This window comes from Enterobacter sp. 237C8, from assembly GCF_034106865.1.
In the GTDB taxonomy this organism is placed as follows: domain Bacteria; phylum Pseudomonadota; class Gammaproteobacteria; order Enterobacterales; family Enterobacteriaceae; genus Enterobacter; species Enterobacter asburiae_B.
The window spans coordinates 1-115,343 of sequence record NZ_JAWNDF010000002.1; the positions used below are offsets into that span (position 1 = coordinate 1).

100 protein-coding genes, 1 rRNA gene and 1 pseudogene (1 of these 102 running past the window's edge) are annotated in these 115,343 nt (G+C 57.3%); 68 read left to right on the top strand and 34 right to left on the bottom strand.

Annotated features, from left to right (window positions below; genetic code table 11):
• Together rrf and USF70_RS09975 are read left to right on the top strand one after the other, a co-directional pair.
• Positions 1-106, top strand: a 5S ribosomal RNA gene (gene rrf / locus USF70_RS09970); the annotation flags it as partial.
• A 209-nt stretch (positions 107-315) separates the two neighbouring features.
• Entirely contained in the window at positions 316-1,611 is a 1,296-nt protein-coding gene (locus USF70_RS09975) for an MFS transporter (RefSeq protein ID WP_087823121.1), read from the top strand.
• Here the strand turns inward: USF70_RS09975 and USF70_RS09980 are convergent.
• The 5 genes from USF70_RS09980 to trxC all read right to left on the bottom strand — a co-directional run bounded on the left by USF70_RS09980 (position 1,608) and on the right by trxC (position 7,328).
• Positions 1,608-1,931 (bottom strand): YfiM family lipoprotein, encoded by a 324-nt coding sequence (locus USF70_RS09980; protein WP_033146245.1) that lies wholly within the window; start codon positions 1,929-1,931, stop codon positions 1,608-1,610. The genes USF70_RS09975 and USF70_RS09980 overlap by 4 nt on opposite strands.
• Before the next feature lie 44 nt (positions 1,932-1,975).
• A complete protein-coding gene (gene pssA / locus USF70_RS09985; protein WP_213788251.1) occupies positions 1,976-3,331 on the bottom strand; it encodes a CDP-diacylglycerol--serine O-phosphatidyltransferase in 1,356 nt (451 codons plus the stop codon).
• A gap of 110 nt (positions 3,332-3,441) precedes the next feature.
• The gene (locus USF70_RS09995) at positions 3,442-6,105 is read right to left on the bottom strand and encodes a bifunctional acetate--CoA ligase family protein/GNAT family N-acetyltransferase (RefSeq protein WP_033146244.1); all 2,664 of its coding nucleotides are present in this window, start codon (positions 6,103-6,105) and stop codon (positions 3,442-3,444) included.
• A 35-nt stretch (positions 6,106-6,140) separates the two neighbouring features.
• The gene (locus USF70_RS10000) at positions 6,141-6,839 is read right to left on the bottom strand and encodes a tRNA-uridine aminocarboxypropyltransferase (protein WP_194400113.1); all 699 of its coding nucleotides are present in this window, start codon (positions 6,837-6,839) and stop codon (positions 6,141-6,143) included.
• A gap of 69 nt (positions 6,840-6,908) precedes the next feature.
• Positions 6,909-7,328, bottom strand: a complete 420-nt coding sequence (gene trxC, locus USF70_RS10005) for a thioredoxin TrxC (protein WP_023308858.1) — start codon at positions 7,326-7,328, stop codon at positions 6,909-6,911.
• A 204-nt stretch (positions 7,329-7,532) separates the two neighbouring features.
• Here trxC and USF70_RS10010 point away from each other — a divergent pair, with 204 nt between their 5' ends.
• On the top strand, positions 7,533-8,663 hold the full coding sequence (locus tag USF70_RS10010; RefSeq protein WP_029741125.1) for a tRNA/rRNA methyltransferase: 1,131 nt from the start codon (positions 7,533-7,535) through the stop codon (positions 8,661-8,663).
• Between the two features lie 48 nt (positions 8,664-8,711).
• On the opposite strand, the gene ung is transcribed toward USF70_RS10010, so the two are convergent.
• Entirely contained in the window at positions 8,712-9,401 is a 690-nt protein-coding gene (gene ung, locus USF70_RS10015) for a uracil-DNA glycosylase (protein ID WP_023308856.1), read from the bottom strand.
• A gap of 314 nt (positions 9,402-9,715) precedes the next feature.
• Here ung and grcA point away from each other — a divergent pair, with 314 nt between their 5' ends.
• The gene (gene grcA, locus USF70_RS10020) at positions 9,716-10,099 is read left to right on the top strand and encodes an autonomous glycyl radical cofactor GrcA (RefSeq protein ID WP_029741127.1); all 384 of its coding nucleotides are present in this window, start codon (positions 9,716-9,718) and stop codon (positions 10,097-10,099) included.
• Between the two features lie 49 nt (positions 10,100-10,148).
• Here the strand turns inward: grcA and srmB are convergent, their stop codons facing one another.
• Positions 10,149-11,477, bottom strand: a complete 1,329-nt coding sequence (gene srmB / locus USF70_RS10025; RefSeq protein ID WP_023308854.1) for an ATP-dependent RNA helicase SrmB — start codon at positions 11,475-11,477, stop codon at positions 10,149-10,151.
• A gap of 132 nt (positions 11,478-11,609) precedes the next feature.
• Between srmB and trmN the strand changes: the two genes are divergently transcribed.
• Positions 11,610-12,347 (top strand): tRNA(1)(Val) (adenine(37)-N(6))-methyltransferase TrmN, encoded by a 738-nt coding sequence (trmN, locus tag USF70_RS10030; protein ID WP_033146241.1) that lies wholly within the window; start codon positions 11,610-11,612, stop codon positions 12,345-12,347.
• Here trmN and nadB read toward each other — a convergent pair.
• A complete protein-coding gene (gene nadB / locus USF70_RS10035; RefSeq protein ID WP_033146240.1) occupies positions 12,332-13,951 on the bottom strand; it encodes an L-aspartate oxidase in 1,620 nt (539 codons plus the stop codon). The genes trmN and nadB overlap by 16 nt on opposite strands.
• A 340-nt stretch (positions 13,952-14,291) precedes the next feature.
• Between nadB and rseD the strand changes: the two genes are divergently transcribed.
• From rseD to acpS, 12 genes are all read left to right on the top strand, one after another.
• Entirely contained in the window at positions 14,292-14,378 is an 87-nt protein-coding gene (gene rseD, locus USF70_RS10040; protein ID WP_223862639.1) for a rpoE leader peptide RseD, read from the top strand.
• A complete protein-coding gene (rpoE, locus tag USF70_RS10045; RefSeq protein WP_006176728.1) occupies positions 14,375-14,950 on the top strand; it encodes an RNA polymerase sigma factor RpoE in 576 nt (191 codons plus the stop codon). The genes rseD and rpoE overlap by 4 nt, the downstream gene beginning before the upstream one ends.
• A 31-nt stretch (positions 14,951-14,981) precedes the next feature.
• Positions 14,982-15,632 (top strand): anti-sigma-E factor RseA, encoded by a 651-nt coding sequence (gene rseA / locus USF70_RS10050; protein ID WP_008502186.1) that lies wholly within the window; start codon positions 14,982-14,984, stop codon positions 15,630-15,632.
• On the top strand, positions 15,632-16,585 hold the full coding sequence (gene rseB, locus USF70_RS10055) for a sigma-E factor regulatory protein RseB (protein ID WP_033146239.1): 954 nt from the start codon (positions 15,632-15,634) through the stop codon (positions 16,583-16,585). The genes rseA and rseB overlap by 1 nt, the downstream gene beginning before the upstream one ends.
• Positions 16,582-17,058 carry a SoxR-reducing system protein RseC gene (rseC, locus tag USF70_RS10060; protein ID WP_023308850.1) on the top strand — a complete coding sequence of 159 codons (477 nt, stop codon included), beginning with the start codon at positions 16,582-16,584 and terminating at the stop codon, positions 17,056-17,058. The genes rseB and rseC overlap by 4 nt, the downstream gene beginning before the upstream one ends.
• A gap of 185 nt (positions 17,059-17,243) precedes the next feature.
• Positions 17,244-19,043 carry a translation elongation factor 4 gene (gene lepA / locus USF70_RS10065; protein WP_232937406.1) on the top strand — a complete coding sequence of 600 codons (1,800 nt, stop codon included), beginning with the start codon at positions 17,244-17,246 and terminating at the stop codon, positions 19,041-19,043.
• Between the two features lie 15 nt (positions 19,044-19,058).
• On the top strand, positions 19,059-20,033 hold the full coding sequence (gene lepB, locus USF70_RS10070; RefSeq protein WP_023308848.1) for a signal peptidase I: 975 nt from the start codon (positions 19,059-19,061) through the stop codon (positions 20,031-20,033).
• A gap of 222 nt (positions 20,034-20,255) precedes the next feature.
• A complete protein-coding gene (gene rnc, locus USF70_RS10075; RefSeq protein WP_003860711.1) occupies positions 20,256-20,936 on the top strand; it encodes a ribonuclease III in 681 nt (226 codons plus the stop codon).
• The gene (gene era / locus USF70_RS10080) at positions 20,933-21,838 is read left to right on the top strand and encodes a GTPase Era (protein ID WP_006176722.1); all 906 of its coding nucleotides are present in this window, start codon (positions 20,933-20,935) and stop codon (positions 21,836-21,838) included. The genes rnc and era overlap by 4 nt, the downstream gene beginning before the upstream one ends.
• A gap of 17 nt (positions 21,839-21,855) precedes the next feature.
• Positions 21,856-22,563, top strand: coding sequence for a DNA repair protein RecO (gene recO, locus USF70_RS10085; protein WP_039263761.1), 708 nt, complete (start codon positions 21,856-21,858; stop codon positions 22,561-22,563).
• Between the two features lie 75 nt (positions 22,564-22,638).
• Complete coding sequence (pdxJ, locus tag USF70_RS10090; RefSeq protein ID WP_032659491.1) at positions 22,639-23,370, top strand: pyridoxine 5'-phosphate synthase; 732 nt, start codon at positions 22,639-22,641, stop codon at positions 23,368-23,370.
• The gene (gene acpS / locus USF70_RS10095; RefSeq protein ID WP_023294331.1) at positions 23,370-23,750 is read left to right on the top strand and encodes a holo-ACP synthase; all 381 of its coding nucleotides are present in this window, start codon (positions 23,370-23,372) and stop codon (positions 23,748-23,750) included. Before pdxJ ends, acpS begins: the two co-directional genes overlap by 1 nt.
• On the opposite strand, the gene USF70_RS10100 is transcribed toward acpS, so the two are convergent.
• Both USF70_RS10100 and USF70_RS10105 read right to left on the bottom strand, forming a co-directional pair.
• Positions 23,747-24,007, bottom strand: a complete 261-nt coding sequence (locus USF70_RS10100; protein ID WP_008502177.1) for a YfhL family 4Fe-4S dicluster ferredoxin — start codon at positions 24,005-24,007, stop codon at positions 23,747-23,749. The two genes, acpS and USF70_RS10100, sit on opposite strands and share 4 nt — an antisense overlap.
• A 46-nt stretch (positions 24,008-24,053) precedes the next feature.
• Positions 24,054-24,902, bottom strand: coding sequence for a MurR/RpiR family transcriptional regulator (locus tag USF70_RS10105; RefSeq protein WP_023615996.1), 849 nt, complete (start codon positions 24,900-24,902; stop codon positions 24,054-24,056).
• A gap of 117 nt (positions 24,903-25,019) precedes the next feature.
• On the opposite strand from USF70_RS10105, the gene murQ reads away from it, so the two are divergent.
• From murQ to tadA, 4 genes are read left to right on the top strand one after another with little or no spacing between them, the layout of a single operon-like run.
• The gene (murQ, locus tag USF70_RS10110; protein WP_045888305.1) at positions 25,020-25,913 is read left to right on the top strand and encodes an N-acetylmuramic acid 6-phosphate etherase; all 894 of its coding nucleotides are present in this window, start codon (positions 25,020-25,022) and stop codon (positions 25,911-25,913) included.
• 11 nt (positions 25,914-25,924) lie between these two features.
• Positions 25,925-27,286 carry a PTS transporter subunit EIIC gene (locus USF70_RS10115; protein ID WP_064673773.1) on the top strand — a complete coding sequence of 454 codons (1,362 nt, stop codon included), beginning with the start codon at positions 25,925-25,927 and terminating at the stop codon, positions 27,284-27,286.
• Positions 27,287-27,289: 3 nt separating this feature from the next.
• Entirely contained in the window at positions 27,290-27,925 is a 636-nt protein-coding gene (gene yfhb, locus USF70_RS10120) for a phosphatidylglycerophosphatase C (protein ID WP_023308841.1), read from the top strand.
• Between the two features lie 24 nt (positions 27,926-27,949).
• A complete protein-coding gene (gene tadA, locus USF70_RS10125; protein WP_039263756.1) occupies positions 27,950-28,489 on the top strand; it encodes a tRNA adenosine(34) deaminase TadA in 540 nt (179 codons plus the stop codon).
• Here tadA and mltF read toward each other — a convergent pair.
• Entirely contained in the window at positions 28,377-29,927 is a 1,551-nt protein-coding gene (mltF, locus tag USF70_RS10130) for a membrane-bound lytic murein transglycosylase MltF (RefSeq protein ID WP_039263755.1), read from the bottom strand. The two genes, tadA and mltF, sit on opposite strands and share 113 nt — an antisense overlap.
• A gap of 267 nt (positions 29,928-30,194) precedes the next feature.
• On the opposite strand from mltF, the gene purL reads away from it, so the two are divergent.
• The 5 genes from purL (at position 30,195) to glnB (ending at position 38,511) form a co-directional block, all read left to right on the top strand.
• On the top strand, positions 30,195-34,082 hold the full coding sequence (gene purL, locus USF70_RS10135; RefSeq protein WP_320735606.1) for a phosphoribosylformylglycinamidine synthase: 3,888 nt from the start codon (positions 30,195-30,197) through the stop codon (positions 34,080-34,082).
• Positions 34,083-34,616: 534 nt separating this feature from the next.
• Positions 34,617-36,044: a two component system sensor histidine kinase QseE/GlrK gene (gene qseE, locus USF70_RS10140; RefSeq protein ID WP_033146231.1), complete on the top strand. Its 1,428-nt coding sequence runs from the start codon at positions 34,617-34,619 to the stop codon at positions 36,042-36,044.
• A gap of 1 nt (position 36,045) precedes the next feature.
• Positions 36,046-36,783: a two-component system QseEF-associated lipoprotein QseG gene (gene qseG / locus USF70_RS10145; protein ID WP_033146230.1), complete on the top strand. Its 738-nt coding sequence runs from the start codon at positions 36,046-36,048 to the stop codon at positions 36,781-36,783.
• Positions 36,770-38,107 (top strand): two-component system response regulator GlrR, encoded by a 1,338-nt coding sequence (gene glrR, locus USF70_RS10150; RefSeq protein ID WP_023308835.1) that lies wholly within the window; start codon positions 36,770-36,772, stop codon positions 38,105-38,107. The genes qseG and glrR overlap by 14 nt, the downstream gene beginning before the upstream one ends.
• Before the next feature lie 65 nt (positions 38,108-38,172).
• A complete protein-coding gene (glnB, locus tag USF70_RS10155) occupies positions 38,173-38,511 on the top strand; it encodes a nitrogen regulatory protein P-II (protein ID WP_003860685.1) in 339 nt (112 codons plus the stop codon).
• A gap of 79 nt (positions 38,512-38,590) precedes the next feature.
• Here the strand turns inward: glnB and hmpA are convergent, their stop codons facing one another.
• Positions 38,591-39,781 carry an NO-inducible flavohemoprotein gene (gene hmpA, locus USF70_RS10160; RefSeq protein ID WP_167819331.1) on the bottom strand — a complete coding sequence of 397 codons (1,191 nt, stop codon included), beginning with the start codon at positions 39,779-39,781 and terminating at the stop codon, positions 38,591-38,593.
• A gap of 304 nt (positions 39,782-40,085) precedes the next feature.
• Between hmpA and glyA the strand changes: the two genes are divergently transcribed.
• The gene (glyA, locus tag USF70_RS10165) at positions 40,086-41,339 is read left to right on the top strand and encodes a serine hydroxymethyltransferase (protein WP_008502165.1); all 1,254 of its coding nucleotides are present in this window, start codon (positions 40,086-40,088) and stop codon (positions 41,337-41,339) included.
• A 52-nt stretch (positions 41,340-41,391) separates the two neighbouring features.
• Here the strand turns inward: glyA and USF70_RS10170 are convergent, their stop codons facing one another.
• On the bottom strand, positions 41,392-41,814 hold the full coding sequence (locus USF70_RS10170; RefSeq protein WP_032659464.1) for a DoxX family protein: 423 nt from the start codon (positions 41,812-41,814) through the stop codon (positions 41,392-41,394).
• A 173-nt stretch (positions 41,815-41,987) separates the two neighbouring features.
• Between USF70_RS10170 and USF70_RS10175 the strand changes: the two genes are divergently transcribed.
• On the top strand, positions 41,988-43,133 hold the full coding sequence (locus tag USF70_RS10175) for a 3-phenylpropionate MFS transporter (RefSeq protein ID WP_039263750.1): 1,146 nt from the start codon (positions 41,988-41,990) through the stop codon (positions 43,131-43,133).
• Here USF70_RS10175 and csiE read toward each other — a convergent pair.
• Positions 43,128-44,405, bottom strand: coding sequence for a stationary phase inducible protein CsiE (gene csiE / locus USF70_RS10180; protein ID WP_047173875.1), 1,278 nt, complete (start codon positions 44,403-44,405; stop codon positions 43,128-43,130). The genes USF70_RS10175 and csiE overlap by 6 nt on opposite strands.
• Positions 44,406-44,530: 125 nt before the next feature.
• Between csiE and USF70_RS10185 the strand changes: the two genes are divergently transcribed.
• Together USF70_RS10185 and USF70_RS10190 are read left to right on the top strand one after the other, a co-directional pair.
• Complete coding sequence (locus tag USF70_RS10185) at positions 44,531-45,169, top strand: DUF1007 family protein (RefSeq protein WP_167819328.1); 639 nt, start codon at positions 44,531-44,533, stop codon at positions 45,167-45,169.
• Positions 45,160-46,140, top strand: a complete 981-nt coding sequence (locus USF70_RS10190; protein ID WP_058841756.1) for a nickel/cobalt transporter — start codon at positions 45,160-45,162, stop codon at positions 46,138-46,140. The genes USF70_RS10185 and USF70_RS10190 overlap by 10 nt, the downstream gene beginning before the upstream one ends.
• A gap of 39 nt (positions 46,141-46,179) precedes the next feature.
• Here the strand turns inward: USF70_RS10190 and suhB are convergent, their stop codons facing one another.
• Positions 46,180-46,983, bottom strand: a complete 804-nt coding sequence (suhB, locus tag USF70_RS10195) for an inositol-1-monophosphatase (protein WP_023308828.1) — start codon at positions 46,981-46,983, stop codon at positions 46,180-46,182.
• Between the two features lie 131 nt (positions 46,984-47,114).
• Between suhB and trmJ the strand changes: the two genes are divergently transcribed.
• The 11 genes from trmJ (at position 47,115) to sseB (ending at position 55,979) form a co-directional block, all read left to right on the top strand.
• Complete coding sequence (gene trmJ, locus USF70_RS10200) at positions 47,115-47,840, top strand: tRNA (cytosine(32)/uridine(32)-2'-O)-methyltransferase TrmJ (RefSeq protein ID WP_219940094.1); 726 nt, start codon at positions 47,115-47,117, stop codon at positions 47,838-47,840.
• A 215-nt stretch (positions 47,841-48,055) separates the two neighbouring features.
• The gene (gene iscR, locus USF70_RS10205; protein ID WP_023308826.1) at positions 48,056-48,547 is read left to right on the top strand and encodes a Fe-S cluster assembly transcriptional regulator IscR; all 492 of its coding nucleotides are present in this window, start codon (positions 48,056-48,058) and stop codon (positions 48,545-48,547) included.
• Positions 48,548-48,664: 117 nt separating this feature from the next.
• Entirely contained in the window at positions 48,665-49,879 is a 1,215-nt protein-coding gene (gene iscS, locus USF70_RS10210; protein ID WP_008502157.1) for a cysteine desulfurase, read from the top strand.
• Positions 49,880-49,903: 24 nt separating this feature from the next.
• Positions 49,904-50,290, top strand: a complete 387-nt coding sequence (iscU, locus tag USF70_RS10215) for a Fe-S cluster assembly scaffold IscU (protein WP_003860661.1) — start codon at positions 49,904-49,906, stop codon at positions 50,288-50,290.
• Between the two features lie 13 nt (positions 50,291-50,303).
• On the top strand, positions 50,304-50,627 hold the full coding sequence (iscA, locus tag USF70_RS10220; RefSeq protein WP_003860659.1) for an iron-sulfur cluster assembly protein IscA: 324 nt from the start codon (positions 50,304-50,306) through the stop codon (positions 50,625-50,627).
• 198 nt (positions 50,628-50,825) lie between these two features.
• A complete protein-coding gene (gene hscB, locus USF70_RS10225; protein ID WP_039263745.1) occupies positions 50,826-51,341 on the top strand; it encodes a co-chaperone HscB in 516 nt (171 codons plus the stop codon).
• Positions 51,342-51,355: 14 nt separating this feature from the next.
• Positions 51,356-53,206, top strand: coding sequence for a Fe-S protein assembly chaperone HscA (gene hscA / locus USF70_RS10230; protein WP_320735607.1), 1,851 nt, complete (start codon positions 51,356-51,358; stop codon positions 53,204-53,206).
• A gap of 1 nt (position 53,207) precedes the next feature.
• Entirely contained in the window at positions 53,208-53,543 is a 336-nt protein-coding gene (fdx, locus tag USF70_RS10235) for an ISC system 2Fe-2S type ferredoxin (RefSeq protein ID WP_003860652.1), read from the top strand.
• Position 53,544: 1 nt separating this feature from the next.
• A complete protein-coding gene (iscX, locus tag USF70_RS10240) occupies positions 53,545-53,745 on the top strand; it encodes a Fe-S cluster assembly protein IscX (protein WP_003860650.1) in 201 nt (66 codons plus the stop codon).
• Between the two features lie 60 nt (positions 53,746-53,805).
• Positions 53,806-55,092, top strand: coding sequence for an aminopeptidase PepB (pepB, locus tag USF70_RS10245; RefSeq protein ID WP_320735608.1), 1,287 nt, complete (start codon positions 53,806-53,808; stop codon positions 55,090-55,092).
• 110 nt (positions 55,093-55,202) lie between these two features.
• A complete protein-coding gene (gene sseB / locus USF70_RS10250; RefSeq protein ID WP_023333036.1) occupies positions 55,203-55,979 on the top strand; it encodes an enhanced serine sensitivity protein SseB in 777 nt (258 codons plus the stop codon).
• Between the two features lie 17 nt (positions 55,980-55,996).
• On the opposite strand, the gene USF70_RS10255 is transcribed toward sseB, so the two are convergent.
• The 4 genes from USF70_RS10255 to USF70_RS10270 form a co-directional block, all read right to left on the bottom strand.
• Complete coding sequence (locus tag USF70_RS10255) at positions 55,997-56,767, bottom strand: MurR/RpiR family transcriptional regulator (protein ID WP_045888294.1); 771 nt, start codon at positions 56,765-56,767, stop codon at positions 55,997-55,999.
• The gene (gene sseA / locus USF70_RS10260) at positions 56,767-57,615 is read right to left on the bottom strand and encodes a 3-mercaptopyruvate sulfurtransferase (protein WP_069303177.1); all 849 of its coding nucleotides are present in this window, start codon (positions 57,613-57,615) and stop codon (positions 56,767-56,769) included. Before sseA ends, USF70_RS10255 begins: the two co-directional genes overlap by 1 nt.
• A 90-nt stretch (positions 57,616-57,705) precedes the next feature.
• Positions 57,706-59,073 carry a 6-phospho-alpha-glucosidase gene (locus USF70_RS10265; protein WP_045888293.1) on the bottom strand — a complete coding sequence of 456 codons (1,368 nt, stop codon included), beginning with the start codon at positions 59,071-59,073 and terminating at the stop codon, positions 57,706-57,708.
• A 12-nt stretch (positions 59,074-59,085) separates the two neighbouring features.
• A complete protein-coding gene (locus USF70_RS10270; protein ID WP_033146216.1) occupies positions 59,086-60,630 on the bottom strand; it encodes a PTS transporter subunit EIIC in 1,545 nt (514 codons plus the stop codon).
• A 286-nt stretch (positions 60,631-60,916) separates the two neighbouring features.
• Here USF70_RS10270 and USF70_RS10275 point away from each other — a divergent pair, with 286 nt between their 5' ends.
• From USF70_RS10275 to USF70_RS10330, 12 genes are all read left to right on the top strand, one after another.
• A complete protein-coding gene (locus USF70_RS10275; protein ID WP_320735609.1) occupies positions 60,917-65,869 on the top strand; it encodes an alpha-2-macroglobulin in 4,953 nt (1,650 codons plus the stop codon).
• A gap of 1 nt (position 65,870) precedes the next feature.
• Positions 65,871-68,195: a peptidoglycan glycosyltransferase PbpC gene (pbpC, locus tag USF70_RS10280; RefSeq protein WP_232937430.1), complete on the top strand. Its 2,325-nt coding sequence runs from the start codon at positions 65,871-65,873 to the stop codon at positions 68,193-68,195.
• A gap of 156 nt (positions 68,196-68,351) precedes the next feature.
• Positions 68,352-68,783 (top strand): nucleoside-diphosphate kinase, encoded by a 432-nt coding sequence (ndk, locus tag USF70_RS10285; RefSeq protein WP_003860625.1) that lies wholly within the window; start codon positions 68,352-68,354, stop codon positions 68,781-68,783.
• A gap of 169 nt (positions 68,784-68,952) precedes the next feature.
• Complete coding sequence (locus USF70_RS10290; protein ID WP_014171168.1) at positions 68,953-70,119, top strand: bifunctional tRNA (adenosine(37)-C2)-methyltransferase TrmG/ribosomal RNA large subunit methyltransferase RlmN; 1,167 nt, start codon at positions 68,953-68,955, stop codon at positions 70,117-70,119.
• A 293-nt stretch (positions 70,120-70,412) separates the two neighbouring features.
• Entirely contained in the window at positions 70,413-71,426 is a 1,014-nt protein-coding gene (rodZ, locus tag USF70_RS10295) for a cytoskeleton protein RodZ (RefSeq protein ID WP_033146213.1), read from the top strand.
• Between the two features lie 26 nt (positions 71,427-71,452).
• Entirely contained in the window at positions 71,453-72,571 is a 1,119-nt protein-coding gene (gene ispG / locus USF70_RS10300) for a flavodoxin-dependent (E)-4-hydroxy-3-methylbut-2-enyl-diphosphate synthase (protein WP_023308814.1), read from the top strand.
• Between the two features lie 80 nt (positions 72,572-72,651).
• Entirely contained in the window at positions 72,652-73,926 is a 1,275-nt protein-coding gene (gene hisS / locus USF70_RS10305) for a histidine--tRNA ligase (protein WP_032622984.1), read from the top strand.
• 13 nt (positions 73,927-73,939) lie between these two features.
• On the top strand, positions 73,940-74,560 hold the full coding sequence (locus tag USF70_RS10310; protein ID WP_033146211.1) for a YfgM family protein: 621 nt from the start codon (positions 73,940-73,942) through the stop codon (positions 74,558-74,560).
• A 10-nt stretch (positions 74,561-74,570) separates the two neighbouring features.
• Positions 74,571-75,749 carry an outer membrane protein assembly factor BamB gene (bamB, locus tag USF70_RS10315; RefSeq protein WP_087823103.1) on the top strand — a complete coding sequence of 393 codons (1,179 nt, stop codon included), beginning with the start codon at positions 74,571-74,573 and terminating at the stop codon, positions 75,747-75,749.
• A 112-nt stretch (positions 75,750-75,861) separates the two neighbouring features.
• The gene (der, locus tag USF70_RS10320) at positions 75,862-77,334 is read left to right on the top strand and encodes a ribosome biogenesis GTPase Der (RefSeq protein ID WP_023308811.1); all 1,473 of its coding nucleotides are present in this window, start codon (positions 75,862-75,864) and stop codon (positions 77,332-77,334) included.
• Between the two features lie 300 nt (positions 77,335-77,634).
• Complete coding sequence (locus tag USF70_RS10325) at positions 77,635-79,179, top strand: peptide MFS transporter (RefSeq protein WP_029741661.1); 1,545 nt, start codon at positions 77,635-77,637, stop codon at positions 79,177-79,179.
• Between the two features lie 55 nt (positions 79,180-79,234).
• Complete coding sequence (locus tag USF70_RS10330) at positions 79,235-79,456, top strand: zinc ribbon domain-containing protein (RefSeq protein ID WP_064673759.1); 222 nt, start codon at positions 79,235-79,237, stop codon at positions 79,454-79,456.
• Here USF70_RS10330 and USF70_RS10335 read toward each other — a convergent pair.
• From USF70_RS10335 to xseA, 3 genes are read right to left on the bottom strand one after another with little or no spacing between them, the layout of a single operon-like run.
• A complete protein-coding gene (locus USF70_RS10335; RefSeq protein WP_006811517.1) occupies positions 79,453-79,803 on the bottom strand; it encodes a protealysin inhibitor emfourin in 351 nt (116 codons plus the stop codon). The genes USF70_RS10330 and USF70_RS10335 overlap by 4 nt on opposite strands.
• Complete coding sequence (locus USF70_RS10340; RefSeq protein ID WP_048978850.1) at positions 79,804-80,823, bottom strand: M4 family metallopeptidase; 1,020 nt, start codon at positions 80,821-80,823, stop codon at positions 79,804-79,806.
• 58 nt (positions 80,824-80,881) lie between these two features.
• A complete protein-coding gene (xseA, locus tag USF70_RS10345; RefSeq protein WP_033146196.1) occupies positions 80,882-82,255 on the bottom strand; it encodes an exodeoxyribonuclease VII large subunit in 1,374 nt (457 codons plus the stop codon).
• Between the two features lie 158 nt (positions 82,256-82,413).
• Between xseA and guaB the strand changes: the two genes are divergently transcribed.
• Positions 82,414-83,880: an IMP dehydrogenase gene (gene guaB, locus USF70_RS10350; protein ID WP_023333022.1), complete on the top strand. Its 1,467-nt coding sequence runs from the start codon at positions 82,414-82,416 to the stop codon at positions 83,878-83,880.
• Positions 83,881-83,947: 67 nt separating this feature from the next.
• On the top strand, positions 83,948-85,525 hold the full coding sequence (guaA, locus tag USF70_RS10355; protein ID WP_033146195.1) for a glutamine-hydrolyzing GMP synthase: 1,578 nt from the start codon (positions 83,948-83,950) through the stop codon (positions 85,523-85,525).
• Positions 85,526-85,642: 117 nt separating this feature from the next.
• Here guaA and USF70_RS10360 read toward each other — a convergent pair whose 3' ends face one another.
• The 4 genes and pseudogenes from USF70_RS10360 to USF70_RS10375 all read right to left on the bottom strand — a co-directional run bounded on the left by USF70_RS10360 (position 85,643) and on the right by USF70_RS10375 (position 90,051).
• Positions 85,643-86,551 (bottom strand): hypothetical protein, encoded by a 909-nt coding sequence (locus USF70_RS10360; RefSeq protein ID WP_214538607.1) that lies wholly within the window; start codon positions 86,549-86,551, stop codon positions 85,643-85,645.
• Between the two features lie 184 nt (positions 86,552-86,735).
• Positions 86,736-87,009: pseudogene (locus tag USF70_RS10365) on the bottom strand (integrase core domain-containing protein); the annotation flags it as partial.
• A 92-nt stretch (positions 87,010-87,101) separates the two neighbouring features.
• A complete protein-coding gene (locus USF70_RS10370; protein ID WP_223998008.1) occupies positions 87,102-88,652 on the bottom strand; it encodes a hypothetical protein in 1,551 nt (516 codons plus the stop codon).
• A 568-nt stretch (positions 88,653-89,220) separates the two neighbouring features.
• Entirely contained in the window at positions 89,221-90,051 is an 831-nt protein-coding gene (locus USF70_RS10375; RefSeq protein WP_008502123.1) for a MurR/RpiR family transcriptional regulator, read from the bottom strand.
• Positions 90,052-90,343: 292 nt separating this feature from the next.
• Here USF70_RS10375 and USF70_RS10380 point away from each other — a divergent pair, with 292 nt between their 5' ends.
• The 10 genes from USF70_RS10380 to iolB all read left to right on the top strand — a co-directional run bounded on the left by USF70_RS10380 (position 90,344) and on the right by iolB (position 103,468).
• A complete protein-coding gene (locus USF70_RS10380; protein WP_048978852.1) occupies positions 90,344-91,849 on the top strand; it encodes a CoA-acylating methylmalonate-semialdehyde dehydrogenase in 1,506 nt (501 codons plus the stop codon).
• 11 nt (positions 91,850-91,860) lie between these two features.
• Entirely contained in the window at positions 91,861-93,786 is a 1,926-nt protein-coding gene (gene iolD, locus USF70_RS10385; RefSeq protein ID WP_232937432.1) for a 3D-(3,5/4)-trihydroxycyclohexane-1,2-dione acylhydrolase (decyclizing), read from the top strand.
• 303 nt (positions 93,787-94,089) lie between these two features.
• Positions 94,090-95,076: an inositol 2-dehydrogenase gene (iolG, locus tag USF70_RS10390; protein WP_038417345.1), complete on the top strand. Its 987-nt coding sequence runs from the start codon at positions 94,090-94,092 to the stop codon at positions 95,074-95,076.
• A gap of 31 nt (positions 95,077-95,107) precedes the next feature.
• The gene (locus tag USF70_RS10395) at positions 95,108-96,037 is read left to right on the top strand and encodes a sugar ABC transporter substrate-binding protein (protein WP_232937434.1); all 930 of its coding nucleotides are present in this window, start codon (positions 95,108-95,110) and stop codon (positions 96,035-96,037) included.
• Between the two features lie 48 nt (positions 96,038-96,085).
• Positions 96,086-97,633, top strand: coding sequence for a sugar ABC transporter ATP-binding protein (locus USF70_RS10400; protein WP_023308787.1), 1,548 nt, complete (start codon positions 96,086-96,088; stop codon positions 97,631-97,633).
• Between the two features lie 11 nt (positions 97,634-97,644).
• The gene (locus tag USF70_RS10405) at positions 97,645-98,673 is read left to right on the top strand and encodes an ABC transporter permease (RefSeq protein ID WP_013098254.1); all 1,029 of its coding nucleotides are present in this window, start codon (positions 97,645-97,647) and stop codon (positions 98,671-98,673) included.
• 8 nt (positions 98,674-98,681) lie between these two features.
• Positions 98,682-99,815 (top strand): Gfo/Idh/MocA family protein, encoded by a 1,134-nt coding sequence (locus USF70_RS10410; protein ID WP_047060731.1) that lies wholly within the window; start codon positions 98,682-98,684, stop codon positions 99,813-99,815.
• Between the two features lie 12 nt (positions 99,816-99,827).
• Positions 99,828-101,732: a bifunctional 5-dehydro-2-deoxygluconokinase/5-dehydro-2-deoxyphosphogluconate aldolase gene (locus tag USF70_RS10415; RefSeq protein WP_232937436.1), complete on the top strand. Its 1,905-nt coding sequence runs from the start codon at positions 99,828-99,830 to the stop codon at positions 101,730-101,732.
• Positions 101,733-101,743: 11 nt separating this feature from the next.
• Positions 101,744-102,634 (top strand): myo-inosose-2 dehydratase, encoded by an 891-nt coding sequence (iolE, locus tag USF70_RS10420; protein WP_039263727.1) that lies wholly within the window; start codon positions 101,744-101,746, stop codon positions 102,632-102,634.
• A gap of 9 nt (positions 102,635-102,643) precedes the next feature.
• On the top strand, positions 102,644-103,468 hold the full coding sequence (gene iolB / locus USF70_RS10425) for a 5-deoxy-glucuronate isomerase (protein ID WP_232937453.1): 825 nt from the start codon (positions 102,644-102,646) through the stop codon (positions 103,466-103,468).
• Here the strand turns inward: iolB and USF70_RS10430 are convergent.
• Positions 103,434-104,648: an MFS transporter gene (locus USF70_RS10430; protein ID WP_320735610.1), complete on the bottom strand. Its 1,215-nt coding sequence runs from the start codon at positions 104,646-104,648 to the stop codon at positions 103,434-103,436. The genes iolB and USF70_RS10430 overlap by 35 nt on opposite strands.
• A gap of 115 nt (positions 104,649-104,763) precedes the next feature.
• On the opposite strand from USF70_RS10430, the gene USF70_RS10435 reads away from it, so the two are divergent.
• On the top strand, positions 104,764-105,207 hold the full coding sequence (locus USF70_RS10435; RefSeq protein ID WP_023308780.1) for a winged helix-turn-helix transcriptional regulator: 444 nt from the start codon (positions 104,764-104,766) through the stop codon (positions 105,205-105,207).
• A 10-nt stretch (positions 105,208-105,217) separates the two neighbouring features.
• Here USF70_RS10435 and USF70_RS10440 read toward each other — a convergent pair whose 3' ends face one another.
• From USF70_RS10440 to USF70_RS10450, 3 genes are read right to left on the bottom strand one after another with little or no spacing between them, the layout of a single operon-like run.
• Positions 105,218-105,961 carry an alpha/beta fold hydrolase gene (locus tag USF70_RS10440; protein ID WP_232937457.1) on the bottom strand — a complete coding sequence of 248 codons (744 nt, stop codon included), beginning with the start codon at positions 105,959-105,961 and terminating at the stop codon, positions 105,218-105,220.
• Positions 105,962-105,972: 11 nt separating this feature from the next.
• Positions 105,973-106,440 carry a DUF6130 family protein gene (locus USF70_RS10445; protein WP_087823092.1) on the bottom strand — a complete coding sequence of 156 codons (468 nt, stop codon included), beginning with the start codon at positions 106,438-106,440 and terminating at the stop codon, positions 105,973-105,975.
• 50 nt (positions 106,441-106,490) lie between these two features.
• Positions 106,491-107,720, bottom strand: a complete 1,230-nt coding sequence (locus tag USF70_RS10450; RefSeq protein ID WP_320735611.1) for an MFS transporter — start codon at positions 107,718-107,720, stop codon at positions 106,491-106,493.
• 97 nt (positions 107,721-107,817) lie between these two features.
• Between USF70_RS10450 and USF70_RS10455 the strand changes: the two genes are divergently transcribed.
• Positions 107,818-108,708, top strand: a complete 891-nt coding sequence (locus tag USF70_RS10455) for a LysR family transcriptional regulator (protein ID WP_320735612.1) — start codon at positions 107,818-107,820, stop codon at positions 108,706-108,708.
• Here the strand turns inward: USF70_RS10455 and USF70_RS10460 are convergent.
• Positions 108,705-108,875, bottom strand: a complete 171-nt coding sequence (locus USF70_RS10460; RefSeq protein ID WP_023333002.1) for a YfgG family protein — start codon at positions 108,873-108,875, stop codon at positions 108,705-108,707. The genes USF70_RS10455 and USF70_RS10460 overlap by 4 nt on opposite strands.
• 370 nt (positions 108,876-109,245) lie before the next feature.
• Between USF70_RS10460 and USF70_RS10465 the strand changes: the two genes are divergently transcribed.
• Positions 109,246-111,486, top strand: a complete 2,241-nt coding sequence (locus USF70_RS10465; protein WP_246946526.1) for an EAL domain-containing protein — start codon at positions 109,246-109,248, stop codon at positions 111,484-111,486.
• A 4-nt stretch (positions 111,487-111,490) separates the two neighbouring features.
• Here the strand turns inward: USF70_RS10465 and ppx are convergent, their stop codons facing one another.
• The 3 genes from ppx to purN all read right to left on the bottom strand — a co-directional run.
• Positions 111,491-113,029, bottom strand: a complete 1,539-nt coding sequence (ppx, locus tag USF70_RS10470; RefSeq protein WP_023308773.1) for an exopolyphosphatase — start codon at positions 113,027-113,029, stop codon at positions 111,491-111,493.
• A 3-nt stretch (positions 113,030-113,032) separates the two neighbouring features.
• The gene (gene ppk1, locus USF70_RS10475) at positions 113,033-115,093 is read right to left on the bottom strand and encodes a polyphosphate kinase 1 (protein ID WP_032643595.1); all 2,061 of its coding nucleotides are present in this window, start codon (positions 115,091-115,093) and stop codon (positions 113,033-113,035) included.
• Between the two features lie 207 nt (positions 115,094-115,300).
• A protein-coding gene (gene purN / locus USF70_RS10480) for a phosphoribosylglycinamide formyltransferase (protein WP_023308771.1) crosses the window boundary here: on the bottom strand, positions 115,301-115,343 show its 3' portion. Its footprint extends 599 nt past the window's final position; 43 of the gene's 642 nt are visible here — the last part of the coding sequence; its start codon lies beyond the right edge, outside the window; it ends in the stop codon at positions 115,301-115,303.

A 115,343-nucleotide genomic window follows, 5' to 3' on the forward strand; every position in this document is an offset into this window, starting at 1 on the left:
TTAGCGCGGTGGTCCCACCTGACCCCATGCCGAACTCAGAAGTGAAACGCCGTAGCGCCGATGGTAGTGTGGGGTCTCCCCATGTGAGAGTAGGGAACTGCCAGGCATCAATTAGAAGAACCCCGTACCGTAAGGTGCGGGGTTTTTTGCTTTGTGCTTACCCTCTTTGGCCTTTCTCTTAATCCCTTATCCTGCTAATGGAATGTGTGATCCCTGTCGCAATGTCATTTATAACAAAATTATAACATTTCATTTACGAGGTAATTGAGTCTCCTGGCTCAATACGCCGCTGTTTATGGCAGGAGCATAATCACAATGACAGAAAGCATTACATCAAACGGGACGCTGGCTAGCAGTGATACCCGAAGAAGAGTATGGGCAATCGTCAGCGCCTCTTCAGGGAATCTGGTTGAATGGTTCGACTTTTACGTCTACTCATTTTGTTCACTCTACTTCGCACATATCTTCTTCCCATCCGGCAACACTACAACGCAGCTGCTACAAACGGCGGGGGTATTTGCCGCAGGGTTTTTAATGCGGCCCATCGGGGGCTGGCTGTTTGGCCGCATTGCGGATCGTCGCGGCCGTAAGGCTTCTATGCTGATCTCGGTGTGCATGATGTGCTTTGGTTCTCTGGTGATCGCCTGCTTACCGGGATATGAATCGATTGGTACCTGGGCACCGGCGCTACTATTACTGGCCCGCTTATTCCAGGGATTATCGGTAGGGGGTGAATACGGTACCAGTGCGACCTACATGAGTGAGATTGCCCTGGAAGGCCGTAAAGGTTTTTACGCCTCATTCCAGTACGTCACGCTGATTGGTGGTCAACTGCTGGCCATTCTTGTGGTAGTGATCCTGCAGCAGATTCTGACGGACGAACAACTTCACGCCTGGGGATGGCGAATTCCTTTCGCGATGGGCGCAGTACTGGCGGTGGTCGCACTTTGGCTGCGCCGTCAGTTAGATGAAACCTCTCAGAAGGAAGTCAGAACGCTGAAGGAGGCGGGAACATTCAAAGGGTTATGGCGTAACCGCAAAGCTTTCCTCATGGTGCTGGGCTTTACTGCGGGCGGCTCTCTTAGTTTCTACACGTTCACCACCTATATGCAGAAGTACCTGGTGAACACCACCGGCATGCACGCAAACGTCGCCAGCGTAGTCATGACCGTGGCGCTGTTTGTCTTTATGCTCATACAACCCATTATCGGTGCGCTCTCGGATAAAATCGGTCGACGTACGTCGATGCTGATTTTCGGCGGCCTGTCGGCGTTATGTACCGTACCTATTCTGTCGGCCCTTCAGCATGTGACTTCGCCGTATGCGGCGTTTGCGCTGGTGATGCTGGCGATGGTGATTGTCAGTTTCTATACCTCTATCAGCGGAATACTGAAAGCTGAAATGTTCCCGGCGCAGGTACGTGCTTTAGGGGTAGGGCTCTCTTATGCGGTAGCTAATGCGTTGTTTGGCGGATCGGCGGAGTACGTTGCGTTGTCGCTTAAATCATGGGGAAGTGAAACGACATTCTTCTGGTACGTAACGATAATGGGCGCACTGGCCTTTATTGTTTCCCTGATGCTGCATCGCAAAGGTAAAGGCATTCGACTTTAATAGCGCGCCATCTGCCACACGGCATAGCCGGTCGTTGCGCCGGCGACATCCCAGGCGAAATCTTTCCAGCTCCAGCCGCTCCCTGCGGGGCGGCTATCCCACAGTTCTTTTGATGCTCCAAGACTGACTGAGAACATCAACCCTATCGCCGCGCTACGATCCCGGCTGTATCCCTGATGCTGCGCATATTCATTGCCGGCTGCGGACAACATCGCGGAAGCGAGGAAATGCTGGGCTTTATCCTGTCCGGACCAGTTATCGTTGGCCATATGGCTACAGCCAGTCAGAAAGAGGACGCTAAGTAACAGAGGAATACGCATCAACGGCTCCATAAAAAAGCCCTGCGGGTGGCAGGGCCTGGACATTACAGAATACGGCTGATAAGTCGGTCGATACGGATACGACGTAAGCGGCGGATAAGCTTGCGGACTTTTACCGGATAATCGGCAATGCTCTGCAGTTCGCGGTAATGATTAACCACAGTGGTATGCGTGCGAATCAGCTCCAGCTCACGTTCACGTTTTGCGGCTAACTCGTGCTGCGGGTCATGGATTAGGATAGCGTTTTCCAGATCCAGTCGCCACGCGCGTGGGTTCAGGTTATTACCGGTCAGCAGCATCCACTCATCGTCGACCCACATTCCTTTCAGATGGTAAGTGTTGTCCTCATCTTTCCAGAGACGCACAACCAGCTGGTCAGTGTTTACGTAATACTGTAAACGGCTCAGGAAACGGCGCAGGTTGATCTCATAGAGATAAGGCAGCGCACCGATGATTTTGAACGGCTGATCTTCAGGAATGAAGAAGTCGTTTGCGGTTTTATCACCAACGATGATTTCCACTTTTTTACCGTCGCGCAGCAGCTGAATGATATTACGCACCAGCACGGCAGGAAGGTTGAAGTACGGCGTACAGATGGTGAGTTTCTGCTCCGCGCACGGCATCAGATGGAAGATCGTTTTGTTCAGCAGGCTTGATTTACCGAGCCCTACCAGCGGGGTAACGGATAACTCTTCGTTGTTCACATCGCCCTGGAAATGATAGACCGCATCACGCAGCTCCTGGCGGAAGGCGCGAACATCGTTTTTGATTTCCGGGCTTTTAGGACGCTCGGGATCGTCAAGGCGATTAACACCGCGGCCATGGACCAGATTTTTATCAACCCAGTTAAACATGATATCGGCCATCTGCGGATTACGGATCAGATGGTAGCGGTCGTAGCGATATTTATCGAGCTGATGAAGGTAAACATCATTCAGACTTGCGCCGCTGTAAAGCACGCTGTCATCAATGATGAATCCCTTGAAATGAAGGACGCCGAGCGCTTCACGGGTATTTACCGGGACGCCATAAACAGGCACATCAACGCCAGGATTTTCCTGCGCCGTGCGGCAATACCAGTCAGCATTGGTGTTTGAGGCGGCAGCGCCAATACGGCCACGCTGAGCGCGATGCCAGTCGACCAGCACGCGAACATCAAGTTCCGGACGCTGACGTTTGGCTTCATAGAGCGCGTTCAGGATCGCGCGCCCGCCTTCATCCTGTTCAAGATAGAGCGCTACAATGCAAATGCGTCGCGTGGCGCTGGCAATCTTTTCCAGAAGCGTCTCCCGAAAATGAGCGGGAGCGTAAAAGAACTCTACATCATCAACTGACTGAGAAATCTTCGGTAGTTGAGCAAGGTGTTGTTGATGTTTATTACGCTTAAATTTTGACAACATCACAGTGCGTTTCTTCTCTGTTCATTGAAGGGTTGTCTGTACCATGCAAACAACATAAGCGGACAATGATACCATCAGTCCCGTCCAAAGTGGGTAACATTTCCAGTAGCTTACTCGCGTTTGTCTGTTGATGTCAGACTGAGGGACAAGGCCACAATACCTTCGTCCAGCTGAATATCAACGTCAAACCCAAGTTTTCGCGCCAGGGTCACCATACCGCGATTGTTAGGCATAGTAATGCCATTGAGGCGTAACAATCCGTGATCTCGCGTATAACTGATGAGTTTTTCCAGCAGCCGTCTCCCCAGACCCAGGCCTTTAAGATCGGAGCGCACCAGCACCGCAAACTCCGCATCGACGTTATCCGGGTCAGAAATCGCACGCGTGACGCCGAGGATCTCATCCCCCTTATCGGAGCGACGAACGGCAACAAACGCCATTTCTCGATCGTAGTCGATCTGGGTCATATTGGCTAAATCATCATGGGTAAATTCGTTGATTTCGCTAAAATAGCGATAATAAAGATCCTCTTTCGTGACCTGAGAGATAAAGGCCCGCAGCTGGGGCTCATCTTCCGGCAGAATAGGGCGGAACAAGGCGCGTTCCCCATTCTTCATCTCAACCCACTCTTCCAGCTGCAGGGGATACGGGCGGATCGCCAGACGGCTCTCTCTGTCTCCTTCGAATGGCGCGATATCCAGGGTCACGTCCAGCGCCGTAAACTCATTGCCCGAGGCGAGCAGCGGATGAATGTCCAGCCGCTGGATTTCGGCACAATCCACAATCAGGTTAGACACCTGCACCAGGAACTGACTTAACCCGGCAATATCAAGCGGGCGCAGCGCACTCCGGCCACGGATCTTTTTACTTTTGATCGCCTGGATGATCAGATAACGCGCCAGGTTCATGTTCAGCGGCGGTAGCGCCACCACGGCCTGCTCCTCCGGACGCCACTCAACGCCACCCTCTCCCAGCATGATGAGCGGGCCGAAGACGGGATCGTGTTCAACCACCACCCGTAATTCCTGAGCCCCTGCGCGGTTTGCCATGCTTTGCACCAGCAATCCGTGGATCCTTGCCTGCGGCCAGGCCATTTTGACCCGATCAAAAATGGCATCAGCTGCCTGCTGCACCTCAGTCGCCGTACGCAGGTATAACATAACCCCCTGAACATCAGACTTATGCGGGATATCCGGGGAACGCAGCTTCAGGGCCACCGGATAGCCAATCTGTTCGGCTATATGCACGGCCTCTGCGCTGTCGCTGGCGATCCAGGTCGGCAGGGTTTGCATCCCGTAGCTGCCCAGAATGGGCTGGACCTCATGCGTATCAAGCGAGGTCGCGCCTTCTTCAATGGCCTGCTGCAACAGCCGGTGAACGTCGACGGTGTTCGCCGTCAGATTCCCCGGCAAAGCCGGCGTCTCACGCAGTTGTTTCTGGTTGCGGCGATATTCCACCATATGCATAAATGCGGTGATGGTGCCTTCCGGCGTGCGGTAGGTTGGCAGCCCGGCCTCGCTGAACAAGCGCCGCGCCTCCTGAGAGGAAAACTCGCCGCACCAGTTGGTGAGCAGGGTAACGTATTTGCCTCGCGGATGGTTGCGCACGGCGTCAATGAGCGCGCGCGCGCTTTCACTGCCCGGCGCGACCGCGCTGGGGGAGTGGATAATCATCAGCGCATCAAAATCCTGGCTATCCAGCAAAATGGAAATCGCCCTGATATAGCGGTCGCTGCTGGCGTCATCGCGCAAATCAAGCGGATTGCCGGGCGTCACGCTGGTCGGAAGCGCTTCTTTCAGGCGCTGCAGCGTCTCTTCACTCAGCGTTGCCAGCTTGCCGAAGCGCCGCCACAGCTCGTCCAGCGCGAGCGCGGCAGGGGCCGCACCGTTACTGACAATCATTAGCTTCTCACCGCGCAACGGGCGCATATGGCTTAACGTCTCAACGGCGGAAAAAAGCTCGTGCGTATCCTGTACCCGCAGCAACCCCGCGCGCTGAATGGCGGCGTCCCAGGCGGGATCCATGCCGGAATGAGAATGCAGCAGACGCTGTGCCGCAGGGCTGCGTCCGCTTTTGATCACCAGGATCGGCTTATTACGCGAAGCGCTTCGCGAAGCCGAGACAAAACGACGCGCGTCGCTGAGGTGCTCAAGATAAAGCAGGATCGCGCTGGTTTTGCCGTCACGTGCCAGAAAATCCAGTAGCTCATCAACGTCGATATCCAGGCTGTCGCCCAGGGCAATGAAGTAGGAGAATCCCATTTCACGCTGCTGCGCCCAGTCGAGGATGGTGTTCGATACCGCAGCCGACTGCGAGATAAACGCCAGTTTGCCTTTGCGGATCGGGACCGGGGAGAAACTGGCATTCAGCCCCTGCCAGGGGGCGAGCAGGCCCAGACTGTTTGGCCCAAGAATGCGCATTTGATAGCGGCTGGCGCAGGCCAGAAGCTCGGCTTTCTGTTCAGGCGGAGACGAGAGAATTATGCAGGTTTTACACCCTTTCTTGCCGAGTGATTCCAGCAGTTCCGGGTTGCGCTTCGCGTTTGTACAGAGTACGGCAAGATCCGGCACGAAAGGCAGGCTTTGTACATCAGGCCATGCAAGCACTCCCTGAACTGCCTTATAGGACGGCGTGACGGGCATGACGGGGCCGTTAAATCCCCCGGCCAGCAGATTGCGCATCATCAGATAGCCAGCACGATCCGGTTTCATTGATGCGCCGATAACGGCAATGGATTTAGGACGAAGTAGCGCTTCTAACCCTCGCTGGCTCATGCAGGCCTCCTGTGAATGCAAGCGACCTGATGATTTTAAACGCTTTCTGGCTCGGGCGCTGTGACGCTGCCCTTATGAACGGTTTTTCCCGCCAGATAGCGCTCCCGGAAGCATGAGAAATGGTTGCCCAGGGCACCAGCCGCAGCGGTATCTCCCGCTAAATCCAGAAGCGCAATTGCCACTTCGGCGGTGCAGTATTGCCCGTCAGCATGTGCTTCACGCAGGCGGTAGGCGGAGACGCGGGAAAGATCGACAGAAATCACCGGCAGCGCGTCGAGATAAGGGCTTTTGCGAAACATTTTTCGCGCTTCGGTCCAGGTACCGTCCAGCATGATAAACAGCGGTGGTTTACCGGATGGCGGCGCTGAAAGCACCTGGCGATCCACACCTGCATATGACGCGGGGAAGACGACCATCGGCTGGTAGTTGGGGCTGGTCACTAAATCGAGCAGGGCCTGAGGCGGCTCTGTACGGGACCACTGAAACGCGGCGGTATCCGGCAGAATATCGGCGATAAGACGCCCCGTATTGCTGGGTTTCATCGGCTCGGTATCGAACATGACCAGACAAAAACGGCTCTGTGCCGTACTCGGTGCCAGCGTCTCGCACAGACAAACCTTCAGCGGCAGCAGGCAGCGCTGACAGCGGCGAATACGGTTGCCTCGGGCGAGGAACGGTCGGGTGGCGCGCGCAAGGCGTTCGGCGCGTAATTTAAGAACGGCGTTATCAGTCATGGGCGAAATGCAGGAAAAACGCTATTTTCGCAGAGGCGGGAGCGGGGCACAAGACGTGCCCCGTGAATGTTACAGCGACTCGTTTAACCAGCTTTCAAAAGGTGCTTTTGGAACCGCACCGTTGAGCATATCGATCACTTCGCCATTTTTGAAAATCATAATGGTCGGGATGCTGCGAATACGAAAACGTGCGCTCAGTTCGGGTTCGGCTTCGGTATTGACCTTAACGAACCGCATTTTTCCGCTGCGCTCTTCGGCCACATCTTCGAAAATCGGCGCGAAGCTACGGCATGGGCCGCACCATGGCGCCCAGAAATCGATCACGACAGGAAGATCGTCCTTGAGGAGTTTGTCCAGCGTAGCACCCGTCGCGTTAATGACATCGCCATCAAATAATTCATGGCCACAACGTCCGCATTTCGCACCATCTTCCATCCGATCGTCCGGAATGCGATTAAGAGCCTGACAGTTGGCACATACGGTATTCATAACTAACCTCTGATAGAGCCGTGGGACAGCGGCACAACGCCGATAATGTTTCTAATATGTTACATATTATCAATGAGCCTGTTTGAAACAACAATGCGTTTTATTCAATGAGAACAATAGTCACAGGCTTTTGTACGAAATTATGGCTATGCGCTGGCACATCGGGTAATCTGCGCGCTTCGCGCAGCGCTGGTGGAGAAAAGCATGAACGACGAAATGAAAAACAAAAGCGGCAAGGTCAAAGTGATGTATGTCCGCAGTGATGATGACTCTGATAAACGCACCCAAAATCCGCGTACCGGAAAAGGTGGCGGGCGTCCGGCGTCTTCTCGTGCAGACGGTGGCCGTCGCCCCGCCCGCGATGACAGAAATAACCGCGGTGATGACCGCAAACGTGACGATCGCAAACGCGATGACCGTCCGCGTTCCGACCGCCCACGCAGTGACCGTCCACGCGACGATCGTCCGCGTGATGACTTCTCACGTGATAACGCCTCCCCGTGGCGCACCGTTTCTCGCGCCCCTGGCGATGAGACGCCGGAAAAAGCCGATCACGGCGGTATCAGCGGTAAAAGCTTTATCGACCCGGAAGTGCTGCGCCGTCAGCGTGCGGAAGAGACCCGCGTGTATGGCGAGAACGCCTGCCAGGCGCTGTTCCTGAGCCGTCCTGAGTGTATCGTCCGCGCCTGGTTTATCCAGAGCGTGACCCCGCGCTTTAAAGAAGCGCTGCGCTGGATGGCCGCGAACCGTAAAGCCTACCACGTGGTTGATGATGCCGAGCTGACCAAAGCGTCCGGCACTGAACACCACGGCGGCGTCTGCTTCCTGATCAAAAAGCGTAACGGCACGACCGTGCAGCAGTGGGTCAGCCAGGCGGATGCCGATGACTGCGTGCTGGCCCTGGAAGATGTGGGCAACCCGCACAACCTGGGCGCAATGATGCGTAGCTGCGCGCACTTTGGCGTGAAAGGCGTGCTGTTGCAGGATGCCGCGCTGCTGGAATCCGGTGCCGCGATCCGTACTGCGGAAGGCGGAGCCGAGCACGTACAGCCGATCACCGGCGACAGCGTTCTGGACGCACTCGAGCAGTTCCGTAAAGCGGGTTATTCCATCGTGACCACCTCAAGCCATGCCGGTACGCCGCTGTTTAAAGCGACGTTGCCGCGCAAAATGGTGCTGGTGCTGGGGCAGGAACGTGATGGTCTGTCTGACGCGGCGCTCTCCAGTGCGGATCTGAGCGTCTCTATCGACGGAACAGGCAATGTGGAAAGTCTGAACGTATCCGTTGCGACCGGCGTACTGCTGGCCGAATGGTGGCGTCAGAACAAGGCATAAGCCATTATGCTTTTTGTATGCCCGGTGAGCCGGGCATACAAACTCAAACTACTCGCTCTCTGCCGGTAATACAGGCATCCAGTCAATCGGCTTTTCGCCACGTTTTTCCAGCCATTCATTCGCCAGAACAAAATGATTACTGCCAAAGAAACCGCGATGCGCAGACAGCGGTGACGGGTGCGGTGCCTTGAGCACGTGATGACGCTGACGATCGATAATCGCCCCTTTCTTCTGCGCGTGAGAACCCCAGAGTAAAAACACCACCCCTTCACGATGCTCGTTGATAAGGCTGATGACTTTATCGGTAAACGTCTCCCAGCCCAGACTGGCGTGCGAGTGCGCCTGACCCGCCCGTACGGTAAGCACCGTATTCAGCAACAGCACGCCCTGGCGCGCCCAGCTTTCCAGGTAACCGTGGTTTGGCCGGGTAAAACCGGGCACGGTTGCTTCAAGCTCTTTATACATGTTGAGCAGAGAAGGGGGGATAGCCACGCCCGGACGAACGGAAAACGCCAGCCCATGCGCCTGCCCGGGGCCGTGATAGGGATCCTGGCCCAGAATGACCACTTTCACATCGCTCAGTTCGGTGTAGCGAAAGGCGTTGAACACGTCTTTTTGCGGCGGGTAAATCGTCTGTCCGGACTGACGCTCAGCGGCAACGGTGCTGAGCGTATTGATAAAATAAGGCTGCTGCTTTTCTTCTGCCAGCACGTCATGCCAGGTTAAAGGTGTCGTCATCTCGCTCTCCTGCGAATCTCAATCTCTGACTAGCTTACCTGTTTCACCCCGGTGAGCAAAATTACGCGCTGAAATACATGCTAAGTGGCTAAATTTATTTTGAAAAGATGCAGGGTAAGTTGAGTTGGTAAGGTTGTGAAATTGATCTAAAACAATAAATTCAAACCACACTCTTTATGGGGTTGGTGTTTTTGTTGATTTAAATCAATAAATCACCGGGGTGTGAATGTTATATATACACACAAGAAAAAATGGTTTTACCAATTGGCCGCGAGAGGCCGACACGAGTTAATGTAGCCTAAGGGAGGCAACACATGATTACAGGTATCCAGATTACTAAAGCTGCAAATGACGATCTGCTCAATTCTTTCTGGTTGCTGGACAGCGAGAAGAACGAAGCGCGCTGCGTCGTTGCGAAAGCGGGTTTTGCTGAAGATGAAATCGTACCGGTAAACAAACTGGGCGAAATCGAATACCGTGAAGTTCCTATGGAAGTGCAGCCAGAAGTGCGCGTGGAAGGTGGTCAGCACCTGAACGTAAACGTGCTGCGCCGCGAAACGCTGATGGATGCCGTTGAGCATCCAGAAAAATACCCACAGCTGACTATCCGCGTGTCCGGCTATGCGGTTCGCTTTAACTCACTGACTCCAGAACAGCAGCGCGACGTTATCGCCCGTACCTTTACTGAAAGCCTGTAACGGCTTCAGCAGGGGGGAATAAAAAAGCCGGGGATTTCCCCGGCTTTTTTTACTCTTCAGTTTTCGTCTCTGGTGCGGCAGAGCTTGGCTTACGGCGCTTACCAATATTTTTGGTATCGCGGTGGCGCTGCTTCACGCGCGGTTTCTCTTTTTCTTTCTCTTTTCTCTCAGCACGTTTTGCGAGCGCTTTCTTGGACGGTTTACCCGTCATCTTTTCACTCGGCGCACGCGTGGTCGGGCGGAGTTCGTCAATAACGCGCGCTTTCAGCGGCTCATCAACATAGCGGCCAATTTTCTGCAGCAGCAGGTAGTCATGCGCTTCGACCAGTGAAATCGCAATCCCTTTGCGGCCCGCGCGGCCGGTACGGCCAATGCGGTGCAGGTAGGTATCTCCGCTGCGCGGCATATCGAAGTTAATGACGTGGCTGACGTCCGGGATGTCGATCCCGCGTGCGGCAACGTCAGTCGCAACCAGCACGTTAACGCGACCATCGGTCAGACGCTTAATCCCTTCGGTACGCTTGATCTGCGCCATCTCGCCTTCAAGATAGCAGTTGTTGATCCCGGCGTTACGCAGCATCTCAGCCAGCTCGTGCACGCGCTCGCGCTTACGCACAAATACGATTGTGCGCAGAGCATCTTCCTGTTTGAGCAGGTGTTTCAGCAATTCGACCTTGTGCTCAAGGTTGTCCGCGCGGTAGTACCACTGGTGGATCTTCTTACGCTCACGGGTGGACGGCGTCGCCGAGACTTCCACCGGATCTTCCAGCAGACGCTCTGCGAAGTCTTTGATCGCTTCCCCTTCGAGGGTGGCAGAGAACAGCATCGTCTGGTTACGCCAGCGCGTTTCCCCTGCAATGTGCTCGATATCCTGTGCGAAGCCCATGTCCAGCATGCGGTCGGCTTCGTCGAGGATCAGCGTTTCAACCGCGCGGCAGTCGAAGTTCTCTTCTTTAATGTACTGCAGCAGGCGTCCCGTCGTCGCAACGACGATGTCCTGGTTTTCGCTGAACACTTCGGCGTGGTTCATGTACGCTACGCCGCCGGTGATGGTGGCAATATCCAGATGAGTATTTGCCGCGAGTTCACGCGCGTGATCGGCAACCTGCATTGCCAGTTCGCGCGTAGGCGTCAGGATCAAAATACGCGGCGGGCCAGATTTTTTACGCGGGAAGTCGAGCAGATGCTGCAACACAGGCAGCAAATAGGCTGCTGTCTTCCCCGTGCCGGTTGGCGCAGAACCGAGCACATCGCGGCCCTCAAGCGCAGGCGGAATGGCCGCTGCCTGAATGGCGGTCGGGCGTGTAAAGCCTTTGCTCTCAAGTGCATTGAGCAGGCTTTCATCGAGTTCAAGTTCGGAAAAAGTCGTTACAGTCATGTTCTACCTCTGTGTGGGGCGCTGATTATAGACGTTACGGCTGTAATCTTCATCTGTTTGTATGGATATCGCTTTTCGGCCACTTCGCTTTCCCCTATGCTACTCCAGTTTCACTTAGAAGGTTGCCCTGACATGTCTCAACTCAAAGCGCAGCTGCGCCGCGATGGTTTTACGTTTAAACAATTTTTTGTCGCTCACGATCGCTGTGCCATGAAGGTTGGTACAGACGGTATTTTACTGGGAGCGTGGGCGCCTGTCGCAGGTGTTAAGCGTATTCTTGATATCGGTACCGGCAGCGGGCTGGTGGCGCTGATGCTGGCGCAGCGTACGGAAGAACATGTCATCATTGATGCCGTCGAACTGGACGCGCAGGCCGCAGAGCAGGCGAGTGACAATATGGCCGAATCCCCCTGGGCAGTCCGAATGAAAGTGGAATGCGCAGACGTGCTCGCCTGGGCGCCTGAACAAACCGCGCGTTACGATCTGATCGTCAGCAACCCTCCCTACTACGAGCCCGGCGTTGAGTGCGGGACACCCGAGCGTGAACAGGCGCGTTATACCGGCTCCCTCGATCATAAAGCGCTGCTCACCAGCGCGGCAGAACTGATCTCCGAAGAGGGTTTTTTCTGTGTGGTCCTGCCAGAGAGTACCGGCAACACGTTCATCGGTATCGCGCAGGAGATCGGCTGGACGTTACGTCTGCGTACCGATATTTCGGATACGGAAGGTCGACTGCCGCACCGCGTACTGCTGGCTCTGTCGCCAAAAGAGGGTGAATGCTTTAATGACCGAATGGTGATCCGTGGGCCAGACCAGCGTTATTCCGAAGATTACACTGCCCTGACCCAGGCGTTTTATCTGTTTATGTAAACCTGCGGGGCGAGTATCGACGGGCCGGATTCAGCAAGCTGATCCGGGTAGTCCAGGGTATAGTGCAGCCCGCGGCTCTCTTTACGCATCATCGCGCAGCGAACAATCAGCTCGGCAACCTGCACCAGATTGCGCAGCTCAAGCAGATTATTGGATACGCGGAAATTAGCATAGTACTCATCAATTTCCTGCTGCAGCATGGTGATGCGGCGCAAGGCGCGTTCCAGGCGTTTCGTGGTGCGCACAATCCCTACGTAGTCCCACATAAACAGCCGTAGTTCATGCCAGTTGTGCTGGATCACGACCAGCTCGTCCGGATTATCCACGCGGCTTTCATCCCAGGCTGGCAGGCGCTCTGTCTCGCGGGCGTAAGGCATGCGCTTCGTGATGTCTTCCGCCGCCGACCAGCCGTACACCAGACACTCAAGCAGCGAGTTAGAGGCCATACGGTTCGCGCCGTGAAGTCCGGTATAGCTAACCTCACCGATAGCATACAGACCGTCTACGTCAGTACGTCCATGATCGTCAACCATTACGCCACCGCAGGTATAGTGGGCCGCTGGCACAATGGGCACCGGGTCGCGCGTTAAATCAATGCCAAGATTGAGCAGCTTTTCATAAATCATCGGGAAATGCTGGCGAATGAACTCTGCTGGCTTATGGCTGATATCGAGATACATGCAGTCTACGCCAAGGCGCTTCATTTCATGATCGATGGCGCGGGCAACGATGTCACGCGGGGCAAGTTCACCCCGGGCGTCAAAGTCGGGCATAAAGCGGGAGCCATCAGGGCGTTTCAGATAAGCGCCTTCACCGCGCAGGGCTTCCGTCAGCAGGAAGTTGCGTGCCTGAGGGTGGAACAAGGCGGTGGGGTGAAACTGATTAAACTCGAGGTTTGCCACCCGGCAGCCTGCGCGCCAGGCCATTGCGATACCGTCTCCGGAGGCAATGTCAGGGTTCGTGGTGTACTGATACACCTTGGAGGCGCCGCCCGTCGCCAGTACCACAGCCTTCGCCCGGCAGGTTTCCACCTTCTCTTTATTTCGGTTCCAGACCCAGGCGCCCACCACGCGACGCGTGCCGGGCAGGCCAATCTTGTCAGAGATAATCAGGTCAACGGCATTGCTTCGCTCGAGAACCCGAATATTAGGATGGTTCAGCGCTTTACTGACCAGCGTGGTTTCCACTTCTTTTCCGGTGGCATCCGCTGCGTGCAGGATGCGGCGGTGGCTATGGCCGCCTTCGCGAGTCAGGTGGTAGCTCTCTTCACCGTTGGGTTGAACCTGAGTATCGAATAAGACGCCCTGGTCGATGAGCCACTGAACGCAGTGACGGGCATTGCTGGCGACAAACTCTGCGGCGTGTGCATCCACGATCCCTGCTCCGGCAATGAGCGTATCCTCGACGTGGGATGCAATGCTGTCTGTCTCATCAAACACGGCGGCAATGCCGCCCTGGGCATAAAACGTGGAACCTTCACTTATCGGTCCTTTACTCAGAACGATAACGTTTTGATGCTCGGCCAGGCGCAGCGCCAGAGAGAGACCGGCAGCGCCGCTGCCGATGATCAGTACATCACAATGGAGTTCAGGTGTTGTGTTCATGATTGTTGTTTAATTTACTAAACAGTGTTGGGTCAGAATAGCACCTGAATGCGATATATCGCACGTATTTTTTTAGAGGCTGTCGCAATGGCTAAACGCGTAAGCGGAGGTAAACGGAGGGTAAATGAGTGAAATTATTTTGCGAAGCAGATCGTTAGCGTCAGATTTTGTGGTGAAATAAAGCCTGTGTTGCGTTACTCTTCTGGCGGGAAAAAGATGTTTCTTGTCATAAAGTGGTGCGTATCGTGAACAGACTTATAATGAGAGAAAATAAACGGTCTGCGGCGCGATGAACAAAAACAAAGGCGTTACGGAACTTATTGAAGATCAGACACTCTAAATGGTGCTTGCTCAAAGTGCGGTATTTTTAGAGTGGCGTTTCGATAACGCGTGGAATTTAGGTTTGGGGAGACATTACCTCGGATGAGCGAGCAGTTAACGGACCAGGTCCTGGTTGAACGGGTCCAGAAGGGAGATCAGAAAGCCTTTAACCTACTGGTGGTCCGCTACCAGCATAAGGTGGCGAGCCTGGTTTCCCGCTATGTACCGTCAGGCGATGTGCCTGATGTGGTGCAAGAGTCTTTTATTAAGGCCTATCGCGCGCTGGATTCTTTCCGGGGAGATAGTGCTTTTTATACCTGGCTGTACCGTATTGCGGTCAATACGGCAAAGAATTATCTGGTCGCTCAGGGCCGTCGTCCGCCTTCAAGTGATGTGGACGCAATCGACGCCGAAAACTTTGAAAGCGGCGGCGCATTGAAAGAAATTTCGAACCCTGAGAACTTAATGTTGTCAGAAGAACTGAGACAAATCGTTTTTCGCACGATCGAGTCGCTCCCGGAAGATTTACGTATGGCAATTACGTTACGGGAGCTGGATGGTCTGAGCTATGAAGAGATAGCCGCTATCATGGATTGTCCGGTCGGCACGGTACGTTCACGAATTTTCCGTGCGCGAGAAGCTATTGATAATAAAGTTCAACCGCTTATCAGGCGTTGACGATAGCGGGATACTGGAAAAGGTATTAGGCATGCAGAAAGAAAAACTTTCCGCTTTAATGGATGGTGAAACGGTGGATAGTGAGCTGCTCAACGAGCTGTCTCATTCACCCGAAATGCAAGAGACCTGGGAGAGTTACCATCTCATCCGTGACACCCTTCGCGGTGACACCGGCGAGGTTCTCCATTTCGATATCTCAGCCCGCGTCATGGCGGCGATTGAGAATGAGCCTGTTCATCAGACCACTCCGCTGATTCCTGAAGCTCAACCCGCGCCTCACCAATGGCAGAAAATGCCGTTCTGGCAAAAGGTGCGTCCGTGGGCCAGCCAGCTTACCCAAATGGGTGTGGCAGCATGCGTATCGCTTGCAGTTATTGTTGGCGTCCAGCACTATAATACTCAGTCTGAAACTAATCAGCAGCCAGAAGCGCCAGTGTTTAACACACTGCCGATGATGGGCAAAGCCAGCCCGGTAAGCCTGGGCGTACCGGCTGATGCATCCGCCAGCGGCGGCCAGCAACAGCAGGTTCAGGAGCAGCGCCGTCGCATTAATGCGATGTTGCAGGATTACGAGTTGCAGCGTCGTCTGCACTCTGAACAGCTTCAGTTTGAGCAGGCGCAGACACAGCAAGCTGCTGTGCAGGTGCCCGGAAACCAAACTTTAGGAACGCAATCGCAGTAATGAAGCAACTTTGGTTCGCCATGTCTCTGATGGCGGGTAGCCTGTTCTTCTCTGCCAACGCCTCGGCTGATGTTTCATCCGGGGCGTTGTTGCAGCAAATGAATCTGGCCAGCCAGTCACTCAATTATGAGTTGGCATTTATCAGCATCAATAAGCAGGGCGTCGAGTCGTTACGCTATCGTCATGCCCGTCTTGATAAGCAGCCGCTCGCCCAGCTTTTACAGATGGATGGCCCGCGTCGGGAAGTGGTCCAACGTGGTAATGAAATCAGCTATTTCGAGCCAGGCCTGGAGCCTTTCACGCTGAATGGCGACTATATCGTTGATTCCCTGCCGTCACTCATTTACACCGACTTCAAACGGCTTGCCCCTTACTACGATTTTATATCAGTAGGGCGTACCCGCATCGCGGACAGACTGTGCGAGGTAATTCGCGTTGTTGCCCGGGACGGAACGCGCTACAGCTATATCGTCTGGATTGATGCCGAAACCAAACTCCCCATGCGTGTTGACCTGCTCGACCGTGACGGTGAAACGCTGGAACAGTTCCGGGTTATCTCCTTCAGCGTGAACAATCAGGTTGGCAACAGCATGCAGAATCTGGCTAAAGCCAGCCTGCCACCGCTGCTTTCTGTTCCTGCCGGGGATTCCGTTAATTTCAACTGGGTACCTGCCTGGATCCCGCAAGGGTTTAGCGAAGTGTCCAGCAGCCGTCGTCAGCTGCCAACGATTGAAACGCCGGTAGAATCGCGCCTCTATTCGGATGGTTTGTTCAGCTTCTCGGTGAATATTAATCGCGCAACGGCAAACAGCGCTGAACAAATGCTGCGTACCGGGCGCCGTACGGTGAGTACAACGGTACGCGATAACGCAGAGATCACCATTGTGGGAGAACTCCCTCCGCAGACGGCGAAGCGCATCTCCGACAGCATTAAATTCAGGGCTGCACAATGATCAAAGAGTGGGCGACGGTTGTCTCCTGGCAAAACGGCATTGCGCTGGTGAGCTGCGATGTTAAAGCCTCATGTAATAGCTGCGCATCCCGCGCCGGCTGCGGCAGCCGCGTGTTGAATAAGCTCGGGCCACAAACATCGCACACGATTTCTGTGCCAAGCGAACAGCCGCTGATGGCGGGGCAGAAGGTGGAACTGGGCATCGCGGAAGGCAGCCTGCTCAGCTCCGCTATGCTGGTGTATCTCTCTCCGCTGGTCGGCCTGTTTATCATGGGCGGCCTGTTTCAGATGCTGTTTGGTACCGATGTGGCCGCTATGTGCGGTGCTGCATTGGGTGGCGTAGGGGGATTCTGGCTTGCCAAAGGGCTCTCTCCGACGCTCGCCGCACGCGAGGAGTGGCAGCCTGTCATTCTCAGCGTTGGGCTGGCACCAGACCAGCTTCGTGTTGAAACGCTCTCTTCTGAGGCCCGGTGATCCATCGGGCTTTATCATTTTTTACACCCTAAAACAGAAAACGGCCTTTCTTCACGCTATACCTGCTTCTAAGTGCATTTCCAGGTAGCGAGGATGTAGTGTAGAATGCTGCGTTTTCGCACTGAAAAACGTCAGGCTAAGAACAGCGGCCTCCAGGAATTCGTAAGGCATAATTATTTAACTATATGAAGAACATACGTAACTTTTCGATCATTGCTCACATTGACCACGGTAAGTCGACGCTGTCTGACCGTATTATCCAGATTTGCGGTGGCCTGTCTGATCGTGAAATGGAAGCCCAGGTTCTGGACTCCATGGACCTGGAACGCGAACGCGGTATCACCATTAAAGCGCAGAGCGTTACGCTTGATTACAAAGCGGCTGATGGTGAAACCTATCAACTGAACTTTATCGACACCCCAGGCCACGTTGACTTCTCCTATGAGGTTTCACGCTCGCTCGCGGCCTGTGAAGGCGCGCTGCTGGTGGTGGATGCCGGGCAGGGCGTTGAAGCCCAGACCCTGGCAAACTGCTACACCGCGATGGAAATGGATCTCGAAGTTGTGCCGGTTCTGAACAAGATTGACCTGCCAGCCGCCGATCCTGAGCGCGTAGCGGAAGAGATTGAAGATATTGTCGGCATTGACGCGACCGATGCCGTGCGCTGCTCCGCGAAAACCGGTGTGGGCGTGACCGACGTGCTGGAACGCCTGGTACGTGACATTCCGGCCCCGGAAGGCGATCCGGATGGTCCGCTGCAGGCGCTGATTATCGACTCCTGGTTCGATAACTATCTGGGCGTTGTCTCTCTGGTGCGTATTAAAAACGGCACCATGCGTAAAGGCGACAAAATCAAGGTAATGAGTACCGGACAGGTCTACAACGCAGACCGTCTGGGCATCTTCACGCCAAAACAGGTTGACCGTACCGAGCTGAGATGCGGCGAGGTAGGCTGGCTGGTCTGCGCCATTAAAGACATCCTCGGCGCGCCGGTGGGCGATACCCTGACCGGTGCACGTAACCCGTCAGATAAAGCGCTGCCAGGCTTTAAAAAGGTGAAACCGCAGGTTTACGCGGGTCTGTTCCCGGTCAGCTCTGACGACTACGAAAACTTCCGTGACGCGCTCGGTAAACTGAGCCTGAACGATGCTTCCCTGTTCTACGAGCCAGAAAGCTCAACGGCGCTGGGCTTCGGCTTCCGCTGTGGCTTCCTCGGTCTGCTGCACATGGAGATCATTCAGGAACGTCTGGAGCGTGAATACGATCTGGATCTGATCACCACGGCGCCGACGGTAGTCTATGAAGTTGAAACCACCTCGAAAGAAGTGATCTACGTCGATAGCCCGTCCAAGCTGCCGCCGCTGAACAACATTCAGGAGCTGCGTGAGCCTATTGCAGAGTGTCACATGCTGCTGCCGCAGGAATTCCTGGGGAACGTCATTACGCTGTGTATTGAGAAGCGTGGCGTGCAGACCAACATGGTTTACCACGGTAACCAGGTGGCGCTGACCTATGAGATCCCGATGGCGGAAGTGGTACTCGACTTCTTCGACCGTCTGAAGTCGACCTCCCGTGGCTATGCGTCACTGGATTACAACTTCAAACGCTTCCAGGCCTCCAACATGGTGCGTGTGGACGTGCTGATCAACGGCGAGCGCGTGGATGCGCTGGCGCTGATCACCCACAACGACAATGCGCCGTACCGCGGTCGCGAGCTGGTTGAGAAGATGAAAGATCTGATCCCGCGTCAGCAGTTCGATATCGCGATTCAGGCGGCGATTGGCAACCACATTATCGCGCGTTCAACCGTGAAACAGCTGCGTAAAAACGTTCTGGCGAAGTGCTATGGCGGTGACGTCAGCCGTAAGAAAAAGCTGCTGCAGAAGCAGAAAGAAGGTAAGAAGCGTATGAAGCAGGTCGGTAACGTCGAGCTGCCGCAGGAAGCATTCCTTGCCATCCTTCATGTTGGTAAAGACGGCAAATAACCCTAAGGAGTTGGCATGGCGAACATGTTTGCCCTGATCCTGGTCATTGCTACCCTGGTAACAGGTCTGCTGTGGTGTCTGGATAAGTTTATCTTCGCCCCAAAACGTCGTGAACGTCAGGCTGCCGCTCAGGCAGCCACTGGAGATGGGATTGACGCGAAAACCCTGAAGAAAGTCGGCCCGAAACCGGGCTGGCTGGAAACGGGCGCCTCGGTATTTCCGGTGCTGGCGATTGTGCTGGTGGTACGTTCGTTTATTTACGAGCCGTTCCAAATCCCATCAGGTTCAATGATGCCAACGCTGCTGATTGGTGATTTTATTCTGGTAGAGAAGTTTGCCTACGGCATTAAAGATCCTATCTACCAGAAAACGCTGATCGAAACCGGTCATCCGAAACGTGGCGACATCGTGGTATTTAAATATCCGGAAGATCCGCGCCTGGACTACATCAAGCGTGCAGTAGGTCTGCCGGGTGATAAAGTGACTTACGATCCGGTTGCGAAAGAAGTCACCGTTCAGCCTGGCTGCAGCTCCGGTACCGCCTGTGAAAACGCGCTGCCAATCACTTACTCAAACGTTGAGCCAAGTGACTTTGTGCAGACCTTTGCCCGTCGTAACGGCGGCGAAGCGACCAGCGGATTCTTCCAGGTACCGAAAGGTGAAACCAAAGAGGACGGCATCCGTCTGGTTGAGCGCAAAGAGACGCTGGGTGATGTGACGCACCGAATCCTCACCGTGCCAATCGCGCAGGATCAGCTGGGTATGTACTATCGCCAGCCGGGCCAGCAGCTCGCGAGCTGGATTGTACCGCCAGGACATTACTTCATGATGGGTGACAACCGCGATAACTCTGCGGACAGCCGTTACTGGGGCTTTGTGCCGGAAGCGAATCTGGTCGGCAAAGCCACCGCCATCTGGATGAGTTTTGAGAAGCAGGAAGGCGAATGGCCGACCGGTGTACGCCTGAATCGTATCGGCGGAATCCATTAATTCTCAATAAATGAACGCGTAGCCGCGTTAATTAGCGGCTACGTGAATTATTTCCACGATAAATCTCTTCGAACTAACGACATCCCCTGTCGTTGTGTATAGAATATTCCCCCGAAGTTTAAGGTTGGCCCTGCAAGGGTGCCACGGCACACGAAACCGCGTTGGTTTTCTCAGGTCGGTTTCGTGTGCTGCATTTTTGACGCATTCATTTATTGGTATCGCATGAACCCCATCGTAATTAATCGGCTTCAACGGAAGCTGGGCTACACTTTTCATCATCAGGAGTTGTTGCAACAGGCATTAACCCACCGCAGTGCCAGCAGCAAACATAATGAGCGTCTCGAGTTTTTAGGCGACTCTATTTTAAGTTTCGTGATTGCGAATGCGCTTTATCATCGTTTCCCGCGTGTGGACGAGGGTGATATGAGCCGCATGCGTGCCACGCTGGTTCGGGGTAATACCCTTGCGGAAATCGCGCGCGAATTTGAGCTGGGCGAATGTCTGCGTCTTGGACCGGGTGAACTGAAAAGCGGCGGCTTCCGTCGTGAATCTATTCTTGCCGATACGGTCGAAGCATTAATTGGTGGTGTGTTCCTGGACAGCGATATCCAGACCGTAGAAAAGCTGATCCTGAACTGGTATCAGACCCGTCTGGACGAAATCAGCCCGGGCGATAAACAAAAAGATCCAAAAACGCGTCTGCAGGAATATTTGCAGGGTCGTCATCTGCCGCTGCCGTCTTATCTGGTGGTGCAGGTGCGTGGCGAAGCGCACGATCAGGAATTTACCATCCATTGCCAGGTCAGTGGCCTGAGTGAACCGGTGGTGGGCACAGGTTCAAGCCGTCGTAAGGCTGAACAGGCTGCCGCCGAACAGGCGTTAAAAATGCTGGAGCTGGAATGAGCGAAGAGAAAACCTATTGCGGATTTATTGCCATCGTCGGACGTCCGAACGTTGGCAAATCCACCCTGCTGAATAATCTGCTTGGGCAGAAGATTTCAATCACCTCGCGTAAGGCGCAGACCACGCGTCACCGCATCGTCGGCATCCATACTGAAGGCGCGTATCAGGCGATCTACGTCGATACCCCGGGCCTGCACATGGAAGAGAAGCGTGCCATCAACCGCCTGATGAACAAGGCGGCGAGCAGCTCGATCGGCGACGTAGAGCTGGTGATTTTCGTTGTGGAAGGCACCCGCTGGACGCCGGACGACGAGATGGTGCTGAACAAGCTCCGTGACGGCAAAACGCCGGTCATCCTGGCGGTCAACAAAGTGGATAACGTGCAGGAAAAGGCCGACCTGCTGCCGCATCTGCAGTGGCTCGGTAGCCAGATGAACTTCCTTGATATCGTTCCGCTGTCTGCTGAGACCGGCCTGAACGTGGATACCATCGCGGGGATCGTGCGTAAGCATCTGCCGGAAGCGATTCATCACTTCCCGGAAGACTACATCACCGATCGCTCTCAGCGCTTTATGGCGTCTGAAATCATCCGTGAAAAGCTGATGCGTTTCCTGGGTGCTGAACTGCCTTACTCCGTAACGGTAGAGATCGAGCGTTTCCAGACCAACGAGCGCGGTGGCTACGATATCAACGGCCTGATCCTCGTTGAGCGCGAAGGGCAGAAGAAGATGGTTATCGGCAACAAAGGGGCCAAGATCAAAACCATCGGTATCGAAGCCCGTAAGGACATGATGGAAATGTTCGAAGCGCCGGTTCACCTCGAACTGTGGGTGAAAGTGAAATCTGGCTGGGCCGATGATGAGCGTGCTCTGCGCAGCCTCGGTTACGGCGAAGACCAGTAACATAAGACGACGAGCATATGGATGGATGGCAGCGCGCCTTTGTCCTGCATAGTCGTCCCTGGAGCGAAACCAGCCTCATGCTGGACGTCTTCACGGAAGAGTCGGGCCGCGTGCGCCTTGTTGCGAAAGGCGCACGTTCCAAACGTTCTAACCTGAAAGGTGCCCTACAGCCTTTCACGCCGCTGCTGGTACGCTTCGGTGGGCGAGGGGAAGTGAAAACCCTGCGCAGTGCCGAAGCCGTCTCCCTGGCGCTTCCTCTTTCCGGCATCACGCTCTACAGCGGTCTGTATGTCAACGAACTCATCTCACGCGTTCTTGAACATGAGACCCGCTTCTCTGAACTTTTCTTCGATTATCTGCACTGTATCCAGTCGCTGGCTGGCGCAACCGGCACGCCCGAACCCGCATTGCGTCGTTTTGAACTGGCGCTGCTGGGCCACCTCGGATACGGCGTAGATTTTCTGCACTGCGCGGGCAGCGGTGATGAGATAGAAGACACCATGACCTACCGCTACCGCGAAGAAAAGGGCTTCATTGCCAGTATCGTGATAGACAACAGCACCTTTACCGGGCGCCAGCTCCGGGCGCTGTATGAGCGCGAGTTTCCCGATCTGGACACCCTGCGCGCAGCAAAACGCTTTACCCGGATTGCCCTCAAGCCGTATCTTGGCGGCAAGCCCTTAAAGAGCCGCGAATTATTCAGGCAATTTGTGCCGAAACGTTAACGTTTTACCCCTCACCCCAGCCCTCTCCCGGAGGGAGAGGGGGAAGAGAAATGAACCAAAATACCGAGGATTGTCATGGCTGAATTACTGTTAGGCGTCAACATCGACCACATCGCCACGCTGCGTAACGCGCGCGGCACGGCGTATCCCGATCCGGTTCAGGCGGCATTTATCGCTGAACAGGCTGGCGCCGACGGCATTACCGTTCACCTGCGTGAAGACCGTCGCCATATCACCGATCGCGACGTGCGCATTCTGCGCCAGACGCTGGACACCCGTATGAATCTGGAGATGGCAGTCACCGAAGAGATGCTGGCGATTGCCTGCGAGACCCAGCCGCACTTCTGCTGCCTGGTGCCGGAAAAACGCCAGGAAGTGACCACCGAAGGCGGTCTGGATGTGGCCGGTCAGCTCGACAAAATGCGCGATGCCTGCAAGCGCCTGGCGGATGCCGGTATCCTGGTTTCTCTGTTTATCGACGCCGATTTCGCCCAGATTAAAGCGGCGGCCGACGTGGGCGCACCGTATATCGAAATCCACACCGGCTGCTATGCCGATGCCAAAAATGATGCCGAACAGGCCAAAGAGCTGGAGCGTATTGCCAAAGCGGCCACGTATGCCTCAAGCCTGGGACTGAAGGTTAATGCCGGTCACGGCCTGACCTACCACAACGTGAAGGCCATTGCCGCCCTGCCGGAAATGCACGAGCTGAACATCGGCCACGCCATCATTGGCCGTGCGGTGATGAGCGGCCTGAAAGAGGCGGTTTCAGAAATGAAACGCCTGATGCAGGAAGCGCGTCAGTAATGGCCATTCTGGGCTTAGGCACCGATATCGTTGAAATAGCCCGCATTGAAGCGGTGATCGCCCGTAGCGGCGATCGCCTCGCAAGACGCGTGCTGAGCGATAACGAGTGGGCCATCTGGGAAGCGCATCAGCAGCCGGTGCGTTTTCTGGCAAAGCGCTTTGCGGTAAAAGAGGCTGCGGCCAAAGCCTTCGGGACCGGCATTCGTAACGGCCTGGCGTTTAATCAGTTCGAAGTGTTTAACGATGAGCTGGGCAAACCGAGCCTGCGTCTGTGGGGAGAAGCGCAAAAGCTGGCGGAAAAGCTGGGGGTGAATCATATGCACGTGACGATCGCGGATGAACGTCACTATGCCAGCGCGACGGTGATCATCGAAAGTTAAAGTTTGTCCGCGTGGTGCATCAGGACAAACTTATCCCATAGCTGCTCTTCGCTCTCGACGTGGGCCGGATCCTTCAGGATGGTATTCGGGATCGGGCACACCTTCTGGCAGGTCGGCGTTTCATAGTGGCCGATGCATTCCGTGCAGCGGTCGCTGTTAATCTCATAGATGCTGTCGCCCATCGAAATCGCCTGGTTCGGGCATTCGGGCTCGCACATATCGCAATTAATGCATTTTTTGGTAATTAACAGCGCCATCAGGAAATTCTCAGAAACAACACAAACCGGGCGGGCATTATACGCGTCAAACCAGTTTCTTTACCAGTTCTTCGCTGTGACGAATGCGCTCGGGCGCGCGCTCCAGATCCTGCTGCACCAGCGCCATAAACAGCAGGTCCGTCAGCATCATTTGCGCGCTGGTGGACGAGATAGCCGCGCTGCGCGTGGCCTGCTCTTCGGCAATGGTATATAAACAGCGCGTTGCCCGCTGCTGCAGGGCATTCGGCGTAAAACCGGTGATCGCCAGAATTTTACCGCCGACGCGCAGCGCTTCATCAGTTGCCATGTTGATTTCACGGCGCTCGCCGGAGTAGGAGATGGCCAGCAGCAGATCGTCAGGATCCATTGCCTGTACGGTTGCCAGCAGGGCGTGCATATCCTGCTCGACGATGGCGTTAAGCCCAATTTTCGTCAGCTTCCAGCCAAAGTTACGCGCCACAAGTCCGGATGCGCCGATACCGGTCAGAACGATCCTCCGCGCGCCGCGGAGCATCGCCACGCTCTCCAGCAGCTTCTCTTCGGTGTTTACATCGAGCGTCGCGTGCATGGCCGCCACGTTCTCTTTGATCAGCTTTTCGCCGACCAGCCGCATCGGGTCATCGCCGCGGATCTGATTATGCACCGGCATGGACTGCGGGTTGGGGTTGCTCACCAGCGCTTCGCTGATCGCCAGCTTGAGGGCGGGGAACCCCTTAAAGCCAATCTTCTGGGCAAACTTCACCACGCTGGACTGGCTCACGCCGGCTTCACTCGCCAGCTGCTGCGAGCTGAGATGGCGCGCGCGATCGGGTTGAGAAAGCAGAAAATCCGCCAGCTTCTTGTCGCTTTGGGCAAAGCCTGCGTAGCGCTGGCGAATGCGAATTAAACAGTTCATACGGTCTCCTGGCGAAAATGTGATTATCTGCGCAAATACGAATTTTGCTCGCCTGAATGAATTTTATATTCCATTATAGTGTGATTATTATGAATTAAAAATTCTTGAGGTACAAAAATGAATCTTGGCTCACTTGTTTCTGAAACGCGTAACCCGCAAACCATGGATCTGGATGCCCTCTCCACCCTGGAGCTGGTTAACCGCTTTAATCAACAGGATACGCTGGTCGCGCAGGCTGTGAAAGAGACATTACCCGAGGTGGCGAAAGCGGTCGATGCGGCGGCGGAAGCCCTCAAGGCCGGCGGTCGCATTATCTACATGGGGGCGGGCACCAGCGGGCGTCTTGGGGTCCTGGATGCGTCAGAATGTCCGCCCACCTTTGGGGTGCCGCACGGTCTGGTCGTTGGGCTGATTGCCGGTGGACCCGGCGCGCTGCTGAAAGCCGTTGAAGGAGCGGAAGACAATGCACAGCTGGGCGAGGATGACCTGAAGGAGCTGAATCTGACCGAGAAGGATCTGGTGGTCGGGCTGGCGGCATCCGGGCGCACCCCGTACGTCATTGGCGGGCTGGAATACGCCAACCGGACGGGCTGCACGACGGTGGCCATCTCCTGTAATCCGGGCTCCCCGATTGCGCAGGTGGCCGCTATTGCTATCTCTCCGGTTGTCGGGCCGGAAGCGCTCACCGGCTCCACGCGCCTGAAATCCGGGACCGCGCAAAAGCTGGTACTCAATATGATCTCCACCGGCGCGATGGTGAAGTTCGGCAAGGTTTATCAGAACCTGATGGTGGATATGCAGGCCACCAACGTCAAGCTGGTGGACAGAGCCTGCCGCATGGTGATGGAGGCGACAGGCGCAGGCCGTGAAGAGGCAGAAGCGGTACTCAAGCAGACCGATCACGATGTTAAACCGGCCATTCTGATGATCCTGAGCGGGCTGGATGCGGCGGCCGCGAGAGCCAAACTCGATGCGCATAGCGGCTTCTTACGGGCGGCATTAGAAAACTAACAGAGGCGTCTATGGACAAAACAGCAGCGCTCGCCAGCGATATCCTGCAGGGGATCGGCGGGGAAAAAAATATTCAGCGTCTCGAAAACTGCATGACGCGCGTGCGCGTCGAGGTGCATAACGACGACCAGCTCGACGTGCCGCGCCTGAAGCAACTCTCCGGCGTCAGCGGCTACGTGAAACAGGGGCAGCAGCATCAGCTGATCGTCGGGCCGGGGAAAGCGGCGCAGGTTGTTGATGCCATGCGCGCACTGATGGGCGTTAGCGCGAGCGCGTCGATTGACGATGCGGAGCGCACCAAAGCGCAGGCAAAGGCCAAATACAAAGCCCCCATGAGCGATGCGCTGCGTCAGCTGGCAAACGTCTTTATTCCGCTGATCCCGGCGTTTATTGCCTCCGGCCTGATCACCGGGATCATCAATATCCTCAAGCGACCGGATATTGTGGGGGATTTCGCCACGCACTATCCGAACCTGCTGGGGATTCTGGGGATCTTCGGCAGCGCTGTTTTCGCCATTATGAACATTCTGGTCGGGGTGAATACCGCGAAGGTGTTTGGCGGATCGTTGGCGATGGGCGGGGTCATGGCGGGCATCTTGTCCAGCCCGCAGCTGGCGCAGATCACGTTGTTTGGCGAGGCGCTCCAGCCGGGCCGCGGTGGGGTAATCGCAGTGCTGCTGGTTGTCATCCTGATGTGCTGGATCGAGAAAAGGCTGCGCGCGGTTCTGCCTGGCTCGATCGAGCTGATTCTCAACCCGCTGTTGACCACGCTGATTACCGGTAGCGTAGCGATTGTGGCCCTCCAGCCGCTAGGCGGGTGGATCTCTGAAGCCATCGCTCACGGTGCGTCTCTGGCTATCGACCGAGGCGGGCTGCTGGTGGGCGCTGTGCTTTCCGGTACCTTCCTGCCGCTGGTGCTGACGGGGCTACATCAGGGGCTGGTGCCGATCCACGTCGAGCTGGTGCAGGCGCACGGCTATAACGCGCTGCTGCCCATCCTGTCTATGGCGGGCGTGGGGCAGGTCGGCGCGGCGATTGCCGTACTGATGAAAACCCGCAACGCGCGGCTGAAAAAAATGATTAAAGGCGCGCTCCCGGTCGGACTGCTCGGCATCGGCGAGCCGCTGATTTTCGGCGTTACGCTGCCGCTGGGTAAACCGTTTCTCGCCGCCTGTCTGGGGGGCGCGGTAGGCGGGGCGCTGATCAGCTACTGGAAAGTCGCCACCGTGATCACCTTTGGTCTTTCCGGTTTACCGCTGGCATTAACCATCGTGACCGGAAAAGTGATGCTCTATCTGTTAGGCTATTTAGTAGCGGTGATCGCCGGGTTCCTGTTTACCTGGCTGTTAGGTTTCAACGACCCAGAGGAGTAAGGTTTGGCAAATCACGCGCGTCGCGTTGTCTTTTTCGACCTGGATGGAACGCTGCATCAGCAGGATATGTTTGGTACGTTTATGCGTTACCTGCTGCGGCGTCAGCCTTTGAATGCGCTGCTCGTGCTGCCGCTCTTACCGGTTATCGGGATCGCGCTGCTGGTGAAAGGCCGGGCGGCGCGATGGCCGATGAGTCTGCTGCTGTGGGGATGTACCTTTGGGCACAGCGAAGCGCGGCTTAAGCAGCTCGAAAAGGATTTTGCGCACTGGTTTCGCGGCCACGTCGCCGCCTTTCCTGTGGTGCAGGCGCGCCTGACCAGCTACCTCGACGCGAACGATGCCGACATCTGGCTGATTACCGGCTCCCCGCAGACGCTGGTGGAGCAGGTCTACTTTGATACCCCCTGGCTTCCGCGCGTGAATCTTATCGCCACGCAAATTAGCCGCGGCTACGGCGGCTGGGTGCTGACCCTGCGATGCCTGGGGCATGAAAAAGTGGTCCAGCTGGAGAAACGCATCGGTACGCCGCTGCGCCTGTACAGCGGCTACAGCGACAGCAAGCAGGACAACCCGCTGCTCTATTTTTGCCAGCACCGCTGGCGCGTCACGCCATCAGGCGAACTTCAGCAACTCGAATAGGCTTATCCATAATGGGCGTGTATAATGCCGCCCGCTTTTCGACTGGAGTATCAGCCTTTGTCCAACCCTGAACACAATCATGAATACTGGATGCGCCACGCGCTGACGCTGGCTCAACGCGCCTGGGACGAGGGCGAAGTGCCCGTGGGCGCGGTGCTGGTTCATAACAACCAGGTGATTGGCGAAGGGTGGAACCGTCCTATTGGCCGCCACGATCCTACTGCGCATGCCGAAATTATGGCGCTTCGCCAGGGCGGTCTGGTTCTGCAAAACTATCGCCTGCTTGATACCACGCTGTATGTGACGCTGGAGCCGTGCGTGATGTGCTCCGGCGCGATGGTGCACAGCCGGATCGGGACTCTGGTTTTCGGCGCGCGGGATGAAAAAACCGGTGCGGCCGGTTCGCTGATGGACGTGCTGGGTCACCCGGGTATGAACCACCAGGTGAAGACTATCGGTGGGGTGCTTGCACCAGAGTGTTCGGGGCTATTAAGCGATTTCTTTCGAATGCGCCGTCAGCAGAAAAAGCAGCAAAAGGCAGAACTGAAGCTGTTGGGCGATTAAGCTCGTCCGGCGCTACGACAGGGTAACTTTGAGCCAGCTGTTTGGCCTCCGTCGCCTCTTTCTCTTTCTCCAGCAGATACCCGACCAGGCTAATCTGATATTTACGGATGTTTTCCACATAGGCGTAGGCTTCATGTCCGCGCGCGTAGCCGTATGTCAGCTTGTTATACCATGGCTTCTGGCTCAGCAGCGGCAGGCGCTGCTTAACGTCTGACCAGCTGTCCGGGTTACCTTTCGTTTTGGCCGTCAACGCTCGCGCATCAAGCATATGCGCGTAGCCCATATTATAGGCCGCCAGCGCAAACCAGATCCGCTCTTCCTCCGGCACCGTTTCCGGTACTTTGGCCATCATATCCTGCAGGTAGCGCGCGCCGCCGCTGATGCTCTGTTCGGCATCGGTACGGTCATTGACGCCCAGGCTCAGCGCGGTATTTTTGGTTAACATCATCAAACCACGTACGCCCGTGGGTGAGGTGGCCTGGGTGTCCCAGTGGGATTCCTGATACGAAATAGCCGCCAGCAGCTTCCAGTCAATCTCCTGGGCGTATTTTTCGAACAGCGGCTGCAGGTCCGGCAGGACGCTGTCTACCGCGCGCAGGAAGCTGCGGGTGTCAACGTAGTCAAAGTCATCGCCGTGCCCGAGGTACTTTTCCTCCAGACGCGCCAGGGTACCGTCTTCATTGATGGTGTTGAAGAAATCAAGCATCGCGGCAGAGAAGGTCTGGTCGTCATCAAGCTGGCTAAACCAGGTCACGGGCTGCTCGTCGGTGACGTCCAGCGCCACGGCGATTTCAGGATGCACCCGCTGGAACAGGCTGATCGCGACCGAATCGGCGATGGTGTAGGGCACCTTCTGATCTTTTACCTGCTCCAGCAGCTCCGTCGTGCCGAGTTTCGGATCCACCGTCCAGCTCAGGTCGGGATATTTCTTCTCCTTAAGCTCCCGCAGATCGTCAATCACCACGTGGCCGGGCGCAATCGTCAGCTGCCGATCGTTAATCGTGGACAGCGAGCGCGGGCGCAGGCTCCCGACGCGGTAAACCAGCTGCTGCGAAACGGAGTAGTAGGTCGGGCCTGGCTGGTAGTTCTTACTGCGCTCGCTGTTATACACCAGCCCGGCGGCAAGCATATCGGCATCGTCGTTATCGAGGTCGTCAAACAGCTGGTTGATATTCTGGCGGACGGTGATTTTAAGCTTCACGCCAAGATAATCGGCGAACTGTTGTGCCAGTTCATAATCCAGGCCAATGATTTTGCCGTTGACGTCGCTGTAAATCAGCGGCGAGTTGAGGGTACTGACGCGCAATTCCCCCCGCTCCTGAATGGCGGCGATACGGTTTTCGGCTTTGCCGAACCAGGGGATGGAAGGCCAGAGGGCCACTGCCAGCAGCAACGTTACAATGCCGATGAGCAGATAATTAATCTTTAATTTTTTCAATTAGTTAATTCTCTGCGACGCCGGTTGCCTCAGTCTGCTGTAGCCATGTTAATCATAAGGTTTGCCATTGAATGAGCGGCATTTTGCGTAAACTTGCGCCACTTGGCAACCAATTAGAGAGACAGGTCACATCTATTGTTAAATCTCTGTGCAAATTTTATTTCGACGCAAACGGTTTCGTCGGCGCTCAGGATTCTCTATAATGACGCCCGTTTTCCCCCCTTGCGCACACTGTAAGCGCCCCGGCGCTTCGAAGACGAGAGACTTATGATGGAAATTCTGCGTGGTTCGCCTGCACTGTCTGCCTTCCGTATCACTAAACTGCTGGCACGTTTTCAGGCGGCCGACCTTCCGGTAAGCAATATTTACGCTGAGTATGTCCATTTTGCTGACCTGAATGCCCCCCTCAATGCAGAGGAGCGCGTACAGCTGGAACGCCTGCTCAAGTATGGTCCAAGCCTGAGCAGCCATACGCCAACCGGCAAACTGATCCTTGCTACGCCTCGTCCGGGCACCATCTCCCCCTGGTCTTCCAAAGCCACCGACATCGCCCACAACTGTGGCCTGAGCCAGATTAACCGTCTGGAACGCGGCGTGGCGTACTACGTGGAAGCCTCTACCCTGAGCGACGCGCAGTGGCAGGCGGTTGCGGCTGAACTGCACGATCGCATGATGGAGAGCGTTTTTGCCTCTCTCGATGACGCGCAGAAGCTTTTCTCACACCATCAGCCTGCGCCGGTACAGAGCGTAGACCTGCTGGGGCAGGGCCGTCAGGCGCTGATTGACGCCAACCTGCGTCTCGGCCTGGCGCTGGCAGAAGACGAAATCGACTACCTCCAGGATGCGTTTGTTAAGCTCAACCGTAACCCGAACGACATCGAACTCTATATGTTCGCGCAGGCTAACTCTGAGCACTGCCGCCACAAGATTTTCAACGCCGACTGGATTATTGACGGCGAACAGCAGCCGAAGTCGCTGTTCAAAATGATCAAAAACACCATGGAGCAAACCCCGGACCACGTGCTGTCTGCCTATAAAGACAACGCCGCGGTAATGGAAGGTTCCGAGGTGGGCCGCTTCTACGCCGATCGCGAAGCAGGGCGCTATGACTTCCATCAGGAGCCCGCGCATATCCTGATGAAAGTGGAAACCCACAACCACCCGACGGCGATCTCCCCGTGGCCGGGCGCGGCGACCGGCTCCGGCGGTGAAATCCGTGACGAAGGCGCGACCGGTCGTGGCGCTAAACCTAAAGCGGGTCTGGTCGGTTTCTCCGTCTCCAACCTGCGTATCCCGGGCTTTGAGCAGCCGTGGGAAGAAGATTTCGGCAAGCCAGAGCGCATCGTGACCGCCCTGGATATCATGACCGAAGGCCCGCTGGGCGGCGCGGCGTTTAACAACGAATTTGGTCGTCCGGCGTTGAACGGTTACTTCCGTACCTATGAAGAGAAAGTGGACAGCCACAACGGCGAAGAGCTGCGCGGCTACCACAAGCCGATCATGCTGGCGGGCGGGATCGGCAACATCCGTGCCGATCACGTGCAGAAAGGCGAGATCGTCGTCGGCGCGAAGCTGATCGTACTGGGCGGCCCGGCGATGAACATCGGTCTGGGCGGCGGCGCGGCCTCTTCTATGGCCTCCGGCCAGTCTGATGCGGATCTCGACTTCGCCTCCGTGCAGCGCGACAACCCGGAGATGGAGCGCCGCTGCCAGGAAGTGATCGACCGCTGCTGGCAGCTGGGCGACGCTAACCCGATCCTCTTCATTCACGACGTGGGCGCGGGCGGCCTGTCCAACGCCATGCCGGAGCTGGTGAGCGACGGTGGCCGCGGCGGGCGTTTCAACCTGCGCGATATCCTGAGCGATGAGCCGGGCATGAGCCCGCTGGAAATCTGGTGTAACGAATCCCAGGAGCGCTACGTGCTGGCTGTTGCTGCGGATCAGCTGCCGCTGTTTGACGAGCTGTGCCGCCGCGAGCGCGCGCCGTATGCCGTCATCGGTGAAGCGACCGAAGAGCAGCACCTTTCCTTAAGCGACACCCACTTTGACAACCAGCCGATCGATCTGCCGCTGGACGTGCTGCTCGGTAAAACGCCGAAGATGACCCGCGACGTAGCCACCCGCAAAGCGGCGGGCAAAGCGCTGGATCGCCAGGGCATCACCGTGGCAGAAGCGGTAAACCGCGTGCTGCACCTGCCTGCTGTGGCAGAGAAAACTTTCCTGGTGACCATCGGCGACCGCACCGTGACCGGTATGGTATCGCGCGATCAGATGGTCGGCCCGTGGCAGATCCCGGTCGCGAACTGCGCCGTGACCACCGCGAGCCTCGACAGCTACTACGGCGAAGCGATGGCTCTCGGCGAACGCACCCCGGTGGCGCTGCTGGACTTCGCGGCCTCTGCCCGTCTGGCGGTCGGTGAAGCGCTGACCAACATCGCCGCAACGCAGATTGGCGATATCAAACGTATCAAGCTTTCCGCAAACTGGATGGCCGCTGCCGGCCACCCTGGCGAAGATGCTGGCCTGTATGAAGCCGTGAAAGCGGTGGGCGAGGAGCTGTGTCCTGCCCTCGGCCTGACCATTCCGGTGGGCAAAGACTCCATGTCGATGAAAACCCGCTGGCAGGAAGGCAACGAGCAGCGCGAGATGACCTCTCCGCTGTCGCTGGTGATCACCGCGTTTGCCCGCGTGGAAGACGTGCGTCACACCGTTACGCCGCAGCTTGCGACCGAAGACAATGCCCTGCTGCTGATTGACCTGGGTAAAGGTCACAACGCGCTGGGTGCTACCGCGCTGGCGCAGGTTTACCGCCAGCTCGGCGACAAGCCAGCCGACGTGCGTGACGTGGCGCAGCTGAAAGGCTTCTACGACGCGATTCAGGCGCTGGTGGCGCAGCGTAAGCTGCTGGCCTACCACGACCGTTCCGACGGCGGCCTGCTGGTGACCCTGGCAGAGATGGCCTTCACCGGCCACTGCGGCGTGGAAGCGAACATTGCAACGCTTGGCGAAGACCGTCTGGCGGCGCTGTTCAACGAAGAGCTGGGCGCCGTGATTCAGGTGCGCGCGGCGGATCGCGACGCGGTTGAAGCGATTCTGGCGAAGCACGGTCTGGCAGACTGCGTGCACTATCTGGGCAAAGCCGTTCAGGGCGACCGCTTCTTCATTGAAGCAGACGGTCACGCCGTGTTCAGCGAAAGCCGCACCACGCTGCGCATGTGGTGGGCAGAAACCACCTGGCAGATGCAGCGCCTGCGTGACAACCCGGAATGTGCCGATCAGGAGCATAACGCGAAAGCGAATGACCAGGATCCAGGCCTGAACGTGAAGCTCTCCTTCGACATCAACGAAGACATCGCCGCGCCGTACATAGCGACGGGTGCGCGTCCAAAAGTGGCCGTGCTGCGCGAGCAGGGCGTCAACTCCCACGTTGAGATGGCGGCCGCCTTCCACCGCGCGGGCTTTGACGCTATCGACGTCCACATGAGCGACCTGCTGGCCGGGCGTACCGGTCTGGAAGATTTCCAGGCGCTGGTGGCGTGCGGCGGCTTCTCCTACGGCGACGTGCTGGGCGCGGGCGAAGGCTGGGCGAAGTCCATCCTGTTCAACAGCCGCGTGCGCGACGAGTTCGAAACCTTCTTCCACCGTCCGCAGACCCTGGCGCTGGGCGTGTGTAACGGCTGCCAGATGATGTCTAACCTGCGCGAGCTGATCCCGGGCAGCGAAGCCTGGCCGCGCTTTGTGCGCAACCAGTCTGACCGCTTCGAGGCGCGCTTCAGCCTGGTGGAAGTGACCCAAAGCCCGTCTCTGCTGCTGCAGGGAATGGTCGGTTCACAGATGCCAATCGCCGTTTCCCACGGTGAAGGACAGGTAGAAGTGCGCGACGCTGCGCATCTGGCTCAGCTGGAGAGCAAAGGCCTGGTAGCGCTGCGCTTTGTCGATAACTTCGGCAAGGTGACGGAAACCTATCCGGCTAACCCGAACGGCTCCGCCAACGGTATTACGGCAGTGACCAGCGAAAGCGGTCGCGCGACCATCATGATGCCGCACCCGGAACGCGTATTCCGTACCGTGAGCAACTCCTGGCACCCGGAAAACTGGGGCGAGGACAGCCCGTGGATGCGTATCTTCCGCAACGCGCGTAAGCAGCTGGGTTAAGTTTTAGCCCCACCCCCTTCCAGGCCCGGTAAGCGAAAGCTCGACCGGGCTTTTTTGTTTGTGTCGCAATTACGCGACAGACCCGCAATATAGCTGTCTCCAAATGGAGACACTTAACTCTTTGATTTATATATGTCAGGTAAGGTTCCCCTTAAGGTGTTGCTGAATAGCGACACTTAGCCTGAAAATCATTCAACCGATAATTAACGTGATAAACGAGTAAAAATCATATATTTCAAACTGTTAATATTTTGTTTTGCATTCTGGCACGGGTGTTGCATAATATTAACCAGTGGCTCATTCACCTTCTTATGTCAGCCCCTTCGGGACGCGCTACATAAACTCCGAATGACGCACAAAAAGGTGCCTGCCGTCCAACTACTGATCATAGCGATGCTTTATCAGGCCAGGGCGAAACGTCGAGTTAGGCACCGCCTCATTCCATGACAAAGCCGGGTTTTTACCCGGCTTTGTTGTATCTGAAGGGCAGACTCAGTTACGCTCTGCGTAAACCCCCATTAAGAGAGTAATGCGTTGAAACGCTGGCCCGTTTTCCCCCGCTCCCTGCGGCAGCTCGTCATGATGGCCTTCCTGCTGATCCTGCTGCCGCTGCTGATCCTTGCCTGGCAGGCGTGGCAAAGCCTGAACGCGCTGAGCGCGCAGGCGGCTTTGACCAACCGTACGACGCTCATCGACGCCAGACGCAGTGAAGCGATGACCAACGCCGCGCTGGAGATGGAGCGCAGCTATCGTCAGTATTGCGTGCTTGACGATCGGACGCTGGAAAAGGTTTATCAGAGCCAGCGTAAACGCTACAGCGAAATGCTGGACGCTCACGCGGGGGTCTTACCTGATGACAAGCTCTATCAGGCGTTGCGTCAGGATTTAAACGATCTCGCGCAACTGCAGTGCAGCAACAGCGGCCCGGATGCCGTTGCCGCCGCGCGCCTCGAAGCTTTTGCCAGCGCCAATACCGAGATGGTGCAGTCTACGCGCGCGGTGATTTTCTCTCGCGGCCAGCAGCTCCAGCAGGAGATTGCCGAGCGTGGCCAGTTTTTCGGCTGGCAGGCGCTGGTGCTGTTCCTGGTGAGCCTCGGGCTGGTACTGCTCTTTACCCGCATGATCATCGGCCCGGTAAAGGGTATCCAGCGTATGATCAACCGCCTGGGGGAGGGGAAATCGCTCGGGGATACGGTCGCCTTTAAAGGTCCCCGCGAGCTGCGATCCGTAGGCCAGCGCATTATCTGGCTGTCCGAGCGCCTGGCGTGGCTCGAATCACAGCGCCATCAGTTCCTGCGCCATATCTCTCATGAGCTTAAAACGCCGCTGGCCAGCATGCGCGAAGGGACGGAGCTGCTGGCGGACGAAGTGGCCGGGCCCCTTACGCCAGAACAGAAAGAAATTGTCGAGATCCTGGATAACAGCAGCCGCAATCTGCAAAAGCTGATTGAGCAACTGCTGGATTACAACCGCAAGCTGGCTGACGGGGCGGTTGTACTGGAAAACGTTGAGATTGAGCCGCTGGTGGATATGGTGATCTCCGCCCACAGCTTGCCAGCAAGAGCTAAAATGATGCATACCGGCGTCGAGCTGAATGCGCCTGCGTGCCTGGCTGAACCCATGCTGCTGATGAGCGTTCTGGATAATCTTTACTCCAATGCGGTGCACTATGGTACTGAATCCGGTAACATTTATATCCGAAGTAATACGAATGGTTCACGGGTGTTTATTGACGTCGCAAACACCGGCACCCCGATCCCCGATGACGAAAAAACCATGATCTTCGAACCCTTTTTCCAGGGAAGTCATCAGCGGAAAGGCGCGGTTAAAGGAAGCGGTCTGGGCTTGAGCATCGCCCGGGACTGCATACGACGCATGCAGGGTGAGCTAAACATTGCCGCGGACGAACGTTCAGATGTTTGCTTCCGTATCGAACTGCCCGTGAGCCGGAAAAATCAATAAAATGAATCTATGTCTGGTGAGTATGTCACACGTCTTTTTCCGCGCCGTACGTGCGGTGTTTTCCAGCAAAACGCTTCGCCTGAGCCTGCCCTGTTTATTTCTGGCAGGGTGTGTTTCCCATGCGCCACAAAGTGCCATTAGCGATAAACAGGAAGATAAATGGCCCGATAACCAGCTGGCAGACTTCCTCTCAACCCGCTGTGACGACATCTGGAACCTGTCAGGACATGACGTTGAAAGCAACCCGCTGTTCTGGCTGCGTGGGATAGATTGCGCCCAGCGTCTGGCGCCGGTAGACGCCCGCTCGAAGGCGGCGATGCTGGATGACGACACCTGGCAGGACGCTTTCAAGCGCGGGATTTTACTCGCAGATGCGAAAATTACCCCCGTTGAACGTCGCGTCAATGTGACCCGACTGGACACGTACGTGGTCAATCTTCCCGTGCAGGTACGCCCGGTATACCAGCTCTGGCGCGATGGGCAGACATTACAGCTTCAGCTGTCTGAAGAGCGCTCCCGCTACAGCAAGCTGCAGCAGTCAACCGACAGCGAGCTTGATACGCTGCGTCAACAGCAGCAACATTTACGTACGCAGCTGGATACCACGACGCGTAAGCTGGAAAACCTGACCGATATCGAAAGGCAGCTCTCGTCGCGTAAATATCAGCCGGGGAGCTCATCCGCTGCACCGGACAGCGATACGCCGAAACAAGAGGATGTGAAGCATGACGAGCCGTAAACCTGCCCATCTTTTACTGGTGGATGACGATCCCGGGCTGTTAAAGCTGCTGGGGATGCGTCTGGTGAGCGAAGGCTACAGCGTCGTGACCGCTGAAAGCGGGCTGGAAGGGCTAAAAATCCTCAGCCGCGAGAAAATCGATCTGGTGATAAGCGACCTGCGGATGGACGAAATGGATGGCCTGCAGCTGTTCGCGGAGATCCAGAAGCAGCAGCCGGGTATGCCCGTGATTATCCTGACGGCGCACGGGTCGATCCCGGATGCGGTTGCCGCGACGCAGCAGGGGGTCTTCAGCTTCCTGACCAAGCCGGTGGACAAAGACGCGCTGTATAAGGCTATCGACAGCGCGCTGGAACATGCCGCCCCGGCGGGGGATGAAGCGTGGCGGGAGTCCATCGTCACCCGCAGCCCCATTATGCTGCGTCTGCTTGAACAGGCCCGGATGGTGGCGCAGTCCGACGTCAGCGTGCTCATCAACGGCCAGAGCGGAACCGGGAAAGAGATCCTGGCGCAGGCGATCCATAACGCCAGCCCGCGCAGTAAAAACGCCTTTATCGCCATTAACTGCGGCGCGCTTCCGGAACAGCTGCTCGAATCTGAACTGTTTGGACACGCCCGCGGCGCATTCACCGGCGCGGTGAGCAGCCGGGAAGGGCTGTTCCAGGCCGCGGAAGGCGGCACGCTGTTCCTGGACGAGATTGGCGACATGCCCGCACCGCTGCAGGTCAAACTGCTGCGCGTGTTGCAGGAGCGAAAAGTTCGCCCGCTGGGCAGCAACCGCGATATCGATATTAATGTGCGCATTATTTCCGCCACCCACCGCGACTTGCCAAAAGTGATGGCGCGCAACGAGTTTCGCGAAGATCTCTACTACCGTCTGAACGTGGTGAATCTGAAGATCCCGGCGCTGGCGGAGCGCGCGGAAGACATTCCGCTGCTGGCGAACCATCTTTTGCGCCAGGCGGCCGATCGCCATAAACCGTTCGTGCGCGCGTTTTCCACCGACGCGATGAAGCGGCTGATGGCCGCAGGCTGGCCGGGTAACGTGCGCCAGCTGGTGAACGTGATTGAGCAGTGCGTGGCGCTGACCTCCTCACCGGTGATCAGCGATGCGCTGGTGGAGCAGGCGCTGGAAGGGGAAAACACGGCCCTGCCGACGTTTGCGGAAGCGCGGAATCAGTTCGAGCTGAACTATCTGCGCAAGCTATTGCAGATAACCAAAGGCAACGTGACCCACGCGGCGCGCATGGCCGGACGCAACCGCACCGAGTTCTACAAGCTGCTGTCGCGCCACGAGCTGGAAGCAAACGATTTTAAAGAGTAATGCCGTATGATACTGTGAGCAATCGATTACGAGGCAGCTTACAGGCAAGAGTTTAAGGACCCACCATGAAAAAGATTGATGCGATTATTAAACCTTTCAAACTGGATGACGTGCGTGAAGCGCTGGCGGAAGTCGGCATCACCGGGATGACCGTGACGGAAGTGAAAGGTTTTGGTCGTCAGAAGGGCCACACCGAGCTTTACCGTGGCGCAGAATACATGGTCGACTTTCTGCCGAAAGTAAAAATTGAAATCGTGGTCAGCGACGATATCGTCGATACCTGCGTGGATACCATTATCCGCACCGCGCAGACGGGCAAAATCGGCGACGGTAAAATCTTCGTCTTTGACGTGGCGCGCGTGATCCGTATCCGTACCGGCGAAGAAGACGACGCCGCGATTTAACAATACCAACGGTTTTGTAGGCCGGGTAAGGTGCAACCACCCGGCGAAAAAAAAGCCCCTCGAACGAGGGGCTTTTTCATTACAGCACCTTATGCGGCCCGAAACATTCGTAGTGAATGTTGTCTTTGTTCACGCCCAGATCCACCAGCTGCTGGGCGGCATACTGCATAAACGCTACCGGCCCGCAGACGTAGAACTGCATGTCTGGCGCGCTAAACGCCCCTTCCATCTGGCTTAAATTCATCAGGCCTTCAGTGTCAAACCGTGCGGCCGCGCGGTCTGCATCCGTCGGCAGGCGATACCAGGTGTGCGCGGTGAAGCGCGGCAGGGACGCCCCGAGCGTTTTCACTTCATCCGCAAAGGCGTGCACGTCGCCGTTATCCGCAGCGTGGAACCAGTTGACCTGCGCACCGTGATTGGCTTTCGCCAGCGTATCGAGCATCGCCAGCATTGGCGTTTGGCCGACGCCCGCAGAGATCAGCGTAACCGGGGTATTCGCTTCTACGGCCATGAAGAAATCGCCCGCCGGCGCGGCCAGATGGATCACGTCGCCCACGTTAGCTTCGTTGTGGAGCCAGTTGGAGACCTGACCGCCGTCCTCACGCTTCACCGCAATGCGATAGCCTTTGCCGTTTGGCTTGCGGGTAAGAGAATACTGGCGGATCTCCTGATGCGGGAAACCTTCAGGCTTCAGCCACACGCCCAGATACTGGCCCGGCTGGTAATCGGCAACCGGCTGTCCGTCCACCGGCTCAAATTCAAAGCTGGTAATCAGCGCGCTGCGCGGCGTTTTCTCAACGATGCGGAAGGCGCGCGTGCCTTCCCAGCCGCCGTTCTTGCTGGCGTTTTCGCTGTAGATCTGCGTTTCGCGGTTGATAAACACGTTTGCCAGCACGCCGTAGGCTTTACCCCACGCGTCCAGCACCTCCTGGCCCGGGCTGAACATCTCGTCCAGCGTTGCCAGCAGGTGGCTACCCACAATGTTGTACTGCTCGGGCTGGATCTGGAAGCTGGTGTGTTTCTGCGCGATTTTTTCCACCGCGGGCAGCAGTGCCGCCAGGTTTTCAATATTGCTGGCGTAGGCCGCGATGGCGTTGAAAAGCGCTTCGCGCTGATCGCCGTTACGCTGGTTGCTCATGTTGAAAATTTCTTTGAGCTCCGGGTTATGCGTGAACATGCGATCGTAGAAATGGGCAGTGAGTTTAGGGCCGGTTTCCACCAGCAGGGGGATGGTGGCTTTAACGGTAGCGATGGTTTGAGCGTCGAGCATGGCAGCTTCCTTCCGATGTGACTTTAATGATGTATTTTAAATGCATCTTATAAAAAATACCCCTGCGTTGTAAATGGTTCTTTGCAAGATGAAAAATATGCATCACAAACCTGAAAAGAAATCCGCTGGAAAGGGCGAGAGCTTTATTCCTCAAACCCTTGCGTGGCGCGAAGGAAAACGTTTGCGTAAAATCGTTTGTCAAGACCTGTTATCACAGAACTAATCAGTTATACTGTTGCCCGTCGTCCAACAGGACTGCCTTTTCAGGCCAAAATTTACTTGTTAGCTGAGTCAGGAGATGCGGATGTTAAAGCGTGAAATGAACATTGCCGATTATGATGCCGAACTGTGGCAGGCTATGGAGCAGGAAAAAGTACGTCAGGAAGAGCACATCGAACTGATCGCCTCCGAAAACTACACCAGCCCGCGCGTCATGCAGGCGCAGGGTTCTCAGCTGACTAACAAATATGCTGAAGGTTACCCGGGCAAACGCTACTACGGCGGTTGCGAGTACGTGGATATCGTTGAGCAGCTGGCTATCGACCGTGCGAAAGAACTCTTTGGCGCTGACTACGCGAACGTGCAGCCGCACTCTGGCTCTCAGGCTAACTTCGCGGTCTACACCGCGCTGCTGCAGCCGGGCGATACCGTTCTGGGTATGAACCTGGCGCAGGGCGGCCACCTGACTCACGGCTCCCCGGTTAACTTCTCCGGCAAACTGTACAACATCATCCCTTACGGTATTGATGAGTCCGGCAAAATTGACTATGAAGACATGGCGAAGCAGGCTAAAGAGCACAAACCGAAGATGATCATCGGTGGCTTCTCTGCTTACTCCGGTATCGTTGACTGGGCAAAAATGCGTGAAATCGCAGACAGCATTGGTGCTTACCTGTTCGTCGACATGGCGCACGTTGCGGGTCTGATTGCCGCTGGCGTTTACCCGAACCCGGTTCCACACGCTCACGTTGTGACCACCACCACCCACAAAACCCTGGCGGGTCCACGCGGTGGCCTGATCCTGGCGAAAGGCGGTGACGAAGAGCTGTACAAAAAACTGAACTCCGCTGTATTCCCAAGCGCGCAGGGCGGCCCGCTGATGCACGTTATCGCGGCTAAAGCGGTAGCGCTGAAAGAAGCGATGGAGCCAGAATTCAAGGTTTATCAGCAGCAGGTTGCTAAGAACGCCAAAGCGATGGTGGAAGTGTTCCTGAACCGTGGCTACAAAGTGGTCTCCGGCGGTACTGAAAACCACCTGTTCCTGCTGGATCTGGTTGATAAGAACCTGACCGGTAAAGAAGCTGACGCAGCCCTGGGCCGCGCCAACATCACCGTGAACAAAAACAGCGTGCCAAACGATCCGAAGAGCCCGTTCGTGACTTCCGGTATCCGTATCGGTTCTCCGGCCGTGACTCGCCGCGGCTTCAAAGAAGCGGAAGTGAAAGAGCTGGCTGGCTGGATGTGTGACGTTCTGGACAACATCAATGACGAAGCGGTTATCGAGCGCGTCAAAGGTAAAGTTCTGGATATCTGCGCACGCTTCCCGGTATACGCGTAATTCCTCTGCCTGGCAGAAATAAAAAAGGCCGCGCTTGCGGCTTTTTTTTGGCTTAACGCCGGTCGAGGGAAATAGCCCCCGGACCAACAATGGCCAGTAAAATAAAGGCGCCAGCAATACTGACGTTCTTATAGAAGTTAATCATATTCGGTACGACCGCATCACCGGTCATATCCCAGTAGTGGTGCCCAATCACCGCGGTTCCGAGGGTATAGAATACAAACAGTACCGCGAGAGGACGGGTGAAAAAGCCCAGCACGATCAGGATAGCGGCAGGCACTTCCATCACCACCGCAATAATGGCCGCCAGCATGGGCATCGGCGCACCCAGCGAGGTCATATATTGTACGGTGCCGCTAAACCCCGTCAGTTTTGGATAACCAAAGATAATAAACAGCACGACAAGCGCGATGCGGCCAATCAGCAGCAGCAGGTGACGTGACTGACCGAAATCGAAATAACGTAGTGAGTTCATGGCAGAAAAACCTCTGCAAGTGGAGTAATTTAAACGTAATACATATTTTCATTCCCTGCCATAAGCCAGACGACTGCACAAGATGTTAATTTTTCGTTAATTTATAGCAGGCTATCTACTTGCTTAATTTTTATATTCTCGCCAGACTATGGCCTCGATTTCGGGAGGGATTCATGGTCTTGCATTCCACGCGCTGGCTGGCGCTCAGTTATTTCACCTATTTCTTTAGCTACGGTATTTTTCTGCCTTTCTGGAGCGTCTGGCTCAAGGGTATCGGCCTGACTCCTGAGACTATCGGTGTCCTGCTGGGGGCCGGGCTGGTGGCGCGTTTCCTCGGCAGCCTGCTGATTGCCCCGCGCGTCAGCGATCCCTCCTTACTGATCAAGGCCGTGCGCATTCTTGCTTTGCTGACGCTGGTCTTTGTTGCCTGCTTCTGGGTCAGCCACCAGTTTGCCTGGCTGATGGTGGTGATGGTCGGCTTTAACCTGTTCTTCTCACCGCTGGTACCGCTGACGGATGCCCTGGCGAACACCTGGCAAAAGCAGATCACCATGGACTACGGCCGCGTGCGCCTGTGGGGCTCAATTGCCTTTGTGATTGGTTCCGCGCTGGTGGGCAAACTGGTCAGCCTTTACGATTACCGCGCCATTCTCGCCCTGCTGAGTATCGGTATTGCCTCGATGCTGCTGGGTATGCTGCTGCGTCCGTCGGTGATGCCGCAAGGGGAAAGCCGCCATCAGGAGAGCGCAGGCTGGCCCGCCTGGCGGAGCCTGGTGGCCCAGAGCTGGCGTTTTCTGGCGTGTGTCTGTCTGCTTCAGGGGGCGCATGCGGCGTACTATGGCTTCAGCGCCATCTACTGGCAGGGGGCGGGATATTCTGCTTCCGCAGTGGGCTATCTGTGGTCGCTGGGGGTAGTGGCCGAAGTCATTATTTTCGCCCTGAGCAAGAAGCTGTTCCGTCGCTTTGGCGCGCGAGACCTCCTGCTGCTTTCCGCCGTGTGCGGCGTGGCGCGCTGGGGGATTATGGGCTGGACGACCGATCTGCCGTGGCTGATAGTGGCGCAAATTCTCCACTGCGGCACCTTTACCGTGTGCCATCTGGCGGCCATGCGCTACATCGCAGCGCGCGAGGGCGGAGACGTTATTCGCCTGCAGGCCGTCTACTCGGCGGTCGCGATGGGGGGCAGTATCGCGATCATGACGGTCTTTGCGGGGTTCCTCTACCAGCATCTGGGGCATGGCGTCTTCTGGGTGATGGCGCTGGTCGCCTTACCCGCCATTGTTGTTCGCCCGAAAGTGGCCGCTCGCGCGCCGCTATGATTCCAGCATGGCGCGAATATGTTCTTGCTGCTGCGCGTTCAATGTTTCAACGGCATGAATCAGCGGCGGCGAGAACAGCGGCAGGACGGTAGGGTAGGGGGTGATAACCAGCGCGGCCTCGCGCGGTGCCCCCTCTTTCTGGAAAGCCTGCAGCGTCAGATAGCGAATATTAAGCGGCAGCAGCGTCAGCTCGCGAAGCTGCTGTTCAATCAGGTCCTCGCTGGCTTTATCGTCTCCCGTCAGCAGGATCACCTGTTTTTCGTGCAGATCGGTCTCCTGCATCAGCCAGGCGCCGAAAATCACCGCGACAAGACTCATCTCTTCATCAGAAAAACGCAGCCCAAACTCCGCTTCCAGCTCAAACAGCGCTTCCTTCGTGGTGCGTAACAGCCGGGGATAGAGACGATGGATCTCCTCCGGCAGGCTATTGTCGATGCCAATTTCAAACAGCGAGCGGTCCAGCGCCTGAGCAAGATGGATATACAGCTGATCGGTCAGCCCTTGCTCATCGCTGAAGTTCATCCCGGTCTGCGAGCGAAAACGGGCGACCATGCGCACTATGGCCCGGCGCAAGCGCTGATCCTGCTGGTGTTTATCGAGCACCGGATCGGGCGTGCGGAGCATCATAAACAGCAGCGCCAGAAACAGCTGTTCATCCCCGTGCGCTCCCTGCGGCACGCGACGTCTCCAGTGACGCACGATCTCCTGGGCCGTAAAATACTCCCCTCTCGACTGGGTCCAGCTGCGCTGAACGTGAGAAAACTGTGGCGTATTCCCGAGCTGGTGCTGAATAAGACAGTATTGCAGATAGAGCTGTAAAAACTGGACGTCGCGGCATTCAAACTGGCGCTGCAGCTTGCGTGAGCAGAAGCCGATCAGCGCCCGCAGGTTCGCATCGTCGTACAGCGGCCGCGCAATGCCGTGTTGTTTAAGCGCGGTTTTTAATGCGGGGGTAAACTGGTGCGAGACAAACTGCGGGCAAAGCCGCAGCGCCCGGCGCAGCCAGTGCAGCAGGCATAAACGCTGATTCAGGGCTGTGCCTTCAATCCGGTAGCTGCCGTCGTGGTGCGTGACGATGTCCAGCCGGTGATAGCGCTGGATTTCATCGCGCGTCTCGGCTATATCTTGCCGTGCCATCGCGTCGTCCACCCCGTTGGCAGCAATTATGCTCTGTGCGGTGACGGCAGCATCGGGCAGGTAAAGCATCAAAAGCACCTGGCAGCGGCGCTGCGAACTGGAAAGCACAGATGGAATTTCAAGCGTCGTCATCATCTGTCGGGTATCCAGTGTGAATGTTTGATAAGAATAGCTAAAGGATGAGCGCTGAAAAGCGCGCCGGCAGGCCTTTCACTCAGGATTGCTGGGGAACATCACAGAATTTTTGACGTGAGGAATTGATGCAAACAGTTAAACAAAGTGCGATGGCGTTATTTTTGGCGGTTATCAGCTTCACCGCCAGCGCACACCCTCACAGTTTTATTGACCTCCAGACCGAGCTGGTTACCGACGGCACGCAGCTGAGCGGCCTGAAGATGCGCTGGACGATGGATGAAATCACCTCGGCCGATCTGCTCTATGATGCGGGAAACGCGAAGCCCGGCGATGAAATCTGGAAAAAGCTGGCGGCGGAAGTGATGGCCAACGTGCTCGGCCAGCACTACTTCACGGAATTCTGGCACAACGGGCAAAAGGTCAAATTTCTGAACCGGCCAACAGAATACGGGATGACGCGTGACGGGCATCAGGCGGTGCTGACGTTTGTGCTCCCGCTGGCGCATCCGCAGCCGCTGGCCGGGCAAACGTACACGTTTTCCACTTTTGATCCTACCTACTATGTCGATATGCGTTATGACAAAGACGGCGACGTACGATTGCCGGACGCTCTGCAAAAAAACTGCAAAATTGGCGTTCGCACCCCGAAACCCAGCGAGGAGACGCTGAACTTTGCGGTCTCGCTTGATAAGGAAGATGCACCGCCTGAGGACATGGAGTTGGGTAAACAGTTCGCGCAGGAGGTAACGTTACAATGTCAGTGATCTCCTCTCCGGTTCGGAAACCGCGCCGCTGGCTGCACCTCTGGCCGCTGGCGCTTTTTCTCCTGCTGGCCGTTTGCGGTTCGCTCTGGCTGTGGCAGGCCTGGCCGCAGGTCATGATGAAAAGCATCGTCTGGCAGCGTGAGGTCAACCAGCAGATGAGCGGTCTGCTGAAGGCGGTGGCCGAGAACCCGACCAAAGCGGGTGGTTCCCTGCTGGCGTTCAGCTTTATCTATGGCGTTCTGCACGCGCTGGGGCCGGGGCACGGCAAAATCGTGATAACGACCTGGCTCGCCACCCATCCGTCGAAGCTGAAATCGAGTATCGGGCTGACGCTGGCCTCCTCGCTGCTTCAGGGCAGCGTGGCGATTGCGCTCGTCGTAGTCGTGCTTTCGCTGTTGCAGCTTCCCGCGCGCCAGCTGCACATGAGCAGTTTCTGGCTGGAGAAGGGAAGCTACGCGCTGGTGGGCGTGCTGGGGCTGATCCTCTGCTGGCGGGCGCTGAAAAAGCTGCGCGTGCTGCTGCAAAAACCGAAATTCAAAACCTTCACGCCGCACCACGTTCATGATGCAAACTGCGGCTGCGGGCATCAGCATTTGCCCACGCAGGAACAATTGCAGAACGGCGACGACTGGCGCGCGCGGCTGATGATTGTTCTTTCGATGGGCATGCGCCCGTGTTCGGGGGCCATCATGGTGCTGCTGTTCAGCAAGGTGATAGGCGTGTTTGGCTGGGGAATGCTCTCCGCGCTGGCGATGGCGGCAGGGACGTCTCTCACCATTTCGTCTTTAGCGCTGCTGGTTCACAGCTTCCGTCAGCTTGCGGTCAGACTCAGCGGCAATAAAACACCGGTGCTGTGGCGGCAGGTAGGGTGGACAACGCTTGCGCTGGCGGGCGGGGTGATTCTGCTGGTTGCGGCGGTGACGATGTGGATGAGCGCGATGCCGGTGGGAAGAGGATTGCGGCCGTTTTAGTTGGGATTCCCTCTCCCACGGGAGAGGGAATGACCGGGATTAACGCTTCAGCGCATCGCTCAGTTCATCACGCATGTTGGCCAGCATGGCTTTAACAACGCGTGGGTTACCTGCAACGACGTTGCCGGTAGACATATAGTTATGGCCGCCGGTGAAATCACACACGATGGCGCCTGCTTCACGTGCGATCAGCTCGCCCGCAGCAAAGTCCCACGGCTTCAGCGACAGCTCGAAGTAACCGTCAACGCGGCCTGTTGCTACATAGGCCAGATCCAGTGCGGCAGAACCGGTGCGGCGGAAGTCCGCGCATTCGGTGAACAGTTTGCCCAGGATATTCATATAGGTGGTCGCGTGCTGTTTCGCCTTGAACGGGAAACCGGTCGCCAGAATGGTGCCGTCCAGATCGCGTGCGTTGCTGCAGCGCAGACGGTAGCCGTTCAGCTGTGCGCCCTGACCGCGGGTAGCGGTGAACAGTTCGTTACGCATTGGATCGTAAACAACGGCGACTTCAGTACGGCCTTTAATGCGTACTGCGATAGACACAGAGAAGTGTGGCAGGCGTTTGACGAAGTTGGTGGTGCCATCCAGTGGATCGATAACCCATTGAACATCCTGATCGGTACCTTCATGTTCACCGCTTTCTTCGGTGATGATGGTGTGCTGCGGGTAAGATTTGCGGATCGTTTCGATAATAATCGCTTCTGCGGCTTTATCGACGTTAGTCACGAAATCATTGCTGCCTTTCTGGCTGGTTTCTACGGAGTCTGGCGTTTCGTAGTGTTTGGCAATTACATTACCCGCCTTGCGCGCTGCGCGCACGGCGATGGTCAGCATCGGATGCATCGGTCTCTCTCACTGGATGTTAAAGAACAGGAAAATCGGCGCAGAGTATAGCAGTGGGATCGGATTATGTCTCCCGTTTATGATAATATGCCGGAATATTCTTCAGACGCTGAATTCAGACATTAAAAATTATGCTGCAAAACATTCGAATCGTGCTGGTCGAAACATCGCACACCGGCAACATGGGCTCCGTTGCCCGCGCTATGAAAACCATGGGCTTAACGAACCTGTGGCTGGTTAACCCGCTGGTCAAACCTGACTCGCAGGCTATCGCCCTGGCGGCCGGTGCCAGCGACGTGATCGGCAACGCTCAGATCGTCGATACCCTTGACGAAGCGCTGGCCGGCTGCAGCCTCGTTGTTGGCACCAGCGCGCGTTCACGCACGCTGCCGTGGCCGATGCTGGACCCGCGCGAATGCGGCCTGAAAAGCGTCTCAGAAGCGGAACAGGCTCCGGTTGCGCTGGTGTTTGGCCGCGAGCGCGTTGGCCTGACCAACGACGAGCTGCAGAAGTGCCATTATCACGTCGCCATCGCGGCTAACCCGGAATATAGCTCGCTGAACCTGGCGATGGCGGTGCAGGTTATCGCCTATGAGGTGCGTATGGCGTGGCTGGCGAAGCAGGAGAAACAGGTAGAGCCTAAAGAAGAAACGGCCTACCCGCTGGTGGACGACCTTGAGCGCTTCTACGGTCACCTGGAGCAGACGCTGCTCTCAACCGGCTTTATTCGTGAAGGCCACCCGGGCCAGGTGATGAACAAGCTGCGCCGCATGTTTACCCGCGCGCGCCCGGAAAGCCAGGAGCTTAACATCCTGCGCGGGATTCTGGCGTCGATTGAGCAGAAGAATAAAGAGTAGTGTCGATTTCCCCTCTCCCCGTGGGAGAGGGCTGGGGTGAGGGCATCAGGCCGCACCGGGATTTTGAAGGCACGGAACGTTAAATACCCGACTAAAACAGTCAAGTAAATAGTTGACCATTTTAGTCAGGAATGTCAGACTTGGCCCTGCTATGCAATACCCCCATTTTACAATAAAAAACCCCGGGCAGGGGCGAGTTTGAGGTTAAGTAAGACATGAGACTGACATCTAAAGGGCGTTATGCCGTGACCGCGATGCTGGACGTTGCGCTCAACTCCGAAGCGGGCCCGGTTCCGTTGGCTGATATTTCTGAACGACAAGGGATCTCCCTCTCTTACCTGGAACAGCTGTTCTCCAGACTGCGTAAAAATGGACTGGTTTCCAGCGTTCGTGGCCCAGGCGGCGGTTATCTGTTGGGTAAAGACGCGGGCAGTATTGCAGTTGGTGAAGTGATTAGCGCAGTTGACGAATCCGTTGACGCGACCCGTTGCCAGGGTAAAGGCGGCTGCCAGGGCGGCGATAAGTGCCTGACCCACGCGCTGTGGCGCGATCTGAGCGACCGTCTCACCGGCTTCCTGAACAACATCACCCTGGGTGAACTGGTCAATAACCAGGAAGTTCTGGATGTCTCTGGTCGTCAGCACGGTCAGGATTCCCAACGCAGCACCCGCGCGCAGGACGCTATCGACGTCAAACTGCGCGCGTAATAAAACGATAAAGATTTCAGAATCAGGCCGGGGCGGTCACGCCCCGCGTACTCGGTCGTACATCCAGCCGGTTGCCTGATTCCTTGCATTGAAGCGATGTACGGAGTTTAAAGAGCAATGAAATTACCGATTTATCTCGATTACTCCGCAACCACGCCGGTGGACCCGCGTGTTGCCGAGAAAATGATGCAGTGTCTGACCCTGGACGGAAACTTTGGTAACCCAGCTTCCCGTTCACACCGTTTTGGCTGGCATGCTGAAGAGGCGGTTGATATCGCCCGTAATCAGATTGCCGACCTGGTGGGTGCCGACCCGCGTGAGATTGTTTTCACCTCCGGTGCGACCGAATCCGACAACCTGGCGATCAAAGGTGCAGCCAACTTTTATCAGAAAAAAGGCAAGCACATCATCACCAGCAAAACCGAACACAAAGCCGTGCTGGATACCTGCCGCCAGCTGGAGCGTGAAGGTTACGAAGTGACTTACCTGGCGCCACAGAGCAACGGGATCATCGACCTGAAAGAGCTCGAAGCGGCCATGCGTGATGACACCATTCTGGTTTCCATCATGCACGTTAACAACGAAATCGGCGTCGTTCAGGACATCGCGACCATCGGCGAAATGTGCCGCGCGCGCGGTATCATCTATCACGTTGACGCGACCCAGAGCGTGGGCAAACTGCCTATCGATCTGAGCCAGCTGAAAGTGGACCTGATGTCCTTCTCCGGCCACAAAATTTATGGCCCGAAAGGGATCGGCGCGCTGTACGTTCGTCGTAAACCGCGTATCCGCATCGAAGCACAGATGCACGGCGGCGGTCACGAGCGCGGCATGCGTTCCGGCACGCTGCCTGTTCACCAGATCGTGGGCATGGGCGAAGCGTACCGCATTGCGAAAGAAGAGATGGAAACCGAGATGGCACGCTTGCGCACGCTGCGTAACCGTCTGTGGGACGGCGTGAAAGATATGGAAGAAGTGTATCTGAACGGCGATCTCGAGCAGGGCGCTCCGAACATCCTCAACGTCAGCTTCAACTATGTTGAAGGCGAATCGCTGATCATGGCGCTGAAAGACTTGGCCGTTTCTTCCGGTTCTGCCTGTACGTCTGCAAGCCTGGAGCCATCCTACGTGCTGCGCGCGCTGGGCATGACCGATGAGCTGGCGCACAGCTCTATCCGTTTCTCTTTAGGTCGTTTCACTACCGAAGAAGAGATTGACTACACCATCAAGCTGGTTCGCAACTCCATCGGCCGTCTGCGCGACCTTTCTCCACTGTGGGAAATGTTCAAGCAGGGCGTGGATCTGAACAGCATTGAATGGTCACATCACTAATCGGTACATAAGGAGAATTCAATCATGGCATACAGCGAAAAAGTCATCGATCATTACGAGAACCCGCGCAACGTTGGCTCTTTTGACAACAGCGACGAATCTGTCGGTAGCGGCATGGTTGGCGCACCGGCGTGTGGCGACGTGATGAAGTTGCAGATTAAAGTCAACAATGAAGGTATCATTGAAGACGCGCGCTTCAAGACCTACGGCTGCGGTTCTGCTATCGCGTCCAGCTCCCTGGTTACCGAATGGGTGAAGGGCAAGTCTCTGGACGAAGCACAGGCAATCAAGAACACGGATATTGCTGAAGAACTCGAACTGCCACCGGTGAAAATTCACTGTTCAATTCTGGCAGAAGACGCGATCAAAGCCGCCATTGCGGATTACAAAAGCAAACGTGAAGCAAAATAATTGAGGTTTGAGTATGTCGATTACCCTTAGCGACAGCGCTGCCGCGCGAGTAAGCTCTTTTCTGGCGAACCGTGGTAAAGGCTTTGGCCTGCGACTGGGCGTACGTACTTCCGGCTGTTCTGGTATGGCTTACGTACTGGAGTTTGTTGACGAGCCGGCGTCTGACGACACCGTGTTTGAAGACAAGGGCGTGAAGGTGGTGGTCGATGGCAAAAGCCTGCAATTCCTCAACGGCACTCAGCTGGACTTCGTCAAAGAAGGCCTGAACGAAGGGTTCAAATTCACGAACCCGAACGTCAAAGACGAGTGTGGTTGCGGCGAAAGCTTCCACGTTTAACCGCGTTCCGCTGTTATACCGATTAATTCGCGTTGCAGAAAGGCGGCAAGCGAGTGAATCCCCGGGAGCTTACTTAAGTAAGTGACTGGGGTGAACGAGCGCAGACAACGCATCTGCAGCGCGAAGTAAGAAGGTATAACCCCACCGTGGCTCTGCTGCGCGTGGGGTTTCTTCTAACAGGCTACCCCTGAGATTGTTATGGATTACTTCACTCTCTTCGGACTACCCGCTCAATACCCGATTGATCTCCAGGCGCTGACGATCCGTTTTCAGGATCTTCAGCGTCAGTATCACCCGGATAAATTCGCGAGTGGTACTCAGTCTGAGCAATTGGCTGCGGTTTCCCAATCTGCGACCATCAACCAGGCCTGGCAGACGCTGCGCCATCCGCTGGCGCGTGCAGAATATCTGCTCTCGCTCCACGGTTTCGATCTGGCGAGCGAACAGCATACCGTGCGCGACACCGCGTTTCTGATGGAACAGCTGGAGCTTCGCGAAGAGCTGGATGAGATTGAACAGGCCAAAGACGAAGCGCGTCTGGAAAGCTTCATCACGCGCGTGAAGGGCATGTTCGATACCCGCCATCAGCAGATGGTGGAGCAACTGAACAACGAGACCTGGGACGTGGCGGCGGACACTGTGCGCAAACTCCGTTTTCTCGATAAACTGCGAAGCAGTGCTGAACAACTCGAAGAAAAGCTGCTCGATTTTTAATTTCGGAAGCAATTATGGCCTTATTACAAATTAGTGAGCCTGGCTTAAGTGCCGCACCGCACCAGCGTCGTCTGGCGGTGGGTATCGATCTGGGCACCACCAATTCCCTCGTGGCGACCGTGCGCAGCGGCCAGGCGGAAACGCTGGCTGACGAGCAGGGCCGCCATCTGCTGCCTTCCGTGGTCCACTACCAGCAGCAGGGTCACGCGGTCGGCTATGACGCCCGCGCCAACGCCGCGCGCGATCCGGCCAACACCATCAGCTCCGTAAAGCGCATGATGGGCCGCTCGCTGGCCGATATTCAGACCCGCTATCCGCATCTGCCGTATCAGCTGCAGGCCAGTGAAAACGGCCTGCCGATGATTGCGACCGCGGCCGGTCTGCTGAACCCGATTCGCGTTTCCTCCGACATCCTTAAAGCGCTGGCGGCGCGCGCGACGGCGACGCTTGGCGGTGATCTGGACGGCGTAGTCATCACCGTTCCGGCCTATTTTGACGATGCACAGCGTCAGGGCACCAAAGACGCCGCGCGTCTGGCAGGCCTGCACGTGCTGCGCCTGCTGAACGAACCGACGGCGGCGGCGATTGCCTACGGCCTCGACTCCGGTCAGGAAGGGGTGATCGCGGTTTACGATCTCGGTGGCGGTACCTTTGATATCTCGATCCTGCGCTTAAGCCGCGGGGTGTTTGAAGTGCTGGCGACCGGCGGGGATTCCGCGCTGGGCGGCGATGACTTCGACCATCTGCTGGCGGATTATATTCGCGAGCAGGCGGGCATCAGCGATCGCAGCGATGCGCGCGTGCAGCGTGAACTGCTGGATGCGGCTATCGACGCCAAAATCGCCCTGAGCGATGCGCAGACTGTTACCGTAAACGTTGCGGGCTGGCAGGGTGAGATCGCCCGCGACCAGTTCAGCGATCTGATTGCCCCGCTGGTGAAACGCACCCTGCTGGCCTGCCGTCGCGCATTGAAAGATGCGGGCGTTGAGGCGAACGAGGTGCTGGAAGTGGTCATGGTGGGCGGTTCGACTCGCGTGCCGCTGGTGCGTGAGCGCGTGGGCGAATTCTTTGGCCGCACGCCGCTGACCTCCATCGACCCGGACAAAGTGGTTGCCGTGGGCGCCGCAATCCAGGCTGATATTCTGGTCGGCAACAAGCCGGACAGCGAAATGCTGCTGCTGGACGTCATCCCGCTGTCGCTCGGGTTAGAAACCATGGGCGGCCTGGTAGAGAAAGTGATCCCGCGTAATACCACCATTCCGGTGGCGCGCGCGCAGGAGTTCACCACCTTCAAAGACGGCCAGACCGCGATGTCCATCCACGTGATGCAGGGCGAGCGCGAGCTGGTGCAGGACTGCCGCTCTCTGGCGCGCTTTGCGCTGCGCGGTATCCCGGCGCTGCCTGCGGGCGGGGCGCATATTCGCGTCACCTTCCAGGTGGATGCGGACGGTCTGCTGAGCGTCACGGCGATGGAAAAATCGACCGGCGTGGAATCGTCCATTCAGGTGAAGCCGTCCTACGGCCTGACCGATGGCGAAATCTCCTCCATGATTCAGGACTCAATGAGCTACGCCGAGCAGGATGTGAAGGCGCGTATGCTGGCTGAACAAAAAGTTGAAGCCGCCCGCGTGCTGGAGAGCCTGAACGGCGCGCTCGCTGCCGATGCCGCGCTGTTAAGCGCCGCTGAGCGCCAGGTGATTGACGACGCTGCCGCGCATTTAAGCGCAGTAGCAGAAGGCAATGACGCTGACGCAATAGAAGAAGCCATTAAAAACGTTGATAAACAAACCCAGGACTTTGCTGCTCGCCGCATGGACAAATCTGTCCGCGTCGCGCTGAAAGGCCAGTCCGTGGACGAGGTTTAATATGCCAAAGATTGTTATTTTGCCTCATGCGGACCTCTGTCCGGATGGCGCTGTTCTGGAAGCGAAGACCGGTGAAACCATTCTCGATGTTGCCCTGCGTGCAGGTATCGAAGTGGAACACGCCTGTGAAAAATCCTGTGCCTGCACCACCTGCCACTGCATCGTGCGTGAAGGTTTCGACTCTCTCGCCGAGAGCACCGAAGACGAAGACGACATGCTGGATAAAGCATGGGGTCTGGAGCCTGACAGCCGCCTGAGCTGCCAGGCCGCGGTGACCGATGAAGATCTGGTCGTGGAATTCCCACGCTACACTATCAACCACGCACGCGAGCATTGATATGGGACTGAAGTGGACAGACAGCCGTGAAATCGGCGAAGCGCTCTACGACGCGAACCCGGATCTCGATCCGAAGACCGTACGATTCACCGACATGCACCAGTGGATCTGCGATTTAGAAGATTTCGACGACGATCCAAACGCATCCAATGAAAAAATTCTGGAGGCGATTCTGTTAGTCTGGTTAGATGAAGCAGAATAAATAACATAACGGGCTGCCTTCAGGCGGCCCGTTTGCTAGTTGCTAATAAGGATAAATAAAATGACCGAAGCGATGAAGATTACGCTCTCTACGCAGCCAGCCGATGCGCGCTGGGGCGAGAAAGCCACCTACAGCATCAACAACGACGGCATTACCCTGCACCTGACGGGCAACGATGATTTGGGCCTGATCCAGCGCGCCGCGCGTAAAATTGACGGCATGGGCATTAAGCATGTGTCCCTGGAAGGCGAAGGCTGGGATACCGACCGCAGCTGGGCATTCTGGGCTGGCTACAAAGGGCCGAAAGGCACCCGCAAAATCGAGTGGGCTAACCTCGACGAAGCCGGTCAGAAAGAGCTGGAAAGCCGCCTGCAAATCATCGACTGGGTGCGCGACACCATCAACGCCCCGGCGGAAGAGCTCGGTCCTGAGCAGCTGGCGCAGCGCGCGGTTGACCTGCTGTGCGGCGTGGCGGGCGAGAAAATGTCCTACCGCATCACCAAAGGTGAAGACCTGCGCGAGCAGAACTACATGGGCATCCACACCGTGGGCCGTGGTTCCGAGCGTCCTCCGGTCCTGCTGGCGCTGGATTACAACCCAACCGGCGATAAAGCGGCGCCGGTCTTTGCCTGCCTGGTGGGTAAAGGCATCACCTTCGATACCGGCGGCTACAGCCTGAAGCAGAGCGCGTTCATGGACTCCATGAAGTCCGACATGGGCGGCGCGGCAACCATCACCGGCGCGCTGGCGTTCGCCATCACCCGCGGTCTGAACAAGCGCGTGAAGCTGTATCTGTGCTGCGCGGATAACATGGTGAGCGGTAACGCCTTTAAGCTGGGCGACATCATTCGCTATCGCAACGGTAAAAACGTCGAAGTGATGAACACCGACGCCGAAGGCCGTCTGGTGCTGGCCGATGGCCTGATCGACGCGTCTGCGCAGAAGCCAGAGCTGATTATCGACATGGCGACCCTGACCGGCGCGGCAAAAACCGCCCTGGGCAACGACTACCACGCGCTGTTCAGCTTTGACGACAAGCTGGCCGCTCGCCTGCTGGCAAGCGCCGCTGCGGAAAACGAGCCGTTCTGGCGTCTGCCGCTGGCCGAGTTCCACCGCAGCCAGCTGCCGTCCAACTTTGCCGAGCTGAACAACACCGCGAGCGCGGCGTACCCGGCGGGTGCAAGCACGGCGGCAGGCTTCCTGTCCCACTTCGTTGAGAACTACCACGAAGGCTGGCTGCACATCGACTGTTCCGCAACGTACCGTAAAGCGGCGGTTGAGCAGTGGTCCGCTGGCGCGACCGGTCTGGGCGTGCGTACCGTGGCGAACCTGCTGACGGCTGAGTAATCTTTATTGCCCTCACCCTAACCCTCTCCCAAGGGGAGAGGGGATGGTTTGCTCCCTCTCCCTTGAGGGAGAGGGCTGGGGTGAGGGGAAATGCATCATCTGGAATTGTTATGTCCGAAACCAAAAACGAATTAGAAACCCTGCTGGAGCAGGCGGCGACCGAGCCCGCCCACCGTCCGGCATTTTTCCGCACGCTGCTGGAATCCACCGTCTGGGTGCCGGGCACCGCGGCGGAAGGTGAGCAGGTTGTCGAAGACAGCGCGCTGGATCTGCTGCACTGGGAGAAAGACGACGGCACGTCGGTGATCCCGTTCTTCACCTCGCTGGAAGCCCTGCAGGAAGCGGTAGAAGACGAACAGGCGTTCGTAGTGATGCCGGTGCGTACCCTGTTCGAAATGACGCTGGGCCAGACGCTGTTCCTTAACGCGAAGCTGCCGACCGGGAAAGAGTTTACCCCGCGTGAAATCAGCCATCTGATAGGTGAAGAAGGCAACCCGCTCAGCACCCAGGAAGTGCTGGAAGGGGGCGAAACGCTGCTGTTGTCTGAAGTAGCCGAGCCGCCCGCGCAGATGATTGATTCCCTGACGACGCTGTTCAAAACCCTGAAACCGGTTAGACGCGCGTTTCTCTGCTCCATTAAAGAGCGTGCGGACGAGCATCCGGTTCTGCTGATTGGTATTGAGGCGGACGGCGATATCGACGATATCATTCAGGCCGCGGGAAGCGTGGCGACCGACACGCTGCCGGGCGATGAGCCGATTGATATCTGCCAGGTGAAGAACGGCGAGAAGGGCATCAGCCACTTTATTACCGAGCACATCACCCCGTTCTACGAGCGTCGCTGGGGCGGCTTCCTGCGCGATCTCAAAACTAACCGCATCATCTGATTATGGCGGGGTGAATATCACCCCGTTGCTTCCAGCAGCAGTAAATCCATCAGCAGCACCAGATTCGACTCAAACGACGTCACCCCCGCGGCTTCAGCGGCGAAGTGCACCGCTTCGTCATAGAGGGCAAAGTGCACGTCCGCCATCCCCGCCAGCGTGTTGGCCGAGGCGCGGGTAAACGCGACGATCGTCATGCCGACGTTTTTGGCAATCCGCGCTTTATCCAGCACCTGCTCCGTTTCGCCGCTGCGCGAGACGGCAATAAACACCTGATAGCGGGCGGCGTTGCTGAGGAAAATATTCCGGCTGTCCCCCGGCCCGGAGATAAACGCCGTTTTGCCCAGCACCTGTAGCTTCTTGGTCAGGTACTCCGCAAACAGATAGGAAAACCCGGCCCCGTAGAGAAAGAAGCTCTCTTTCTCGCGCAGCAGGTCGGCAAACTGCTGGCGCTTCTCCTGCGTGACCCACTGGAAGGTGTGCTGATAGTTGGCGATAAACTGATTAAACAGCGCCGGGAGTTCAGGAAGCGACTGCCCCTGAGCGGCAATATGCGGCGTGTCGGAGAGCAGCTGCTTGCAGTGCCAGATAAACTCGCTAAAGCCGCTAAACCCCAGCTTCTGACACAGCCGCATGATGGTGGCGGTAGAAACAAACGTCGCCTGCGCCAGCTCGCGTACCGTGATGTTGCCCACCAGCAGCGGGTGCTCCGTGAGGTGGGCGAGGACGCGATACTCCGCGCGGGTCAGCGACGCCCCGCGCGTTAACAGCGTGGCCAGGCGGTTATCCATTATTTCGCGGGTTCGACCGGCAGATCGTCCCGCGCACCCCATTCGCTCCAGGCGCCGTCGTAGAGCGTGACGTCGCTCGCTCCGAGCGTGGCGAGCGCCAGGATCGCCACGCAGGCCGTTACGCCGGAGCCGCAGCTGGCAATAATCGGACGATGTAAATCCACGCCAGCACGGTCAAAAATGGCCCGCAGCTCGTCGGTGGTTTTCAGCTCGCCCTCAAACACCAGATCGCCCCACGGAACGTTCAGCGCCCCCGGAATATGTCCGCGCTTCAGCCCCGGACGCGGTTCATCCGCTTCGGCATTGAAGCGCGAAGCAGGACGGGCATCGACGATTTGCGCCGTTTTTTCATGGCTCACGACCAGCACGTCGGTCAGGCGTTTCACCACGTGCGCGTCGAACGTGGCGTCGAACTCGCCTTCCGGCAGCGTCACGTCACCCTGCTGGAGCGGCAGCTCGTCGCGCTTCCAGCCCGCCAGCCCGCCCGCCAGAATAGAGACTTTTTCCACGCCGAAGTTCTTCAGCATCCACCACGCGCGCGGGGCGGAGAAGAGGTTACCTTCATCATAAACAACGAGGTGTTTGTCTTTGCTGACGCCCAGCTCGCGCATCGCCACAGAAAACGCTTCCGGGCGCGGCAGCATGTGCGGCAGGGGAGAGTTGCGATCGGAGAGGGCTTCGATATCAAAAAATACCGCGCCAGGCAGATGTCCGGCACGGTATTCCGCGACCATATCGCGAAGGTGTTCCTGCCCGGCCGGGGCCATACGCGCGTCAATAATCTGAACTTCCGGATCGTCACCGTGCTCAATCAGCCAGTCGGCGGCGACAAAATATGAGGTGGACATGGGTTGCCTCCATTCTTTTCCGTAAAAAAGGATTGTCGGTGTTTTTTCTGACACCGACAAGCAAACCACGTTCAACTCGCGAGCAAGCCCCTATTTTTTCACCGTTTCGCCGTCCTGCCAGGCTTTTTGCAGCGCAGGCCAGTAGTCGCGGTTGGCCTCGATCATCTCATCCAGAATCGCTTTCGCGTGTTCCATGGTCGGCACGGTGCGGTTGAGGGTAAACGCCTGCAGGGCTTTCTCATAGCTGCCCTCGATGGTGGCCTCCACCAGCAGTTGTTCAGAGGCGAGCTGCTGTTGCAAAAGGGTCTGATGGAACAGCGGCACCTGACCGACGCGAATCGGTTCCGGGCCTTCGGAGGTGATATAAGCGGGCACCTCCACCACGGCATCGTAAGGCAGGTTGGTAATCGCCCCGCGGTTTTCCACCATCACCAGATGGCGGCTCCGCAGGTTAAAGGCCAGCGAGCAGGCGACATCGACGATAAACTCGCCGTGGACGCCTACGTGGAAGGCGTCCGGCAGGATCCCGGTGCGCTTGTATTCTTCGGCAGCGGCGAACAGCTTTTTCTCGCGCCCGTCCATCACTTCATTGGCGCGGGTATAGTCCGGGTTCTGATGCTCCACGATCTGGTTCGGCATCAGGTAGTACTGCAGATACGGGTTCGGCAGATACTCCGGGAAGTTGTCCATGATCGGCTTAATGTTGCGCCAGGTTTTGACCCATGATGGATCGGAATGCTGCGGATCGGTTTTAGCCGCATCTTCCGTCAGCAGGCCAAACTTCGCGATATGTTTACGCAGTTCGGGAAGCTTGTCTTCGCCGTCCACCAGCACGCGGGTAAACCAGCCGAAGTGGTTCAGGCCGAAGTAGTCCACCTCCAGCCTGCGGCGATCGACACCCAGAATCGCCCCCATATTGCGCATCGCGGCGACAGGCATATCGCAGATGTTCAGCACCCGCGCATTTGGCCGCAGCCGCCGCACGCCCTCCGCGACGATCGCCGCCGGGTTGGAGTAGTTCACGATCCAGGCTTTTTCGTGCGCGTAGCGATCGACCAGATCGATAAGCTCCACCATCGGCAGGATCGTGCGCAGTCCGTAGGCCAGGCCACCGGGCCCGCACGTTTCCTGGCCGACCACGCCGTGGCGCAGCGGGATCTTCTCATCCTGCTCGCGCATCTTGTACTGGCCGACGCGCATCTGGGCGAAGACGAAATGCGCGCCGCTGAACGCCACTTCCGGGTCACTGGTGACGGTGAACTTGATGCTCTGGCTGTGGTCGCGAATGACCTTTTCGACGACGGGCGCAATGGTGTTCTGGCGCGCCTCGTCGATGTCATAAAGGCGGATTTCGGCCAGCGGGAAATCCTGCAGGCGCACCATCAGGCTTTTCACAATGCCCGGCGTGTAGGTGCTGCCGCCGCCGGCAATCGACAGAATAAATGGGGGTGTAAACATCTTTAGCTCCTTTCAGAGAAACGTCTCAACGGCTTCTCGCATTTTTTTGACGTGCAGCCCGTAGACCACCTGAACGTTGTTACCTTGTTTGATAATCCCTTTCGCGCCGGTCGCCTTGAGCCGCGGCTCGTCGATAATGGCGACGTCCTTCACCGTGACGCGTAAGCGGGTGTAGCAGTTGTCCACCACCTCAATGTTTTCCCGGCCGCCCAGACCCGTCACGATGGATTCGCCCAGCCCGTCGTTATTGCCCTTCGCCTGGTACTCCTGCTTGCTGTAGAGGCGCGTTTCCCGATCGTCATCCTCACGGCCCGGCGTTTTCATGTTGAAGCGCAGGATCAGGAAGCGGAACACCACGAAGTAGAGGGCAAACATGATCAGCCCGACCACGATGTACATCGGCCAGTTGGACTTCTCCGTGCCGAGCGGCAGGTTGTACAGGATGAAGTCGATAATCCCGTTGGCACCGATGGCGTGAACGCCCAGCAGCGAGAACAGCATCATGCCGATGCCGGTCAGCACCGCGTGCACCACGAACAGCAGCGGAGCGACGAACAGGAAGGAGAACTCAATCGGCTCGGTCACGCCGACCAGCAGCGAGGTCAGCGCCGCCGGGATCAGAATGGCTTTCGCAATGGCTTTACGCTCCGGCTTTGCGGTCATATACATCGCCAGGGCTGCGGCAGGCAGGCCGAACATCTTGCTGATGCCGCGCGCGTCCCACACCACGGTGCTGCTGAGCTGCTTCACGTCCGGGCAGGCCATCTCGGCGAAATAGATATTGCGTGCGCCCTGATAGGTTGCGCCGCACACCTCCTGCGTGCCGCCCAGCTCGGTATAGAGGAACGGGGTATAAACCAGATGGTGCAGGCCGGTGGGGACCAGAATACGTTCCAGGAAACCGTAGATTGCCACGCCCAACGGCCCGGAGCCTTTGATGGCCAGCGCCAGGGCGCTAATGCCGTGCTGGGCATACGGCCACAGTTCACTCATCACCACGCCGAGCAGCATGGAGACGGGGAGCATGACGATGGCGACAAAACAGTGGCCGGAGTAAATCGCCATCGCGCCGTTAAACTGTACGCTGGAGTATTTGTTGTACAGATATCCGGAGAGCGCCCCGGTCAGGATCCCGGCAAAAACGCCCATCTCCAGCACCTGCACGCCCAGTACCATGGTCTGCCCGGCCGCTTTCATCTGGGCCGCTGGCGCCAGCGCGCCCTGCAGCTGTAGCGTGACGTTCATGGCGTTGATGAACACGACAAAGGTCACCAGACCAATCAGCGCGGCATAGCCTTTATCACGCGTCGCCAGACCAATCGGGATCCCGACGGCAAACACCAGCGCCAGGTTGACCAGCACCGACACGGCAGATTTCGCGATAAGCTGACCAAGGTGCTGAATCAGCGGATGGCCCAGAAACGGCAGGTATTCAGCGAGATTACCGTTACCCAGAACGTTACCAAAGGCGATAAACAGACCGACGATCGGTAAGATAAGTACCGGTCCGTACAATGATTTTCCGAAATTTTGTAGGGCGTTCACGGCTCGTTTCATGGCTTTCTCTCTTTTTGAACCGCGCACTCGGGGTGCGTCATGGTCATAAAACTAGCAGCCTTCGGGCGAGCTTAGCCAGCTATCTTCTTGTTTTAAAAACAAATGACTTGAAAGGTAACATGTGACGTTATGTGCTGTGATCGCGGTTCCATCACGGCGTAGCGGCGTGATGCCGTTCTGCGAGACGCTTTCCAGATTTTAAAATTGGCCTTTTTGAATTAATGAAACTTGCGGATAATACTTATCCGGACGACGACCAACAGGCTCCATGGGCCAGGGACAAAGGATGAAACCGTTTCGCTTAGCCGCGCTCTCTCTTGCGCTGCTCACCACGTTTACGCTTGTCGGCTGTGATAACAGCGACGATAAAACTCAGGCTGCGGCTCCCGCGGCATCCACCGCATCCACACCGAAAGCTGCAGAAAAGCCCAATGCTGAAACGCTGGCTAAACTGGCTGCCCAGACTCAGGGAAAAGCGCTGACGTTGCTGGATACCTCAGAAGTTCAGCTCGACGGTGCCGCCACGCTGGTGCTGACCTTTTCTGTTCCGCTGAATCCCGATCAGGATTTCGCCAAAACGGTGCATGTCGTGGACAAGAAAAGCGGCAAGGTTGACGGGGCGTGGGAACTTGCGCCTAACCTGAAAGAGCTTCGCCTGCGTCATCTGGAGCCTAACCGCAACCTGGTCGTCACCGTTGAACGTGACCTGCAGGCGCTGAACAAGGCGACGTTCGGCATTGATTATGAAAAAGCCCTGACCACCCGGGACATTGAACCCACCGTTGGTTTTGCCAGCCGCGGCTCGCTGCTGCCGGGCAAGGTGGTGGAAGGTCTGCCGGTGATGGCGCTCAACGTCAACAATGTTGATGTCAACTTTTACCGCGTGAAGCCGGAATCGCTGGCCTCCCTTGTCAGCCAGTGGGAGTACCGTAACTCGCTGACCAACTGGGAATCCGATAACCTGCTGAAGATGGCGGAGCTGGTTTACACCGGTCGATTCGATCTTAATCCGGCGCGCAACACGCGCGAAAAATTGCTGTTGCCCCTGAAGGATATTAAACCGCTCCAGCAGTCTGGCGTTTATATCGCGGTCATGAACCAGGCTGGGCACTATAACTACAGCAATGCCGCAACGCTCTTTACCCTAAGCGATATTGGCCTGTCCGCTCACCGTTACCATAACCGCCTGGATATTTTCACTCAGAGTCTGGAAAACGGTGCGGCGCAGTCCGGCGTGACCGTCACGCTGCTGAACGATAAAGGCCAGACTCTCGCCGAGGCGAAGAGCGATGCCGACGGTCATGCGAAGCTTGAAACGGACAAAGAAGCCGCGCTGATTCTGGCGAGCAAAGACGGCCAGACCACGCTGCTTGACCTCAAGCTTCCGGCGCTGGATCTGGCGGAGTTCGATATTGCCGGTAGCCCCGGCTACAGCAAGCAATTCTTCATGTTTGGCCCGCGCGATCTCTATCGTCCGGGTGAAACGGTGATCCTCAACGGCTTACTGCGCGACAGTGACGGTAAGCCGCTTCCCGATCAGCCCGTGAAGCTTGACGTGCTGCGCCCGGATGGACAGGTTGCGCGTACGATTGTCGTCAAGCCAGAGAATGGGCTCTATCGCTTTAACTATCCGCTGGACAGCGGAGCGCAGACCGGTATGTGGCATATCCGTGCCAACACGGGCGATAACCTGCAGCGCCTGTGGGACTTCCACGTCGAAGACTTCATGCCCGAGCGTATGGCATTGAACCTGAGCGGAGAAAAATCGCCGGTTTCACCGCAGGATAACGTGGACTTTAACGTGGTGGGCTATTACCTGTATGGCGCACCGGCCAACGGTAATTCTCTGCAGGGCCAGCTTTTCCTGCGTCCGCTGCGTGACGCGGTGGCTGCGCTGCCGGGCTTCCAGTTTGGCGATATCGCGGAGGAGAACCTGAGCCGCAGTCTGGATGAAGTTCAGCTTACGCTGGATGAGCAGGGGCGTGGGCAGGTTTCTACCGAAAGCCAGTGGAAAGAGGTCCACTCTCCGCTGCAGCTGATCCTGCAGGCCAGCCTGCTGGAGTCGGGCGGCCGTCCGGTGATGCGTCGCGCTGAGCAGGCCATCTGGCCAGCGGCTGAGCTGCCGGGTATCCGCCCTCAGTTCGCCAGTAAAGCCGTTTACGACTACCGCACCGATACCACCGTCAACCAACCGATTGTTGACGAGAACGGCAACGCCAGCTTCGACATCGTTTATGCCGATGCCAGCGGAGCGAAAAAGGCGGTTTCCGGTTTACAGGTACGCCTGATCCGTGAGCGCCGCGACTACTTCTGGAACTGGTCTGAGAGCGAAGGCTGGCAGTCTCAGTTCGATCAAAAAGATCTGGTTGAAGGCGAGCAGGAGCTGACTCTCAAGGCCGACGAGACGGGTAAAGTCACCTTCCCGGTGGAGTGGGGCTCATACCGTCTGGAGGTTAAAGCGCCTGATGAGATGGTCAGCAGCGTGCGCTTCTGGGCAGGCTACAGCTGGCAGGATAACAGCGACGGCACCGGGGCTGCACGTCCTGACCGCGTGACGCTGAAACTGGATAAGCCAGCCTATCAGCCAGGCGATACCATTAACCTGCACATTGCAGCGCCGGCAGCAGGTAAGGGCTATGCGATGATCGAGTCCAGCGAAGGGCCGCTGTGGTGGAAAGAGATCGACGTCCCGGCAAACGGGCTTGATCTCGCTATCCCGGTCGACAAAGCCTGGAAACGTCACGATCTCTACCTGAGTACGCTGGTGGTTCGTCCTGGGGATAAATCGAAATCCGCCACGCCGAAACGCGCGGTCGGCCTGCTGCATCTGCCGATGGGCGATGAAAATCGTCGTCTGAACATTGCGCTCGATAACCCGCAGAAAATGCGTCCAAACCAGACGCTCTCTGTGAAGGTGAAAGCCAGCGTGAAAGAGGGTGCGGTTCCGCAGAAAGTGAACGTACTGGTCTCGGCGGTTGACAGCGGCGTGCTGAACATCACCGATTACGTTACGCCCGATCCGTGGCAGGCTTTCTTCGGTCAGAAACGCTACGGCGCGGATATCTACGATATCTACGGCCAGGTCATCGAAGGGCAGGGCCGCCTGGCCGCGCTGCGCTTTGGTGGTGACGGTGATGAGCTGAAGCGCGGCGGTAAGCCGCCGGTGAACCACGTCACCATTATTGCCCAGCAGGCACAGCCGGTTACGCTGGATGCCAACGGAGAAGGCACGATTACGCTGCCGATTGGTGATTTCAACGGCGAGCTGCGTCTGATGGCGCAGGCCTGGACGGAAGACGATTTCGGCAGCAGCGAAAGCAAGGTTGTGGTGGCTGCGCCGGTCATTACCGAGCTTAACACGCCGCGCTTCCTGGCAAGCGGGGACACCTCACGGCTGACGCTGGACCTCACCAACCTGACGGACAAGCCGCAAACGCTGAATGTCGCCCTGACCGCGACAGGAAAACTGTCGCTGGAAGGCTCGCAGCCGCAGCCGGTTCAGTTGTCTCCTGGCGCGCGCAGCACCCTGTTTATTCCGGTGCGTGCGCTGGAGGGTTATGGTGATGGTGAGGTGACGGCTCAGGTTACGGGCCTGCAGCTTCCGGGTGAGACCTTTGCGCCGCAGCAGAAGAGCTGGAAAATCGGCGTGCGTCCGGCATTCCCGGCGCAGACGGTGAATACCGGTGCCATGCTGAACCCCGGCGAGTCCTGGACCGCACCGGTGCAGCATAGTAACGGTTTCTCTCCTGCTACCCTGCAGGGGCAACTGCTGCTGAGCGGCAAACCACCGCTTAACCTGGCGCGCTATATTCGCGAGCTGCAGGCGTATCCGTATGGCTGCCTGGAACAGACCACCAGTGGCCTGTTCCCGTCGCTCTACACTAACGCGGCGCAGCTGACTGCACTTGGCATCAAGGGCGACACCGATGACAAGCGCCGTGCAGCGATTGATATTGGCATCTCCCGTCTGCTGCAGATGCAGCGTGAAGACGGTGGTTTTGCGCTATGGGATAAAAACGGTCCGGAAGAGTACTGGCTGACGGCCTACGTGACCGACTTCCTGGTGCGAGCGGGCGAGCAGGGTTACAGCGTACCTGCCGATGCGGTGAATAACGCCAATAACCGCCTGCTGCGCTACCTGCAGGATCCGGGCATGATGTCCATTCGCTACAGCGACGATACTCAGGCCAGCAAGTTTGCCGTGCAGGCCTATGCCGCGCTGGTGCTGGCACGTCAGCAAAAAGCGCCGCTGGGCGCGCTGCGTGAAATCTGGGATCGCCACGGGCAGGCGGCTTCCGGGCTGCCGCTGATGCAGCTGGGCATGGCGCTCAAACTGATGGGCGATGCGCCGCGCAGCCAGCAGGCGCTGGATCTGGCGCTCAAAACCCCGCGCAACGACAGCAAAAACTGGATGGCCGATTACGGCAGCCAGCTTCGCGATAACGCGCTGATGCTCTCTCTTCTGGAGGAGTACAAGCTGCTGCCGGATGCGCAAAATACGCTGCTGAATGCTCTGTCTGAACAGGCCTTCAGCCAGCGCTGGCTGTCAACGCAGGAGAGCAATGCGCTGTTCCTGGCCGGACGCTCACTGCAAACCCTGTCTGGTGCGTGGCAGGCGAAAACTTCGCTGTCTGAGGCCGCATCAGGCGGCGATAAGTCACTGGTGCAAAACGTGAGCGGCGACCAGCTTGGCGCGCTGCAGGTGACTAACACCGGTACAGCGCCGCTGTGGGTACGCCTGGACAGCACCGGTTATCCGGAATATGCCCCTCAGCCGAGCTCGAACGTGCTGCAGGTTGAACGTCATATCCTGGCAACCGACGGCAGCAGTAAATCGCTCTCCTCGCTGAAGAGCGGTGAGCTGGTGCTGGTGTGGCTGGACGTTAAAGCCAGCCAGAACGTGCCGGATGCGCTGGTGGTGGATCTGCTCCCTGCGGGTCTGGAGCTCGAAAACCAGAACCTGGCGAGCAGCAGCGCCAGCCTGCAGGACAGCGGCAGTGAGGTTCAGAACCTGCTCAGCCAGATGCAGCAGGCGGATATTCAGCATATGGAGTTCCGCGACGACCGCTTTGTGGCTGCCGTGCCGGTAAACGAAGGTCAGCCGGTCACGCTGGTTTATCTGGCCCGCGCCGTGACGCCGGGAACCTATCAGGTGCCGGTCCCGATGGTGGAGTCTATGTACGTTCCGCAGTGGCGGGCAACGGGGGCGGCCAGCGGCCCGCTGATTGTTGTTCCGTAATATGCGAATGGCACGTCTGACACGCTCCCGCTGGCTATGGCTGGCGGGAGCGCTTCTCATTTTATGGGGGCTGATTGTCGCCGCCGACCGCCTGTGGCCGTTGCCTCTGAAAGAGGTTAATCCCGCCCGGGTGGTGGTAGATGAGAAGGGCACGCCGCTCTGGCGTTTTGCCGATAGCGACGGGATCTGGCGCTACCCGGTTACCATTGAAGAGATCTCTCCCCGCTACCTTGAGGCGCTGATCCAGTATGAAGATCGCTGGTTCTGGGATCACCCAGGCGTAAACCCGCTCTCTGTCCTGCGCGCTGCCTGGCAGGATCTCAGTTCTGGTAAAGTCGTCTCTGGTGGAAGCACGCTCACCATGCAGGTGGCACGCCTGCTGGACCCGCATCCGCGCACCTTTGGCGGCAAAGTTCGTCAGCTCTGGCGGGCGATGCAGCTGGAGTGGCATCTTTCCAAACGCGACATTCTCACCCTTTACCTCAACCGCGCTCCGTTTGGCGGCACGCTGCAGGGCGTCGGGGCGGCAAGCTGGACCTATCTCGGCAAACAGCCGTCGCAGCTCAGCTATTCCGAAGCGGCGCTGCTGGCGGTACTGCCGCAGGCACCCAGCCGCTTGCGTCCGGACCGCTGGCCTGAACGGGCCGAGGCGGCGCGCAACAAAGTGCTCGACCGCATGGTAACGCAGGGCGTCTGGTCCGCGAAGCAGGTTAAAGAATCACGGGAAGAATCGGTATGGCTGGCGCCCCGACAGATGCCGCAGCTGGCGCCGCTCTTTGCGCGCATGATGCTCGGCAAAAGCCGCGACGCAAAAATTGTCACCACGCTGGATGCCGGACTGCAGCGGCAGCTGGAAGAGCTGGCGATGAACTGGAAATCTCGCCTGCCGGCACGCAGCTCGCTGGCGATGATCGTCGTGGATCACACCGATATGAAAGTGCGCGGCTGGGTCGGCTCGGTGGATATTAACGATGACACGCGTTTTAGCCACGTGGATATGGTCAATGCGATCCGATCCCCGGGATCGGTGTTAAAGCCCTTTATTTACGGTATGGCACTGGACGATGGCCTGATCCATCCCGCCTCGCTGCTCCAGGACGTTCCCAGAAAAACCGGTGATTATCGCCCCGGGAATTTTGACAGTGGGTTCCACGGACCGGTCAGCATGAGTGAAGCGCTGGTGCGCTCCCTCAACCTGCCCGCGGTACAGGTACTGGAAGCCTACGGGCCAAAACGTTTTGCCGGGATGTTGAGCAACGCAGGCTTGCCGCTGATCCTGCCTGCGGGGGCGCAGCCAAATCTTTCTCTGATCCTCGGCGGGGCAGGCGCGCGGCTGGCCGATATCGCCGCGGCCTACAGCGCGTTTGCCCGACACGGTAAGGCGGGGAGGCTGCGGTTACAGCCGGGCGATCCGCTCATTGAACGTCCGCTGCTGTCGCAAGGCTCGGCGTGGATTATTCGCCGTATTCTGGCGAACGAGGCGCAGCCGCTGCCGGATAATGCGTTACCGCAGATCGCACCGCTGGCGTGGAAAACCGGCACCAGCTACGGTTACCGTGATGCCTGGGCGATTGGTCTTAATGCCCGCTACGTAATAGGCATCTGGACAGGACGACCGGACGGCACGCCCGTAGCGGGGCAGTTTGGTTTCGCCAGCGCGGTTCCACTCTTAAATCAGGTTAATAACCTGCTTCAGTCACGCTCAACGGTAGACGAAGCCCGCCTGCCGCGCGACCCGCGTCCGGAGAGCGTCGGGCGGGGCGTGATCTGCTGGCCGGGCGGCCAGTCGCTGCCGGAAGGAAGTGAAAACTGTCGGCGTCGCCTGTCGACCTGGCTGCTGGAAGGGAGTGAACCGCCCACGCTGCTATTGCCCGAACAGGAAGGGATACGCGGCATTCGTTTCCCGGTCTGGCTGGATAAAACGGGTAAACGCGTGGCGGCAGATTGCCCTGATGCAACTGAAAAAGTCCTGGATGTCTGGCCGCTGCCGCTGGAGCCGTGGCTGCCGGCAACCGAGCGTCGCGCGGTACGGGTCCCTCCTTCCTCAACCACCTGTCCTCCGCTATCGCAGGACGCACCTGCGCCACTCATCCTGACAGGCGTGCGTGAAGGGGCCGTCATCAAACGTCTGCCGGGGGAATCCCGCGTTTCGCTGCCGCTTCAGGCGACCGGCAATAGCGGCGAGCGCTGGTGGTTTTTGAACGGTGAACCGCTGAATGTGAAGGGAAGAGTTTACACATTACAGCTTGATAAATCGGGCGATTATCAGTTACTCGTTATGGATGAGACCGGTCAGGTCGCGACGGTGAATTTTACGTTGCAGTGACCTGAAAATAGCTTTCTGATGTGAGCTGTTGCTAAAACTCGTCTTATTTTAAAAAAATGTTACCTGAATCCATAGGCAATGGCGCTATTGCTCATTATAATCCGCGCCACACCATACTCAGGTATGCAAAACAACAGAACATTGACAGAGGTTATCATGGCTATTGAACGTACTTTTTCCATCATCAAACCAAACGCGGTGGCAAAAAACGTTATTGGCAGCATCTTCGCTCGCTTTGAATCTGCAGGGTTCAAAATTGTTGGCACCAAAATGCTGCACCTGACCGTTGAGCAGGCTCGCGGTTTCTACGCTGAGCACGAAGGTCGCCCATTCTTTGACGGCCTGGTTGAGTTCATGACCTCCGGTCCAATCGTGGTATCCGTGCTGGAAGGCGAAAACGCAGTACAGCGTCACCGTGACCTGCTGGGCGCAACCAACCCGGACAACGCGCTGGCAGGTACTCTGCGCGCTGACTACGCAGACAGCTTCACCGAGAACGGTACCCACGGTTCTGACTCTGTTGAATCTGCTGCACGCGAAATCGCTTTCTTCTTCGCAGAAGGCGAAGTGTGTCCACGCACCCGTTAATTTAACGGTTTCGTTTACACATTATTTTCGTAAATGCCGCGTCCAGACGTGGCATCCCTGCGCCAGACTTTGTACAATGCAACGCCCCGGACGAGCAGACTGCTTTCCGGGGCGTTTCTATTCAACCCTCCATGGGCCATAACGTGTAACAACGAGGCCGGAAAATATTATGTCTGAATTAGTTAATACCTCCGAAGTCGCCATTCCTGCGGTTCCCAATAAAAATGGAAAAATCAACCTGCTGGATCTGAACCGTCAGCAGATGCGCGAGTTCTTTAAAGAGATGGGCGAAAAGCCGTTTCGTGCCGATCAGGTCATGAAGTGGATGTACCATTACTGCAGCGACAATTTTGATGACATGACTGACATCAACAAGGTCCTGCGCAACAAGCTCAAGGAAGTGGCTGAAATCCGCGCACCGGAAGTGGTGGAAGAGCAGCGCTCAGCGGATGGCACCATCAAATGGGCGATTGCGGTAGGCGATCAGCGCGTTGAGACCGTCTACATCCCGGAAGAAGACCGCGCCACGCTGTGTGTCTCCTCTCAGGTAGGCTGTGCGCTGGAGTGCAAATTCTGCTCAACCGCGCAGCAAGGCTTTAACCGTAATCTGCGGGTGTCAGAAATTATCGGCCAGGTCTGGCGTGCCGCGAAAATCGTCGGTGCGGCAAAAGTAACCGGTACGCGTCCTATCACCAACGTGGTGATGATGGGGATGGGTGAGCCGCTGCTGAACCTGACCAACGTCGTTCCGGCGATGGAAATCATGCTGGATGACTTCGGTTTTGGTCTGTCCAAGCGTCGCGTCACGCTGTCTACCTCTGGCGTTGTGCCTGCGCTGGACAAGCTGGGCGATATGATTGACGTTGCGCTGGCGATCTCCCTGCATGCACCAAACGACGAAATTCGTGACGAAATTGTGCCGATCAACAAAAAGTACAATATCGAAACCTTCCTCGCTGCGGTGCGTCGCTATCTGGAGAAATCCAACGCCAACCAGGGCCGCGTCACCATCGAGTACGTGATGCTTGACCACGTTAACGACGGTACCGAACATGCGCATCAGCTTGCTGAACTGCTGAAAGATACGCCATGCAAAATCAACCTGATCCCATGGAACCCGTTCCCGGGCGCGCCGTATGGCCGTAGCTCGAACAGCCGTATCGACCGTTTTTCCAAGGTGCTGATGGAGTATGGTTTCACCACCATCGTGCGTAAAACCCGTGGTGATGACATTGATGCAGCATGCGGACAGCTGGCAGGTGATGTTATTGACCGTACCAAACGTACCCTGCGTAAACGCATGCAGGGCGAGACGATCGCGGTTAAAGCTGTTTGATTATTATGCACTCACGGCGCATTATCTGCGCCGTGAAGCCTGGTCTTACTGAATAATCAGTCAGATTCGTGATGACTGAACAATAATTACGGTGCGTTTCATCCGACTTTCGGGCAGTATGTAACGACGTAACAACAGTTTAGCCGTACGGGCAGGGCTGTACTGTCATCTCCGGGCTGACAGTCTTATACTCTCTGTTCAAGGTTAACTGACCAGAAGTTTCGCGGTGCGGGTGGCATTGTGACTCACCGGCACCTGAACCCTTATTTTTCACGTACCAGTAGTTGTAGCGAATGAATACTGAAGCCACTCACGACCAACATGAAGCACTCTCCACTGGCGTTCGTCTTCGCAACGCCCGTGAACAACTCGGACTCAGCCAGCAAGCCGTTGCGGAACGCTTGTGCCTGAAGGTTTCCACGGTTCGCGATATTGAAGAAGATAAGGCACCTGCCGATCTGGCTTCAACGTTCTTGCGCGGTTATATCCGCTCTTACGCAAAACTGGTCCATATCCCCGAAAATGAATTACTGCCAATGATGGAGAAGCAGGCACCGGTCCGTGCAGCAAAAGTTGCGCCGATGCAGACCTTCTCCCTGGGGAAACGTCGTAAAAAACGCGATGGCTGGCTGATGAGCTTTACCTGGCTGGTGCTGTTTGTGGTGATTGGCCTGACGGGCGCATGGTGGTGGCAAAACCACAAAGCCCAGCAGGAAGAGATCACCACCATGGCCGATCAATCCTCTGCTGAACTCAACCAGGCCGGAAGTGAGAATGCCCAGAACGTGCCGCTGAATAACGACGGTGCAGCGTCCTCAAGCGAGCCACAGACCGCAGCGCCAGACGCGTCGGCGACCGATGCAGCACAGGCTCCGTCAGCAACGGCTAACACCGCTGCGCCGCAGGCTCAGGATCAAAATGCGGTTGTTGCCCCTTCTCAGGCGAATGTTGATACTGCAGCGAACGTGCCTGCGGCTACTCAGCCTGCAGACAATAGCGCAGCGTCTCTGCCAACCAACCCGGCGGGTACGGCAACAGCAGCCGATCCCAACGCGCTGGTGATGAACTTCAGCGCCGACTGCTGGCTGGAAGTGACTGACGCGACAGGTAAAAAACTGTTCAGCGGCCTGCAGCGTAAAGATGGCACGTTAAACCTAACCGGCCAGGCTCCCTATAAACTTAAAATCGGCGCTCCGGCAGCGGTACAGATCCAGTATCAAGGAAAACCTGTCGACCTGAGCCGCTTTATCAGAACTAACCAGGTTGCACGTCTTACCGTTAATGCCGAACAATCAGCAGCACAGTAACAGACGGGCAACGCGGGAGATTTTTCATGCATAACCAGGCTCCGATTCAACGTAGAAAATCGAAACGGATTTACGTTGGGAATGTGCCAATCGGCGATGGGGCACCTATCGCCGTTCAGTCGATGACCAACACGCGCACTACCGATGTAGAAGCGACGGTCAATCAAATCAAAGCATTAGAACGTGTAGGCGCGGACATTGTTCGCGTTTCCGTCCCGACCATGGATGCCGCTGAGGCGTTCAAACTGATCAAACAGCAGGTCAGCGTTCCGCTGGTGGCTGATATCCACTTCGACTACCGCATCGCACTGAAAGTGGCCGAATACGGCGTCGATTGCCTGCGCATTAACCCGGGCAACATCGGTAACGAAGAGCGTATCCGCATGGTAGTGGACTGCGCCCGCGATAAAAATATTCCTATCCGTATCGGCGTTAACGCCGGTTCCCTGGAAAAAGACCTGCAGGAAAAATACGGCGAGCCGACGCCACAGGCGCTGCTCGAATCCGCGATGCGCCATGTCGATCATCTCGATCGTCTTAACTTCGATCAGTTCAAAGTCAGCGTAAAAGCGTCCGACGTGTTCCTGGCGGTAGAGTCTTATCGTCTACTGGCAAAGCAGATCGACCAGCCTCTGCACCTCGGGATCACCGAAGCAGGCGGCCTGCGCAGCGGCTCTGTAAAATCCGCGATCGGTCTGGGGCTGCTGCTCTCTGAAGGGATCGGTGACACCCTGCGCGTCTCGCTGGCGGCCGATCCGGTCGAAGAGATCAAAGTCGGTTTCGATATCCTGAAGTCGCTGCGCATTCGCGCGCGTGGGATCAACTTCATTGCCTGCCCAACCTGCTCGCGTCAGGAGTTTGATGTGATCGGGACGGTGAATGCCCTGGAGCAGCGTCTGGAAGACATTATCACCCCGATGGACGTCTCCATCATCGGCTGCGTGGTAAACGGTCCGGGTGAAGCACTGGTGTCAACCCTGGGCGTAACCGGCGGTAACAAGAAAAGTGGTCTCTATGAAGATGGCGTTCGTAAAGATCGTCTGGATAATAGCGACATGATCGACCAGCTTGAAGCCCGCATCCGCGCCAAAGCCGCCATGATGGACGAAACACAGCGTATCAGCGTTCAGCAGGTTGAAAAATAACGTGATGGGAAGCGTGCCGCTTCCCATGTATGATTGAACCCATTCTTTGGGTTTTTTTTGTATATAGAAAGAGAATAAACGTGGCAAAAAACATTCAAGCCATCCGCGGCATGAACGATTATCTGCCTGGCGAAACCGCCATCTGGCAGCGCATTGAAGGCACACTGAAGCAGGTGCTCGGCAGCTACGGTTACAGCGAAATCCGTTTGCCGATTGTAGAGCAGACCCCGTTATTCAAACGCGCGATCGGTGAAGTCACCGACGTGGTTGAAAAAGAGATGTACACCTTTGAGGACCGCAACGGCGACAGCCTGACCTTGCGTCCGGAAGGTACGGCGGGCTGCGTACGCGCCGGCATCGAACATGGTCTTCTGTACAATCAGGAGCAGCGCCTGTGGTATATCGGCCCGATGTTCCGCCACGAACGTCCTCAGAAAGGTCGTTATCGTCAGTTCAATCAGCTGGGTGTGGAAGTCTTTGGCCTGCAGGGCCCGGACATCGACGCTGAACTGATTATGCTGACCGCCCGCTGGTGGCGCGCCCTCGGTATCGCCGATCACGTTTCTCTTGAGCTGAACTCTATCGGTTCTCTGGAAGCACGCGCTAACTACCGCGATGCGCTGGTGGCGTTCCTGGAACAGCATAAAGAGAAGCTGGACGAAGACTGCAAACGTCGCATGTACAGTAACCCGCTGCGCGTTCTGGATTCCAAAAACGCGGATGTTCAGGCACTGCTGAACGATGCGCCTGCGCTGGGTGACTACCTGGATGAAGAATCTCGCGAACACTTCGCGGGCCTGTGCAAGCTGCTTGAAGCGGCAGGCATCGCCTATACCGTGAATCAGCGCCTGGTGCGCGGTCTGGACTACTACAACCGCACCGTGTTTGAGTGGGTGACCACCAGCCTCGGTTCTCAGGGCACCGTATGTGCGGGCGGCCGTTATGACGGTCTGGTTGAGCAACTTGGCGGTCGCGCAGCCCCTGCTGTTGGCTTCGCGATGGGCCTTGAGCGACTTGTTTTGCTGGTTCAGGCAGTTAATCCGGAATTTAAAGCAGATTCCGTTGTCGATATATACCTGGTGGCTTCAGGCGCGGAAACGCAGTCTGCGGCGATGCAGCTTGCCGAACGCGTGCGCGATGCGCTGCCGGGCGTTAAGCTGATGACCAACCATGGCGGCGGCAACTTTAAAAAACAGTTTGCTCGTGCCGATAAGTGGGGCGCAAGTATTGCACTGGTGCTGGGCGAGTCCGAAGTGGCTAACGGCGAAGTGGTGGTGAAGGACCTGCGCTCTGGTGAGCAGACAACGGTAACGCAGGACGGCGTTGCGGCGCACTTGCGCACTCTATTGGGCTAAGGAGAAGGACTGCGTGGAAATTTACGAGAACGAACACGATCAGGTCGACGCGATTAAGCGCTTCTTTGTTGAAAACGGCAAAGCGCTGGTTGTTGGGGTTATTTTAGGTGTCGGTGCGCTGGTGGGCTGGCGTTACTGGAACAATCATCAGGCAGATTCCGCGCGCGGCGCGTCCCTGTCCTATGAAAATACCGTGAGCGCAATTCGTGCCGATCAGCCGCAAACGCTGACGGCGGCAGAAAAATTTGCGGCTGACAACAAAAACACCTACGGTGCACTGGCTGCGCTGGAAGTGGCTCAGCAGTACGTTGATAAGAACGAACTGGATAAAGCCGCTGCACAGCTCTCTCAGAGCCTTGCTGCGGCAAGCGATGAGAACCTGAAAGCGGTGATCAATCTGCGCCTGGCACGTATTCAGGTTCAGCAGAAAAAAGCTGACGATGCGCTGAAAACGCTCGATACCATCAAAGGCGAAGGTTTTGCTGCCATCGTTGCCGATCTGCGCGGTGAAGCACTGCTGAGCAAAGGTGACAAAGCGGGCGCGCGTAAAGCGTGGCAAGCTGGCGTCGAGAGCAATGCTTCACCTGCGCTGAGCGAAATGATGCAGATGAAAATAAATAATTTGTCCGTCTGAGAGGGACCCGATGCAATTGCGTAAATTACTTCTGCCAGGACTGCTTTCTGTTACGTTATTGAGTGGTTGTTCACTGTTCAGTGGCGAAGAAGACGTTGTGAAAATGTCCCCACTGCCGACGGTTGAAAACCAGTTTACCCCATCCACCGCGTGGGATGTCTCCGTGGGCAATGGGATTGGTGATTTCTATTCCAACCTTCATCCTGCGTATGCAGACAGCGTTGTCTATGCCGCTGACCGCAAAGGTACCGTGAAAGCGGTGAACGCCGATGACGGGAAAGAAGTATGGTCCGTTAACCTGGCGGAAAAAGACGGCTGGTTCTCCCGTAAACCTGCACTGCTCTCTGGCGGTCTGACCGTTGCCGGTGGCCATGTTTACGTGGGCAGCGAAAAAGCGCAGGTTTATGCGCTGAACAGCAGCGACGGCTCTATTGCCTGGCAAACAACCGTAGCGGGTGAATCCCTGTCTCGTCCGGTGGTGAGCGACGGTCTGGTGCTGATTCATACCAGCAACGGCCAGCTGCAGGCGCTGAACGAAGCTGACGGTCTGGTGAAATGGACCGTTAACCTAGATATGCCTGCGCTCTCTCTGCGCGGTGAATCAGCACCGGCTACCGCATTTGGTGCTGCCATTGTGGGCGGTGACAACGGTCGCGTGAGCGCCGTGCTGATGCAGCAGGGTCAGATGATCTGGCAGCAGCGTATCTCTCAGGCCACCGGCTCAACGGAAATTGACCGTCTGAGCGACGTAGACACAACGCCGGTCATTGTTAACGGTGTGGTTTACGCGCTGGCCTATAACGGCAACCTGACCGCGCTGGATCTGCGCAGCGGCCAGATCATGTGGAAACGTGAGCTGGGCTCTGTGAACGATTTCATCGTTGAGGGCAACCGCATCTATATGGTCGATCAGAACGACCGTCTGCTGGCGCTGAGCACCGAAGGCGGCGTGACGCTGTGGACGCAAAGCGATCTGCTGCACCGTCTGCTGACCTCGCCTGTGCTGTACAACGGTAGCCTGGTGGTTGGCGACAGCGAAGGGTATATGCACTGGATCGATCCGGATAACGGCCGCTTTGTTGCACAGCAAAAAGTCGACAGCTCTGGCTTCCTGACCGATCCGGTTGTGGCCGACGGCAAACTGCTGATTCAGGCAAAAGACGGCACGCTGTACGCGATCACGCGTTAATTACCCGGCGGTTGTAGTATACTAAACGGCTCCTGTTCACTCAGGAGCCGTTTTGACATTTTTAAAAACGCCGCGAAAGTGACGTTATTTTGAATTTTATGAGGCTTCAAACATGGTACCTGTGGTCGCGCTTGTCGGGCGCCCTAACGTTGGAAAATCCACTCTTTTTAACCGTTTAACACGCACCCGTGATGCGCTGGTTGCGGATTTCCCGGGGCTGACGCGTGACCGTAAGTACGGTCGTGCAGAGGTGGAAGGACGCGAGTTCATCTGTATTGATACCGGTGGTATTGACGGCACAGAAGACGGCGTTGAAACCCGCATGGCGGAACAGTCGCTGCTGGCGATTGAAGAGGCGGATGTGGTGCTGTTTATGGTGGATGCGCGCGCTGGCCTGATGCCGGCGGACTCCGCTATTGCCAAACACCTGCGTTCACGCGAAAAGCCGACCTTCCTGGTGGCGAACAAAACTGACGGTATCGATGCCGATCAGGCCGTCGCGGATTTCTGGTCTCTTGGCCTGGGTGAAATCTACCCGATTGCGGCATCGCATGGCCGTGGCGTCACCAGCCTGCTGGAAACCGTTCTGCTGCCGTGGGTTGACGAAGTAAACCCGCCGGAAGAAGTGGACGAAGACGCTGAATACTGGGCGCAGTTTGAAGACGGAGAAGAGGGCGAAGAAGAGCCTGAAGACGACTTCAACCCGCAGGATCTGCCGATCAAGCTGGCCATCGTGGGTCGTCCAAACGTAGGTAAGTCTACGCTTACTAACCGTATTCTGGGTGAAGAGCGCGTGGTCGTTTACGACATGCCGGGCACCACCCGTGACAGTATCTACATCCCTATGCAGCGCGACGAGCGCGAGTATGTCCTCATCGACACCGCCGGGGTGCGTAAGCGCGGGAAAATCACCGATGTGGTGGAAAAATTCTCCGTTATCAAAACCCTGCAGGCGATCGAAGATGCCAACGTAGTGCTGCTGGTCATCGACGCACGCGAAGGTATCTCCGATCAGGATCTCTCTCTGCTCGGCTTTATCCTCAATAGTGGGCGCTCACTGGTTATCGTGGTCAACAAGTGGGATGGCCTGAGCAATGAAGTGCGCGAGCAGGTGAAAGAGACCCTCGACTTCCGTCTGGGCTTTATCGACTTCGCCCGCGTGCACTTTATCTCTGCGCTGCACGGCAGCGGGGTGGGTAACCTGTTCGAATCCGTGCGTGAAGCGTACGACAGCTCCACCCGTCGTCAGAGCACCGCGATGCTGACCCGCATCATGAATATGGCTGCTGAAGACCATCAGCCGCCGCTGGTGCGCGGCCGTCGCGTGAAGCTGAAATATGCCCACGCCGGTGGTTACAACCCGCCAATCGTAGTAATTCACGGCAACCAGGTGAAAGACCTGCCGGATTCCTACAAGCGCTATCTGATGAACTACTTCCGTAAATCGCTGGACGTAATGGGCACGCCTATCCGTATCCAGTTCAAGGAAGGGGAAAACCCGTTTGCCAACAAGCGCAACACCCTGACGCCAAACCAGATGCGTAAGCGTAAGCGCTTGATTAAGCACATTAAGAAAAGCAAATAATCTTTACCTGCCTCACGAAAGCCCGCGTTTATCGCGGGCTTTTTTTTGCCAAATCATACCGCCGGTTATCTCTGTGTGAAGTCAATCACTATTCACTTTTAACCAAGTTTAAATCTAAGAAAGTAGACAATCGTCGAATTTTCATCTTAAAGTCCAGGGTCTGGTACTAGACAAAACTAGCGCCTGGTTATCAAATGGTTAACTAACTTTTCGCCGCATGTAAAAAATCGGCCAGATACGTAACTGGCCGGCGTACCTGCTGGTGTTTACAAGCACGACGACATACCTTTCGGGAGAATTATGCAATCCACTGTTAATCAAAAAGAGAGCCGAACGTTCTTCGGCCATCCGTATCCGCTCGGTTCCCTGTTCTTCACCGAGATGTGGGAGCGCTTCTCGTTTTACGGCATTCGTCCGTTACTGATCCTGTTTATGGCCGCCACCGTCTATGACGGCGGGATGGGCCTGGCGCGTGAAAACGCCTCGGCGATTGTCGGTATCTTTGCCGGTACCATGTACCTGGCCGCGCTGCCGGGTGGGTGGCTGGCCGATAACTGGCTCGGTCAGCAGAGAGCCGTCTGGTACGGTTCAATTCTGATTGCGCTCGGACACCTGTCGATCGCGCTCTCTGCGGTGATGGGGAACAACCTGTTCTTTATCGGCCTGATGTTCATCGTGCTTGGCTCAGGGCTGTTCAAAACCTGTATCTCGGTGATGGTCGGCACCCTGTATAAAAAAGGCGACGCGCGTCGTGACGGCGGTTTCTCGCTGTTCTATATGGGCATCAACATGGGCTCGTTTATCGCGCCGCTGATTTCCGGCTGGCTGATCAAAACCCACGGCTGGCACTGGGGCTTTGGTATAGGCGGTATCGGGATGCTGGTGGCGCTGATTATCTTCCGCGTGTTTGCCGTTCCGGCAATGAAACGCTATGACGGCGAAGTCGGCCTCGACTCTACCTGGAACAGCCCGGTGGTGAAGCGTAACGGCGTGGGCGTTTGGCTGCTGGCGCTGGCGGCTGGCGTGGCAACGATCGTGACGCTGATTGCGCAGGGCGTGATTGTGATTAACCCGGTCGCGGTAGCCAGCGTGCTGGTCTACGTGATTGCGGCGTCCGTAGCCCTCTACTTTATTTATCTGTTTGTCTTTGCGGGGCTGAACCGTAAAGAGCGCGCCAGGCTGTTGGTCTGCTTTATTCTGCTGATTTCAGCGGCGTTCTTCTGGTCCGCGTTTGAGCAGAAACCAACCTCGTTCAACCTGTTTGCCAACGACTACACTAACCGCATGATTGGTGATTTTGAAATCCCGGCGGTATGGTTCCAGTCAATCAACGCCCTGTTCATCATCCTGCTGGCTCCGGTGTTTAGCTGGGCATGGCCGAAGCTCGCGAGCAAAAACATTCGCCCGAGCAGCATCACCAAGTTCGTTATTGGTATTTTGTGCGCGGCGGCGGGCTTTGGCCTGATGATGCTGGCGGCACAGAACGTGCTGAGCAGCGGTGGAGCGGGCGTGTCGCCGTTCTGGCTGGTGGGCAGCATCCTGATGCTGACGCTCGGCGAACTGTGCCTGAGTCCGATTGGCCTGGCGACCATGACGCTGCTTGCGCCGGAAAGAATGCGCGGCCAGATGATGGGGCTGTGGTTCTGCGCCAGCGCGCTGGGTAACCTGGCGGCGGGCCTGATTGGCGGTCACGTGAAGGCCGATCAGCTGGATATGCTGCCGGATCTCTTTGCTCGCTGCTCCATCGCGCTGCTGATTTGTGCCGCGGTACTGATCGTCCTTATTGTTCCGGTGCGCCGCATGCTGGAAAATGCGCAGACTAAACCGGCTGCTAACGCCTCATAAAGCTCGGTCTTGCCGGGGCGGCGTTATGCCCCGGTAAAACCCAATAGGAGAGAATATGTCGATTACCTGCCCGGAATGCCAGGCACCGCTGGAGTCCCAGAACGGGGTAGCGCACTGCGACAGCTGTAATAAAGATATTGCGCTTGAAGCCCGCTGCCCGGAGTGCCATCAGCCGCTCCAGGTATTAAAAGCCTGCGGTGCGGTGGACTATTTCTGCCAGAACGGCCACGGTCTTATCTCTAAAAAACGCGTGGAGTTTGTTCGGGCCGAAGGTTAATCGCAGACGCAGCCTTCGCCTTTCTGCCACAGCTCGACCAGCGACTCGGGGGCTTCCTGCTCGGGCACCAGCACGATGATATCGGCGTAGTGCGCCTGATTTTGCCCGGTCCAGATAATCTGGATGCGGAAATAGCGCTGGTCGCCGCTGCCGGGTGAAGAGGCTTGCCCCGGCGGCTGACCGCGTGGAAAAGCCTGCTCCAGGATGCTCACCAGGCGCTGGCGCTGGGCCTCATTGAGCGAGGAGAGCGCGATGGTGCGCTGTCCGCTCAGCTTGGGAATAAAAGCGACGCCGCCTTCCCGGGCCAGCTCAACCACGGCGTCATCCGTCAGTTCCGGAACCTGCATTTACAACACTCCCACCTGTTCCCAGGCTTGTTTAATGGCCGCACCAGCGTCGCTGCCGGAGCGTTTCTCTCCGTGCGCGATCGTCAGCTTTGCGAAGGCCTCAAAATCCGCATCCTGCGCCAGTTTGCGATCGCAAACCGTGTCGTACCAGGCATAACCCGCTTTTTCCCAGGCGTAGCCGCCGATCGCCGTAGCGGCCAGATAAAATGCCCGGTTGGGGATGCCGGAGTTCAGGTGCACGCCGCCGTTATCCTCGCGCGTTTTAATGAAGTCTTTCATGTGCGCAGGCTGCGGGTCTTTGCCGAGCAGGGGATCGTCATAGGCGGTGCCGGGTTTAGACATTGAGCGCAGCCCTTTGCCGTTAATCCCTTTCGCCAGCAACCCTTCACCAATGAGCCAGTCAGCCTTATCTGCGGTTTGCTTCAGATGGTACTGTTTAACCAGCGAGCCAAACACGTCCGACAGAGACTCGTTCAGCGCGCCCGACTGTTCAAAATAGATAAGCCCGGCTTCGGTCTCGGTCACGCCGTGGCTCAACTCGTGCGCTACCACGTCGATGGCGATGGTAAAGCGGTTAAATATTTCCCCGTCGCCGTCGCCAAATACCATCTGCTGACCGTTCCAGAAGGCGTTCTGATATTCCCGGCCATAGTGAACGGTGCCGGTCAAAATAAGACCTTTATTATCGAGCGAATCGCGCTGATATTCTTTCCAGAAGAAATCATGGGTAATACCTAAATAATCGTAGGCTTCATCCACCGCCACATCGCCGTTCGATGGCTGGCCTTCGTAACGCACCTGGGTACCCGGCAGCTCCTGGGTATGCTTCGCGTCGTAAATATCGCGCTCCAGCTGTCCGGCTTTATTCACGTGCGGCGCGGCGGGTTTGCCGGGCATGTGGGCCATCAGCGTCTGGACGTGGGTTAAGGTCTGACGGGCACAGCGCTGCTGCGGCTCGGAACCGCTTTCGATAATACGACGAAGAATATAAGGGGGAATAACGCTATGAAGATGGGGCATGCTGCTCTCCTTATTAAAAAAGGGAATAGCAGCAGTATAGTAAGTAACCGGCGAGGAATTATCCGGTTTTACGCTGACGCGTCTTTTTCACCGGTTTAATTGATTTCACTTCGCTTTCTACCCAGCCGTCTGAAAGACGCGTCGTCAGCACATCGCCGGTATTCACCTGTTTGGTCTGCTTCAGCACTTTGCCGTCCGTCGCCGTCGTCACGCTATAGCCGCGCGCCAGCGTGGAGAGGGGGCTGACCGCTTCAAGATGGGTCACCGCATTGCCAAAACGCTCGCGGGTGGCGCTCAGCCGCGCCCGGATTGTCTCCGCCAGACGATACTCCAGCTGCTGGATCCGCGTTTGCGTGCGATAAATTTTCGGCTGCGGGTTCTGCTGGTTCAGGCGCTGCGTCACGCGCTGCTGGCGCGATACCGCGCGCTTGAGCTGACTATCCAGCGCGAAATTCATGCGCTGGCGCAGACGCTCCAGCACGGTCTGCTGACGCGCCAGACGCAGCTGCGGGTGCTGCTGCTGAAGACGATGATGAAGCTGGGTAAAGCGGCGGGTACGGTTGGCAAGGAAGTAGTCCATCGCCATCTCAAGACGCTGCTGGCCGTTCTGAATCTGACGCAGCAGCTCCAGCTGGTTGCGGCTGACCACTTCCGCCGCCGCGGACGGCGTAGGCGCGCGCAGGTCCGCGACAAAATCGGCTATCGTTACGTCCGTTTCGTGGCCGACGGCGCTCACCACGGGGATAAGGCTTGCAAAGATTGCCCGCGCCACGCGCTCGTCGTTAAAGCTCCACAAGTCTTCCAGCGAGCCGCCGCCGCGCCCGACGATTAATACGTCGCACTCCTGACGGGCGTTCGCCAGCTCAATGGCGCGAACTATCTGGCCCGGCGCATCGTCACCCTGAACGGCGGTCGGGTAGATGATGACGGGCAGGGAAGGGTCGCGACGCTTCAGCACGTGCAAAATATCGTGCAGTGCCGCACCGGTTTTCGAGGTGATCACCCCAACGCAGTGGGCAGGGGAGGGCAGCGGTTTTTTATACTGCTGGTCGAACAGCCCCTCGGCAGAGAGCCGGGCTTTTAGCTGTTCATACTTCTGCTGCAGCAGGCCTTCGCCCGCAGGCTGCATGCTCTCGACGATGATCTGATAATCGCCGCGCGGCTCATACAGAGTGATATTGGCGCGAACCAGAACCTGCTGGCCGTGCTGAGGACGAAACGTCACGCGACGGTTGCTGTTGCGGAACATCGCGCAGCGCACCTGGGCGGTGTCGTCTTTTAAGGTAAAGTACCAGTGACCGGAGGACGGCTGCGTGAAGTTAGAGATCTCACCGCTGATCCAGACCTGCCCCATTTCCTGCTCAAGCAGCAAACGCACCGTCTGATTCAGGCGGCTGACGGTATAAATTGAGGGAGATTGAGAGGATAACATGTGAGCGGGATCAAATTCTAAATCAGCAAGTTATTCAGTCGATAGTAACCTGCTGAGAGGCAATCGCAAGCTTTTTTATAAAAAAGTGTAGATGCAATCGGTTACGCTCTGTATAATGCCACGGCAATATTTAACCACCCAGGTCAGAGATATTGCCCATGCTACGTATCGCTAAAGAAGCACTGACGTTTGACGACGTCCTCCTCGTTCCCGCTCACTCCACTGTTCTGCCGAATACTGCCGATCTCAGCACGCAGTTGACGAAAACCATTCGCCTGAACATTCCTATGCTCTCTGCGGCAATGGACACCGTGACTGAAGCGCGCCTGGCTATCGCCCTGGCACAGGAAGGTGGCATTGGCTTTATTCACAAAAACATGTCTATCGAACGTCAGGCGGAAGAAGTTCGCCGCGTGAAGAAACATGAATCCGGCATCGTGTCTGACCCACAGACCGTTCTGCCAACCACCACGCTGCACGAAGTGAAAGCCCTGACTGAACGTAACGGCTTCGCCGGTTACCCGGTGGTGACCGAAGAGAACGAACTGGTCGGTATCATCACCGGTCGTGACGTGCGTTTCGTGACTGACCTGAACCAGCCTGTTAGCGTGTACATGACGCCAAAAGAGCGTCTGGTTACCGTTCGCGAAGGTGAAACCCGCGACGTGGTGCTGGCAAAAATGCACGAAAAACGCGTTGAAAAAGCGCTGGTTGTTGACAGCAGCTTCCACCTGCGCGGCATGATCACCGTTAAAGATTTCCAGAAAGCAGAACGTAAGCCTAACGCCTGTAAAGACGAGCATGGCCGTCTGCGCGTCGGCGCTGCGGTTGGCGCTGGCGCCGGTAACGAAGAGCGCGTTGACGCGCTGGTTGCTGCGGGCGTTGACGTCCTGCTGATTGACTCCTCTCACGGCCACTCCGAAGGCGTTCTGCAACGTATTCGCGACACCCGTGCCAAATACCCTGATCTGCAGATCATCGGCGGTAACGTGGCCACTGGCGCAGGCGCTCGCGCGCTGGCTGACGCTGGCTGCAGCGCGGTGAAAGTGGGTATCGGCCCTGGCTCTATCTGTACCACACGTATCGTGACCGGCGTGGGCGTTCCGCAGATCACCGCCGTGTCTGACGCGGTTGAAGCGCTGGAAGGCACAGGTATTCCGGTTATCGCTGACGGCGGTATCCGCTTCTCAGGCGACATCGCCAAAGCGATCGCCGCGGGCGCAGCTGCCGTAATGGTAGGCTCCATGCTGGCCGGTACCGAAGAATCCCCGGGTGAAATCGAACTCTACCAGGGCCGTTCTTACAAATCTTACCGCGGTATGGGCTCCCTGGGCGCGATGTCCAAAGGCTCCTCTGACCGTTACTTCCAGACCGATAACGCCGCTGACAAACTGGTGCCGGAAGGTATCGAAGGTCGCGTAGCGTATAAAGGCCGTCTGAAAGAGATCATTCACCAGCAGATGGGCGGCCTGCGCTCCTGTATGGGTCTGACCGGCTGTGGTACCATTGACCTGCTGCGTACTAAAGCGGAATTCGTACGCATCAGCGGTGCGGGTATCCAGGAGAGCCATGTTCACGACGTGACGATCACCAAAGAGTCCCCGAACTACCGTCTGGGCTCCTGATAAGTTTCCGCGCCCGGCTTCTGCCGGGCGCTCTGTTTTTGTTTCACTTGCCTCGGAATTAGCGTCAATGACGGAAAACATTCATAAACATCGCATTCTCATCCTGGACTTCGGTTCTCAGTACACTCAGCTGGTGGCGCGTCGCGTACGTGAACTGGGCGTTTACTGTGAGCTGTGGGCGTGGGATGTCACGGAAGCACAGATTCGCGAATTCAATCCAAGCGGCATCATCCTGTCCGGCGGCCCGGAAAGTACCACCGAAGAGAACAGCCCGCGCGCGCCGCAGTACGTGTTCGAAGCTGGCGTGCCGGTATTCGGCGTTTGCTACGGTATGCAGACTATGGCAATGCAGCTGGGCGGCCACGTAGAAGGCTCTAACGAGCGCGAGTTTGGCTACGCACAGGTAGAAGTCGTCACCGACAGCGCGCTGGTGCGCGGTATCGAAGACTCCCTGACCGCAGACGGCAAACCGCTGCTGGACGTGTGGATGAGCCACGGCGACAAAGTTACCGCCATCCCGTCTGACTTCGTGACCGTTGCCAGCACCGAAAGCTGCCCGTTTGCCATCATGGCGAACGAAGAAAAACGCTTCTACGGCGTGCAGTTCCACCCGGAAGTGACCCACACCCGTCAGGGTATGCGCATGCTGGAGCGCTTCGTGCGTGACATCTGCCAGTGTGAAGCCCTGTGGACTCCGGCAAAAATCATCGACGACGCCGTTGAGCGTATCCGCCAGCAGGTTGGCGATGACAAAGTGATCCTCGGCCTCTCCGGCGGCGTGGACTCCTCCGTGACCGCGATGCTGCTGCACCGCGCCATCGGCAAAAACCTGACCTGCGTCTTCGTGGACAACGGTCTGCTGCGTCTGAACGAAGCCCAGCAGGTCATGGACATGTTCGGCGACCACTTCGGTCTGAACATCATTCACGTGGAAGGCGAGCAGCGCTTCCTGGACGCGCTGAAAGGCGAGAACGATCCGGAAGCGAAACGTAAGATCATCGGCCGCGTGTTCGTGGAAGTATTCGACGAAGAGGCGCTGAAGCTGGAAGACGTGAAGTGGCTGGCGCAGGGCACTATCTACCCTGACGTGATCGAGTCTGCTGCCTCCGCAACCGGTAAAGCACACGTCATCAAATCTCACCACAACGTGGGCGGCCTGCCGAAAGAGATGAAGATGGGCCTGGTTGAACCGCTGCGCGAGCTGTTCAAAGACGAAGTGCGTAAGATCGGTCTGGAACTGGGTCTGCCGTACGACATGCTCTACCGTCACCCGTTCCCGGGTCCGGGTCTGGGCGTGCGCGTGCTGGGCGAAGTGAAGAAAGAGTACTGCGACCTGCTGCGTCGCGCGGACGCGATCTTCATCGAAGAGCTGCACAAAGCTGACCTGTACAACAAGGTAAGCCAGGCGTTCACCGTGTTCCTGCCGGTTCGCTCCGTCGGTGTGATGGGCGATGGCCGTAAGTACGACTGGGTTGTTTCCCTGCGTGCGGTGGAAACCATCGACTTCATGACCGCGCACTGGGCGCACCTGCCGTATGACTTCTTAGGCCGCGTGTCTAACAGAATAATCAATGAAGTCAATGGGATATCGCGAGTCGTATATGACATCAGCGGTAAGCCACCGGCTACGATTGAGTGGGAGTGAGTGGGTGACTTTTTAATTGCCTGACTTGATAAAAGAACACCAATAAATTTTATCTATTGGTGTTCTTTTTAATAATATGAAAGATTTAAATTCCCGTATTAAATTAAGAATACTTTATTATTCATAGTCCCAGCCCCATGAATATAAACATTGTATTGCATGAAGGAGAGCACATAAATGGATACTTTTGGATATTGAGAAATAAACCTTCCCACTTAAAGACTTATCTAAGCCCTCAGGCATGTTTATATAACCTAATGTTCTCAATTGTGTTTTTGTTCTTTTCATTTCAGAGTAAAGTTGTGGGGATTCTCTCAGTTTGAAGTGCTCTTTATTTCCCTGATGGATTAAATCGTTAAGGTAATTAGCACTTATGGAAAGATTGGCTTTTAGATTGTTGTGCAACGTATTGAAGTTAATAATTTCTTTTTGAACGTTGCTCATCAACTCTTTTAGTTTAGATTCATCAAGTCTTGCTTTCATCTCTAGAACCAGATTGCAAAAATAAGTATCATTCACTAAATCCGCCTCTAGATATGCATTTGGTTCTAAATGATACTTTAAATTGATTTCCTCCCTGAAAGAGCAATCTCCAAATATATTTTTAACTGGATTGAGATTATCCTCAATAAAAGATATTTGGTGAAATCTATGTGATATGTTTTCTGCAGTTTGCCAGGCAAGTTGCCCCTGGAATGTACGGAAAACCATTTCTGAACTTTCATGCAGTAAATGTCTTAGATATCTCTCTGCATGTTGATTGGTGTCATATCGGTCGAAATGGTTAACTATTTTTACTAATGTTTCCCCAGCAAGTCTACTTAATTCAAGAAGATCATTTTTATGTTTGTTTTGTGTTTTAATTAGTGCTTTTCTATATGCCAGATGAGATTGAGATAAATGAGAGCGATAATCATTAAAATGATTTCTCTTTGCAAAATCACTTTGCTTTTTTGCATACAGCATACTGAATACCGATACAATTAATGCAGCAAATGATAATATTTCAGTTAATCCAATATTCATTGTATCCATAGCATATCAATTATTTTTCCACGTCCAGTAATTATACTTTGCTGAACATTTATACATCAAGGGAATTGTTCAAAAGACTAGAGTGGTAAAAATCCGCCAGGGATCGTTGTGGGACTGATTGATCTGCCCCTAGTATTAGACACAATCGTCAGTTAGTAGGGGCAGTTTGTTTACCTTAACATTTTCCATTTCGCCACCGTGCTGCAAACTCTGATGGCGTCTGATAATTCAGTATTGAATGTGGACGGCACTCGTTATAATCCCGCTACCAGTCATTAATGATTTCCCATATCGCTGAACCAGCGCTAATTCAGACATTCATCGCGAAATCGTCCGTTAAAGCTCTCAACAAATTCGTTCTGCGTTGGCTTGCCCGGCTGGATTAAGCGCAACTCAACACCACACTCAAAGGCACATTGATCCAGTGCACGGTAAGTGAACTCCTGACCTGCACTCACTACTCCGTAAATGCAATTCACTCTCAGAGAAGCAACCAAGATTCCAGACCGTGGACGTCGATAGACACATATTCGGGCTGCCTCTAGCTCAGTACTGGTGTTGTGGTGCACTGGATGCTTATACCACCACCGCATGGGGGCTTGAATAATGCGGGAAGGCCGTTCCAGCCCACCAGGATACTACCAAGATTTGCGCCGGCGGCTCCAGCAACAGTATGTCGTGCGGTCGCTCTGACGTCATCGACGGAGTTAGGGTCCTTATCAGCCGGAGCGGGTAAGTGCCATGCTCCATGATCCCACCCAGCCCCTATATTTAGTGTCGCCGTGTTGAGCGTCGGGTGGCGGACACCTGTTGCCCCGTGTGCATTGTCGGGGCCGAACGAATAGAGCAGGCGGCAGTACTCGTTTACACCGCGGAATGGTTTTGGTGCAGCGGTTCCTCCATTTAGGTTTGCTCCATGATGAGGGACTACCACAGCTATAGGGTTTTTAGGTGCTAATGAGGGCTCGATGTGCGTATAGTTGCAGTCGCCAGTTAGAAGCCAGGTTCTACTAGGACTTAGATTTCTGTTCTCCACTACCGCAACAATTCCAGTGTCGTTTCTGCCATTCCCGGTTCCGAGCGCCAATCGGAGTTCAGTCCTCTTAGAGAGTGCGACCTTATTAATCTTTCCCGGGGGCGGGTTGTAGATGTATAGTTTGCCACCTTGGGCAATGATGTCATTTGCAAAGGCAATGTGCAGTGGTCCGACGGTTTGTAGTGGCGCAATCCATGTGCGCAGAAGTGCGGGGTAGGTTGGAGGAGTACTGACTCCAGTCGCGTACGCTCCAGCCCAATGATCTGCATCCCAGTGTGACAGTATAATTGGCGGGCAGAGTGTAAAGCAGAAAAGCAGGGGAGTCGGCGTTGTGTGCTTGTTACGATATACCCCAGCACCAAGGTCAAAGTATAGCGACGGCAGCGGATGACAAGTGATGGGTGAATTCGCATTGAGTAAAGCGTTTGCGTTTCCCTGTCCAACACCGTAGACAGCGAGCTTGTCTGCGCGAGTTTCGTTGAGAGTAGCTTGAAGACAATCTTCTGATATTTTTGGGAAATGCTGCAACGAAAATATTCCTGCCAGAGCATTGGCGCGAACAGGTGTCGGCATTGTTCCCTGAACAAACGCAGAAATTGGCGTGGCGAACAAGCCTGGATAGATTAGCGCAGGCGTGAAGCCTTTACGGTGGGTTGCAGACACCTCGAACTTAAACCATGCGCCCTCTAAAGCCTGCGTACCCTTGTTCGTATTTAGTCCGTCATAGTCAGGCAAGAATGGCAGTTCAAATGGATTTGTTCTGGCATCTAATTCTACTTCAATGCGAAATAGTGGGGCGCTTTCAAAGATGCTCGGAGTTCCGGGTGTTGGGAAGCCTTGGCTCTTCCAAGCCCCAGCTGCTTTTATAGGACTATTGATGTCAAATCGCGGGTCTTGTTTTGCCTGGTCGTTCAGCCACTTGACGTCAATTGCATCAACTGCAATTAGCACAATGTTGGCCGGAGGCCCTGACGTAACGACATGGTCTACCCGCCCAAATACACTTTGTGGCAATTTGACACGGTCGTCAAAGTCCCTTTTGAAATGGCGATTCATGCGCCTCCCTTTTTCAGAATTGTTGAGTCATCGAACAGTGGCTGACATATTATGTTATATGTGCCGTACGACGTCATTTGATAAATGTAAATGGGCCAAGCTTGTTGCCACGCAATTAGCACAGGGCTGTATCAGGTAAGGTTAGCTTTAATGCACCTCTATTGCGGCAAACGTGAAGTGTACGAACGTCCGGTGACTGTTGCATAGAATGACTTCCAGTAAGCCGACATTCGCAAACGACTGGAATCGCCGCATATCTTCCTTCTGGTGGAACAATCTTAAAAACCGCAATCAGACTGGCCCGGACATTAGGCCTTGAATGCGAGTTCCCGTGGTTGGCGGATGCGTGACACTATGCGTTGACCATAAACCCGATTACACTCCGTTACAATGCTATCCTTGCTGCCATGCATTTCTACAAGGGTATTTTTCATGGTGTTGAGTAGCGTGTGATTACCATAGTGTTGTTTTATAATGTTTTTTTATTGTTATTGGTAATTGTGTGGGAGTAATTTCCCGCTGAATTAACAACCAAACCCTCTGCCTGTGCAGGGGGTTTTTTATTGCCTTACTTCCCCTCTCCCAACCGATACGCCAGCGCCACCACCAGCGACTGCACCAGGCACAGCGTTGCCGACTGAGACCGGAACGCATCCACCTGCGCCTCTTTCACCACAAAGCAGAGATCGCTGAACGTCGCCAGCGGGCTGATCTGGCTGTCCGTAATCACAATCTGCCGCGCGCCGACGCTGGCGGCGGTTTCGCTGACCATCACCGTCTCTTCCGCGTACGGCGAGAAGCTGATCGACACCACGATGTCGCGCGCCTTAATGCGGCTAATCTGCTCGCGCAGCATCCCGCCCATGCCGTCGAGCAGGATAGGGCGGCACTCCAGATGGCTCAGGGCGTAGGTGAGGTAGGCCGCGACGCTGAAGGAGCGGCGCAGTCCGGCAATGTAGATGGTGTCGGCGTCGGCCAGCAGCTGTACCGCGCGCTCCAGCATTTCCGGTTCGGCGCGGGCGGCCAGCTGCTGGAGCGCCTGCGCGTTCGAGCGGGCAAACTCCTGCAGGATATCGAGCGGCGTTTCCGGCACGGCCTCGCTCTCCATCTCGCGGAACAGTCGGGCGCGGTCGCTGTAGCTGGCGGTCTCTTCTACCAGGTTCATGCGAAACAGCTGTTTCATTTCGTTGAAGCCGGTGAAGTCAAAGGCGTTGGCAAAGCGGATCAGCGTCGAGGGCGGCACGTCGGCGCGCTCGGCAATGACGGCAACCGTATCAAAGGCCACGCTGTTGGTGTTGTCCAGCACGTAGCGGGAGACCTGCTGCAGCCTCTTGCTGAGGCTATCGTAGCGATCGCGGATTTGCTGCTGCAGTTCGTTCAGGCTGGTTGCTGTCGTCATCTTATCCCCCAAATACAGTCTTATGATTCTAAACGCAAAACCGCGTCTTTTAAATGTCGGCCATCCATCTGGCAGCAAAAATGAAACAGAAACTTCAGTCATTTCCTCGCCCGAAATCCCTTAATAGCGTACGCGGCGTCAGTGTTGTTGGCTATTAACATAAAAATCCATCCTTGATCACAATAATCATCATTTATTTTATTTCAACTTAAAATGGAATATTTGTTTCATATATAGTGTTCAGTACACAGTGTTCAGGTAACAGTCACGTATCAACAGCGAGAGGTTAAGGATGGAGACGGTAGCGAATTTTATTCACGGCGAATGTGTCACCGGTTCAGGCCAGCGCGTTCAGGCGATCTTCAACCCGGCCACCGGCGAGCAGATCCGCCAGGTGGTGATGAGTACGGCGCAGGAAACGGAGCAGGCGATTGCCGCCGCGCAGCAGGCGTTTCCGGCGTGGGCGCGCCATGCTCCGCTTAAGCGCGCGCGCGTGATGTTCCGCTTCAAGGCGCTGCTGGAAGAGAACATGGAGCGCCTGGCCCGCATCATCAGCGAAGAGCACGGCAAGGTCTTCTCCGATGCGGTGGGCGAACTGACCCGCGGCCTGGAAGTGGTGGAGTTTGCCTGCGGTATCCCGCATCTGCAAAAGGGTGAACATTCTGCGAACGTCGGTACCGGCGTCGACAGCCACTCGCTGATGCAGCCGCTCGGCGTCTGCGCCGGGATCACGCCGTTTAACTTCCCGGCGATGGTGCCGATGTGGATGTTCCCGATTGCGCTGGCGACCGGCAACACCTTCGTGCTGAAGCCGTCGGAAAAAGATCCTTCTCTGGCGCTCGCGCTGGCGCAGCTGCTGAAAGAGGCTGGCCTGCCGGACGGCGTCTTCAACGTGGTTCAGGGCGATAAAGAGTCCGTTGACGTGCTCCTGACCGACCCGCGCGTGCAGGCGGTGAGCTTTGTCGGCTCCACGCCGATTGCGGAATACATTTACCAGACCGCGTCCGCCCACGGAAAGCGCTGCCAGGCGCTGGGCGGCGCGAAAAACCACTGCATCCTGATGCCGGACGCCGACATGGAGATGGCGACCAACGCCATCATGGGCGCGGCCTACGGCGCGGCGGGCGAACGCTGTATGGCGCTCTCGGTGGTGCTGGCGGTGGGGGATAAAACCGCCGATGACCTCTGCGCCCGGCTGGAGAAACAGATTGCCGCGCTGCGCGTCGGGCCGGGCCTGGACCAGTCGCCGGAAAACGAAATGGGGCCGCTCATCTCCTCCGTACACCGCAGCAAGGTGCTGGGCTACATCGACAGCGGCGAGTCGCAGGGAGCGAAACTTCGCGTGGACGGTCGCGGCTTCAGCGTGAAGGGGCACGAGCAGGGCTACTTCGTCGGGCCGACGCTGTTCGATAACGTCACTCCGGAGATGACCATCTATAAAGAAGAGATTTTTGGCCCGGTGCTTTCTGTGGTGCGCGTAGCAGATTACGCCAGCGCGGTGGATCTGATTAACCGCCATGAATATGGTAATGGTTCGGCGATCTTCACCCGTGACGGCGGCTGCGCGCGCCGCTTCTGCGAAGAGGTGCAGGCGGGCATGGTGGGGGTCAACGTGCCGATCCCGGTGCCGATGGCATTCCACAGCTTCGGCGGCTGGAAGCGTTCCATCTTTGGCGCGCTCAACGTTCACGGCAGCGACGGCGTGCGCTTCTACACCCGAATGAAAACCATCACCGCGCGCTGGCCGGAAATGCAGCAGGAGACAGGCGCTGCGTTCTCCATGCCGACGCTGGGCTGACAGGAGGTTTTATGCAAACCGAACGTATGACCATGGCCCAGGCGCTGGTCCGGTTCCTTAATCAACAGTACGTCAGTGTGGACGGTGACGAAACGCCCTTCGTGGAGGGCGTGGCGACCATCTTTGGGCACGGCAACGTGCTCGGTATCGGCCAGGCGCTGGAGCAGGACCCGGGCCATCTGCAGGTGATGCAGGGCTGCAACGAGCAGGGTATCGCCCATATGGCGACGGGATTCGCCAAACAGCACCGCCGTCAGCGCATTTTTGCCGTCACCTCCTCCGTCGGGCCGGGCGCCGCCAATATGGTCACGGCGGCGGCCACCGCCACGGCGAACCGCATCCCGCTCTTGCTGCTGCCGGGCGATATCTACGCCAGCCGCCAGCCGGACCCGGTGCTGCAGCAGATCGAGCAGTATCACGATCTCAGCATCAGCACCAACGACTGCTTCCGTCCGGTCTCCCGCTACTGGGACCGCATCAACCGTCCCGAGCAGCTGATGAGCGCCATGCTAAGCGCGATGCGAACGCTTACTGACCCCGCCAATACCGGCGCGGTGACCATTTGCATGCCACAGGACGTGCAGGGAGAGGCCTGGGACTACCCGCTGAGCTTCTTCGCGCGTCGCGTGCACCACATTGAGCGCCGTCCGCCCGATCCGCAGCGTCTGGCGCAGGCGCGGGCGCTGATCGCCCGCAAGCGTCGTCCGCTGGTGGTGTGCGGCGGCGGCGTGCGCTATTCCGGCGCGCATGAGGCGTTTCGCGAATTTGTCGAGACGCTGCGGCTGCCGTTTGCCGAAACCCAGGCCGGAAAGGGGGCGCTGGTAAGTGACCACCCACTTAACCTGGGCGGCGTAGGAGTGACGGGGGGAATGTCCGCCAACCAGCTCGCACCGCAGGCGGATTTAGTGATCGGCGTCGGCACGCGCCTGACCGATTTTACCACCGGCTCCAAGGCGCTCTTTTCCCACCCGGACGTCGAATTCCTGCTGCTGAACGTGGCCGAGTTTGACGCCCTGAAGCTGGACGCGACCGCGCTGATTGCCGATGCCCAAACCGGGCTCCAGGCATTGACCCACGCGCTCGGGGATTACCGCAGCGGCTGGGGAGAGGCGATAGCCGAGGCGAAGTCCGCCTGGCGCGACGAGTGCCGCCGCCTGTGGGATCGCCAGTGGCGTCCTGACGACGCGCCCGAAGTGGCGGGGCACCTGGATGCGCAGCTGGCGGAATACGGCGAGACGCTCAACACCCGCCTGACCCAGACGCGGGTGCTGGGGCTGATCAACCAGCATGTTGAAGATAACGCCGTTGTGGTGGGCGCGGCCGGTTCGCTGCCGGGGGATTTACAGCGCCTCTGGCAGGTCAAAACGCCGGACAGCTATCACCTGGAGTACGGCTACTCCTGCATGGGCTACGAGATTGCGGCGGCCATCGGCGCGAAGCTCGCCAGACCCGAGCAGCCGGTGTACGCCATGGTGGGGGATGGCTCCTACATGATGCTGCACTCCGAGCTGCAAACCGCCGTTCAGGAGGGCATTAAGGTCACCGTTCTGCTGTTTGATAACGCCAGCTTCGGCTGCATTAACAACCTGCAGATGGGGCACGGCATGGGCAGCTTTGGCACGGAAAACCGTCGGCGCAACCCGGAAACCGGGCGGCTTGACGGGCCGCTGGTGAAGGTCGACTTTGCGCAAAACGCGGAAAGCTACGGCTGCCGCGCGTGGCGGGTGAACGATGAGCAAAGCCTGCTGGCGGCGCTGGAGGCGTCGCGGGCGCATCCCGGCCCGACGCTGCTGGACATCAAGGTGCTGCCGAAGACCATGACCCACGATTACGCCTCGTGGTGGCGAACCGGTGACGCGCAGGTGGCTGAATCTTCTGCCGTGCGTGAGGCCGCTGAGCAAACCCAGGCGCAGGTGAAAAAAGCCCGCCAGTATTGAGTTTTCCTGCCGTAACGAAATTTTCATTTCATTTTTGTTTTCCCCTCACCCTAACCCTCTCCCACAGGGAGAGGGGACCGCTCGGTGTGGTTTTTTACTCCCTCTCCCTGAGGAGAGGGCCGGGGTGAGGGGAGTTGCCGCACGTTCATCTATGTTGTGAGATTGATAACAAAATTTATCTCATTCATCTCAAAAGTGTTAACCCGCACTCAAAAACATAATTTTCACTATTTATAAAAATGAAATAAATGTTTTATTTATAGAGTCGTTAGTTCACAGCATTCACCAACACCGGGAGCCGTTATGTTTAACATTGCTTTACTGGGCGCTGGCCGAATTGGCCAGGTACATGCAGCTAACATCGCCAGCCACGGCGCGACCACGCTCTGGTCCGTGGTTGACCCGAATCAGGAATTTGCCACCCGTCTCGCCGCGCAGTATCAGGCCCGTCAGCAGAGCCTGAACGAGGCGATGACCGACCCTAACGTTCACGCCGTGCTGATCGCCTCCGCCACCGATACCCACGCGGATCTGATTGAAATGGCCGCCCGCCACGGCAAGGCCATCTTCTGCGAAAAGCCGGTACACCTTGACCTCGCCCGCGTGCGCGACTGCCTGAAGGTGGTCAAAGAGTACGACGTGCCGCTGTTCATCGGCTTTAACCGCCGCTTTGACCCGCAGTTTCGCCGCGTGAAAACCGACGCGCAGGCCGGGCGCATCGGCAAACCGGAATCGCTGCTCATCATCTCCCGCGATCCGTCTCCGCCGCCTGCTGAGTACGTGCGCGTCTCCGGCGGCATGTTCCGCGATATGACCATTCATGACTTTGACATGGCCCGCTTCATCATGGGCGAAGAGCCGGTGTCGGTGTATGCCCAGGGCAGCAACCTGGTGGATCCGGCGATTGGCGAGGCGGGGGATATCGATACCGCGTTTATCGTTCTGAAATATGCCTCCGGCGCGATGGCGACCATTGTCAACAGCCGCCGTTCATCTTACGGCTACGACCAGCGCCTGGAGCTGCACGGCTCCGAAGGGCTGCTGTGCGCGGGCAACATTCTTGAAAACCAGGTGCAGCACTACGGCAAACAGGGCTGCACCAGCGCGCTGCCGGAACACTTCTTCCTGCAGCGCTACAAATCCGCCTACGCCGCGGAATGGGAACACTTTGTTGCGGTCCTGCGCGGCGAAGCGGTGCCTGACTGCAGCGGCGATGATGGTGAACGTGCGCTGTACCTTGCGGATAAAGCGCTGGAGTCACTGCGCAGCCAGCGCGAGATCGTCCTCTAAACACAACAACCCTACACAGAGAGACATAATAATGAAAAAACTGATCGTAGCCGCCCTCATCGCCATGACGTCCGGGGCCGCCCTCGCCGAAAACGAGCAAATCGTTTTCAGTACGCCAAACCTGGCCATGCCGTTTGAAGTTCACATGCAGCGCACGGCGGTGAAAGCCGCAAAAGAGATGGGCGTGAAGCTTCAGGTGCTGGACGGGCAGGGCAGCTCGCCGAAGCAGGTAGCTGACCTGGAAAACGCCATCACCCGCGGGGCGCAGGGCTTTATCGTCTCCCCGAACGACGTCAACGCGGTCTCCAGCGCGGTGGAGGAAATTCAGGATGCGAAGCTGCCGGTGGTTACCCTTGACCGCTCCGTCGACAGCCAGAAGAAAGTGCCGCACTTCGGCGCCAACAACTACAAGGGCGGCCAGGCGGTTGGCGACTTCGTTAAAACCAAATTCCCCGACGGCGCGGACATTATTCTCCTCACCGGTCAGCCGGGCTCCTCTTCCAACATTGAACGCACCAAAGGGATCCGCGACAGCCTGAAGGCGGGCGGGGATAAGTACAAGATCGTCGCCGATCAGACCGGCAACTGGATGCGTTCTGAAGGAATGCGCATCGTTGAAAGCGTTCTGCCTTCGCTGCCGAAACGTCCGCAGGTGATCCTCTCCGCCAACGACGATATGGCGCTGGGCGCGATTGAAGCGCTGCAGAGCCAGGGCGTGAAGCCGGGCGAAATCCTCGTGACCGGGTTTGATGCGGTGCCGGAAGCGCTGGCCCGCGTGCGCGACGGCTGGCTGGCGGTAACGGCGGATCAGCGTCCGGGCTTTGCGGTGCAGACGGCGATGAGCCAGCTGGTGGCTAACGTGCGCGAGAAGAAAGCCATCACCGGGGCCGACTACCCGCCGACGCTGATCACCAAAGAGAACCTGCAGCAGGCTGAGCGTATCGGTGAGGCCGGTAACTAATATGTCCCGAGCCGCCTCTGGCGGCTCATCATGAGGAGGAGCAGACTGATGTCGCAACCCTTACTGAAAGTGACCGACCTGGCAAAAAGCTTTTCCGGCGTCTGGGCGCTGAGCAGCGCTCAGCTGACCGTCGGCAGCGGCGAAATTCACGCCCTGCTGGGAGAAAACGGGGCGGGAAAATCCACGCTGCTGAAGGCGCTCGCGGGCGCGCAGCCGCAAACGCGAGGGGATATCTGGTTCAACGGCGAAACGCTGCCGGTGGACGACTCCCCGGTGGAACGCCAGAACAAGGGCATTATCACCATCTATCAGGAATTCAACCTGCTGCCCAACATGACCGTCGCGGAAAACATGTTTCTCGGTCGCGAGCCGCGCAGGCGTAACCTGATCGTCGATGAAAGGGCGGTCAACCAGGAGGCGCAGGTCATTCTCGATTACCTCCAGCTGAACGTTGCGCCGACCACGCCTGTCGCCCGCCTGAGCGTCGCCCAGCAGCAGATGGTGGAGATCGCCCGGGCGCTGACTCTCAACGCCCGATTAATCATTATGGACGAACCTTCCGCCGCGCTGAGCGACAGCGAGGTGGAAAGCCTGCACCGCGTGGTGCGGGAGCTTAAAAACCGCGGCGTGAGCATTATTTACGTTACCCACCGTCTGCACGAAGTTTTCCAGCTCTGCGATCGCTTCACCGTTTTCCAGGACGGCCGCTTTACCGGCACCGGCGCGGTGGCGGAGACCAACGTCGAACAGCTGATCCGTCTGATGGTCGGGCGCGACGTGGCCTTTAACCGCCGTCCGGCCAGCGAAACGCATCATGAAGACAAACCCGTCCGCCTGGCGGTGAAGGGGCTGAGCCGCGAAAAGCCGCCGCTGGATCCGCACGGCATCGCCCTGCACGACATCAGCTTCCACGTCCACGCAGGGGAAGTTCTGGGCATTGCCGGGCTGGTGGGCGCGGGACGTACCGAAGTGGCGCGCTGCCTGTTTGGCGCAGACGCCTTTACCTCAGGGAGCTTTGAGCTGGACGGCGTGCCGTACCAGCCGCGCGACCCGCTGTATGCCCTCGACCAGGGCGTGGCGCTGGTGCCGGAAGACCGCAAAAAAGAGGGGGCGGTGCTGGGGCTGTCGATTCGCGACAACCTGTCGCTCTCCTGTCTCTCCTCGCTGCTGCAGTGGCGCTGGTTCGTGAACACCCGCAAAGAGGACGATCTGATTGAGTCCTACCGCAAGGCGCTGCAGATCAAAATGGTCAACAGCGCGCAGGAGGTGCGCAAGCTCTCCGGCGGCAACCAGCAAAAGGTGATCCTCGCGCGCTGCATGGCGCTCAACCCGCGGGTGCTGATCGTCGATGAGCCGACGCGCGGCATCGACGTGGGGACCAAATCGGAAGTGCACCAGGTGCTGTTTGACATGGCGAAAAAGGGCGTGGCGGTGATCGTGATCTCCTCCGATCTGCCTGAGGTGATGGCGGTGTCCGACCGGATCATCACCCTCAGCGAAGGCCGGGTGACCGGCGAGATCCACGGCGACGACGCTAACGAAGAACGGCTGATGACGATGATGGCCATCAACCACAACGCCCTGAACGCGGCATAACGGAGTTTCTCATGACGCAGATGATTTCTAAAACGCAGGCCCCGGTCAAACGCGCCGGACGCATCGATCCCATCGCCTTCTTCGAGCGCTTCGGGGTGCTGATTTTCATGATCCTGCTGCTGATCTTCTTCCAGTCGCAGAACAGCAACTTTTTCTCTGAACGCAATATTTTCAACATCCTGACCGAAGTGTCCATCTACGGGATCATGGCCGTGGGGATGACCTTCGTCATTCTGACCGCCGGGATCGACCTCTCCGTGGGCTCCATTCTCGCGGTGTGCGCCATGACCGCGGCGTACGTCATTAAGGGCGACAACTTCACCACCGTCGACCCGAACGCCTGGGGCGGCATGAGCTGGCTGATTGGGCTGGGGATTTGTCTGGCGATGGGCACGGCGATTGGCTTCCTGCACGGCCTGGGCGTCACCCGCCTGCGCCTGCCGCCGTTCATCGTCACCCTCGGCGGGATGACAATCTGGCGCGGCCTGACGCTGGTGATTAACGACGGCGCGCCGATCGCCGGTTTCGATCAGGGCTACCGCTGGTGGGGACGCGGGGAGCTGCTCGGCATCTCTATTCCTATCTGGATCTTCGCCATCGTCGCCGTCGGCGGCTATCTGGCGCTGCATAAAACCCGCTGGGGACGCTTCGTCTACGCCATCGGCGGCAACCCGGAGGCGGCGCGACTGGCGGGGGTCAACGTGAAGCGCGTGCTGGTCAGCGTCTACGTGCTGATCGGCTGTCTGGCCGGGCTGGCGGGCTTCATCCTGAGCGCGCGTCTGGGGAGCGCCGAGGCGGTAGCCGGGATCTCCTTTGAGCTGCGCGTCATCGCCTCGGTGGTGATCGGCGGCACCTCGCTGATGGGCGGCTACGGGCGCATCGGCGGCACCATTATCGGCTCCATCATCATGGGCATTCTGATTAACGGCCTGGTGCTGATGAACGTCTCGGCCTACTACCAGCAGATTATCACCGGATTAATTATCGTTCTGGCGGTGGCATTCGATACCTATGCCAAAAGCCGTCGCGGCGCACTGTGAGGATCACGATGAAAGAGGTTCGTATTGGATTAATTGGCACCGGGTATATCGGCAAGGCGCACGCTATCGCCTATGCCCAGGCCCCGACGGTCTTCAACCTGCGCGGCAGGCTGGTGCGCGAGATGGTGGCGGAAGTCACGCCGGAGCTGGCGGCAGCGCGCGCGCAGGCGTTTGGCTTCAACCGTTCCACCGGGGACTGGCGGGCGCTGGTGGCCGACCCGGCCATTGACGTGGTGGATATTTGCTCTCCCAACCATCTGCATAAAGAGATGGCGCTGGAGGCGATCCGCCACGGCAAGCACGTCTACTCGGAAAAGCCGCTGGCGCTGAACGCCCACGACGCGCGTGAAATGGTTGAGGCTGCACAGCGGGCAGGAGTGAAAACCCTGGTGGGGTTCAACTACATGAAGAACCCGACGGCGCAGCTGGCGAAGGAGATTATCGCGCGCGGCGAGATTGGCGAGGTGATCCACTTCTACGGCACCCACAACGAAGACTATATGGCCGACCCGCTCTCGCCCATTCACTGGCACTGCTTCAAAGAGACCGCCGGGCTGGGGGCGCTGGGCGACCTCGCGGCGCATATCGTCAACATGGCTCAGTACCTGGTGGGGGATATCGAGCAGGTCTGCGGCGACCTGAAGATCGTGGTCCCGGCGCGACCGGCGAAGGCCGGATCGTCTGAGATGATTGCCGTTGAAAACGAGGATCAGGCCCACGCGATGGTGCGTTTCGCGGGCGGGGCGCAGGGCGTGATTGAAACCTCCCGCGTTGCCTGCGGACGCAAGATGGGGCTGTCGTACGTCATCACCGGAACGAAAGGCGCCATCAGCTTCACCCAGGAGCGCATGGCGGAGCTGAAGCTTTATCTGCATGACGATCCGGTGAACCGCCAGGGGTTCCGCACGCTGCTCGTCGGCCCGGCGCACCCGGACTACGCCGCGTTCTGCATGGGCGCGGGACACGGGATTGGCTTTAACGATCAAAAAACGGTGGAGGTGCGCGACCTGGTGGACGGGATAGCCGCTGACGCACCGATGTGGCCGGACTTCGAAGAGGGCTGGAAGGTGTCGCGCGTGCTGGACGCGATTGCGCTCTCGCACCGGGAAGGCCGCTGGCTGAACGTGAACGACATTGTCTGATGAGGTATCAACGTGGAAAAGCAGTTTGATGTGATATGCATGGGCCGCGTGGCGGTAGACCTCTACAGTCAGCAGATTGGTGCCCGTCTGGAGGACGCGTCCAGCTTCGCCAAATATCTCGGCGGGTCGTCGGGCAACGTGGCGTATGGCACCGCGCGTCAGGGTTTACGTTCGTCGATGCTGGCGCGCGTCGGCGATGAACATATGGGCCGCTTCCTGCGGGAAGAGCTCAACCAGGTGGGCTGCGATACCAGCCATCTGATTACCGATAAACAACGCCTCACGGCGCTGGTGCTCCTCGGCATTAAAGACCGGGACACCTTTCCACTGATTTTTTATCGCGATAACTGCGCGGATATGGCGATTACCGCCAGCGATGTGGACGAAAGCTACATTGCCTCCGCACGTTGTCTTGCCATCACCGGGACTCACCTTTCTCATCCGCAGACCCGCGAGGCGGTGCTGACGGCGCTGGGCTATGCCCGCCGTCACGGCGTGCGCACGGTGCTGGACATCGACTATCGTCCGGTGCTGTGGGGGCTCACCGCCTTAGGCGACGGCGAAACGCGTTTTATCGCCGCCGAGAAGGTCACCCGCGAGCTGCAGGAGGTTCTGCACCTCTTCGACGTCATTGTCGGCACCGAAGAGGAGTTTCACATTGCGGGCGGCAGCACGGATACCCTGCAGGCGCTGGGACAGGTGCGTGCCGTCAGTGACGCAGCGCTGGTCTGCAAGCGCGGCGCGCTCGGCTGCTCGGTCTATACCGACGCCATTCCGCCCCGGCTGGACGACGGCCTGACGGTGACCGGCGTGCGCGTGGAGGTGCTGAACGTCCTCGGGGCGGGGGACGCGTTTATGTCCGGCCTGCTGCGCGGCTACCTGAACGACGAAGGCTGGGAGCAGGCGTGCCGCTACGCCAACGCCTGCGGCGCGCTGGTGGTTTCGCGCCACGGCTGTGCCCCGGCGATGCCGAGCAAAATCGAGCTGGATGACTATCTTTCCCGCGCCGCGAACGTGCCGCGCCCGGATCTCGACCCGCGTCTTAACCATCTCCACCGGGTGACCACCCGCCGCCGCGAATGGCCGGAGCTGTGCGTGATGGCCTTCGACCACCGCAGCCAGCTTGAGGATATGGCGATGCAGTGCGGCGCGTCGCTTAAGCGCATTCCGGCGCTGAAGCAGCTGATCCTGCAGGCCAGCCGCGAGGCGGCGAGCCGCGCCGGGCTGGAGGGCAAAGCCGGTCTTCTGTGCGACGGCACCTTTGGTCAGGACGCGCTGAACGCAATCACCGGGGAAGGGTGGTGGATTGGTCGTCCCATTGAGCTGCCGGGATCCCGGCCGCTGGAGATGGAGCACGGCAACATCGGCACCCAGCTTATCAGCTGGCCGCAGGAGCACGTGGTGAAGTGCCTGGTCTTTTTCCACCCGGAAGATGCCCACGGCCTGCGCCTGGAGCAGGAGCAGAAAATCGCCGAGGTGTACCACGCCTGCTGCCGGTCCGGGCACGAGCTGCTGCTTGAGGTGATCCTGCCTGCCAGCATGCCGCGCAGCGACGAGCTCTACCTGCGCGCCATCTCCCGTTTCTACAACCTCGGCATTTACCCCGACTGGTGGAAGCTACCGCCGCTCTCCGCCGACGGCTGGACGGCGCTGAGCGAGATTATCGAACGCCGCGATCCGCACTGCCGCGGGGTGGTGATACTCGGCCTGGACGCTCCGGCGGAACAGCTGCGCGCCGACTTCAAAGCCGCAGCGGGGCAGACGGTAGTGAAAGGCTTCGCCGTGGGGCGCACGCTGTTTGGCGATGCCTCCCGCGCGTGGCTAAAGCACGATATTGATGATGCGCAGCTGGTGGCGCGCATCCGGGACAACTACCTGCAGCTTATCGCCTGGTGGCGCGAGCGCGGACACGCATAATGGAGACGACAATGAGTGTGCAATTAGGCATTAACCCGCTGACGTGGACGAACGACGATCTGCCTTCTCTCGGCGCGGAAACCTCGCTGGAAACCTGTCTGAGCGAAGGTAAAGAGGCCGGTTTTGCCGGCTTCGAGCTGGGCAATAAATTCCCGCGCGAAGCGCGCCTGCTTGGCCCCATCCTGCAGCGTCACGACCTGCAGCTGGTCTCCGGCTGGTACTCCGGCCGCCTGCTGGAGCGCAGCGTGGAGGAGGAGATCGCCGCCGTGCAGCCGCACCTGACGCTGCTGCGCGAGCTGGGGGCGAAGGTGCTGGTGTTTGCGGAAGTGAGCGGCTGCATTCACGGCGAGCAGCAGACCCCGGTGCATCTGCGCCCGCGCTTCCCGCAGGAGCGCTGGAAGGAGTACGGCGAGAAGCTCACCGAATTTGCCCGCTATACGCAGCAGCAGGGCGTGCAGATTGCCTACCATCACCATATGGGCACGGTGATTGAGTCTTCCGAAGACGTGGACAACCTGATGACTCACACCGGGGAGGCGGTCGGACTGCTGCTGGATACCGGCCATCTGACCTTTGCCGGGGCCGATCCGCTGGCGGTGGCGCAGCGTTGGGCGTCGCGCATCAATCACGTTCACTGCAAAGACGTGCGCGCCGACGTGCTGGCGGACGTGAAAAACCGCAAAACCAGCTTCCTCGATGCGGTGCTGAGCGGCGTGTTTACCGTGCCGGGCGACGGCTGCGTCGATTACCCACCGATTATGCGGCTGCTGAAGGCGCAGGATTATCACGGCTGGCTGGTGGTCGAGGCCGAGCAGGATCCGGCGATTGCCCATCCGCTGACCTACGCCCGTCTGGGGTATAACAACCTGAGCCGCCTGGCGCGCGACGCCGGACTGATTTGAGGAGGGAACATGTCACGTCTGTTATCACGCTGGCAGCAGCCGAACGCGGAGGGGCGCACCCAGTCCGTCACGCCGGAAAGCGCGGGGTGGGGCTACGTCGGCTTTGAGGCGTATGAGCTGCAGGAGGGGCAGACGCTGACGCTGCCCGCCGTCAGCGAAGAGCGCTGCCTGGTGCTGGTCGCCGGGCGGGCCTCCATCCGCACGCCTTCCGCGCAGTTTAACGACATCGGCGAGCGGATGAGCCCCTTCGAGCGTATCAAGCCGTGGGCGGTTTACGTCACATCTCAGGAGTCGGTGCAGGTGAAGGCGCTGACGAAGCTGGAGCTGGCGGTCTGCGCCGCGCCGGGCAAGGGCTCGTATCCGACGCGGCTGATTGCGCCGCAGGATATCGATGGCGAAGCGCGCGGTAAAGGTCACAACCAGCGCTACGTGCACAACATTCTGCCGGAAGACAGGCCCGCCGACAGCCTGCTGGTGGTGGAGGTGTGGACCAGTGAGGGCTGCACCAGTTCGTACCCGAGCCACAAGCATGACACGGATAACCCGCCGCAGGAGACCTACCTGGAGGAGACCTACTACCATCGCCTCAACCCGGAGCAGGGGTTCTGCATGCAGCGCGTCTACACCGACGACAGAACGCTGGATGAGTGTATGGCGGTCTATAACCGTGACGTGGTGATGGTGCCGAAGGGCTACCACCCGGTGGCGACGATGGCCGGGTATGATAGCTACTACCTCAACGTGATGGCCGGCCCGGTGCGTAAATGGATGTTCACCTGGGAAGAGGACCACGCGTGGATTAATCGGGATTATCCCGCGGACAGCGGTGTCTAGCGCGGGTTAGCCACCAGAACACCAGCGCCAGCAGGCTGACCGAGGCGCCAAGCAGGCAGACGCCCGGCCAGCCGGCACAGGCATACGTCATCGTTGTGCCGAGCGCGCCGAGCCCGCTGCCGACGGCATAAAACAGCATGTAAAGCCCGACCAGCCGGCTGTGCGCCTCGGGACGGGTGCGTAAAATCATGCTCTGATTAGTGACGTGCAGCGCCTGACCGCCCAAATCGAGCAGTATGATGCAGATAAGCAAGATCCCGAGTGAACGGTCCATCAGCGACAAGGGCCACCAGGCTAACAGTAAGATACTCAGCGCCGCCGCGCTGGTGCGTTGGGCATATCCCCGATCGGCCCAGCGTCCTGCCCGGCCAGCCACCAGCGCGCCCACCGCGCCAGCCAGTCCAAACGCGCCAATCGCTGTATGCGAAAAGTTAAACGGCGGTGCGCTCAGCGGCAGCACCAGCGCGCTCCAGAAAATGTTGAACGATGCAAACATCAGCAGCGCCAGCACGCCGCGTATCTGCAGCACTTTTTCCTGCCGCAGCAGCGTGAGCATTGAGCCAATCAGGCGCGGGTAGCTCATCGTGGCAGTGACGGCTGGCAGGGCGGGGAGTCGCCACCACAGAGGTAACGCAATCATGAGCATCAGCGCAGCAGCGCAAAGATAAACCCCGCGCCAGCCCGCGATATCGCTGATGCCACCGGCAAAGACGCGAGCGAGCAGCAAACCTGTGAACACGCCGCCCTGTGCCGCACCGACAACGCGTCCTTGTTCATGGGGCGACGCGGCGCTGGCGGCGTAGGCGATCAGCCCCTGCGTCATGGCCGTGCCCAACATACCGGTCGCAAGCATACCGATCAGCAGCGCTGAAGAGGACTGTGCCATGCTGACGGAAACCAGCGCCACCACCAGAGCAATCAGCTGTACTGCCATGAGTCGTCGACGATCCACTTTGTCACCCAGAGGAACGACGAGCAAAAGAGCCAGCGCGCAGCCAATTTGTGTCGCGGTCACCACGCCCCCCAGGGCCGCATGGCTGATGCCGAAATCGTTCGCCAGCGCGTCAAGCAAAGGCTGGGCGTAATAGACGTTTGCCACGCTTAAGCCGCTGGCGGTGGCGAACAGCCAGACCATGCTGCGCGGCATGTCGGCTGAAGGAAGGGCTGACGTCAGTGACATATTCAAAATCCTCGCCTGTGATAACCTGGTTTCAAAATGAAACTGGTTGAATGCTAGGCTAAGCAGTTTTAAAATGCAACTAGTTATAGGGTGGCCTTTGCGAGGAAAACAGGTGATGTCCCGAAATACGGTAAAAGAGGAATATTGTCCCGTTGCCCGCAGCGTTGACCTGCTTGGGGATCGCTGGTCGCTTCTCATTGTGCGTAATGCGTTTGACGGCATGACGCGCTTCGGGGATTTTCAGCGCAGCCTTGGGGTGGCGCGCAACATCCTTTCTGACCGGCTTCGCAAGCTGGTTGAGGCAGAAATCCTGACGTTACAGGGAGCATCGGACGGCACGGCTTATCAGGAATATGTTCTGACCGACAAAGGCGAACGTCTTTTCCCGGTGATCGTGGCGCTGCGTCAGTGGGGAGAGCAAAATCTGTTTGCGCAGGGCGAGCGTCACTCGCTGCTGGTCGACAGGCGGACGGGCAGGCCGGTTCCCTTTATGGCGCCAGCAGCGCATGACGGCACTGCGCTGCTGCCGGTGGATACGGAAGTGCAGAAGATCGAATGAGTCACTCCGGTTAATTACTGCTTATCGCCTGCTCAATCGTCCGGGCAACGATCTGCGGCTGGCTGACCATAGACACGTGGCTTGCCGCCACCTCGGCGGTTTTCGCATGGATCGTCTTCGCCATCGCCCGTTCCAGATCGGGGTTGATCATTCGGTCATTCTTGCTGACCACATACCAGCTCGGTTTATCATGCCACGCCGCGTGGGCGACCTTTTCACCAAACGCCTCGGCCTTAATCGGCCCCTGCGTGGCTGCAATCGTATCTTGAATGTCTGGCTTCACGTCAGGCGCGAAGTCCTTTCTGACGGCTCCTGTCGGCAGGTATAAATAGCCGTCCGCCGTTTTAGCAATGCCCGCGCTGCCCGGCGGGGCAGGATAGCTTCCTGCCAGATCCGCCGTCGACTGGCCGGAATCCGGCGCGAACGCCGCCACGTACACCAGCGATTTTACCCGCGCATCGTTGCCCGCCTCGCTAATCACGGTACCTCCCCAGGAGTGGCCCACCAGCACCACGTTACCCTGGGCGCGGGCGATGGCCCGCCGCGTGGCCGCAACGTCATCCTTAAGCGACGTGAGCGGGAGCTGGACGGCAATGACCTCGACGTGCTGCTTCTGCAACAGGGTAATCACCTTATTCCAGCTGCTGCCGTCGGCAAACGCGCCGTGCACCAGCACGACGCTGTTTTTACTCTGCGCAAAGGCGCTGGCGGAAAGCGCCAGCAGGCCTGCCGTCACTACAGACAGTGCTTTCATCTTCAGACTCCTTAAAAGTGGTGGACAGCCGCGTGGGGCGGGACGGTGAATTCAACGGTTTTGTGGTCGAGCGGCTTATGCGTCGGGTCGGCCAGAATAATCGTCACCTTGTGTTTACCGGCGGGTAGCCCTACAAGGATCACCGGCTCTCCGCTGGCGTCAGCCCAGTGCCACGGCGCGTCATCCACCACCACGTGAATGTGCCCGATGCGCGGCGTGACCTTGAGCGCCTCGGGGCCGAATACCGGCTCGATGCGCAGGTTTTCGGCACGGTACTGGATAAACACCGCGCCTTTGCTCAGCGGCCCGGCAAGCGGCGGATCGACTATCAGCTTTGCGGGCGGCTGCGGCTGCGCCAGCGGCGCAACGGCGGCGGGGCCGTTAACGTCCTCGGCGCTCAGGTTTTCCAGCGGCATGGTCCGGGCATGGGCTACAGATGCCAGGACTAGCAGGGGGAAAAGTGCATAGCGACGAATCATGGGTTCTCTCCTTATCGGTTGTGAATGACGACAGGGAAAGAAAACCATTTTTATGTATCGGAGATATTTGCCGGAGGCGGCGTTTTGTACCCGTTTGTCAGCGTGGCGCTCTGGATACAGTGCGATACAGTTTGCCTGCCTGGACGACGCACAATCGCTATCGCCAGCCCGGCAATCACCAGCGTCAGGCCCGTTGATACCCACATTGCACCTGCGATCCCCAGCGTTTTATTCAGCCACGCATAGGCAAACGGTGAGGCTGCCGCCATCAGCTGGCCGGGGATCAGCAGCATGCCGGTGCGGCGGGCATAGCTTTCGGCGCTAAACAGCTCCAGCGGCAGGGTGGCTTTCACAATGGCGACCAGCCCGTTGATGGCGCCGTAGCCCAGCACGAACCCGGCCGCACACCACGCAAACAGGGCGCTGCTCATCCCCAGAAGAAAGCAGAGCGGCATGGCGAGCGCGGTAAAAAGCGTCAGTTTGAAGGGGGTTAAGCGGGTACCCGCCAGCACTTCAAGCGAGCGGGCACCCGTCTGGCCGACTCCCCACAGCATCCCGATGGCGACCGGCAGGCCGAAGTGGGCAATAAACTCCGGCAGATTGGTGGACGTGCCGTTAGAGACAAAGGTGATGAGGGCAATGAAGGCGGCATAAAGCCAGGCGTTACGCCGCTCGTTGTTCAGCGGCGGCGCGGTGACCTTTGTCGTCACCGTCAGCCGCTGCCGGGGAAGCGTTCGAATCAGCATCGCGCTCAGCAGGCCGAAGAGCGCGTAGACGCGCAGCGCCTCCTGCCAGCTCATGACCTGAAGCAGAGCATCGCCCAGCGGCCAGAAAACGGCGGAGGCCAGCCCGCCCGCCAGCGTGACGCGTGAGATTGTTCTTCGCGCCTGCTGCCCGTAGAGGTTTACCAGCGCGGCGAACAGCGCGTCGTACAGCGACAGGCGCATCCCTACGCCGCCGATCAGCCAGGCGCAGTACCAGCCAAAAAGCGTCTGGGTATACGCCATCCCTGCGCAGCTTGCGGCGATCAGCAACGTGCCGCTCATCACCACCTTCTGACCGCCAAAGCGTGCCAGCAGGAGGGCGACAAACGGAGAAACCGCCGCCATCACCAGCATCGCCAGCGTCAGGCCGAGGTAAATCTGCGGTGATGACCATCCCCGGTCGGCTGAAATCGCCAGCGCAAAGGTGCCGGGCATATAAAACGAGATCCCCCAGTTGATAAGCTGATTACATCCCGCCGTGAGGGCGAGGCGGCGTGGCAGGGCGGGTGTTTCCATTGTTTTTCATTCCGTTATGCAGTTGTCCTGAGCATAACTCGCGCGCTATTGTGCTGGCAGGGCAGCAACCTTATGCGCGGTATAAGAGAAACTTTGAATGACAACGCTTAATCTGGGCTATCTCGCCACCTTTCGTCTGGTGATACAGCGCGGCAGCTTTTCAGCGGCAGCGGATGCGCTGGGTATTTCCCAGCCTGCCGTCAGCCTGCAAATACGTCAGCTGGAGCAGTTTCTGCAAACGCGGCTGGTGGAGCGTACCGGACGAGGGATTAAGGCTACGGCTGCCGGGCAGGCGTTGCTGGCGCATGGGGAGCGTATTCAGCAGGCGGTGGATGACGCCATCCGGTCCGTGAGCGCATTCAGCCACGATGTGAGCGGCACCATTACGCTTGGCACGGGGGCAACGGCCTGCATCCATCTTCTGCCGCCGCTGCTGGAGAAGCTGCGTCGAGACTATCCCCTCCTGAGCGTGGGGGTGACGACGGGCAACACCCTCGACATCGTCAGGGCCATCGAAGAGAACCGGCTCGATATGGGGCTGGTGACGCTGCCGGTGAGCGGCAGAGCGCTGGACGTCATGCCGGTAATGGACGAAGAGTTTGTTTTTATCGCGTCGCGGGAGCAGCAGGACGCTTTCAGGGATTTTACCCCGGAGGCGCTGCACGCTCAGCCGCTGATTGCCTTTGAATCAGGCAGCGGTACCCGGGCGCTGATCGATGGCTGGTTTGCGGCGAATGGATTAGCGATCGCACCGGTGATGCAGCTTGGCAGCATCGAGGCGATCAAACGCATGGTTCGTGCGGGTCTGGGCTACAGTATTGTGCCGCGAATGGCGGTCGAACAGGATGCCGATCGCGAAGGGCTATGTGTGATGTCGCTTACGCCCATGCTGCAGCGGCAGCTGGCGATCGTAATGCGGCAGGATAAAATCCTCAGCAAAGGGATCGCGGCCATTATTCGGCTCGTGCAAGATCCTTCGGCTGTTTAGCGGTCAGCGGTGTCGACGGTCAGGCTGGATTGCTGCGACTGGGTTTTGTCCTGATGGTGGTACCAGGCGCCAATTGAAGAGTAAACGAAGCGGCCAAAGAAAAACAGGAAGCTGATGAGCAGTATGATGCGGGTCATTCGGGTATTAAATTGATGTCGTTTTCGCATACGCGTGACCTGACTCACTCTGTTTTTCCTGGATAAGCCCTTTTGGGCGACGAGGATATTAAGGCACAGCGGGAAGATGGGGTCAATTCTGAAGTGTGTAAATAACCGTCAATGTTTACATTGATTAATGTTATTGAAATTAATTAATGCATTTACCATATTGATAATATGAAGAAAATAATTTCAAAAAAACACCGCGAAAAGTTATTTGCGTAAAGTAGTTTGATTTAAGTCAACGGCTTCCCGGCCCTGATATTTAAAATCCTTCCTCCATACAGTTCGCCCCGCACGCCGCCGGGCGGCGCGTACGTCAGGTTGGATGCCTGTCTTTATTTTCCCTCAGGAGCGAAAGGGGTTTAACCGGGCATCTATGAACATTCTGGCTTTCCTGAAAAAAAATGAAAACCGCTGGTGGGCATTACCGCTTATTTTGCCTGTGGTTTTACTTCCCGTGCTGAGCATTGCGAATACATTCACGCAGCTGGGCGACGGCATTGCGGCACTCTATTATTTACCCCTCTCATTTTTGCTTTCGCTGATGATGTTCTTTGGCCTGGAAGCGCTGCCCGGGATCGTATTGTCGCTGTTTATCCGCTATTACCCGTCGGTCGGGATGTTTGAAACCGTCGCGGGGATCCTCCATTTTGTCGTCCCTTTAGTGCTCAGCTGGGGTGGCTACCGGGTGTTTGCGCCCAGACGGAATATGACCGCATACGGCGACGTGCGGCTGATGGCGCAGCGCATCTTCTGGCAGGCGTTCTGCCCCGCGACGCTATTTCTGGTGCTGTTTCAGTTTGCGGTGTATTTAGGCGTGTATGAGAGCCGTCAGAGCCTTGCGGGATTAAATCCGCTCAATATTCGCACGCTCATCAACTATCAGACGCTGCTGGTCAGCGGGCTAACGGGCGTACCGCTGAGCTATCTGCTGATCCGCCTGCTTCGTCATCCGCGCTATATCAAAAGCCTTCTCTCGCAGATCCGTTCCGAGATAGACAAAAAGGTGACGGTCGTTGAGTTGTTGGTGTGGGCTATCGCGCTTGGCGGACTGCTTTCGCTGCTGCTGCTTCCGATGAATGAGAACAGCTCCATTTTCACCACCAACTACACCCTTTCCCTGCTGATGCCGGTGATGCTCTGGGGCGCGATGCGTTTTGGCTATAAGCTGATTTCGCTTATCTGGACGCCGATACTGCTGGTGTCTATTCACTATTTTTACCGCTATATCCCGGTGAACCCGGGGTATGACATTCAGCTGGCGATCACCTCTTCCAGTTACCTGGTCTTCTCGTTCGTGGTGATTTATATGTCGATGCTGGCGACCCGGCAGCGCGCGGCGAACAAACGCTCCCGCAGGCTGGCGCTGCTCGACCCGGTCGTCCATATGCCTAATCTGCGGGCGCTGTCGCGCGATCTGGCGAAAAACCCGTGGTCGGCGCTCTGCCTGCTGCGCATTCCGGAGCTGGAAATTCTGGGCCGAAATTACGGCGTGTTGCTGCGGATTCAGTACAAGCAGCAGCTGGCGCAGTGGGTGAATGGCATTCTCCAGCCCAATGAGCTGGTGTATCACCTGACCGGGTATGACCTGGCGGTACGGCTCAACGCGGAATCGCACCAGCAGCGGATTGAAGCCCTGGACGAGCATATCAAGCAGTTCCGCTTTGTCTGGGACGGCATGCCGCTGCAGCCGCAGGTGGGCGTGAGCTATTGCTATGTCCGGTCCCCGGTTAACCATCTTTATCTGGTGCTTGGCGAACTGGGCGTGGTTGCCGACCTGTCGCTCTCCTCCAACCATCCGGAAAACCTTCAGCAGCGTGGGGCCGTCCATTTGCAGCGCAGCCTGAAGGATAAAGTCGCGATGATGAGCCGCCTGCAAAAGGCGCTTGATAACGACGAATTCACCCTGCTGGTTCAACCCGTTCGCGGCATGCGTGGCGATTGCTATCACGAAGTCCTGCTCCGGATGCCGGATATCAACGGGCTATTGATCTCCCCCGACCAGTTCCTGCCCGTCGCGCAGGAGTTTGGTCTCTCTTCCCGGGTAGATTTGTGGGTGCTGGAGCACACCCTGCGCTTTCTCGCCGCGCATCGCGAAAGACTGCCCGGCCAGCGCTTTGCCATTAATCTTGCCCCGTCGACCGTGTGTCGGGTGCAGTTTCCGCTTGAGGTGAATCGCCTGCTGGCGAAATACGCCATTGAGCCGTGGCAGCTAATCTTTGAAGTGACGGAGTGCAGCACTTTTTGCAATGCGGAACAGGCGCTACACATCCTCCGGCAGCTGCAGAAAATGGGGGTACGTATTGCAATTGATGATTTTGGCACCGGCTATGCGAGCTATGCGCGGCTGAAAAGCGTGGACGCGGATATTCTCAAGATTGACGGCAGCTTTATTCGCAATATCGTCAACAACAGCCTGGATTATCAGATTGTGGCGTCTATCTGCCATCTGGCGCGCATGAAAAAGATGCTGGTGGTAGCGGAGTATGTCGAAAGCGAAGAGATACGTAGCGCGGTTCACGCGCTAGGCATCGATTATGTGCAGGGTTATCTGATTGGCAGACCGGCACCGCTTGAGTCACTGCTGGAAGCAGAGGCGTCCACCGCGGACGCCTGAGCCGTTACGCGGCGACGTCGGCGCTCTCTTCTTCAATTTTGAGCAGCCAGCCGGTGACCGCTTCCCAGTACTGCTGCTCTTTTTCCAGGTCCAGCAGGACCAGCGCGTTCTGGCTGAACCAGTCGTGCGGGAAGCTCAGCGTCCAGTGATGGTCGTCGGTTTTAAGCTTCAGCGTAGGCGGCGTGGTGGTGGCCTGACGCTGGTTATTGAGCAGCACGCCCAGACGCAGCAGCTGAATAAGCGGCAGGAACTGTTTTTTCTTGAACAGCGTAAAGCGCGGCAGGTCGTCGAGCTTGATGGCTTTGCGGTGATAACGCACCAGGGTCGCCATCATGGTTTGCTGCTCCTGGTTGAAGCCAGGCAGATCGCTGTTTTGCAGAATATAGGCCGAATGGCGGTGCATCCCGCTGTGGTTGATGTTCAGCCCCACCTCGTGCAGCATCGCGGCCCATTTCAACAGCGCGGCAAGCTGCGGGTGAGCGAGCTTCGGATTCTGCTCCTGCCACTGTTCGTACATCTGTACCGTGGTGTCCAGCACGCGCTTCGCCTGTTCACGGTCGATGTTGTACTGGTTGGCCAGGCTTTGCGCGGTTCGGCTGCGAATATCCTGATGGCGGAAGCGGCCTTCCATCTCATACAGCACGCCTTCACGCAGCGCACCGTCCGACAGACGCAGCTCTTTTATGGCGAGGGCATCAAACACGCCGCAGAGAATAGCCAGCCCCGGCACGAATACCGCTTTACGCTCGTCGGAAAGACCCGGCAGGCTTAAGGCGTCAAAACTTTTATGCTTCAGCACTTCTTCGGTCAGCAACGTCAGGCGTTCGGGCGTGATAAACCCGTCTTTTTCACCCATCGCAAGCAGCACTTCATGCGCCGCCTTGATGGTGCCCGACGCGCCCAGCGCCACGTTCCAGCCCTGAATACGGTACTGCCAGGCCAGATTTTCCAGCTTCTGGACAGCCGCCATACGCGCGCGCTGGAAGTTCTCGCGGGTGATGGTGCCACCCGGGAAATACATCTGCGCGAAGCTGACGCAGCCCATACGGCGGCTTTCCACCAGGCGCGGCTCAAAGTCTTCGCCGATCACCAGCTCCGTTGAGCCACCGCCGATATCGATAACCAGCTTGCGTCCTTTTTCCGGCTGGGTGTGCTCAACGCCCATGAAAATCAGACGCGCTTCCTCGTTGCCGGAGATGATCTCAATCGGGTAGGGGATCACTTTTTCGGCCCGCTTGAGGAACTCCGGGGCGTTCAGGGCCTGGCGCAGGGTGTGGGTGCCCACGATGCACACGCTGGAGGGCGAGAAGCCCTGCAGGCGTTCAGCAAACAGCGACAGGCAGTTTAACCCGCGCTCCATCGCCTCTTCGCTGAGCATGCTGCGTTCATCAAGACCATCCGCCAGGTGTACGCGCTGCTTCAGACGACCGATGATCTGCAGCGCGCCATCCACCTCACGGGCGATGACCATGTGGAAACTGTTAGAGCCAAGGTCGACCGCGGCGAATTCCTGCGGGCGTGGGGTCTTATCATTTATCGGCATAGGTTAATCGGGTTGCTCGAGTGATTTGATATAGTCGTAAATCGCCAGTTGCGACCGCACTTTGCGGCGGTTGCCGCGCGGTACATAGCGGTTACTGAGTTCTTTGTCGATATAGCGTGCTTTCACGGTATCGCTGAACAGAATCTCGATAATGTCGAGGATCTGCTGCTTCAGGCGCGGATCCAGCAGCGGTGCCGCGACTTCAATACGGTAGTCAATATTGCGCGTCATCCAGTCTGCCGAAGAGAGATAGACCTGTTTATCACCCGCATTATCAAAAATATAGATCCGATCGTGTTCCAGGTAACGGTCAACAATGCTGATCACACGAATATTGTCGCTGATGCCTTCCAGTTCCGGGATCAGCGAGCACATGCCGCGGATCAGCAGGTTAACCGGCACGCCGGAGCTGGACGCTGCATACAGCCTGTCCACCAGCCCTTTGTCGACCAGGTTGTTAAGCTTCAGCGTGATGCCGGACGACAGCCCTTTCTGGGCATTGGCGATCTCTTTATCGATCATATCGTACAGCAGGCGGCGCGAGTTCTGCGGCGAGACCAGCAGATAGTCAAAGCTCACCGGACGGTACGGGTTTTCGATAAAGTTAAAGACCCGGCGCACTTCGTTAGTGATGCGGGCGTCGGCGGTTAAGAGCGAGTAGTCGGTATAAATTCGCGCCGTTTTCTCGTTAAAGTTCCCGGTACCGATGTGGGCATAACGCACTACATCGTCGCCCTCTTTACGGGAAATCAGGAACAGCTTGGCGTGAATTTTCAGACCCGGCGCGGAGAAGATGACGTGCACACCGGCTTCCGTCAGACGGCGCGCCCAGTGAATGTTGGCCTCTTCGTCGAAGCGCGCCTGCAGCTCAACCACCACGGTGACCTTTTTGGCGTTGTGCGCCGCATGGATCATCGCGTCGATGATGCGGGAATCTTTTGCCACGCGGTAGATGTTGATTTTGATCGCCAGCACGCTCGGGTCGAACGAGGCCTGACGCAGCAGCTCCAGCACGTGCTCGAAGGTGTGGTACGGATAGTAAAGCAGCACGTCGCGTTCGCGAATGGCGTCGAATCCGTTGCGGAATTTATCGAACCACAGATGGCGCAGGCGCGGCAGCGGCTTGTTCACCAGATTGGCTTTGCCGACGTTCGGGAAGCCAATAAAGTCTTTAAAGTTGTGGTAACGGCCACCCGGCACGATGGAGTCATAGCGCGAAATGGTCAGTTTATCGCGCAGCATCTCCACCATGGCGTCCGGCATATCGCGCTGATAAACAAAACGTACCGGCTCGGCCGTCAGGCGCTGTTTCAGGCTGGAGGACATCAGCTCCATCAGGCTGGCTTCCATCTCGTGCACCAGGTCATATTCGGCGTCACGGGTCATTTTCATCGAGTAGGCGTTTAACGCATCGTAATCGAAGAAGCCTTTGAAGATGTCGTCCAGGCAGTAGCGCAGGATGTTATCGAGCAGGATCATCGGCTTGCGTCTGCGCGGGGTTTCCGGCGGCAGGTTCACAAAGCGCGGCACCTTGTCGGACGGGATCTCCAGCAGCGCGTAACGGATAGACTCACCGCGAATAATTTCCACCGCCAGGTAGGTGTAATCATCCTTCAGGAACTGAACCAGATCGGTTTCGCGGTTGATCAGAATCGGGGTAATGTGCTGGCGCAGGTAGTGTTTGAAGTAGTGGCGCAGCCAGTTTTGTTGGTTAACGGAAAGCTGGCGTTCGTTAATCAGGAAGATTTGATTGCGCGCCATCTCCAGCAGCAGTTCGTTATACAGGCCGTCAAATTCCTGATCGGCTTTCAGCACGCGGGACTGGATTTTGCCCAGCAGATGCCGCGAGTGCGAGTTTAAGCCCTGTTCTTCGCTGATGATGATGCGTCTTTTCAGCTCGGCAAAGCGAACCTTGTAGAACTCATCCAGGTTGTTGGAATAAATGCCCAAAAAACGCATGCGCTCGATTAGCGGGTTACTTTTGTCTGCCGCTTCCTGGAGTACACGTTCGTTGAATGCTAACCAGCTTAGCTCTTTCTCGATATATAACTTTTCCTGACCCATTACAGCTCACACTCCAGTTCAATCACAGGACGTGGTAAATCCGTCTCGTCCTTATTATGGCGAGCATTTCCACGATATGTCCAACAGTGCCAGAAAAGTATGACAGTTATTTTTTTTGTTGGGGATTTTAGAAGGTTGGAGAAGGGAATATCGGGTAATGCAATGTACAGGTCGGGTAAGCGCAGCAGCGCCACCCGACGTAACAAACTACTCTTCGGCCGCATAACCCTGCGGGGGTAACTTCACGCCG

Excerpts from the sequence above, each read along its gene's own strand:
- USF70_RS09995 (WP_033146244.1), bottom strand. The coding sequence starts at position 6,105 with ATGAGCCAGCGAGGGTTAGAAGCGCTACTTCGTCCTAAATCCATTGCC.
- glyA (WP_008502165.1), top strand. The coding sequence starts at position 40,086 with ATGTTAAAGCGTGAAATGAACATTGCCGATTATGATGCCGAACTGTGG.
- USF70_RS10380 (WP_048978852.1), top strand. The coding sequence starts at position 90,344 with ATGGAGACGGTAGCGAATTTTATTCACGGCGAATGTGTCACCGGTTCA.
- iolB (WP_232937453.1), top strand. The coding sequence starts at position 102,644 with ATGTCACGTCTGTTATCACGCTGGCAGCAGCCGAACGCGGAGGGGCGC.
- USF70_RS10430 (WP_320735610.1), bottom strand. The coding sequence starts at position 104,648 with ATGTCACTGACGTCAGCCCTTCCTTCAGCCGACATGCCGCGCAGCATG.
- USF70_RS10100 (WP_008502177.1), bottom strand. The coding sequence starts at position 24,007 with ATGGCGCTGTTAATTACCAAAAAATGCATTAATTGCGATATGTGCGAG.
- USF70_RS10405 (WP_013098254.1), top strand. The coding sequence starts at position 97,645 with ATGACGCAGATGATTTCTAAAACGCAGGCCCCGGTCAAACGCGCCGGA.
- xseA (WP_033146196.1), bottom strand. The coding sequence starts at position 82,255 with ATGTTATCCTCTCAATCTCCCTCAATTTATACCGTCAGCCGCCTGAAT.
- USF70_RS10000 (WP_194400113.1), bottom strand. The coding sequence starts at position 6,839 with ATGACTGATAACGCCGTTCTTAAATTACGCGCCGAACGCCTTGCGCGC.
- sseA (WP_069303177.1), bottom strand. The coding sequence starts at position 57,615 with ATGTCCACCTCATATTTTGTCGCCGCCGACTGGCTGATTGAGCACGGT.
- iscS (WP_008502157.1), top strand. The coding sequence starts at position 48,665 with ATGAAATTACCGATTTATCTCGATTACTCCGCAACCACGCCGGTGGAC.
- ppx (WP_023308773.1), bottom strand. The coding sequence starts at position 113,029 with ATGCCGATAAATGATAAGACCCCACGCCCGCAGGAATTCGCCGCGGTC.
- sseB (WP_023333036.1), top strand. The coding sequence starts at position 55,203 with ATGTCCGAAACCAAAAACGAATTAGAAACCCTGCTGGAGCAGGCGGCG.
- USF70_RS10395 (WP_232937434.1), top strand. The coding sequence starts at position 95,108 with ATGAAAAAACTGATCGTAGCCGCCCTCATCGCCATGACGTCCGGGGCC.
- USF70_RS10435 (WP_023308780.1), top strand. The coding sequence starts at position 104,764 with ATGTCCCGAAATACGGTAAAAGAGGAATATTGTCCCGTTGCCCGCAGC.
- rpoE (WP_006176728.1), top strand. The coding sequence starts at position 14,375 with ATGAGCGAGCAGTTAACGGACCAGGTCCTGGTTGAACGGGTCCAGAAG.
- grcA (WP_029741127.1), top strand. The coding sequence starts at position 9,716 with ATGATTACAGGTATCCAGATTACTAAAGCTGCAAATGACGATCTGCTC.
- USF70_RS10335 (WP_006811517.1), bottom strand. The coding sequence starts at position 79,803 with ATGCAGGTTCCGGAACTGACGGATGACGCCGTGGTTGAGCTGGCCCGG.
- USF70_RS10360 (WP_214538607.1), bottom strand. The coding sequence starts at position 86,551 with ATGAATATTGGATTAACTGAAATATTATCATTTGCTGCATTAATTGTA.
- USF70_RS10455 (WP_320735612.1), top strand. The coding sequence starts at position 107,818 with ATGACAACGCTTAATCTGGGCTATCTCGCCACCTTTCGTCTGGTGATA.
- guaA (WP_033146195.1), top strand. The coding sequence starts at position 83,948 with ATGACGGAAAACATTCATAAACATCGCATTCTCATCCTGGACTTCGGT.
- USF70_RS10275 (WP_320735609.1), top strand. The coding sequence starts at position 60,917 with ATGAAACCGTTTCGCTTAGCCGCGCTCTCTCTTGCGCTGCTCACCACG.
- purL (WP_320735606.1), top strand. The coding sequence starts at position 30,195 with ATGATGGAAATTCTGCGTGGTTCGCCTGCACTGTCTGCCTTCCGTATC.
- USF70_RS10290 (WP_014171168.1), top strand. The coding sequence starts at position 68,953 with ATGTCTGAATTAGTTAATACCTCCGAAGTCGCCATTCCTGCGGTTCCC.
- USF70_RS10410 (WP_047060731.1), top strand. The coding sequence starts at position 98,682 with ATGAAAGAGGTTCGTATTGGATTAATTGGCACCGGGTATATCGGCAAG.
- hscA (WP_320735607.1), top strand. The coding sequence starts at position 51,356 with ATGGCCTTATTACAAATTAGTGAGCCTGGCTTAAGTGCCGCACCGCAC.
- qseG (WP_033146230.1), top strand. The coding sequence starts at position 36,046 with ATGAATCTATGTCTGGTGAGTATGTCACACGTCTTTTTCCGCGCCGTA.
- suhB (WP_023308828.1), bottom strand. The coding sequence starts at position 46,983 with ATGCATCCGATGCTGACCATCGCCGTGCGCGCAGCGCGCAAGGCGGGT.
- USF70_RS10330 (WP_064673759.1), top strand. The coding sequence starts at position 79,235 with ATGTCGATTACCTGCCCGGAATGCCAGGCACCGCTGGAGTCCCAGAAC.
- rseD (WP_223862639.1), top strand. The coding sequence starts at position 14,292 with ATGGTGCTTGCTCAAAGTGCGGTATTTTTAGAGTGGCGTTTCGATAAC.
- USF70_RS10270 (WP_033146216.1), bottom strand. The coding sequence starts at position 60,630 with ATGAAACGAGCCGTGAACGCCCTACAAAATTTCGGAAAATCATTGTAC.
- USF70_RS10375 (WP_008502123.1), bottom strand. The coding sequence starts at position 90,051 with ATGACGACAGCAACCAGCCTGAACGAACTGCAGCAGCAAATCCGCGAT.
- iscA (WP_003860659.1), top strand. The coding sequence starts at position 50,304 with ATGTCGATTACCCTTAGCGACAGCGCTGCCGCGCGAGTAAGCTCTTTT.
- pepB (WP_320735608.1), top strand. The coding sequence starts at position 53,806 with ATGACCGAAGCGATGAAGATTACGCTCTCTACGCAGCCAGCCGATGCG.
- USF70_RS10340 (WP_048978850.1), bottom strand. The coding sequence starts at position 80,823 with ATGCCCCATCTTCATAGCGTTATTCCCCCTTATATTCTTCGTCGTATT.
- hmpA (WP_167819331.1), bottom strand. The coding sequence starts at position 39,781 with ATGCTCGACGCTCAAACCATCGCTACCGTTAAAGCCACCATCCCCCTG.
- ndk (WP_003860625.1), top strand. The coding sequence starts at position 68,352 with ATGGCTATTGAACGTACTTTTTCCATCATCAAACCAAACGCGGTGGCA.
- bamB (WP_087823103.1), top strand. The coding sequence starts at position 74,571 with ATGCAATTGCGTAAATTACTTCTGCCAGGACTGCTTTCTGTTACGTTA.
- USF70_RS10115 (WP_064673773.1), top strand. The coding sequence starts at position 25,925 with ATGGACAAAACAGCAGCGCTCGCCAGCGATATCCTGCAGGGGATCGGC.
- fdx (WP_003860652.1), top strand. The coding sequence starts at position 53,208 with ATGCCAAAGATTGTTATTTTGCCTCATGCGGACCTCTGTCCGGATGGC.
- rseC (WP_023308850.1), top strand. The coding sequence starts at position 16,582 with ATGATCAAAGAGTGGGCGACGGTTGTCTCCTGGCAAAACGGCATTGCG.
- lepB (WP_023308848.1), top strand. The coding sequence starts at position 19,059 with ATGGCGAACATGTTTGCCCTGATCCTGGTCATTGCTACCCTGGTAACA.
- USF70_RS10255 (WP_045888294.1), bottom strand. The coding sequence starts at position 56,767 with ATGGATAACCGCCTGGCCACGCTGTTAACGCGCGGGGCGTCGCTGACC.
- acpS (WP_023294331.1), top strand. The coding sequence starts at position 23,370 with ATGGCCATTCTGGGCTTAGGCACCGATATCGTTGAAATAGCCCGCATT.
- iolG (WP_038417345.1), top strand. The coding sequence starts at position 94,090 with ATGTTTAACATTGCTTTACTGGGCGCTGGCCGAATTGGCCAGGTACAT.
- USF70_RS09975 (WP_087823121.1), top strand. The coding sequence starts at position 316 with ATGACAGAAAGCATTACATCAAACGGGACGCTGGCTAGCAGTGATACC.
- USF70_RS10440 (WP_232937457.1), bottom strand. The coding sequence starts at position 105,961 with ATGAAAGCACTGTCTGTAGTGACGGCAGGCCTGCTGGCGCTTTCCGCC.
- recO (WP_039263761.1), top strand. The coding sequence starts at position 21,856 with ATGGATGGATGGCAGCGCGCCTTTGTCCTGCATAGTCGTCCCTGGAGC.
- pssA (WP_213788251.1), bottom strand. The coding sequence starts at position 3,331 with ATGTTGTCAAAATTTAAGCGTAATAAACATCAACAACACCTTGCTCAA.
- tadA (WP_039263756.1), top strand. The coding sequence starts at position 27,950 with ATGCCGCCCGCTTTTCGACTGGAGTATCAGCCTTTGTCCAACCCTGAA.
- USF70_RS10175 (WP_039263750.1), top strand. The coding sequence starts at position 41,988 with ATGGTCTTGCATTCCACGCGCTGGCTGGCGCTCAGTTATTTCACCTAT.
- iscR (WP_023308826.1), top strand. The coding sequence starts at position 48,056 with ATGAGACTGACATCTAAAGGGCGTTATGCCGTGACCGCGATGCTGGAC.
- rnc (WP_003860711.1), top strand. The coding sequence starts at position 20,256 with ATGAACCCCATCGTAATTAATCGGCTTCAACGGAAGCTGGGCTACACT.
- csiE (WP_047173875.1), bottom strand. The coding sequence starts at position 44,405 with ATGATGACGACGCTTGAAATTCCATCTGTGCTTTCCAGTTCGCAGCGC.
- iolE (WP_039263727.1), top strand. The coding sequence starts at position 101,744 with ATGAGTGTGCAATTAGGCATTAACCCGCTGACGTGGACGAACGACGAT.
- USF70_RS10185 (WP_167819328.1), top strand. The coding sequence starts at position 44,531 with ATGCAAACAGTTAAACAAAGTGCGATGGCGTTATTTTTGGCGGTTATC.
- srmB (WP_023308854.1), bottom strand. The coding sequence starts at position 11,477 with ATGACTGTAACGACTTTTTCCGAACTTGAACTCGATGAAAGCCTGCTC.
- USF70_RS10105 (WP_023615996.1), bottom strand. The coding sequence starts at position 24,902 with ATGAACTGTTTAATTCGCATTCGCCAGCGCTACGCAGGCTTTGCCCAA.
- USF70_RS10265 (WP_045888293.1), bottom strand. The coding sequence starts at position 59,073 with ATGTTTACACCCCCATTTATTCTGTCGATTGCCGGCGGCGGCAGCACC.
- der (WP_023308811.1), top strand. The coding sequence starts at position 75,862 with ATGGTACCTGTGGTCGCGCTTGTCGGGCGCCCTAACGTTGGAAAATCC.
- era (WP_006176722.1), top strand. The coding sequence starts at position 20,933 with ATGAGCGAAGAGAAAACCTATTGCGGATTTATTGCCATCGTCGGACGT.
- pbpC (WP_232937430.1), top strand. The coding sequence starts at position 65,871 with ATGCGAATGGCACGTCTGACACGCTCCCGCTGGCTATGGCTGGCGGGA.
- nadB (WP_033146240.1), bottom strand. The coding sequence starts at position 13,951 with ATGAACACAACACCTGAACTCCATTGTGATGTACTGATCATCGGCAGC.
- lepA (WP_232937406.1), top strand. The coding sequence starts at position 17,244 with ATGAAGAACATACGTAACTTTTCGATCATTGCTCACATTGACCACGGT.
- trmN (WP_033146241.1), top strand. The coding sequence starts at position 11,610 with ATGTCTCAACTCAAAGCGCAGCTGCGCCGCGATGGTTTTACGTTTAAA.
- USF70_RS10400 (WP_023308787.1), top strand. The coding sequence starts at position 96,086 with ATGTCGCAACCCTTACTGAAAGTGACCGACCTGGCAAAAAGCTTTTCC.
- iscX (WP_003860650.1), top strand. The coding sequence starts at position 53,545 with ATGGGACTGAAGTGGACAGACAGCCGTGAAATCGGCGAAGCGCTCTAC.
- USF70_RS10465 (WP_246946526.1), top strand. The coding sequence starts at position 109,246 with ATGAACATTCTGGCTTTCCTGAAAAAAAATGAAAACCGCTGGTGGGCA.
- USF70_RS10325 (WP_029741661.1), top strand. The coding sequence starts at position 77,635 with ATGCAATCCACTGTTAATCAAAAAGAGAGCCGAACGTTCTTCGGCCAT.
- iscU (WP_003860661.1), top strand. The coding sequence starts at position 49,904 with ATGGCATACAGCGAAAAAGTCATCGATCATTACGAGAACCCGCGCAAC.
- hscB (WP_039263745.1), top strand. The coding sequence starts at position 50,826 with ATGGATTACTTCACTCTCTTCGGACTACCCGCTCAATACCCGATTGAT.
- trmJ (WP_219940094.1), top strand. The coding sequence starts at position 47,115 with ATGCTGCAAAACATTCGAATCGTGCTGGTCGAAACATCGCACACCGGC.
- pdxJ (WP_032659491.1), top strand. The coding sequence starts at position 22,639 with ATGGCTGAATTACTGTTAGGCGTCAACATCGACCACATCGCCACGCTG.
- ung (WP_023308856.1), bottom strand. The coding sequence starts at position 9,401 with ATGACGACACCTTTAACCTGGCATGACGTGCTGGCAGAAGAAAAGCAG.
- USF70_RS10450 (WP_320735611.1), bottom strand. The coding sequence starts at position 107,720 with ATGGAAACACCCGCCCTGCCACGCCGCCTCGCCCTCACGGCGGGATGT.
- rseA (WP_008502186.1), top strand. The coding sequence starts at position 14,982 with ATGCAGAAAGAAAAACTTTCCGCTTTAATGGATGGTGAAACGGTGGAT.
- ppk1 (WP_032643595.1), bottom strand. The coding sequence starts at position 115,093 with ATGGGTCAGGAAAAGTTATATATCGAGAAAGAGCTAAGCTGGTTAGCA.
- ispG (WP_023308814.1), top strand. The coding sequence starts at position 71,453 with ATGCATAACCAGGCTCCGATTCAACGTAGAAAATCGAAACGGATTTAC.
- trxC (WP_023308858.1), bottom strand. The coding sequence starts at position 7,328 with ATGAATACCGTATGTGCCAACTGTCAGGCTCTTAATCGCATTCCGGAC.
- USF70_RS10190 (WP_058841756.1), top strand. The coding sequence starts at position 45,160 with ATGTCAGTGATCTCCTCTCCGGTTCGGAAACCGCGCCGCTGGCTGCAC.
- USF70_RS10010 (WP_029741125.1), top strand. The coding sequence starts at position 7,533 with ATGAACGACGAAATGAAAAACAAAAGCGGCAAGGTCAAAGTGATGTAT.
- murQ (WP_045888305.1), top strand. The coding sequence starts at position 25,020 with ATGAATCTTGGCTCACTTGTTTCTGAAACGCGTAACCCGCAAACCATG.
- glnB (WP_003860685.1), top strand. The coding sequence starts at position 38,173 with ATGAAAAAGATTGATGCGATTATTAAACCTTTCAAACTGGATGACGTG.
- USF70_RS10370 (WP_223998008.1), bottom strand. The coding sequence starts at position 88,652 with ATGAATCGCCATTTCAAAAGGGACTTTGACGACCGTGTCAAATTGCCA.
- USF70_RS10460 (WP_023333002.1), bottom strand. The coding sequence starts at position 108,875 with ATGCGAAAACGACATCAATTTAATACCCGAATGACCCGCATCATACTG.
- USF70_RS10170 (WP_032659464.1), bottom strand. The coding sequence starts at position 41,814 with ATGAACTCACTACGTTATTTCGATTTCGGTCAGTCACGTCACCTGCTG.
- USF70_RS10445 (WP_087823092.1), bottom strand. The coding sequence starts at position 106,440 with ATGATTCGTCGCTATGCACTTTTCCCCCTGCTAGTCCTGGCATCTGTA.
- USF70_RS09980 (WP_033146245.1), bottom strand. The coding sequence starts at position 1,931 with ATGCGTATTCCTCTGTTACTTAGCGTCCTCTTTCTGACTGGCTGTAGC.
- iolD (WP_232937432.1), top strand. The coding sequence starts at position 91,861 with ATGCAAACCGAACGTATGACCATGGCCCAGGCGCTGGTCCGGTTCCTT.
- glrR (WP_023308835.1), top strand. The coding sequence starts at position 36,770 with ATGACGAGCCGTAAACCTGCCCATCTTTTACTGGTGGATGACGATCCC.
- rodZ (WP_033146213.1), top strand. The coding sequence starts at position 70,413 with ATGAATACTGAAGCCACTCACGACCAACATGAAGCACTCTCCACTGGC.
- guaB (WP_023333022.1), top strand. The coding sequence starts at position 82,414 with ATGCTACGTATCGCTAAAGAAGCACTGACGTTTGACGACGTCCTCCTC.
- rseB (WP_033146239.1), top strand. The coding sequence starts at position 15,632 with ATGAAGCAACTTTGGTTCGCCATGTCTCTGATGGCGGGTAGCCTGTTC.